The sequence below is a fragment of the Streptosporangium canum genome (assembly GCF_900113865.1).
Lineage (GTDB): Bacteria > Actinomycetota > Actinomycetes > Streptosporangiales > Streptosporangiaceae > Streptosporangium > Streptosporangium canum.
The window spans coordinates 57,672-171,783 of sequence record NZ_FOQY01000004.1; the positions used below are offsets into that span (position 1 = coordinate 57,672).

Here is a 114,112-nt window from a genome sequence, read left to right on the forward strand (position 1 = left end):
GGCTGGCCCGTGGTCCCCAGCGCCTGCCAGAGCGGCACCCGCAGCTCCTGAGCCACCCGCTTCAGACTCGACGGCTCGAACGACTGCACCACGACCTGCCCGTCAGGCCGGTTCAGCCCGTTGCGCTTGACCGTCTCGATCAGCGGCTCCTCCAACGGCAGTCCGATGGACCTGAAGTAGGTCGGGTGCTTGGTCTCAGGGAACACGCCGACCGCCTGACCGCGCTGCCGAGACAGCCGCTTGGCCAGGTCGAGCACCTCCTGGAACGTCATCACCTGGTAGTAGCCGTTGTAGACGGTATTGCGCTGTCGGATCGCGGGCAGCCGCTCCACTGCGCGCAGCGTCTTGAGCTCGGCCAGTGTGAAGTCCTCGGTGAACCACCCGGTCACGTTCCGCCCATCGATGACCTTGGTGGTCTTGCGCGCGGCGAAATCGGGACGCAGGGACACGTCAGTGGTGCCCGAGATCTCGTTCTCGTGCCTGACGACCAGCACGTGGTCCTTGGTCGGCACCAGGTCGGGCTCGATCCAGTCGGCGCCCATGGCCACGGCCAGCTCGTAGCCGCCCGCAGTGTGCTCTGGGCGATGCGCCGCGGCGCCGCGGTGGCCGATGACGACGACCTGGCCACGATCGCCCTTGTCCGCGGCCTCCGGTTGGGGTTCGGCGGCGGCGGTGCCGGTACCCGAGACGGTGGCGACTACGGCAAGTACCAATGCAGTGATCTTTCGCACGTGAGGCTCCCTGCGGCACCAGCGCCGGAGACTCTCGCCGGCCGATCACCGCACGGCGATTATGGTAATGACCGAAATTCACCACAGCCCACACAGCAGCGAAATTTCCGATGAATTGCTGAAGTGACGGACACGCGGGACGGCGGGACAGCTGGACGGAGATGCGGGCGCTGGCCAGCGCCCGTATGTCAGGGGCCAGTGCTCGCAGGCCAACCACCCGCCGGCTCGCCTGAGTCGCGGATCCCCAGGTGGACGACGCCCCCGGGCCGACCGGCTCCCCAGTCCACTCACCTTGCATAGCACCACTGTGATCCCGCTGCCATTCGAGGCGAGGTCAGCCCCCCAACATCTTCAGTGATCTTCTAGCCCTCCCGGCGGGTGGCCCGCTCCCTGGCCAGCTCCTCCTGAAGCTCTCTGACCTGGTGCTGAAGCTCGAAGATGCGGCGGACGGCGACGAGGGTCATGCCCTCACCGACGAGCTGGATGGCGTTCTGGAGATCCCCGATCTCGTGGCGGGTGTAGCGGCGCTGGCCGCCGCCGGAACGGGCGGGCCGTACCACGTCGTGCTCATCGAGACGGCGCAGAAAGGCCTGTTCGACATGGAGCATGTCGGCCACCTGACCGACCGAGTAGAGCGGGGCGTGTTCGTCGTCGAAAGGGAGCCTGACCATCATCACTCTTTCCGCGGTGGTGTGAACGCCGCAGGGTGGGCGCCGGGGCCCGGCACCCACCCTGTCGAGGCTCGCTGTTCAGATCACGGGCGTTCAGGCCTTGATCGACTTGACCTCGTCGGCCTTGTGGATCTCGACCTTGCGAGGCTTCGCCTTCTCGATCACCGGGATGCGGACGGCCAGGACGCCGTTGGAGTAGGCGGCGTCGACCTTCTCGCTGTCGAGGTGCTCGGAGAGGTAGACCCGGCGGGTGAAGGTGCCCATCGGGCGCTCGCGCACGAACAGCCGGTCGTCCTGCCCGTGCTCCTCCTCGCGGCGGGCGCTCACGGAGAGCACCCCGCGGTCGACGGTCACCTCAATGGAGTCGGGGTCGACGCCAGGAAGGTCGAACTTGAGAAGAACGTCATCCTTGCGGCGGACGCCGTCCAGTGGCATGGCCCCGCGCGTGCCGCTCTCGTCCCATCCGAGAGCCTGCCGCGTGAGCCGGTCGAACTGACGGTCGAACTCCTGGACGAACGGGTCGATCGACGTCAGCAGCATCGGTAACCACCTCCATTGGACTAGGCAGGTATCCTCAAGCCTGCCCTCTCGAAAACCTCTTAGTAGATTTATAAGTTATCGGCAGGCGTGAACGCAAGTATCTCCTGCGAAAGTCTGCGTCCAGCCCTCTGTCGCAGCCCGGTACGGCCTGCACCCCACGGTGCCAGGCCCGCGGTCTTGAGCCGGAACCTGACCACCTTCGACTCGCCCGGCCCGGGACGCACCCGCCTGAAGCCCACCCCGACCAGAACTCGACCGCGTCCCCGGACATCGCGAAACCGCGATCTGACACAACAACAAAATCGGCGCACCGATCACTCGATCACTGATCGCCCACGACCACTGATCACTTCGGAACCACCCGTTCTAGGCCAGGACGGCGGCCAGGTCCTTCGGCACGACGGACCTGATGCCCTCCCACTCCCCCTCGTCGACGTGCTCCCGCAGGGCGTGGACGACCGTGTGGACCAGCCGCTCGACGTCACCGTCGATCTCCTCCAGGATCTTGTCCGGGAGCGTGCTCCGCACGCGGGCCATGAACTCTCCGGCGTTCATCTCGATCGGGAGGCGTCGAGGGTCCCAGGATCCGTAGTAGATGCCGCGGGTCAGCATCGGGAGCTGCGAGCCCAGGCGGGCGACCTCGTCGACGGTGAGGCGGTCACGGAGGGTGTGCAGGACCACCCTGAGCGCGCTGTAGGACCGGTTCCTGCGCCCCTTCGGCCATCCGTAGGCCTCCTCGATCGCCCTGAGGACATGGTTCGTCTTGTTCACGGTGGTGTCGAAGGTCGTGAAGCCCGTCTCGACCATGCGGCTCATCTCCTTTCCGCTGGGATCGCTCGGAAGGGGGACGGACGGAGATCGGGACCTCTCCTCCTCCCGGCGGTCACCGGGCGGGTCGCCGGCGCCTTGGGAGCCCGTACCCGGCGGGCCGCCGGCGCCATGGGAGCCCGTACCGGGCGGGCCGGCCCTCGCCGCGGCGCGGAGAAGGTCACGCACCTCCTCGTCGCCGGTCTGGGTGAAGTCCACGTAGGACTGCCCGACGGCGAAGAACGGCGCCGGCGTGCTGGCGCAGACCACCTCGTCGACCAGTGCCTCCAGCTCCCGGCAGGTGGACGCGGGTGCGGCGGGGACGGCGACGACGACCCTCGCCGGTCGCAGCCGGCCGAGGGCCTGGATGGCCGCCCGCATGCTCGCGCCGGTCGCGAGGCCGTCGTCGACCACGATCACGACCTTGCCGTCGAGCTCGATCATGGGCCTCGCGTCCCGGTAGAGCCGCTCCCTCCGCAGCAGCGCGCGCCGCTCCCGCTCGGCCGTCTTCCGGATGGTCTCCCGCGACAGGCCGCGGCTCCAGACGACGTCGTCGTTGAGCACCATCACACCGCCGTCGGCGATCGCCCCCATCGCCAGCTCCTCGTGGTACGGGACGCCGAGCTTGTGGACGAGGAAGACGTCGAGCGGGGCCGCGAGAGCCCCGGCGATCTCGTAGGCCACCGGCACGCCTCCCCTGGGCAGCCCCAGGACGACGACGCCGGGCCGGCCCCGGTAGTGCCCGAGGAGACCGGCCAGAACACGTCCGGCGTCCCGGCGATCCTGAAACAGGCGATCCGCCATGGCTACCGCCTCCCCAATTGGAGCATTCGTTTATTCCCGTTCAAGGACGGCCAAAACTAGGTCGGCCCGGGAGTTCGCAGCAGGTCAAACGTCCGTGGGCGAACCCGGGGAAACGCCAGACAGAGGAGCGGGTAGGGAAGCGCCATGAATGGCGAAGCCGATACGACACGATGGGATGCCTCGACTCCGGTCACGGTGGATCTCCGGCTGTCGGTCAACCGCGACGAGTATCCGATCACGGTGGACACCCGGGAGACACTCCTCGACACCCTGCGCGAGCGACTCGACCTGACCGGGGCGAAGAAGGGCTGCGACCACGGGCAGTGCGGGGCCTGCACGGTGCTGGTGGACGGACGCCGGGTGAAGTCCTGCCTGACGCTGACGGTGACCCTCGACGACCGGGAGATCACCACGGTGGAGGGACTGGCCGACGGCGACGCCCCGCATCCGCTGCAGACGGCGTTCGTCGACCACGACGCCTTCCAGTGCGGATACTGCACTCCGGGGCAGCTCTGCTCGGCGGTCGGGATGCTGGCCGAGGCCGCGGCGGGATGGCCGAGCGTGGTCACCCCGGACATGAGCGCCGCGCCGCGTCTCGACGACGACGAGATCCGCGAGCGGATGAGCGGCAACCTCTGCCGCTGCGGCGCCTACGTCAACATCGTCGCGGCGATCGGGGAGGTGGCGCGGTGAGGCCCTTCGCCTACCGGCGGGCCACCGACGCGCGGGCGGCGGTGGCCGCGCTGAGCGAGCAGCCCAACGCCATGTACCTGGGCGGCGGCACGAACCTGGTGGACCTGATGCGGCTGGGCGTCATCGCGCCCGAGGCCCTGGTGGACGTCACCCGGGTCGCCTCCGACACGGTCGAGGAGACCGCCGGCGGCGGCCTGCTGATCGGCGCGGGCGTCCGCAACAGCGACCTGGCCGCGCACCCGGTCGTGCGGCGGCGCTACCCGATGCTCGCCCAGGCGGTGCTGTCGGGGGCCTCGGGCCAGATCCGCAACATGGCCACGGTCGGCGGCAACCTGCTGCAGCGCACCCGCTGCTCCTACTTCCAGGACGTCTCCAAGCCGTGCAACAAGCGGCAGCCCGGCTCGGGCTGCCCGGCCGTCGAGGGCGACCACCGCAACCTGGCGATCATCGGCCACTCCGCCGCCTGCGTGGCCACCCACCCCTCGGACATGGCGGTGGCGCTGGCGGCGCTCGGCACGAGCGTGCACGTGGAGGGGCGGCACGGGGCACGCCAGGTGACGATGCCCGGCCTGCACCGGCTGCCCGGCGGCGAACCGGACCGTGACACCGTGCTGGACCCGGGCGACCTGATCACCGCGGTGGAGCTGCCGGCGCTGCCGTTCGCGGCCCGGTCCCGATACCGCAAGGTCAGGGACCGGGCCTCGTTCGCGTTCGCGGTGGTGTCGGTGGCGGCGGCGCTGGACGTGGCCGGCGGCGTGGTCCGGGACTGCCGGATCGCCTTCGGCGGGCTCGCGCACGTGCCCTGGCGGGCGGAGCTCGCCGAGGAGGCGCTGCGCGGCTCTCCCGCCACCGAGGCCGAGTTCGCCCGGGCGGCGGACGCCGAACTGGCCCGGGCGCGCCCGCTGCCGGAGAACGGGTTCAAGGTGCCGCTCACCCGGAACGTGCTGGTCCGTACCCTCACCGAGCTCGCGGAGACGCCATGACCACCACGACCCCCTCGTCCGTCGGCTCGGGTCTCGACCGGGTCGAGGGCCTCGACAAGGTCACCGGCCGCGCCCGGTACGCCTTCGAGTACTCTCCGCGGGACCTGGCCTACGCGGTGCCGGTGCAGGCCGCCGTCGCCCGGGGCGAGATCCGCGCCGTCGACGTCGACGCCGTGCTCAAGTACCCCGGCGTGATCGCCGCGATCTGGTACGGCAACGCCCCCCGGCTGGCCTCCGACGACGGCGGCGAGCTGGCCGTGCTCCAGTCTCCCCGGGTGGCCTACCGCGGCCAGTACATCGGTGTCGTGGTGGCCGAGACGCTCCAGGACGCCAGGGAGGCGGCCGGGCTGGTGCGGGTGGAGTACGCCGCCGAACGGCACGACGTCGAGCTGCGTGCCGACCACCCGGGGCTGTACCGGCCCGAGGTCGTCAACCCGGACTTCCCCGCCGACGTCGAGCAGGGGGACCCGGACGCCGCCCTCGCCGCGGCCCCGATCGTGGTGGACGCCGTCTACAGCACCCCGGCCGAGCACAACAATCCGATGGAGCCGCACGCGACGGTCGCCGCGTGGGACGGCGACGGGCTGACGCTGCACGACTCCAACCAGGGGGCGTCAGCGGTCCGCGACACCGTCGCGGCGCTGTTCGGCATGCCGCCGGCGAACGTCCGGGTGATCTCCCCGCACGTGGGCGGCGGCTTCGGGTCCAAGGGCCTCCCGCACCCGCACGTGGTGCTCGCGGCGCTCGCCGCCAAGCAGGTCGGGCGTCCGGTCAAGCTCGCGGTGACCCGGCAGCAGATGTTCGCGGTGACCGGCTACCGCACCCCGACGATCCAGCGGGTACGGCTCGGCGCCGACGCCGGCGGGCGGCTGACCGCGATCGTGCACGAGGCGTTCGAGCAGAGCTCCACGATCAAGGAGTTCGCCGAGCAGACCACCGTGCCCACGCGGATGATGTACGCCGCGCCCGACCGGCGCACCACCCATCGGCTGGTCCGGCTCGACGTCCCCACCCCGAGCTGGATGCGGGCGCCCGGCGAGACCCCGGGCATGTTCGCGCTGGAGTCGGCGATGGACGAGCTGGCGATCGCCTGCCGGCTCGACCCGGTGGAGCTGCGGATCCGCAACGAGCCGGAGACCGATCCGGAGAGCGGCCTGCCGTTCAGCTCCCGCAACCTGGTGGCCTGCCTGCGCGAGGGGGCGCGGCGCTTCGGGTGGGCCGGGCGCGATCCCGCGCCGGGGGTCAGGCGCCGGGGAAGGCTGCTGGTCGGGACCGGGGTGGCGGCGTCCACCTATCCGGTCTACCGGCGCCCGTCCCGGGCGAGCGTCCGCGCCGAGCCGGACGGCCGGTTCACCGTACGGATCGCCGCCGCCGACATCGGGACCGGCGCCCGGACGGTGCTCACCCAGATCGCCGCCGACGCGCTGCGCGCCCCGGTGGACCGGGTCCGGGTGGAGATCGGCGACAGCGCGCTGCCCACCGCCTCGCTGGCCGGCGGATCGATGGGGACCGCCTCGTGGGGCACGGCCGTGGTGCGGGCCTGTGAGGCGCTGCTGGAGGAGCTCGACCGGCGGGGCGGGGACCTGCCCGCCGGCGGCGTCGAGGCGGATGCCGACACCAGCGAGGAGATCAGGGGGCAGCGGCGGTTCGCGCGGCACGCCTTCGGCGCCCAGTTCGCCGAGGTGGGGGTGGACGTCGACACCGGGGAGACACGGGCGCTCCGGCTGCTCGGGGTGTTCGCCGCGGGCCGGATCGTCAACCCGAAGACGGCCCGCTCGCAGTTCGTCGGCGGCATGACGATGGGATTGTCGATGGCCCTGCTGGAGGAGAGCGTCATGGACCGCGAGTTCGGCGACTACCTCAACCACGACCTCGCCCAGTACCACGTCGCGGCCTGCGCGGACGTGCGCGACATCGAGGCGCTCTGGGTGGAGGAGGACGACCCGCACCTCAACCCGATGGGCTCCAAGGGCATCGGCGAGATCGGCATCGTCGGCACCGCCGCGGCGATCGCCAACGCGGTCCACCACGCCACCGGCGTCCGGATCCGCGACCTGCCGATCCGCCTCGACAAGCTGGTGAGGTAGGGCCGCGGCGCCCGGAGAGCCGGCTCCGGCGCCGCGCCCTCCGGTGAAGACCTCGGCGCCATCCCGGTGCGGGGGCCACGCCGCCCCCGTGCGGAGTCCGGGCGCCGCCCCGCGCCCCCGTGGAGGGGGCGCGGGACACGCCCTCGCGAGGAGGGACGCCGGCTACGAGACCAGCACGCCGTTCGGGTCCAGCACGTACTTGCGCGCGGCGCCCTTGTCGAAGTCCTCGTAGCCCCGGGGCGCCTGGTCGAGCGGGATCGGTGTGGCGTTGACCGCCTTGGCGATCTGCACCCGGTCGTTCAGGATCGCCATCATCAGCTGGCGGTTGTACCTCATGACGGGGCACTGGCCGGTGGTGAAGGCGAGCGACTTGGCCCAGCCGAGGCCGAGCCGGATGGACAGGGATCCCTGCTTGGCCGCCTCGTCCGCGGCTCCCGGATCACCGGTGACGTACAGCCCGGGGATGCCGAGCGCGCCACCCGCGCGGGTGGTGTCCATGAGCGAGTTGAGCACGGTGGCGGGGTGCTCGGTGCCCGCCTCGGCGCCGTGGCCGCGGGCCTCGAATCCGACGGCGTCGACGCCGCAGTCCACCTCGGGCTCGCCGAGGATCTGCTCGATCTGGTCCCTCGGCTCCCCCTGGGACACGTCGATGGTCTCGCAGCCGAAGCTGCGGGCCTGGGCGAGACGGTCCTTGTTCAGGTCGCCGATGATGACCACGGCGGCGCCGAGCAGGAACGCCGAGACCCCGGCGGCGAGCCCGACGGGACCGGCGCCCGCGATGTAGACGGTCGATCCCGGCTTCACCCCGGCGGTGACGCAGCCGTGGAAGCCGGTCGGGAAGATGTCCGAGAGCATCGCCAGGTCGAGGATCTTCTCCATCGCCTGGTCCTTGTCCGGGAACTTCAGCAGGTTCCAGTCGGCGTAGGGGACGAGCACGTAGTTGGCCTGCCCGCCGGGCCAGCCGCCCATGTCGACGTAGCCGTAGGCCGAACCGGGCCGGTCCGGGTTGACGTTCTCGCAGACCCCGGTCTTGCCCTCCTTGCAGTTGCGGCAGCGGCCGCAGGCGATGTTGAAGGGGACGGAGACGAGATCGCCGTTCTTGACGAACTCCACGTCGGGGCCGGTCTCGACGACCTCGCCGGTGATCTCGTGGCCGAGGATGAGTCCCGGCGGCGCGGTGGTGCGGCCACGGACCATGTGCTGGTCGCTGCCGCAGATGTTCGTCGCGACGGTCTTGATGATCGCACCGTGGCGGACCTTGCGTCCCACGTTGGCCGGGTTGACCCCCGGGCCGTCCTTGAGCTCGAACCCGGGGTAGTCGATGGTCTGCACCTCTACCTTGCCCGGCCCCTGGTAGGTGACGCCCTTGTTATCCGTCATGACGTTTCCTTCCTCGACGGAGGCGCCGACGGACCAGCCGTCTTCCGCGAAGAGGTCGACGACGACCGGGCCGGGACCGAAGATGACGAGCGGATATCGGCCCGACGACTTCCCCGAGTGGTCTCCCCGGCAGGCAGCCGACCACCGCAACCCCCGGTAGCGATGGTTCTTTTCCCAGCTAGAGGTACATACCCTCCGGCTAATGCGGTAACCGGACGGTCCGCATGTCCGGTCCGGCCGGAGCCTGGAACGGCCGGCGGGGCGAACCCGCCGGCCCCCGGGATCCCGGGGGCGTACGGCCCGCCCCGGCGGCGGCGTTCACAGGCCTCGCCGGGCCTGCGGCCCGGCCCGGCGACGTTCGGCCCGCCGGGGGCCTGTGGCCGGCATCGGCGGCGTTCAGACCCCGCCGGGGGGCTGTGGCCGGCATCGGCGGTGGACCTCGTCCACCCGTTCGGTGAGCCCGCCGCGATCGAGCAGCTCCAGCAGCGGCACCGCGACCCTGCGGCTGGTGTCCAGCGCCTGCCTGGCCTGGCTGACCGTGAACGGCTGCGGCAGCCGGGCGAGCAGCTCCGCCGCCCGCGCCTGCGCGCCCGGCGGCAGCACGATCCCGTCGGCCACCCGGAGGAGGACGCCGGCCCGTACGGCCGCCGCCAGCTCCCTGGGCCCCAGCCCGAGCTCGGCCAGCCGTCCGGCCTCCGGTGCCCGGAAGGGATGCGCGGACAGCTCCGCGCGGAGCCGCCCGACCGCCCGGGCCACCGGCGCGGGCAGGTCCGCAGGGCCGCTCACGATCCGCCCGTCGGCGACGGCGAACGGTGGCCGTACCAGCGCCGCGACCAGCCGCCGGTCGGGCAGGCCGAGCGCGTGGCGGGCCGCCTCGACCGGCATGCCCGGCTCCAGCGGATGCTCCGCGGCGTGCCGGCGCACCGCCTCGGCGAGCCGTTCCCCCAGCTCCGACCAGTACGCCGGGTCGGCGTGCCAGTCACCGCACACCGGCCGCCCCGTGGGGACGCACCCCATGGCCAGCAGATCACCCGCGCGCAGCAGCGGGTGGTCGCGCAGCAGGGAGCCCGCGTCCGGCCGGGCCGCGGCCAGCCGGTCCGCGCGCTCCCGCGCCGCGCCCCGGCGGCGCAGCGCGGGCGGGCGGACGTCGAGCACGCTCGCCCCGGCGAGGACCCGCACCTCCGAACGGTCCCGGCCGGGGTCGCGCAGCAGCAGCACATCGCCCAGGTGCAGCGGGAGCGCCCTGGCCAGGCGGAGCCGTACGATCGGCCCGCCGAGCGGCCGCACCTCGCACACCACCGCCGCCGACCCGATGTGCGCGGTCAGCCGCGGGGGCAGGCCGGTCCCGTCCCGCGCCGCCCCGACCGGGGAGAGCCGCACGTCGACCAGGTCGGCGCAGGTCCATCCCCCCGGCGTGACCAGCGCCTGACCCCGTTCCGGAACGCCGTGCCCGCGCAGGTTGACCGCCACGCGCGCCACGCCGGTCACCGAGGTCAGCGGCTCGTTCAGGCACTGCAGCCCGCGGACCCGCACCGGTCCGGCGGGAAGCGACAGCTCGTCCCCGACCGCGATCGTGCCCTCGGGCAGGGTCCCGGTCACGACCGTGCCGCTGCCGCGCACGCTGAACACCCGGTCGATCCAGAGCCGCACCGGCGCCTCCGGGCCGGGCACGGGCAGCGCGGCCACCAGCCGGTCCAGGGCCTCCCGCAGCTCGCCGAGGCCCTGTCCGGTGCGCCCGCTCACCGCCCGCGCCTCGGCCGCGCCCAGGCCGCTCGCGGCCATGCGGGCCCGCGCCCGCCCGATCACCGGCTCGGGGTCGGCCAGGTCGGCGCGGGTCACCGCGAGCAGGGCGTGCCGTACTCCGAGGGCCTCCAGCGCGACCAGGTGCTCCTCGGACTGCGGCATCCAGCCCTCGTCGGCCGCCACCACGAACATCACGGCGGGCGCCGGGCCCACCCCGGCCAGCATCGTGCCGAGGAACCGCTCGTGCCCGGGAACGTCGACGAATGCCAGCCGCTCCCCCGAGGGCAGCGTCGTCCAGGCGTAGCCGAGCTCGATCGTCAGCCCCCGCCGCCGCTCCTCCGCCAGCCGGTCGGGCTCCATCCCGGTGAGGGCCCGCACCAGCGTGGACTTGCCGTGGTCGACGTGGCCCGCCGTGGCGACGACGTGCATCAGCCGTCCGCCCCCAGGACCGCCCGGACCACGTCGTCGTCCCGGCCCGGCGGGAGGGTCCGCAGGTCGAGCAGGAGCCGCCCGCCCTCCACCCGGCCGACGACCGGGGGCTCGCCGGTCCGCAGCGGCACGGCGAACCGCTCGGGCAGGCTCACCGCGGCGCTGCGCAGCGTCACGCCGGGCGCTCCCCCGCCGCCCACGGTCGCCTCGCTCGGCAGGGCCCTCGCGTCGATCCCGGCCTCGGCCAGCCTGCCGGCGAGGGCGCCGGCGCGCTCGCCCAGCGCTACGGGATCGGCGTGCAACGCCTCGTGGACGGGCGTGGCCGGCCCGCGCAGGGTGGCCTCCAGCGCGGCCAGCGTCAGCTTGTCCACCCGCAGGGCGCGGGCGAGCGGGTGCCGCCTGCACCGTTCGACCAGATCGCGGCGGCCGAGCAGCAGGCCCGCCTGCGGCCCGCCGAGCAGCTTGTCGCCACTGGCGGTGACCAGGTCGGCACCGGCCCTGAGCACGCCCGCCGCGTCGGGCTCCCCGGGCAGCAGCGGCTCCCTGGCGAGCAGGCCGGAGCCGATGTCGGCCACGACGGGCACGCCCAGGTCCGAGAGCGCCGCCACCTCGACCGAGCCGGTGAAGCCCTCGATCCGGAAGTTGGACGGGTGCACCTTGAGCACGAACCCGGTCTGCGGCCCCACGGCCGCCGCGTAGTCCGCGTAGGAGGTGCGGTTGGTGGTGCCCACCTCGCACAGTCGCGCGCCGGTGGAGACGAGCAGGTCGGGGATGCGGAATCCGTCCCCGATCTCCACCAGCTCGCCCCGGCTGATCACGATCTCCCGCCCGGCGGCCAGGACGGTGGCCACCAGCACGAGCGCGGCGGCGTTGTTGTTGACCACGTGCACGTCCTCGGCGGCCGGCACGGCCCGCGCGAGCGCGTCCAGCGTGGCCCGCCCGCGACGGGCGCGGGCCCCGGTGGCCAGGTCGAACTCCACGTCGGAGGAACCGGCGGCGGCCGCCGCCGCCGCGACGGCGGCCGGCGACAGGGGCGCCCGGCCGAGATTGGTGTGGAGCAGCACGCCGGTCATGTTGATCACCGGCCGCATGCGCGTGGCATACGGCGGAAGCGCCGCCACGGCCGCGTCCACGACCTCCTCGGGGGCGATCTCGCCCTGCCGTACCCGCCGCTGGGCCTGCGCCACCGCCTCCTTGACGACCGCTCGCCCCAGCCTGCCCTCCGTCGCGACCAGCCGGGGATCGGCGAGCACGAGGTCGGTGCGCGGCACGCGCCTGCGTGAGTCCATGGTTCGAAAATAGAACGGAGGCGGACGGGAACCGAACCCGCCAGGCCGATGACCTCGGCCTCTCCGGTTTCGAAGTCCGCTGATGACGCCGCCGGTGACTCCCGTGCGCCAGTGCCGCCCCAAGTAGAGTGCGGCTGTGGATCTTGACGTCATCCGGCGCGGCATCGACGCGCTCCGTGAGTACGACACGGACCTCTGCTGCTTCGGCGCCCGCGAGCACCGCTACCGGTTCAAGCCGCCGCTCGGCGAGGCCGCGTTGGAGGCCATCGAGGCACGGATCGGAGTGCGCTTTCCAGCCGATTACCGCACGTTCCTGACCCGGCTCGGCAACGGCGGCGCCGGCCCGTACTACGGGGTTCACGGGTTGCGGCCGGACGGCGCTTGGGCGCGGTTCCCCCCGTTCCCGTTCACGCGGGAGTGGGAGCCGCCCGACCAGGACGACGAGGACTACGACGACGTCATGGAAGGCGCGTTCGAGGGGCTGCTGCCGGTCGCCGAGCATGGCTGCGGCTACCGCTCTCACCTCGTCGTCAACGGCCCCGCCGCGGGCCAGGTCTGGGGCGACTGGACGTGCGTCGGTGAGGTGCTGGCCCCCGAGGCCGAGTCGTTCGGCACGTGGTACCACGACTGGCTGGAGAGCTCGCTGCGAGAGGTGCTGGGTGAGCGGATCGAGGCCACCGTGCACGACGAGACCGGCTGGAGTGTTGACCGGCGGCTGCTCAGTCTCCTCCCACCGCCGCCCGCCGATGACGACGCACGGCCGGAGGTAAAGGTCCTACGACTGCTCAGGCGGGCCTGCCGCGCCCTCTACGAACGCCGTCACGGCGCCGCCCGCGACCTCCTCGCCCAAGCCCGCGCGGTCGGCGCTCCAGCGGACTACGAGGTGGGCATCGCGCTTGCGGACGCCGTGCTCCTGCGCGAGGAAGGCAGGATCGCCGACGCCCTGGCCATCGTGGAACACACGATCCCGCGGTGCGGCCGGCCATTCGAGAAGGCGCGGCTGCACCGCCTGCGAGTCGAGCTGCTCCTGATGCGGAGCCGGCTGGACGACGCGCGTGCGGCGACCGAGGAGCACATCGCGCACTGCCCCGACGACGACTTCGGCTACGTACGCCGCGCCCTCCTGCGGCTGCTGACCGGCACCCCCTCAGCCGCCGAGAAAGTCCTGCGCGCCGACGCCCCACTCGGGAACGCCCCGCTCGGGAGAGGATCCGGATCGGTGGGCCACCTGTGTCCCGCCGACCGCGCCGCGACCGCGCTACGGCTCCGTGCCCGGCGCCTGGCCTGGGAGTGCCGCCGCTGGGGACACCCCACCGACGCGCTCCGCTTCGACGCGATCGCCGCCGGCTAGTCGACCTGTCGTCAACGAGCCCGCCAGTGCCGCATCAAGCGATGTTCGCCCTGGTGTGGCGCGACGCGCCCCGCGGATCCCATCCCGTCTGGCGCGTGGCCGTCATGCTGTACGGAGATCGACGACGACGCGGAAGCGTTCCAGGACCACTGGGGTGGCGTCGTCCACGGTGAAGGTGGCATCGCCCAGCGCCAGGCGCATCTCCTGGCCGTGCCAGAACTTCTCATGGGCCGCACGCCACTGCGCGACCGTTGTGTGGCCTTCGCCCTCGTCCACCGCGTGGGCGCTATCCACCTCCCCCAGCGACACAACGCGCACGCTCGTCACCTCGATGACAGCCACCGGGCGATCGGCGGAGTCCACCACCACCGACCGCTCGCCGATCTCAGGAAGCGGCTCGCCCTCATGCTCGTACTCGGCGGCCAGGCCAGTCGTGGCAACCTTGCGGCCGTCGAGGGTCGCTGCGACAAGCGCATCGCGCAGCGGACCGGGGAAGGCGAACTCGGCCTTGGGCAAGGAGGCGGGATCGACCAGCCCGCTGGAGTCAGACGTCACACCGCATCACTCTAACGACGAGGTCCGTACGGGCGGCGCTCAGAGCATGACGACCTACCGCCGTCCCGGTCATCGCCCGCCTGGTGGCCGCCGATGAAGACACCGTCCGCGATGTGATCCACCACTTCAACGGGATCGGCCCGGCCGCCCTGGCCCCTCAGTGGGCGGGAGGCCATCCGCTTCGGCGGACGCCCCCTTCCACTCACCACGTGATCACCCCACTCGGTGAACGTATGTGGTCATCTAGGGCCTGTACGAACTTCGGATCTTCAGATGGGTCGAAGGCTTCGGATCCGCAAGATGGCTCCACGTAAATGCAGGCCGGCCAGATAGCTTTCGGGAGTCTTGTCGAAGCGGAAGGCCGGCCCACTCCACTCCTTTGATAAGGCAGATTGGAAGAAAGGAACCAAAGAGGGGTATTCGCGTGCGAGATATTCAGGGTGACCTCGTTCTGCGGCCGGACGCCCGGAAGGGGGCGGCCTTCCTGATCGCCGCGTTGGTGGCCACCGTGGCCATCGTCGCCGCCATCCTGGCCGGCGACGCCCCGACGGTGTTCGCCCCGATCGTGGGTGCCGTCTTCGCCGTGCTGATCGTCCTGGGGAGCTGTGCCTTCTTCCGGGCCCGGATCGTCCTGACGGCGCACGAGATCGTTCTGCGGGGGATATTCTTCCAGCGGCGCCGGTCACGCTCGCGCGCCGCGGAAGTGGTGCGCGCGACCCTCGTCGCGCCGCGGGCATCGCCCGGCGACACCCTGTTCGTGCTTGACGCGCAGCGCAATCTGCTCATCAGGGTGCCCGGTAGCGGCTACGCGCGCGAGGACATCGACCGGCTGGTGAGCGCTCTCGGCGTGCCGTGCAGTGGCCCCGATCACGCCGTTGACGCCAACGAACTGGCCAAAACGTACCCGGGCCTGGTGCCATGGGTCGAGCGATATCCCTACCGGTTCGCGTTCGCGCTCGCGGTCGCCGGCGTCGTGGTCGCGGCCGTCGTGACGCTGGTGCTCGTCTCGATCTCGGAGTGACCGAGCCACTCACCTTGTGACGCTCAAGACCAGCTAACGGGCGGCGCGCCGATCGTGTGGCGCGCCGCCCGCTCTGGTGATCGAGTCACGTTGGCCCGCGGCTTCGGGAGTCGTCAGGATCGCCTGTTCGGGGGGCGGAGAGATTCGGCACGAAATCCGGCGATAGCGAGGTTCCCCCTGGTCGCCGAGCGTCAGACGGTCGACTGACGACTACCGCCGGTGGCTTCGTATGTGTTCAGGAAGCCGTGGTCTTGCCGTTGAGATAGCCGTTGAGCGTGATGGGCTTGACGCCGATCTCATCGGCGATCTGCTGGACGGCGCAGGTCAGCCATGACCTCGATCTCTACCGGCAGCGCAACACGGTGGAACGCCGCATCAACAAGATCAAGGAGTGGCGCGGGCCGGCCTTCCGCTTCGGCAAGCCTCCCGAAAGCTATCTGGCCGGCCCGCATTTACGTGGAGCCATCTTGCGGATCCGAAGCCTTCGACCCATCTGAAGATCCGAAGTTCGTACAGGCCCTAGTCTGATACGGGTTTCGGGAGGGGGGCAGCCGTGCGGGTCGCGGTGCTTGGGCCGATCCGGGTGTCCGCCGACGACGGGACCTCGATCGATGTCGGCGGCGCCAGGCTCCGTGGACTACTCGCGCGGCTGGCCCTTTCGGCGGGCCAGGTCGTGCAGGCGGAGTCGCTGGTCGATGCCCTGTGGGGGGAGCACCCGCCCGCGGGGGCCGCCAAGGCGCTGCACGCCCTCGTGTACCGGCTGCGCAAGGCCCTGGGGAGCGTGGCGGTCGAGTCCGTGGCCACCGGCTATCGGCTGTGGGTGCGGGCCGAGGACGTGGACGCCGACCGGTTCGAGGATCTCGCCGCCCGCGGCCGCCGGGAGCTCGCCGCCGACCGGCCGGACCGGGCCGCCGCACTCCTCGGCGAGGCGCTCGCACTTTGGCGGGGTCCGGCGCTGGCGGACGTGCTCGACGCCCCGTTCTCCGGTACGGCCGCCGCCCGGCTGGAGGAACTGCGCATCGCGGCGGCGGAGGACCGGTTCGACGCCGGACTGCGGCTGGGCCACCACACCGCCATCCTCGCCGACCTGGAGGCCGCCTCCGCCGAGCACCCCCTGCGCGAACGGCTGGCCGCCCTGCGCATGCGCGCCCTCCACGCCGCGGGTCGCCAGGCCGATGCGCTGGGGGTGTTCGAGCAGGTCCGCAGCACCCTCGCCGACCAGCTCGGCATCGACCCCTCGGAAGAGCTACGGACCACCCGTCTGGCGGTGCTGCGCGGTGAGCGAGAGGTGCCGCGGGCACGGGCGGAGGCGGGGCCCGGCCGGCTACCCGCCCCACTGACCAGCTTCATCGGCCGCGACGACGAACTCGAACTGCTCAGCCGATTGCTGGAGACCTCCCGCCTGGTCACCGTCGTCGGCCCTGGCGGTGCCGGCAAGACCAGGCTCGCTCTCGAAGCCGCCTCCCGCCACCGCACCCACCGCCGTGACCGCGTCTGGCTCGTTTCCCTGGCCGGGACCGACGTCGTGGCCGAGGCCGTACTGGGCGCGCTGAGCGCTCCGGGCGCGCGGCCGGTCGGCGGCGGGCCGGCAGAGCCGGTTGATCAGGTGGCCGAGCTGCTTGGCGGCGCCGAGGCCGTACTGGTGCTGGACAACTGCGAGCATCTCGTGGCGGCGGCGGCCGAGTTCACCGGCCGATTGCTGGAGCGCCGGCCGTACCTGACGGTCCTGGCCACCAGCAGAGAGCCTCTCGGCGTCATCGGTGAGGCGATCTGCCGGCTCGGCCCGCTCCCCCGACCGGCCGCCGTCCGGCTCTTCACCGACCGGGCGACGGCCGTACGGCCCGGCGTCGTCCTTGACGATGCGCCCGTCATCGACATCGTGCGGCGCCTCGACGGGCTCCCCCTCGCCCTGGAACTGGCCGCCGCCCGACTCCGCACCATGGACGCCGATCAGATCGCCCAGCGGCTGGACGACCGATTCCGCCTCCTGGCCTCGGGCAATCGGTCCGCCCAGCCCCGCCAGCGAACCATGCACGCCGTCATCGACTGGAGCTGGGACCTCCTCACCGACGAAGAGAAGACCCTCGCCCGCCGTCTCTCGGTATTCCCCGCCGGTACCGGCGCCGCCGCCATCGAAGCGATCTGCTCCGGCCAGGCGCTACCGCCCGGGGACATCGCCTACGTGCTCGGTTCCCTGGTCGACAAGTCCATCGTGGAGCGGGCCTCGGGCGGCTACCGGATGCTGGAGACCATCCGCGCCTATGCCGCCGGAAAGCTCGACGTCGCCGGTGAACGGGAGACGACGCGGGATCGGTTCACGCGTCACTTCGCCGACCTCGCCGAGGAACACGGGCCGCTGCTCCGCTCCCACGAGCAGGAAGAGTCGCTGCGGCTGTTCGACACCGAATACGACAACCTCGTCCACGCACTGCGCACGGCCCTCGACGGTCACGACGCCACGACCGCCGCCCGGCTCGTCGCCACGCTGCACTGGTACTGGATGATGGTGCGCTACGAACCGCGGGGCGAGTCGTTCGTGGCCAGGGTGCTGGAATTCGGCGACGAGCTTCCCCCCGACGCCCGAGCCGCCTTCGAGATCCTGCGCGCGACGGGGAACGATGAGCCGGCCGTCACGCTCGACCGGGTAAGGACCCTGATCGAGGAGGGCGCGCGTACCGGCGCCCTGGAGCGCTACCCCACTCTGTTGGTGGCGACGCTCTTCATGGGGTACGGCGCCGGCCTGGACGGGTTGGCCGAACGCGAGATCGCCCGGACGCGGAGCCGCTCCGACTCCTGGGCCGTCGCCTGCACCTTCTTCGTGGAGGCGATCATCGGTAACCACCGCGGCGACTGGGAAGCCGCCGCCGCGGCGGCGGAGAGGGCGTCGCACTCATTCGAGGAGACCGGCGACCGGCTGTCGACGGCGCTCGTACTGACGCTGGTGGCGCAGACGCGCTCGGTCCGCGGCGACCACGACGGAGCGATCGCCGCCTACGAGCGCGCCATCGCGCTGACCTCCCATCATGGGATCACCCATCGCCTCGGGCTCGCCGTGGAGCGGATGCGGGCGGGAGATCCGGCCGGCGCCCGGCGCGACATCGAGATCGCCGAACGGGTGGCCGGGGAGAGAGGGCAGCAGCCGCAGCGGCTCGAGGTCATGGCCACCCTGATGGAGCTGTACCGCCGCTCCGGCGAGGTGGAACGGGCCGATCGAGAACTCGACCGGATGGAGCGAGCCACCTTCGGAAGCCCTCTTCCCCCCGGCAACGCGATCAACGGTTTCGTGTTGACCGCCCGGATGGCGAACCTGCTGACGGCCGGGGACGCGAAACGGGCCCGCGAGCTCCTCCCCGACATCGTCCGAATACCGGCCGCGCTGCGTGACCTCGCCCTCGCGGCCCAGCAGCTGGCCAGGTTGCTCTGGCTCGAGGGCGACCCGGGCGGCGCCGCCACCGCGCTCGGCATGAGCCAGGCGATCCGGGGCGCCTTCGACCACGGCGATCCCGAGCTTCGCGAGCTCGCCGCCTCCTTGGCCGAACGGCTCGGCCCGGCTGAATACGACACGGCATATCGAAGGGGCGCGCGGATGCCCCGGCAGGACGTCATCGACCGGCTGACGGAATGACGCGACCGTGATGTCACACGGCAGCCGCATCCACGCCGGCGACGGTTGACGGGCATTCCCCTTCCGGGGCGGGATCCTCAAGGCGGGGTCCGGCGCGCCTCCCGGTCCGGGCAGTGATCACCGCTGGTGGGCGCGGTCTATCACCGTGCTGTCACCCGTCTGTCAGAGCCGCGCCCCATCGTGGGAGGCGAAATCCCGGGCCTTTCCGAGCCCGCCGTCGTCGCAGGCGTACACAGCGACGGGCGAACCGCTCGGTCGGAGGTCTGGGCAGTTCTCACCTACCAGGAGTGCACCATGACCAGTTCCGCGAACGCCAGGCACGAGCGAGTGCAGGAGGCGCTGGACCGGGCGGTGGCCGAGCAGAGCGCTCCCGGCGTCGTCGCCGAGGTCCAGGACGAGAACGGCGTCTGGTCCGGCTCGGCCGGGGTGGCCGACCTCGAGACCGGCCGCCGCCGCGAACCCGGGGAGCGGTTCCACGCCGGCAGCAGCGGCAAGGCGTTCACCGCCGCCGCGATGCTGACGCTGGAGGCCGAGGGCAGGCTGAGCCTCGACGACACGGTGGACACCTGGCTGCCCGGTGTGGTCAGCGGCAACGGCAACGACGGCCGCAAGATCACCATCAGGCAGCTGCTCACCCACACCGGCGGCCTGGGGATCACCGGTCTGAGTGCCGAGATTGTGCGCAGATATCACACCCGGTCCGGGTTCGCCGAGCACCGCTACGACGTCTGGACCGTCGACGAGCTGCTGAAGCTGCAGATGGCCATTCCTCCGATGTACGCGCCGGGTGAGGACTTCGCCTACGCCAACGGCGGCTACCACCTCGCCGGAGCGATCATCGAGAAGGTGACCGGCCGGAGCTATGAGGACGAGGTCGACCGGACGGTCATCCAGCCGCTCGGGCTGACCGGCACCTATGCGCGGACCTTCGCCGAACGGCGGTTCCGGGGGCCGCACACCAAGGCGTATTCGAGGATGGTCATCAGGGACGGCGTCGATCCGGACAGCCTCACGGCCGACAACTACGCGTCGCTTCTGCTGGGCCCCGACTCCGATCCGATCGACGTCACGGACAGGACTTTCTTCATGTGGGCCGCCGGTGGCGTCGTCTCGACCACCGGCGACCTGCTCCGGCTCATGCGCGCGCTGATCACCGGCTCCCTGCTGCCGCCCGCGCAGCATCGCGAGATGTGGAGCACCGTCCCCGCCAGGGACTGGATCCCCAACGCCCGGTACGGCACCGGGGTGTCCCGATGGGCGCTGGCCGACGGCCGCGTGCTCCACGTCGTGGCCGGGGTGGAGGGAGGGAGCGCCGGCGTGACCCTGGGCACTCCCGACGGCGGGCTCATCGTCTCCATGCATCTCAACGGCGACTGGAACTGGTACCTGACCTGCGACCAGATCGTCGAGGCGGCGTTCGGCTCACCCTTCCTCATGACTCGATAGCGCACCAGGCGGTCTGTCAGCGCCTGCGGACATCGCCCGGACGCGAGAACCGCGTCGCGTCCGTCCCGGACGACGGCGGTCCTCCCGAACTCATACTCAACCGCGCATTCACCGCGAAGCGCATCAATTGCTTAGGAAAGAACAACAATGACGAAGCTCAACACACTGGCGGACTGGCTCGGCGAACGGCTCCCCGAACTGATCGCCGAGCACCGGGTGCCGGGGGCGGTCATCGGCGTGTACGCGGACGGGGAACACCTGGAACGCGCCGCGGGCGTGCTCAACACCCGCACCGGCGTTCCGGTAACCACCGATTCGCTGTTCCAGATCGGCTCCGTCTCCAAGGTCTGGACGGCCACCTTGGCGCTGCAACTGGTGGAGGACGGGAAACTCGACCTCGACCTGCCCATCCGCGCCTACCTGCCGCAATTCCGGCTGGCGGACGAGTCAGCGGCCACCCTGATCACCACCCGCCACCTGCTCTGCCACACCGCGGGGTTCGAGGGAGACCGATTCACCGACACCGGTCGCGGCGACGGCGCCATCGCCCGGTACGTCGAACTGCTCGGCGAGGCGCCCCAGCTCTTCGAACCGGGCGAGCTGTTCTCCTACAACAACGCCGGATACGTCGTGATCGGCCGGATCATCGAAACCCTCCGCGGCAGACCGTACATCCAGTGCCTGCGCGAACACCTCATCCAGCCACTGGAACTCGCGCACACCGCCACCGACGCGGAGGAGGCCATCCTGCACCGGGCCGCGGTCGGCCACTTCCCGTCAGGTCCAGAAGGTTCCCCCCAGCCGGCCGGACTCTGGGCACTGCCCCGCTCCCTCGCGCCCGCGGGCTCCGCACTGACGATGAGCGCACGCGACCTGCTCACCTTCGCCCGCGGCCGGCTTTCCGACGACGGCGGCGTGCTCGGCACCGAGACCATCCGCGCCATGCGGCCCGAGCACGTGCGAGTGCCCCCGGTCACCGCGCACGGCGACGCGTGGGCACTCGGCTGGGAGATCTTCCACGTCGGCGGGCACACCGTCTATGGCCACAACGGCGACACCATCGGCCAGTCGGCGTTCCTGCGACTCCTCCCCGAACGGGACATCGCGGTCGCGCTGCTCACCAACGGCGGCGAGGGCGTACTCCTGCACCACAGGCTCCTCGGCCACGTACTACGCGAACTCGCCGGTATCGAGCTGCCCGCGCTGCCTGTCCCGAGCCCCGGCACCATCGACGCGAGCCGCTACCTCGGCGGCTACGGCAACTCGGTGGCGGACATCACCATCAGCCAGGACGGCAGCGGCGCCATCTGGGCCGAACAGGTCCCCGCCGGCGAGTACGCCGGTTCCGCCCCACCGCAACGCTTCCAGCTCCTGCCCTACCACGGCGACACCCTGATCACCGCCCAGCCGAACCAGGGCCTCCACCGCCTGCTGACCTTCCTCGGCGACGACGGCCACGGCAAGGCACGTTTCCTGCACGACGGCCGCGCTCTGCCCCGGCGGTCCGACGCACCCCGGCCACCCGCCCCGATCCTCGGCGGCGGCTCGCGTACGGCCGGGCAGCCGACGACGGGCGGCGTGAGCTAGACCTTCTCACTCAATGAGCGACATGGGCTCGTCGCTGATCACCACTCGCAGATCGACTTTGAGAGCATCACACAGCGCCCTGGCCTCATCGAGGTTGAACGTCTTGCGCTTGCCGCGTTCCAGCTTGCCGATGATCGAACGGTGGATCCCCGTCTGATCGGCGAGGTACTGGATCGTCAACCCGCGAGCAAGCCGGAGCGCCCTGATCCGGGCGATGATCGCCGACTGGTCAAGCATCCCGACCATCATGGTCTTCTCGTCGAGGCGGAGCCAGTCGCGGACGGTCATGCTCATCGACTCCTCCGTCACGTTCAGCGGCAGGACGAACGGGATGACCCGTGCGCTTCCGTCAGCGCACAGGGTCACATCCGCGGCGATGGTCGGGCGTAAAAGAGAAGAGCTCACAATGTGATCATTGTCCCAGATCGGACGGCGCGGCGATGCGGTTTGGCGTCCTCTGCGATGAATGGCGAGGTCGGACGGGTCGCGCCGGGCGAGCCTGCCGCACCGGTCGTCGGCCTCGCCCGGCGGGTCGGGACGCCGAGGCCGTCCGGCGCCGGGGAAGATCTCCGGCAGGACGACGCCGGCGACGGTGTCGGTGCTCGCGTGCGGCGGCAGGGGCCGCGCGGTCGTCATTCGGCAACGCCCCACCGTGGCAGACGCGAGAGATTCCCTTCCGTACCGATGTCAAGAAGCTCTCGACCGCTCCGACTAACCGGCGAAACGTCGAGAGAACAGGAAATTTCGGATATGCGAGTCAACCGGGCGTGGCTGGGACTGGTCGTCCTCATGCTGCCGACATTGCTCGTCGCGATGGACATGACGGCATTGCTCCTCGCGCTCCCACAGCTGAGCGCCGATCTGGGTGCCACCAACGTCCAGCAGCTGTGGATCAGTGACAGCTACGGATTCATGGTGGCCGGCCTGGTCATCACGACGGGTACGCTCGGCGACCGGATCGGCCGCCGGCGGCTGCTGATGATCGGCGGGGCGGCGTTCGCGGTGCTGTCGGTCGTGGCCGCCTTCGCGGTCAACCCGCTGATGCTGATCGTCGCGCGTGCGCTGCTGGGCGTCGCCGGCGCGACCCTGGCGCCGTCCACACTCGCCTTGATCACCAACATGTTCCGCGACGAGCGGCAGCGCGGGAAGGCCATCGCGATCTGGGCGACCTGCCAGTTCACCGGTGGCGCGCTCGGACCCGTACTCGCCGGATTCCTGCTCCAGCACTTCTGGTGGGGATCGGTGTTCCTGGTCGCCGTGCCGGCGATGGCGTTGCTGCTGCTCGCCGGGCCGTTCCTGCTGCCGGAGTTCCGCAGCGACCAGGCCGGCCGGCTGGACCCGGCCAGCGTCGGCCTGTCGCTCGCGGCAGTGCTTTTGATGGTCTACGGCGTCAAGCAGCTGACTGTCGAGAGCGTGCCGGTGGTGCCGGCGGTGGCCATCGTCGTCGGCGCAGCCATCGGATTGCTGTTCGTACGCCGGCAACTGCGGCTGGAGACGCCGCTGCTGGACCTGCGGCTGCTCCGCAACCGCCCGTTCACGGCCGTACTCGTCGCGCTGGCCTTCGCCGGCATCGCCATGGCCGGTACGGGCCTGCTGGTGACCCAGTTCCTGCAGAGCGTGCTGGGCTTCTCGCCGGCCGCGGCGGCGGTGCTGTTCGCACCCATGGGCCTGGGCGTGGCGGTCGGCACCATGGCCGCGCCGACGCTGGCCCGGCGCGTGAAGCAGACGACCGCGATCGCCGGCGGGCTGGTGGGGTCGGCGCTGGGCAGCCTGCTGCTGGTCGGCGCCGACGGGGCGAGCGCCCTGCCGCTGGTGATGATCGGCATCACCGTACTGGCCCTGGGCACCGGCCCGCTGTTCGCGCTGGGCACCGGGCTGGTCGTCGGGTCCGTACCGCCGGAGCGCGCCGGCTCGGCGGCGTCGATGTCGGAGACCGGCAACTACTTCGGCGGCTCGCTCGGCTTCGCGCTGCTCGGCGTGGTGGCCGCGGTGGTCTACCGCAGCCGGATGGACGGCACCTCCGACTCGCTGGCCGGCGCGGTCGCCGCCAGCCGGCACCTTCCCGCCGGCCAGGGCGCGGAACTGCTGCACACCGCGCGGGAGGCGTTCACCGCCAGCCTGCACGTGACCGGCGTCGTCGCCGCGGTCATCTTCGCCGGGCTGGCCGTACTGATCCTGACCATGCGCCCGGCGACCCGGACCACCCCCGCCGCACTCCCCGACTACGAGGCGGCTCGCCCATAGAACCCGGCCGAGGCCGACGTCGTGGTCGTCATACCCGAACGCGGCACTTCACCGTCGCCGCCACGCCGCCCCAGCCGAGCTCGGCGACACCTACGCCGCGGTGTACCGGCTGGTGGTCGCCGGCCGGGTGATGCAGCGCGACGGCCGGTGGATCACTGGAGAGGATCTCCCAGCATGAGCACGCGGATGTGGCCGCCGCGGCAGTACGACGACGTGACCGACGAGGTGTTCACCTGGCAGGACTTCGCCCGGTGCGGCGAGGTCGGCCCAGAGGTGTTCTTCCCGGAGAAGGGCGGCTCCGTCCGCGCCGCAAAGCAGGTCTACCGCTCGTGTGAGGTGCGCGCCGAATGCCTGGCCTACGCGCTCGACAACCATGAGGACTTCGGCGTGTGGGGTGGCACATCGGAGCGGGAGCGTCGGCGGCTCCGGCTCGGCCTGGCCGCCCGACGCTGGCCGATAGCTCGGATTATCCGTACGCCCCCGTGATCTTGCGCCCCTGCCCCTCGGGTGGGGGCGTCGTCACGTCTGCTTGGGACGCCTCCAATGGATGAGCTGATCGCGTTCCTCAACGCGCGCCTTGACGAAGACGAGCGAACCGCCCGCCTCGCCGCCGAGGTGTACGGGGCTCGATGGTGGTGGAACCCGTCACCGGCAACCTCACCATCCGCACCGAGGTGTACGACGACCAGGCGACAGTCGGAGTTCAATACACCGGCGCCGAGGAATGGTACGACGTAGAGGGAAGCCCGCTGCCTGTGGCGGCCGGAGCCGAGCGGCAACTCCACCGGGCAATCTTGGAAGCTGTGAAAAAGGGCCTGCCTGGCGGGTTGACCGGTACCGAGCTGCGGGGACGGGATCGCTCATCCCCATAACCCGGCATCAGCTGTCATGCGGGGCACCAAGCCGAACGAAGAGGCTCGGCCCTACGACTCCATCCCCGCCTTGCGAGGTCTTGCCCCGGTCTGGTGAACACCTGATTTTGGAGCCCTGGTTCCCGTAAAGGGGTCTGTTGCGCGAACGACCAGGCAGGGTTTCGCCGGTGGATGGTGGAGCTGGGGTGCTCACGACGGCCGCCGGAGGAGCTCTCAGCCTCCGGCGGCATCGGGCGGACCACGACGGGCGCTGTCAGGGGTGTCCGCAGCGCTCCGGCCTTCAGGCCAAGGAGCGCGACGCCGGTGGCATCGACCACGCCGATGTCGGCTCCGGGTTGCATCCCTTCCGCGACCTGCCCGCCCCGACCGGCTGAGCCCGCCGCCCGGCGACGGTGGTCAGCAGCAGAATTTCAGGTAGTCCTGCAGGTCGCCGAGGATGCGGGTGACGCTGTCGCGGTCGCCGCGATACAGCACTTCCTTACCGGCGCGGCGGGAGGTGACGATGCCGCCGCGACGGAGCAGGGCGAGTTGCTGGGAGGCGGCGGACTGGCTGATGCCGGCCTGCTCGGCGACCTGGTTGACCGACAGCTCGGCGCCTTGGGCGAACAGCAGCATGATCTGCTGGCGTCCGGGGTTGGCGAGGGCCTTGAGGAAGTCCTGGGCGGCCTGCGGCAGCTGCGGCGCGCACGTGGCACCCGCCGTCGCGGCTGGTGATGTCGTGGTCTCGGCCATGCCTGCTCCCTCCTGATCTTCGCACCCTACCCCTCACATCAACTTATTGACATATTAGAAAATGACGGTACGTTCTGCGGCATGTCTACCGACAACCATCGCGTCCTCATCGTCGGGGCCGGGCAGTCCGGCCTGGCCGCCGCACACGCCGCCCTTGAGCTGGGGCTGCGGCCCCTGGTGCTGGAGGCCGCCGACCGGGCGGCCGGGTCCTGGCCGCGCTATTACGACAGCCTCGCCCTGTTCTCGCCCGCCCGCTACAGCGGTCTGCCCGGCATGGCCTTCCCCGGCGATCCCGAGCGCTACCCGCACCGCGATGAGGTGGTCGCCTACCTGGAGCGCTACGCAACCGCCCTGGCCGAGCGCGGTGCCGAGCTGCGCACCGGCACCCGGGTCGAGGCCGTCCGGCCCGCCGGCACCTCCAACGGAGCCGGCGGCGGGGGCGGCTTCGTCGTGCGCCTGGACGGCGGCGAGGACCTGGCCGCCGCCGCTCTGCTCGCGGCCAGCGGCTCCTTCGCCCGCCCGCACCGGCCCGCCCTGCCCGGTCTGGACACCTTCACCGGCCCGGTGCTGCACGCCGCCGATTACCGCTCGCCGGCCTCGCTGCCCGGCGAGCACGTCATCGTGGTCGGGGCGGGCAACTCGGCCGTTCAGATCGCGCACGAGCTGGCCGGCGAACGGCGGGTGACGCTGGCCGGCCGGGCGCCGATCCGGTTCGTGGCCCAGCGCCCGCTGGGACGGGACCTGCACTTCTGGTTCCGCGCGACCGGGTTCGACCGGCTGCCGCTGGCCTGCGCCGAGAGTTTGCCGCCATCACCGGTGCTCGACGACGGCCGCTACCGCCGCGCCCTGCGCGAGGGCCGCTACCGATGCCGGGCCATGTTCACGCGTCTGGACGGCGATCAGGTGACCTGGCCCGACGGCCGGCGCGAGCGCGTCGACGCGGTGCTGCTGGCCACCGGCTACCGGCCGAACCTGGCCTATCTGGAGGGGCTGGGCGCGCTGGGCGCCGATGGCCGTCCCCGTCAGCGCCGTGGCCTGTCGCTGACCCATGCCGGCCTGGGCTACCTGGGCCTGGAGTGGCAGCGCACGCCCTCCTCCAACACGCTGCGCGGGGTCGGAGCCGACGCCCGGCATGTGATGAGGAGGCTCGCCCGCCACCTGCGGCGCAGTCGTCAGCATGTCCGCGCCTGAGCCTGTCGGGCTTTCCCTCCACTCCTGCTTAGACCAAAGACTAATTTGACAGATCTCTAATCAGTCGCGCATGATGGCCACTGATTAGACAAGCTTCTATCCAGGGAGGTGCGCGATGCGCGCTCTGTTCACCCGCCGGCGCCGCCCGGCCGCCGGACGATCGGACGTCACCTTCGACGAGGCCACCTCGCAGGTGTGTGACCTCGAATGCCGCGCCGATGCCGCCATCGAGCGCGCCCGCGTCTTCGCCCTGTCCCAGTCGTTCCGCTAACCCCCTCGCGTACCTGGAGAGCCGTCATGAGTGACAGTTGCTGCGGCACCATCGCCGTCGAGATCGAGCAGTTCACCACCCCTCAGCAGACCACTTCCGGGCAGGCGGGCGATCTGCCTGTGGTGGTGATCGGCGCGGGCCCGGTCGGCCTGGCCGCCGCCGCTCACCTGACCGAGCGCGGCATCGACTTCCTGCTCCTGGAGGCCGGTGACCGGGTCGCCGCGTCGGTGGCGCAGTGGGGGCACGTGCGGGTGTTCAGCCCGTGGAAGTACGACATCGACGCCGCCGCCCGCCGTCTGCTGGAGGCCGACGGCTGGACGGCCCCGGACGCCGACTGGCTGCCGGTCGGAGCTGAGCTCATCGATGACTACCTTGCGCCGCTGGCCAAGCTGTTCGGCGACAAGGTGCGCCTGGGCGCGAAGGTCACCGCGATCAGCCGGCTGGGCTACGACCGGGTGCGCACGGCAGGTCGCGAGGAGGTGCCGTTCCTGATCCGTCTGGAGGGCGGCGAAGAGCTGCGGGCGCGGGCGGTCGTCGATGCGTCCGGTACCTATACCAGCCCGAACGTGCTGGGGGCGAGCGGTCTGCCCGCGCACGGCGAGGGCGCGGTGTTCGTCGATCACGCCCTGCCGGACGTGCTCGGCGCCGACCGTGACCGCTACGAGGGCAAGCACACGCTGGTGGTCGGGGCCGGGCATTCGGCCGCCACCACGCTGCTGGCCCTGGCCGAGTTGGAGAACACGCCGATCACCTGGGCGATCCGCGGCGGCAGCGCGGGACGCACCTACGGCGGCGGCGACGCCGACGCGCTGCCCGCCCGCGGCGTGCTGGGCACCCGGCTGCGCGCCCACGTCGACTCCGGCCGCGTCACGTTGCTGACCGGCTTCTTCACTCACCGGGTCGGCGAGAGCGAGGCCGGCATCGAGGTGATCAGCCGTGATCCGGCCGGCCACGAGCAGAGCGTGAGGGTGGAGCGGATCGTCAGCGCGACCGGCTACCGCCCCGACCACTCCATCACGAGCGAGCTGCGTCTGGACCTGGACCCGGTCCTCGGCTCCCCCCGGCAGATGGCGCCGCTGATCGACCCGAACCAGCACTCCTGCGGCACCGTCCCCGCCCACGGCGTGGACGAGCTGGCGCATCCGGAGCCCGGCTACTACGCCGTCGGCGTCAAGTCCTACGGTCGCGCGCCGACCTTCCTGATGGCTACCGGGTATGAGCAGGTCCGCTCCGTGGTCGCGGCGCTGGCCGGGGACTGGGAGGCCGCCCGCGACGTGCAGCTGGAGCTGCCCGAGACCGGCGTGTGCTCCTCCAATCTCGCCGAGGCCCAGGAGCAGCGGGTCGGCCTGGCCACCGGCATCAGCGGCGGCCTGCTGTCGGCCCCACTCCCGCTGGCCACCGTCTCCGCCTCCAGCGGCGGCTGCTGCGGCTGAACCCGCTCCCCAAGCCTTCCCTTGAGAAAGAAGACGGACATGTCGGACGGCTACCCCACCGCCGCGCAGAAGGAAGCCCTGACCCTCATCTGCGGACATGACGGGCTGGACACCGGACGCCTGGCCGGCCACCTGGTCAGCGCCAGGCGATCGAGCCCCAACCCCGGCTACGCCCGCGCGATCACCCGCATGGCCGGCACGCTGGTCTGGCGTCTGGAGGCACAGGGCTTCATCACCCGGACCGGCGGCGCCTGGGCCACCACGCCCACGGGCAGGACGCTCATCTCTTGCCCGAGTGGACCCGCGTGAGTGCTGCCCCCGAGACCGCCGCCTCCGACCTGCGGGGCGGCGGTCAGCCGCGTTCCCGGCACGGCCGCAGGATCGTCGCGGCCCTGGCCATCACCCAGACCACCGGCTACGGCGTGCTGTACTACGCCTTCTCGGTCTTCCTCGGCCCGATGGCGCGCGACCTGCGCGCCTCCGATGCCCAGGTCGCCGCCGCGCTCACCCTGTCGGTCCTGATCGCCGCGGTGTGCGCGCCAATGGCCGGACGCCGGCTGGACGCCCGCGGCGGGCGCGGGCTGATGACCGCGGGGTCGCTGCTCGGGTCTGCCGCGGTGCTGGCCTGGTCGCAGGTGAGCAGCCTGTGGCAGCTGTATCTGGTCTTCGCGGCCATCGGCGTCGCCTGCTCCATGGTGCTCTACGAGGCCGCCTTCGCCGTCATCATCGCCTGGTACGGCGGCGACGCCCGGGGCCGCGCGGGCGGCATCCTGGCGCTCACCATCGTCGCCGGGTTCGCCTCCTCGATCTTCATCCCGCTCACCGGCCTGCTGGTCGATGCCTACGGCTGGCGCCACGCCCTAGTGGTGCTCGGGCTCGTCTACGGCTTGGCGGCCATCCCGCTGCACGCCCTGGTCATCCGCCGCCGCCCGACGTCGGCCCGCACGCCCGAGGCCGCCGGCCGGCGCGCCGACGTGGTCAGGCAGGCGGTGCGGGCCCGGCCGTTCTGGCTGCTGGTGATCGCCTTCACCGCCGGCGGCGGCGCGGTCGCCGTCATCGCGGTGCTGCTGGTCACCTACCTCATCCACCTCGGCCACTCACCCGTCCTGGCCGCCACGCTCGCCGGGCTGCTGGGCGTGCTGTCGGTGACCGGCCGCCTTCTCACCACCGGCTTGCAGGCCCGTCTGCCCGCCGCGCTCATCGCCGCCGTGATCTTCGCCCTGCAAGGCGTCGCCGCCCTGCTCCTGCCGCTCTTCGGCCGGGCGGTCGCCGGGGCGATCGGCTGCGTGCTGCTGTTCGGCCTCGGCTTCGGCATCGCCTCCATCACCCTGCCGCACCTGCTCGTCCAGCGGTACGGCACCACCGCCTACGCCAGCCTGTCCGGCCGCGTCGCGCTGCTGTCCGTCGCCGCCAAGGCCACCGCCCCGCTGGGCGCGGTCGCCGTGGCGCAGGTGGCCGGGTACGGGTGGGTGATGGGCGCGGTCGCGCTGGCGTGCGCACTCGCGGCGTTCGCGCTGGTCGCCTACCACCGCCTATAATTTAGACCGACATCGAATTAAGGAGTCGCGTCATGGCCGCCCCCGCCACCACCCAGTGCTGCGCGCCGATCGCCCGCGAGCCGCTCAGCGAGGTCGACGCCGCCGAACTGGCCGTGCTGCTCAAGGCGGTCGCCGACCCGGTACGGCTGCGCCTGCTGTCGATGATCGGCTCGCACGCCGGCGGCGAGGCGTGCGTGTGCGACCTGACCGGCGTCTTCGACCTGACCGCCCCCACCATCTCCCACCATCTGAAGGTGCTGCGCACCGCCGGGCTGATCGACGGCGAACGCCGCGGCACCTGGGTCTACTACCGCATCATCCCCGAAGCGGTGAACAAGCTTGGCGCGCTGTTCGCCCCCCTGGCCGCGCCCGCCCCGGCCGCCGGCGCGGTGGACGTGGCACTCATCACCGTATGACCGCGGCCCCACGCCTGGCCGATGTCGTGGTCGTCGGCGCCGTGCGCGAGGCCCGCGACCGGGGCGCATTCAAGGCCGAGCCGACGTTCTCCCGGATCACCCCCGGCGGGGTGGCCTGGGCCGACGGCAGCACGGCAGCGTGCGACGTGATCGTGTGGTGCACGGGCTTCCGGCCCGCCCTGGCTCATCTGGCCCCGCTGCGGCTACGCGGCCCCGGCGGCGTGATCGCGACGGCACCCGCGCCCTGGCCGAGCCGCGCCTGCACCTGCTCGGCTACGGCGACTGGACCGGCCCCGCCTCGGCCACCCTCATCGGCGCCGGCCGCACCGCCCGCCACCTCGCCGCCGAGATCACCACCCAGCTGCAGGGCGCGTCTGCGGCCTCACCGTCATCCACCTAATTCGATTCCTGTCTATCTTGACGAATATCTAAGCAATGTGAGATCGTGACTGCTGCTTAGACGTTTATCTAACTATTTCGAGTGGCGGCCGCTTCCGGTCGCCCGACGAGCGGAGATCGTGATGACGAACCCGACCAGCGGCGGCTTCATCGGCAACCTGGAAGAGGCGTTCGCCCCGGCCGCCGCCGGAGGCTGCTGCGGAGCCCCCGCGACCGTCTCCAGCGCGAGTGAGGCGGATCAGGCGGCCACGAGCTGCTGCGGCAGCCCGGCCGCGGCCCAGCAGACCGCCCAGGCCGGCTGCTGCGGCCAGGCCCCGGCTCCGGTCGGCGCTCAGGCCGCGGACGCCGCCTCCACCGGATGCTGCGGATGACCTCCACGACCTCGGCCATGGACCGGCCGACGGCGGATCTGGCGGCCCTCCTGGAAGCGGTGTCGGCCGAGCGGATGCAGGCCACGGTGCACGAGCTGGCCGGCGACCACTACGCCGGACGGCGCGTGGGCACGCCCGGCGGCCGCGCCGCCGCCACCTGGCTCGCCGAGCGGCTCGGCGAGCTGGGCGCCGAGGTGCGGCTGTCCGGGTTCGACGTGGCGGACGTGCGCGAGCTGTATGACACCCCCGTCCTCGAATGGAGCGTCGGCGGCCAGACGCGGCGCCTGGAGCATCGCCGCGACTTCGTCGAGCACCTGGCCTCCGCCGAGCTGCCGCACCCGCACGCCGCGCCGCTGGCCGGGCACTCCGAGAGCGCGCTGCGCGGCCGGTGGGTGCTGGCCGAGGCCGGAGACTGGGCACAGGCGTGCGAGCGGGCCGAGGCGCACGGCGCGGTGGGGGTGCTGAGCGCGCGCGGCACCGACGCCGAGGGCTGGATGCCCAAGATGATCGCCGGGCCACCCGCCCGCCAGGTGCCCGTCCTCGCCCTGCACAACGAGGTGCACGCCCGCCTGGCCGAAGCCCTGGCCGGCGGCCCGGTCCAGGTGACCGGCTCGATGCCGCTGCGGCAGATCGCCACCCGCGGCCACAACGTCCACGCCCGCCTCCCGCGCCCTCCCCACCAAGGCCGCAGCGGTGGCCGTGCCGGCGGGGGCGAGGGCCAGGTGCGGGTGCTGCTGACCGCGCACTACGACGGCGTCGGCGACGACCCCGACCGCCGGCTGCCCGCGGCCGCCGACAACGCCTCCGGCGTGGCCGCGGTCCTGGAGGCCGCCCGCGTCCTGTCGGCCACGCGCATGCCCGCCGGGATGGAGCTGCTGGTGGCCTTCCTGGACGCCGAGGAAGCCGGCGCCTGGGGGTCGGCCCACCACGCCCCCACCCTGCCGCCGGACACCCTCGTGATCAACCTCGACGGAGCCGCACAGCTGCACCAGGCCGCCGCCGTCGAGGCGGGCGGGCCCGCCCACTCCCTGCTGGCCACCCTGGACCAGGCCGCCCGCCTGACCGGTGCGCCGCTGCGGGCCGGGGCGATGGCCTCCGACAACCGCCGCTACGCCGCCGCCGGGCTGGCCGCGATCGGTATCGGCATGGGCATGCCCGGCTACCAGACACCGGCCGAGACGCCCGAGCGCGTCGAGCCGGACACACTGCTGGCCGCCGCGCGATTGCTGGTGGCCACCGTGTGGCTGCTGGCGCAGCCGCCGCAGGACTAAGCGGCAGGCACGGGCGGCGTTGCGACCACCGCCCCGCCAGGCATGGCGGGGCGGGGCGGTGGTTACCCGGCGACCAACTCGGTGATCAGCTTTTCGATCCGGGCGCGGATCTCATCGCGGATCGGTCGCACCGCCTCGATGCCCTGGCCGGCCGGATCGTCGAGCTTCCAGTCCTCATACCGCTTGCCGGGGAAGATCGGGCAAGCGTCGCCGCAGCCCATGGTGATGACCACGTCGGAGGCCTGGACGGCCTCGGTGGTGAGGATCTTGGGGTGGGCGCCGGTGATGTCGACGCCGACCTCGCGCATGGCCTCCACCGCGACCGGGTTGATCGTCTCGGCGGGGGCCGATCCGGCGGAGCGGACCTCGATGCGGTCGCCGGCCAGGTGGGTGAGCCATCCGGCGGCCATCTGGGAGCGGCCGGCGTTGTGCACGCAGACGAACAAGACGCTGGGCTTGTCAGACATGGGCGTTCTCCTTCGTGAACAGACGCCGGCCCCAGAGGCTGACGTAGACCAGGGCGACCAACACGGGCACCTCGATCAGCGGACCGACGACTCCGGCCAGCGCCTGGCCCGAGGCGACGCCGAACACCCCGACCGCGACGGCGATGGCGAGTTCGAAGTTGTTGCCGGCGGCGGTGAAGGCCAGGGTCGTGGTGCGGTCGTACGGCAGGCCGATCGCGCGGCCGGCCAGGAACGAGCCGCCCCACATGAGGAAGAAGTAGGCCAGCAGCGGCAGCGCGATCCGGGCGACGTCACCGGGCCGGGAGGTGATCGTGTCGCCCTGCAGGGCGAACAGGATCACGATGGTGAACAGCAGGCCGTACAGCGCTATGGGGCCGATCTTGGGCAGGAAGCGCTCCTCGTACCAGTCGCGGCCCTTGGATCGCTCGCCCAGTTTGCGTGAGGCGTAGCCGGCGGCCAGCGGGATGCCGAGGAAGATCAGCACGTACTGGGCGATGTCCCACGCCGACACGCTCAGGGCGGTCTGCGACAGGCCGAGCCAGCCGGGCAGGATGTCGAGGTAGAACCAGCCGAGCACGCCGAAGGCGACGACCTGGAAGATCGAGTTGACGGCGACCAGGACGGCGGCGGCCTCGCGGTCGCCGCAGGCCAGGTCGTTCCAGATGAGCACCATGGCGATGCAGCGGGCCAGGCCCACAATGATGAGGCCGGTGCGGTATTCGGGCAGGTCGGGCAACAGCAGCCAGGCCAGGGCGAACATCAGCGCGGGGCCGAGCACCCAGTTGAGCACCAAGGAGGAGATCAGCAGCCGCCGGTCGCCGGTGACGGTGTCCAGGCGGTCGTAGCGGACCTTGGCCAGCACCGGGTACATCATCAGCAGCAGGCCCAAGGCGATCGGCAGCGAGACGTCGCCGACGCGGATCGCGTCCAGCGCGGCGTCCAGGCCGGGCACCAGGCGGCCCAGCAGCAGCCCGGCGGCCATCGCGACACCGATCCACACCGGCAGGAACCGGTCCAGCGTGGACAGCTTGCCGATCACGCTCGCCTCCGCCGCGGGAGCGGCGGCAGGGGCGCGGGTACTTGAGGACATGAATCTTCCTTGATCTTCCTTCAGGGCGGGATCAGACCGTCAGGGCGGGGTCAGACCGTGGCGGGGACGTTCAGCAGGGCCGACAGCTCCGACAACGCCTCCGGGACCAGGCGGTAGTACACCCAGGAGGCGCGCCGCTCGGAGACCAGCAGGCCCACCTCCTTGAGGACCTTGAGGTGGTGGCTGATAGTGGGCTGGGAGACGTCGAAGGCGCCGGTGATGTCGCACACGCACACCTCGCCGCCGGCGTGGCTGGCCACGATCGACAGGATGCGCAGCCGTACCGGGTCACCCAGGGCCTTGAACACCTGGGCCACCCCGGCGGCCTGCTCGGCGTTCAGCGGCTCGCGGGCCAGTGGCGGGCTGCACTCCAGAAGCTCCAGCGGCTCCATCGATTCCCTTCCTCGCATAGATGACTGTCGATGTCAGTCTCTGTCTATATTGACATACATCTATTCATGCTCGATACGTGGTCCTGCGGTCAGACGGAGAGGAGGCCGAGATCGGCGAGCAGGGCGCGCACGCGGCGCTCGATCTCGTCGCGGATCGGGCGGACGTCCTCGACGCCCTTGCCGGCCGGATCGTCGAGCTCCCAGTCCTCATACCGTCTGCCGGGGTAGACCGGGCAGGCGTCCCCGCAGCCCATGGTGACCACGACGTCGGCGGCCCGCACGATCTCCTCGGTCCAGGGCTTGGGGAACTCACCGGAGATGTCGATGCCACGCTCGGCCATCGAGGCCACCACGGCCGGGTTGATCTCGCCGGCGAACTCCGCACCGCCGGACCAGGCGATCGCGTGCTCACCGGCCAGGTGCCGAAACCACCCCGGGGCCATCTGGGAGCGGCCGGCGTTGTGGGTGCACAGGAACAGCACGATGGGCCGCCCGTCACTTCTGCCTTCGACACGGGTCAGGGCGTACAGCCGCTGGCGGGCGAAGCGCTCGGCCGGCAGCGGCAGGAAGTTGGCCACGGCGGCCCGGGTGGCGAACTCCTCGTAGCTGGTGTGCAGGAACCGCTCGATCGTCTCGGCGCCGAAGGTGCCGGTGAATTCCTCGCCCAGCCGGCGGGCCGCGGTGGCCAGGGCCAGCCGCTGATCGATGGTCAGCTCGCCGCACCTCAGCCGTGACCTGACCGGCCCGGGTTCATCGTCCGACGGCTGTACTGCGTCGCTCCAGCATCAGCACGTCCCGCCAGGTGCCGTGGTGGCGGGCGATGCGCTCGCGGGTGCCGACCACGCGGAAGCCGAGCGCCTGGTGCAGTGAGAGGCTGGCGGCGTTCTCCGGGAAGATCCCGGACTGGATCGTCCAGATCCCGGCGTCCTCGGATCCGGCGATGAACGCGGCCAGCAGGGCCCGGCCGATGCCGTGCGCCTGGCAGCCCGGGTGGACATAGACGCTGTGCTCGACGACTCCCGCGTAGGCCGGACGTGCGGATACTGGGGAGGCGGCGATCCAGCCGACGACCAGCCCGGTCTCGGTGTCGACGGCGACGTAGCGCAGATTCGGCGGCCTGCTCGCGGTGAAACCCTCCCAGCTCGGCGCCAGGGTCTCGAAGCTGGCCTGCCCGGTGTCGAGACCTGCCTGATAGATGGCCAGCACCTGGTCGGCATCGGCCTCGCGCATCGGCCTGATCTCCAAACCGGGACCGATGGCCGGCTTGTGCGCCTGGATGATGGCCGAGTGGACGCCGTCGCCATGGTCGGCGGTCGGCCGGATCGAGATGCCGATGAAACCCGCCCCACGGAGCAGGTCACGGTAGGCGTCGATGGTGAGAGCGCCGGCGACGCAGCCCACCCGCCGCTCGGCGGCGGCCCGCCGCACCGGATCGACGGGGCCGTCGGTGACCACGTCGCTCACCCCGAACCGCCCGCCGGGCCGCAGCACCCGGAAAGTCTCGGCCAGGACGGCGGGCTTGTCGTCGGACAGGTTGATCACGCAGTTGGAGATGACCGCGTCCACCGCGTAGTCGGGCAGCGGGACGGCCTCGATCGTGCCGTGCAGGAACTCCACGTTGGTCGCGCCCGCCTCGGCGGCGTTGGCGCGGGCCAGCTCCAGCATGTCCAGGCTGGCGTCCAGGCCGTAGACCTTGCCGGACGGGCCGACGCGGCGGGCGGACAGCAGCACATCGATGCCCCCGCCCGAGCCGAGATCGAGGACGCCCTCCCCGGCGCGCAACTCGGCGACGGCCACCGGATCACCGCATCCCAGACTGGCCCGGAGCGCCCCCTCAGGCAGGCCGGTGGCGTCGTCGTATCCGGCCGTGCCGAAGCAGCCCCGCTCAAACTCCTCCGCCCCGCAGTCGAGGATCACCCGGCCGAGCATCGCTGCCCGAGCAAGCCCGGAGTAGCGTTCGACAACCTCATCATGAGCCATCGCGACTCTCCTTCAATCACAGGCCGGTGAGGCCGGGACGGGGTTTCCCATCACCACGTCGGCGGCGGTGGGGAAGCAGCTCACGCAGGCCTCGTTGATCCGGTACAGGCTGGAGGTGCCCTGCCGCTCGACCAGCACGAACCGCACCTCGGCGAGGATCTTCAGGTGGTGCGACACGGTCGACTGGCCGACGCCCGAAGCGGCCACGATCTCGCCCACCGTCATCGGCGCGTGCCGCCGGGCCAGCAGTGACACGATCTGGATGCGGGTGGCGTCGGCCAGGGCCTTGAACCAGCTCGCGTACTCCTCGGCCTCCGCGCGCGGCAGAAGCACCTTCTCCTCATTCATCGTTAATCGACGATAGTCGATATATGGGTTCGCGGGAAGCGGCCCAGCCTCGACACGCCGCGGAGACCAGCTTCCGGAATGCCGCAATTCCGGAAGTAGAGTCCGGGAGTTACTTCCGGAAACGCAATCCCGGAGATCGCACAAGCCCCCCGAACAGCTTCCGGAAACACAAGCCGCTCCCGCGCTGCCGCGCTCCCCTGCCCGTACGCGCGGATCCTCACTGACTACGCCACCGCGCCGGAGCGTTCGCCGCCGCTCCGGAGGACCGGAGGGCGGCGCACTAAGGGGCTGACCTTAGACCGTCGTCGCCATCCAGCCGACGGTCTCGGTGGCGTGGTAGCCGTCGCTCTTGACGGAGGCGGTCACCAGGACCTCATTGAGTCGGATCTTGAAGCCCTGGTGGGTGACGTCCGCGATTCGGATGCCTGGCGTGTAGGGGCCATTGAAAGTCTGGACGAAGGGGATGACGACGACCTGGGACCCCTGAGGGAAGGGGGTCGGAAAGGTGACCTGGGTGAAGGTCTTGGTGTTGCCCCCGGTCTCCTCCACAGGGTTCTTGGAGTCGAGCTGCAGGGCGCCGGACTGGGTCATGCTCATGCGAGACCTCCATCGCCGAGGACACTGTCATCACGAAAAGTAAACCTCCCCTCACTCTTCGTACAGTGAATGCCCTGATGTCCCAGCAGTCACAAAAGCCCATCCACGCAGCACTGGTGAACCGCGCGGAGTTCCATGGAGACTCTGATGTTCCCCCGCGCGATTCAATCGGGTCGGCTTGGACGACGCGGCGGAGAAGATCGTCGCGCTCCTGCCCGTACGGAGGCAATCCGCACAGGCAAGATCATGACGCGGCGTTCCCCTTTTGTTCCCCTCGGCCTCTCAGAAAGATCATTCCGGTCGGACCGGTGAAGGCATCCGTTTCGAGGTTCGCATGTTTCCTCAGGTGGCGGAGGCGGACGGGAATCGAACCCGCCAGGCCGAGGACCTCGGCCTCGTCGGTTTTGAAGACCGCGGGGGCCACCAGGCGCCCACACGCCTCCAGGGGAGAACCTAACAGCAGGCGGGTAGGACTGAAGCGGCAGGTGGGGGGCGGCGCGCCGCGCTTCCCCGCGGACCGCCGGAGTCCTGCAGAGGGAGAGTGGCATGAAGGGAACGACCGAGCGGGGCGTCCCGGCGTCCCCGTCCTCACCGGGGTCAGGGCGGGAGACCGTCCGGCTGACGCAGTACGCCCACGGCGGCGGTTGCGCCTGCAAGATCCCGCCGGGCGAGCTGGAGGCCGTCGTCGCGGGACTCCTCGACGCCCCGGACGGCCGGGCCCTCCCCTCCCCCGCCGGCGAGCTGATCATCGGGCTGGACGACGGGGACGACGCCGCCGTGGTCCGCATCGACGGAGACCGGGCGATCGTGGCCACGGCCGACTTCTTCACACCCGTGGTGGACGCCCCCTACGACTGGGGGCGGATCGCGGCGGCCAACGCCCTGTCGGACGTCTACGCGGTGGGCGGGGAGCCGGTGGTGGCGGTCAACCTGCTCGGCTGGCCCCGCGAGAGGCTTCCGATGGACCTGGCGAAGGAGGTGCTGCGCGGCGGCCTGGACGTGGCCCGCGCCGCGGCGTGCCATGTCGCGGGCGGCCACAGCGTCGACGACCCGGAACCGAAGTACGGCATGGCCGTCACCGGCCTGGCCGACCCCGGACGGCTGCTGCGCATCGACGGCGGGCGGGCGGGGCTGCCGATCTCCCTCACCAAGCCGCTCGGCATCGGCGTGCTCAACACCCGGCACAAGGCGACCGGCGAGGTCTTCCCGGAGGCGGTCGCCGCGATGACCACGCTGAACCGGGACGCCTCCCGGGCGGCGCTGGCCGCCGGCGCCGGGTGCGCCACGGACGTGACCGGGTTCGGCCTGCTCGGCCACCTGTACAAGCTGGCCAGGGCGAGCGGCGTCACGGCGGTGGTCGACGTGGCGGCCGTGCCGTACCTGGAGGGTGCCCGCGAGGCGGTGCGGGACGGCTACGTCAGCGGCGGCACCCGCCGCAACCTGGCCTGGGTGGAGCCGCGTCTCGACCCAGGCCGCCACGGCGGGGAGGACCTGCTGCTGCTCGCCGACGCCCAGACCGCCGGCGGGCTGCTCGTGGCGGGCGAGATCCCCGGCGCCCCGGTCATCGGCGAGCTCGTCGTCGCCGGCGGCCGGGCCCTGCGGCTGCGCTGAGTCGCTACGGCCACATCCGGGCCGGGGCACGCGCCGGGGCGCGGCCCTCGCCCTCCAGGCGCCGGCGCTGGGGTACCACCGTGTACTTCGGGTCGGCGGCCGAGGCCCTGCCCGCCTCCAGGATGCCGAAGCGGGTGACCAGCGAGCCCGCGGTGAGGGCGAGGCCGGACAGCGCGGTGAGGACGCGGCCTCGGCCGGCGACCGCGGCGAGCAGGCCGCCGCCCGCCGTCAGGACGCGGGCCGCTCGCAGCAGGCGGCCCGCCCTGCCCTGGTGGTAGGGCTCGCCGACCAGGCCGAGCCGGCTCTCCAGCACCGCGCCGGCCGCCGTCTCCAAGGCGGCGCCCAGCACGGCGACGGCACGGGCCGGGCCCGCCTGTGCGCGGGGCGTGGCGAGCATGCCCGCCGCCCCCGCTGCGGCCAGCGCGCTCCCGGCGAACAGGAACGGCAGCTCCCGGTGGGCCTCGTGCCAGGCGGGCACGGCGGTGTCGGCCAGCAGCACCGCGGTGTAGGTGGCCATCAGCGGGCCGGTCACCCCGGAGGCCAGGCTCGCCGCGTCGCCCGCGGCGGGCAGGACGGCGGTGACCGCGGCGGGCAGGGAGGCGGTGACCGCGGCGGGCAGGGAGGCGGTGACCGCGGCGGGCAGGGAGGCGGTGACCGCGGCGGGCAGGGAGGCCGCGATCCGGGAAGCGGGCCGGGTGGCGAGGAGCACGGGGGCGGCCGCGACCGCCGTCAGCCCGCTGTGCACGGCCAGGATCCAGGACCCCATGCTCATCGGCGAGGTGGGCTTGAACACGCGCAGCATGTTGAGGAACCGCTCCGGCCTGCCGAGCTCGGCGACCAGGAAGGCCGCCCCGGCGGTGGCGCCGAGGGCCGCGGTGACCCTGGAGGTGAGCGCGAGCCGGTCGCGCCCGGAGAGCCCGGCCATGACGCCCATCACCGCCGCCGCTCCGGACAGGCCCCCCAGGTAGAGATAGGCGGGCATGTGTGGTTCGTGCCAGACCGGGGATTTGATCACCGGCTGCCCGTAGTAGGACCGGAACTCGGCCTCGGGCACCATCGCCTCCTCCCGCCTCACCGCCGCCACCCCCCGCGACGCCCGCGGGCACCCGTCCGGCCCGTCGCCCCCTCGCCGGGAAGGACACCGCCGCTCAGGAAGGACACGGCGACGGCTCCGACGAGGGAGAGCGCCGCCCCCGCCGCCCACCGCCACATCGCCGGCAGGTCACGGGTGGTCACCACCGGGTCGGGGGGCAGGCCGTACACCTCGGGCTCGGCCAGCAGCAGGAAGAACGCCGCGGCGCCGCCCACGCCGTCGTCGGGGCTGTCGCCGTACAGCCGGGCCTCCGGTCTGCCCTCCCCGTGCAGCCGCTCCACCCGTTCCGCCGCGCGGGCCCGCAGCTCGTCCAGCGGCCCGAACTGGATGGAGTCGGTCGGGCAGGCCTTGGCGCAGGCCGGCTCCAGCCCGCCGAGCTGCCGGTCGTAGCACATCGTGCACTTGAACGCCCGGCCGTCGCGCTCCCTGCGGTCGATCACGCCGTAGGGGCAGGCCGGCACGCAGTAGCCGCAGCCGTTGCACACGTCCGCCTGCACCACCACCGTGCCGAACTCGGTGCGGAACAGCGCTCCGGTCGGGCAGACGTCCAGGCAGGCGGCGTGCGTGCAGTGCTTGCACACGTCCGACGACATCAGCCAGCCCTCGATGCCCCCGGACCCGTCGTCGCCGTCCCGGTCCTGATCGGCCGGGACCCGGCTCCGCTCCTCGATGAAGGCCACGTGGCGCCAGGTGCTCGCCCCCAGGCTCCCGGTGTTGTCGTAGGAGGTGGCCCGGAAGACGAAGCCGTCGTCGGGGATGTCGTTCCACTCCTTGCAGGCGACCTCGCACGCCTTGCAGCCGATGCAGACGCTCGTGTCGGTGAAGAACCCCATCCGCTCAGCCATGGCGGTACTCCTCGACCAGGTCGAGCAGGGCCTTCCCCCGGGGACGCCTGCCGGCTCGCAGATCACAGGTCACGGCCTTGCCCTCCTGGATGTAGACGTTCGGGTCGAGCACCAGGGGCATCAGGTCGTTGGTGACGTCGCCGACGACGAGGCCCCCGCTGCCCCAGGCCCAGTGGTAGGGCAGGCCGACCTGGTGGATCAGCCGGCCCTCGACGCGGAGCGGGCGGACGCGCTCGGTCACCAGGACGCGGGCCTCGATCGCGGTGCGCGTCGTCACGATCGTCGCCCAGCCCCCGTTGACCACCCCGACCTCGGCGGCGAGCTGCGGGGAGATCTCGCAGAACAGCTCGGGCTGCAGCTCGGCGAGGTAGGACAGCGGCCGGCTCATGGCGCCCGCCGTGTGGTGCTCGGTGAGCCGGTAGGTGGTGAGCACGTACGGGAAGCGCGGCGACTGCGGCGGGTTGTAGGGGGCCGCGGGACTCCGGTAGATCTTGCGCGCGGGGTTGGCCTGCCGGCCGTACAGCGTGTTGCGCACCGGCGACTCGTGCGGCTCGTAGTGCGCCGGCAGCGGCCCGTCGGCCAGCCCGGCGGGGGCGAACAGCCAGCCCTTGCCGTCGGCCTGCATGATGAACGGGTCGGTCCCGGCCAGCGCCGCCTCGGCTCTGGCGCCCTCGGGCGGCAGGTAGTCCGGCGGCTTGTCCCGCTCGAAGTCCGGTACGTCGTCCCCGGTCCACTCCCCCTTCTCCGCGTCCCACCAGATATAGGCCTTGCGCTCGCTCCACGGGCGGCCCTCGGGGTCGGCGGAGGCCCGGTTGTAGAGGATGCGGCGGTTGGCCGGCCACGCCCAGCCCCATTCGAGCGCGACCCGGTTCTGCTCGCGCCCCGGCCTGCGCCGGGCCGCCTGGTTGACCTCGCCGGCGTAGACCCCGCAGTAGATCCAGCAGCCGCACCGGGTGGAGCCGTCGGGCTTGAGCTCGGTGTAGGCCGACAGCGCCCGCCCGTCGGGGCCGGTGCCGTTGATCTCGCGCAGCACGGCCTCCGCCGAGGGGTCCCGGTGCTCGCCCTCCTCCGGGTAGTCCCAGGTCAGCTCGCGCAGCGGCCGGTCGATCTCGTCATCGGACAGCCGCTGCCTGATGCGCTTGCCCAGGTGGTAGTAGAACGACAGGTCGCTACGGCAGTCGCCCGGCGGGTCGAGCGCCTTCTCCCGCCACTGCAGCAGCCGCTGGGTGTTGGTGAAGGTCCCCTCCTTCTCCACGTGGCTCGCGGCGGGCAGGAAGAACACCTCGGTGGCGATGTCCTCGGTGCGCATCTCCCCGGTCTCCAGCTCGGGGCCGTCCTTCCAGAACGTGGCCGTCTCCACCAGCGTCAGGTCGCGCACCACCAGCCAGTCGAGGTTGGCCAGCCCGAGGCGCTGCGCCTTGCCTCCGGAGGAGCCGACCGCGGGATTCTCCCCCACCACGAAGTAGCCCTTCACGGTGCCCTCGATCTGCGCCATCACGGTCGTGTAGTGGCCGTGGTCGCCGGTGAGCCGCGGCAGGTGGCCGAAGCAGAAGTCGTTCTCCTCGGTGGCCGCCTCGCCCCACCACGCCTTGAGCAGGCTCACCATGTAGGAGCGCTTCCTGCCCCAGAACCCGGTGTCGGCTCCGGCCTCGGCGAGGTAGTCGTCCAGCCCCTGGTGCCGGTGGGCGTGGGGCATCGGCAGGTATCCCGGCAGGATGTTGAACAGCGTCGGGATGTCGGTGGAGCCCTGGATGCTGGCGTGGCCGCGCAGCGCCATGATGCCGCCGCCGGGGCGGCCCATGTTGCCGAGCAGCAGTTGCAGGATCGCGGCCGTGCGGATGTACTGCACGCCCACCGAGTGCTGGGTCCAGCCGACCGCGTAGGCCCAGGCGGTGGTCCGCTCCCGGCCGGAGTTCGCGGTGATCGCGTCGGCGAGCTCGGCGAAGTCCGCACGGGAGATACCGCACAGCTCGGCCACCAGGTCCGGGGTGTAGCGGGCGAAGTGCCGCTTGAGGATCTGGTAGACGCAGCGCGGGTGGGTCAGTGTCGGGTCGGTGCGCGGCTTGCCGAGCATCGCGGCGCCGCCCGCGCCGTACTGGTCGGGCCCCGCGGCCTCGGTGTGTTCCTCCCCGCCCTCCAGCTGCTCGCTGCGCAGCCCGGCGGCGGCCTCCTCCCGCGCGCCCTCGTAGGCCCAGCTCGACGGATCGTACTTGCGGTGCTCGGCGTCGAAGCCGGAGAACAGCCCGTCCAGGTCCTCGGTGTCCTGGAAGCGCTCGGAGATGATCGTCGAGGCGTTGGTGTAGGCCAGGACGTACTCGCGGAAGTCGAGCTCGTTGACGAGCACGTGGTTGACCAGCGCGCCGAGCAGGACGATGTCGCTCCCGGCCCGGATCGGCACGTGCTTGTCGGCGAGCGCGCTGGTCCGCGTGTAGCGCGGGTCGACGTGGAAGACCTTCGCTCCCCGCGCCCTGGCCTCGACCACCCACTGGAACCCCACCGGATGGCACTCGGCCATGTTGGAGCCCTGGATGACGATGCAGTCGGACTCCGCCAGGTCCTGCTGGAAGTCCGTCGCGCCGCCACGCCCGAAGCTGGCCCCCAGACCGGGGACGGTGGAGGAGTGTCAAATACGCGCCTGGTTCTCCACCTGGATCGCGCCGAGGGCGGTGTACAGCTTCTTCATCAGGTAGTTCTCTTCGTTGTCGAGCGTCGCCCCGCCCAGTCCGGCGATGCCCATGGTGCGCCGTACGACCTTGCCGTCCTCCTCCTGCTGCCAGGTCTCCCGCCGGGTCCGGACCACCCGGTCGGCGATCATGTCCATCGCGGTGTCGAGGTCCAGCGGCTCCCACTCGGTGCCGTGCGGCCGCCGGTAGAGCACGCGCGTCTGCCGGCCGGGATGGGTGACGAGCTGCTTGCTCGCCGATCCCTTGGGGCAGAGCCGCCCGCGCGAGATCGGCGAGTCGGGGTCGCCCTCGATCTGGGTGACCTGGCCGTCCTTGACGTAGACGAGCTGGCCGCATCCGACCGCGCAGTAGGGGCAGATCGATCGCGCGACCGTGTCGGCCTCCTCGGTGCGGGGCCGCAGCGCGTCGGTCCGTGCCGACCGGGCGGCGTCGCCCCTGGCGTCCTCTCCCCTGAGCTGGCGGATCACCGGCCAGCGGGAGATCCATCCCCCGTGTGCCATGTTGCGTGTCCTGCCCCCGATGCCGCCGGTCTAATCACCGCACGGCGAGACGGACTGCCGATCCTCTTCTGCCGAAGGCCAGGTCACGGCCGGTACGGCCGGCCCCTGCGGCGGTTGCGCCGGTGGTACGGCGACGCGTCGCCCTCCACGGCCCGGCGGCCGGCCGCCGTCTGACCCGTCCTCCGGCGGCCGGGCCGTACCGGCGACTAACCGGAATAAACCTCCGCTTAGTCGGAGTTGCCGTGGACATGGTTGAAGACAACATCCGTGGCGTCGCGCGCGGCACCTCCGACGTTCCCCTGTCGATCCTCGAACTGGCCACGGTCGGCTCGGGCGTGACCGCCACCGAGACCCTGCGGGCGGGCACCGAGCTGGCCAGGCGGGCGGAGAAGCTGGGCTACCACCGGATCTGGGTCGCCGAACACCACGGGATGCCCTCCGTGGCCAGTTCCTCCCCCGCCGTGCTGATCGCCCACCTGGCCGCGGCGACCACGACCATCCGGCTGGGGTCCGGCGGCGTGATGCTGCCCAACCACGCCCCGCTGATCGTCGCCGAGCAGTTCGGCACCCTGCACGCGCTGCACCCCGGCCGCATCGATCTCGGGCTCGGCCGGGCGCCGGGCACCGACCCCGCCACGGCACGGGCGCTGCGCCGCCACGGCCTGGACGCCGACGACTTCCCCGAGCAGCTCGCCGAGCTGACCGCCTTCCTGGACGACGCGTTCCCGGCGGGCCATCCGCTTGAGCGGGTCGTCGCCGTCCCGCGGTCGCCCGAGGCGGGCCGTCCGCCGATCTGGCTTCTCGGCTCCAGCGGCTTCAGCGCCCAGCTCGCCGGCCTGCTCGGCCTGCCGTTCGCGTTCGCCCACCACTTCAGCGCGGCCAACACCATCCCCGCCCTGGACCTCTACCGCTCCTCCTTCCAGCCCTCGGCCGTGCTGGACCGGCCGTACGCGATGATCGGGGTCTCCGCCGTCGCCGCGGAGACCCCGGAGCAGGCCCTCCGCATGGCCCGCTCGGGCGGGCTGTCCATGCTGCGCCTGCGCCGCGGGGCTCCGCAGCCCGTCCCCACGCCCGAGGAGGCCGAGGCCTACCCGTACAGCCCGGTTGAGAAGGACTTCCTGGACGACTACCTGTCCAAGGTGGTGTACGGAGACGCCGCCCAGGTGCGGACGGGCCTTGAGGAGCTCCGCAAGCGCACCGAGGCCGACGAGCTGATGATCACCACGCTGGTCCACAGCCCCACGGCCCGGATCCGCTCCTACGAGCTGATCGCCCAGGCCTACGAGCTGCGCCGGAGCCTCTGACGGGTCGCGAGCCGGGGCCGAGCCGCGACCGGCGGGGCGGGGCGGGCGCACGGATCGCGGAACGCCCGGACGCCCCTCAGGGGTGTCCGTCCGATCGCGGCTCCGGCGGCGGTGAGGGCGGCTCCGGCGGGAGCCCGTCCCCCTCGGCGGGCCTCGGGAGGTCGCGCTCCTCGGCGGGACCCGGGAGCTCGTACTCCTCGGACGGCTCGACCAGCTCGACGAACTGCCGTACGGCGGGGCTGTCGAGGAACGCGGTGAGTGCGTCGAGCAGCCCCTCGCCCAGCGGGCGGAACACCTCCGCCATCGCCTCCGCGACGGCCTGCGTATGCGCGCCGAACAGGACGCCGACGTCGTGCAGGAACTCTTCGGAGACCCGTGGCAGGGGCGGCGCCGGCAACGCGAGCTGCGGCTTCGGCGGGGCCTTCTCCGGTGGCGCCCAGCGCATGGAGTCCTCGCTCATGGCGAGCCATTCGTCGACGACTCCGTCGATGGCGTCGAGCACGTGGTCGGGATCGCTTGGCATAGCGGCTCCCCCAGTGGCTGAGATTCGATAAGACGACGGTACCTCGCCGGACTCCGGCGGGGACGGGCCGCCCGCCGCCGGCGGAGCGCGGCCCGGTGCGGCCCCTCCCGCCGGACGGTGGCCGACAGGACGCGGCCGGCACCCCGTTCCGGACGCCGGCCCCGCGCCGGAGTGCGGCCGTACCGAGCGCCGACCCGGACGGCGCTCGGTACGGCACGGGCATCGGCCGGGATCAGCCCTGCGAAGGGCCGTCGCCGGCGCGCCGGATGGGCATCCAGGTGGGCGTGGGAGCGGTGGTCAGGAAGTCGGCGACCAGGCCGGTGCACAGCTCGGGCTTCTCGTGGAGGAGGAGGTGGGACGCGCCGGGAATGACGGCCAACTCGGCGTCGGGCAGGCCCCGATACAGCTCCAGCGTGTGCTCCAACGTCACGATGTCGTCGTCGGCGGCCATGACCAGCGCCGGGCAGGTCACGGCACGGAGTTCAGCCGGCGCCAGGCCGCGTTCCTCGGCCACCGCCCGCACGATCTTGGCCACCACGACCGGGAGATGGTCGGCGCCGTCGGGCGACACCTCCGCGTAGGCCGCGACCAGGGACGGGGGCAGCTCTCCCCCGGCGGAGGGCCGAATGATCATTCCTTGCGCGTCGTAGGCGCCGCTGATAAGGACGAGCCGGTCGAGCAGGTCGGGGCGGCGCACGGCAACCCGCAGCGCCACGATCGCGCCGGCGCTGTAGCCGACCAGCCGTACCGGCCCGTCGGCGACCTTGTCCAGGAACGCGATGGTGTCCTGCGCCATCACCTCGGCCGTGATCGGCCCCGGCACGTCGGCGGTGTGGCCGTGGCCGCGGCGTTCGGGCAGCAGCAGCCGGAAGCGGCCGGCCAGCGTGCCGAGGTTGCCGTCGAAGTCCCTGCTGTCGGAGAAACCACCGTGCAGCAGCACCAGCGGCTCTCCTTCGCCGCGCTCGTCGTACCACATCCGCGCGCCGTTCACATCCGCGTAGTCCGCCATCGTGTCGCCGTCCTCTCGTTCCGGTCCGGTGATCGCCACCGGTTACCCGGGTAATACGGAGCGGCGGCCGGAAACTCATCGCCCGTCCGGGAGATCTTTCAGGACGCCGCCTCGCCCTCCAGGGCGTCCGGCAGGCCGAACAGCGGGAACAGCCGGTCGGCGTCGAGGTAGGTCGTCGCCTCGACGATCAGGCCGCCCGAGACCGTGAGGACGACGAGCGCGAACGGCTCCAGCCTGCCGCCCGGCCCGGCCGGCCGGTACTGCGCGAACGCGGGCGAGCCGTTGGCCGTGGCCGGCACCAGGCGCGCGCCGGCGCAGGGCCGCCCGGCCGCGAGCAGCAGCCGGCGGATCTCGGCCCGTCCACGCAGCCACCACAGGAACGGCGGCATGGACATGACGGCGTCCTCGTGCAGCAGCGCCATCATGGCCTCGATGTCGTAGCGCTCGAAGGCGTCGCAGTACCGGGCGAGGAGGCGCCGCTGCGCCTGGTCCATCGGCTGGTACGGCTCGCCCGGGTCGGCGCGGGCGGCTCGCAGCGTCGCACGGGCGCGTTGCAGCGCGCTGGTGACGGACGCGACAGTGGTGTCCAGCAGCCGGGCGACCTCGTCGGCCTTGCAGCACAGCACGTCACGCAGGATCAGCACCGCCCGCTGGCGGGGCGGTAGGCCCTGCAGCGCGGCGACGAACGCCAGGCGGATCGTGTCGCGCTGCGCGGCCAGCTCCGCCGGGTCGCCGCCGAAGGGCAGCACACGGCCGTCCGGGACCGGCTGGACGAAAGCGCTCTCCGGGAGTGGCGCGCCGAGGTCGGGACCGGCCTGCGCGGACGGGCCGAGGTCGATCGCCCGGGCCCGGCGCCGCGCGCCCCGCAGCATGTCGAGGCAGACGTTGGTGGCGATGGCGTAAAGCCACGACCGCAGCGGCGCGCGGCCCTCGTCGAACCGGTCGAGACTCCGCCAGGCGCGCACCAGGGTCTCCTGCACGGCGTCCTCCGCCTCGAACGGCGAGCCGAGCATCCGGTAGCAGTAGCCGGTCAGGGTGATCCGGTGCTGCTCCAGCAGATCCATTCCCCCGGACTCGGGCATGCCCGCACTCCTGGGTCCCCCGGACTCGGGCATGCCCGCGCTCCCGGGGACGGTCTGGGAGCCCTCCGCGTCCGCAGGCGCGGGCAGCCCGCCGTCGGCCTTCACGTGACCAGCCACGCGGGGGAGGCTATCGGCCACCCCTGACTCACAGCCAGCTCCGCGCCGCCGCCTCCACGCCCGCCTGGAACCTGGTGGTCACGCCGAGCCGCTCCACGACCGCGGCGATCTTCCTGGTCGCGGTGCGGGTGCTGACGCCCAGGTGCCTGCCGATGGCTTCGTCCTTGAGCCCCGAGTTCAGCAGCCGCAGCACCAGCAGGTCCTCCTCGGCGGGTCTGTCGTCGGCCGGCGGGGAGTCGCCGGTGAGCGGCTGGCCGCGCTCCCAGTAGACGTCGAACAGCTCGATGAGCGCGTCGAGCAGCCGCGAGGGGTGCAGCAGCGCGATGTTGTCGTAGACGCCGTCCACCAAGGGCAGCAGCCCGATCCTCCGGTCGGCGATGCGCAGCTTGAACGGCAGGCGCGGCAGGAACCTGGAGCGCTCGCCCTCCTCGGCCAGGCGCAGCAGGGTCTCCATGCGGCCCGGCCTGTCGAGCGAGCCGGGGCAGTACACCACCCTGATGTCCACGCCGCGGGCCAGCAGGTCCCTGGTGTCCTCCAGCTCCGACTCGTTGGTGTCGTGGGAGGCGTCGGGGCGGCCCAGGTACGGCGGGCTGTCGAAGCAGAGCAGTTCGGTGGTGACCGAGCGGGCCAGCTCGGTCATCTGCCGCTTGACGGCGTCCTCACCGGAGAGGATCTCCACCACGCCCGCGGGCTCGGCCCACATCCGGCCCGAGTGGTAGAGCTGGGCGAAGTCGCCCACCGTGGTGCGCACCCTGGCCAGGCTCGCCTCCGTCTCCAGACGGCGCCTGTCCACCAGCCAGCCGAGCGCCGCCTCGGGCGAGACCGGCTCGTAGCCGCCAGGGCCGGTCCTGCGCAGCAGGCCCGCCTCGGCCAGCCGGCGCAGCGCGGGCCGTACCCGTGAGGAGGTGACCCCGAGGGCGGCGGCGAGTTCGGCGGTGCGCCGGCCCGGCTGCCTCAGCAGCAACCGGTACACCCGCTCGTCGAACTCCGCGACCCCCACCCCGTCGAGAACCCGCTGCTCCTCCACGTACCACCTGACCGAATCGTGTCCCTTTTGGCCATATGGCCGAAAATGTCATAACCATATCTCGACAAGGGATCCTCGCAGGCCGTTGACTGCTTCCCGGCCCCTCCGGCGATCTTGGCCGGGCGGGTGGCAGCCTCATCCCCCCCAAGAGGAGCAATGTCCCGCAACCCCCGCGTCTACAGCGCCATGGCGCTCGCCGCCGCGCTGGCGGCCACCTCCGTCGCGGCGCCGGCGCTCGCCGAACCCGCCGCGGCAGGCACCCCCTCCGCCTACATCGTCACCCTCGCAGGTCAGCCGCTCGCCACCTACGGCGGCGGCGTGGACGGCCTCGCCGCCACCAAGCCGGGCAAGGGCAAGAAGGTCGACACGGCCAGCGCCGGCGCCAAGCGCTACCGCGAGCACCTGACCAAGCGCCAGGACGAGACCGCCCGCAGCGTCGGCGCGACCGCGCAGCGGCACAACTCCGTCGCCTCCAACAGCTTCGTCGCCGACCTCACCCCCGCTCAGGCCCTCAAGCTGCACCGCACCGGCGGCGTCGTGTCCGTCGTCCAGGACACCCTGCGCAAGGCTCTGGACGACCGCAACTCCAGCGACTTCCTCGGCCTGTCAGGCGACAAGGGCATATGGGCCTCGCTCGGCGGCGCCCCCAACGCGGGCAAGGGCATCGTGGTCGGCGTCATCGACACCGGCGTCTGGCCGGAGAACCCCTCCTTCGCCGGACCCGCGCTCGGGGCCGAGGCGCCCACCGCCGCCGACCCCTACCGGCCCTACCGCCAGGGCACGGCCACGGTCATGCGGAAGGCCGACGGCTCCACCTTCACCGGCCTGTGCGAGACCGGCACGGAGTTCACCGCCGATCTGTGCAATCAGAAGCTGGTGAGTGCCAGGTACTTCGGCAAGGCCTGGCTGAAGGCCAACGACCCCGCCGCCACCGGCGAGTACGCCTCGCCGCGCGACCGGGGCGGGCACGGCTCCCACACCGCGAGCACCGCCGCGGGCAACCACGCCGTCCCCGCCACCGCCAACGGCATCGACTTCGGCCAGATCTCCGGCGTCGCACCCGGAGCGGCCGTCTCCGTCTACAAGGCGCTGTGGGAAGGCGCGGACGGAGGCACCGGCTACACCTCCGACATCATCGAGGCCATCGACCAGGCCGTCGCCGACGGCGTCGACGTGATCAACTACTCGGTCGGAGGTCAGTCCGAGTCCTCCACCGACGACCCGGTCCAGCTGGCCTTCCTGGCCGCCGCGGACGCCGGCATCTTCGTCGCCACCGCGGGCGGCAACTCCGGCCCCGACGCCTCCACCCTGGACAACACCGCCCCGTGGACGACCACCGTCGCCGCGAGCACCGTCGCGCCCTACCTGGGCGAGGTGCGGCTGGGCGACGGAAGCACCTTCCGCGGCGCCAGCACCACCGTCAGCGCGCCGTTCGGGCCCAAGCCGCTGGCCACCTCGGTGTCGGTGAAGAACGCCGCCGCCTCCGACTCCGACGCCGAGATCTGCGCGGAGGGGTCGCTGGACCCGGCCAAGGCCACCGGGAAGATCATCTACTGCGTGCGCGGCGTCACCCCGCGCGTGGACAAGTCCGCCGAGGTCAAGCGCGCCGGCGGCGTGGGCATGGTGCTGGGCAACCCCAGCGACCAGGACACCGGCGCCGACGTGCACGCCGTACCGACCGTGCACATCAACACCCCCGACACCGAGAAGGTCCTCGCCTACGCCGCCACCCCCGGCGCGACGGTGACGCTGCTCCCCTCCTCCTCCACCGAGGGTGTCGAATACCCGCAGATCGCCAGCTTCTCCTCGCGCGGTCCCTCCCTCAGCAACAACGGCGACCTGATCAAGCCCGACATCGCCGCCCCCGGCGTGTCGATCCTCGCCGCCGTCGCGCCCCCCGGGAACCAGGGCAAGGACTTCGACTTCTACTCCGGCACCTCGATGGCCACCCCGCACATCGCCGGTCTGGCCGCCCTGTACCTGGGCACGGACCCGCTCCTGTCACCCGCCACCGTCAAGTCGGCGATGATGACCACCACCTACGACACCAAGACGCCCGACCTCTTCGCGCAGGGCTCAGGTCACGTCGACCCCGCCCGCATGCTGAAGCCCGGCCTGGTCTACGACGCCGCGGCCCAGGACTGGTACGGATACCTGGAGGGGCTGGGCGTCAAGACCGGCACCGGCGCCGCGCCCGTCGCCACCAGCGACCTGAACTACCCCAGCATCGCGGTCGGCACCCTGTTCGGCTCGAGGACCGTCACCCGCAAGGTCACCGCGCTGACCCCCGGCGTCTACCACGCGGACCTCGACCTGCCGGGCATCAAGACCAAGGTCAAGCCCTCCACCCTGGTCTTCAAGAAGGCGGGTGAGACCAAGGAGTTCACCGTCTCCATGGAGATGACGCGCCAGACCGACGCCGGCGCCATCGTCGGCTCGCTGACCTGGCGGAGCAAGGACACCGCCGTCCGCAGCCCCGTGATGGTCACCCCGCTGAGCGCCAAGGCGCCCGCCGAGGTCAAGGGCGAGGGCCCGGCGGGCTCGCTCACCTTCGACGTGACCCCCGGCGTGTCGAAGTTCTCCGTCAAGGCCCACGGGCCGGTCTCCGCCGACCCGGTGCCCGGCACCGTGAGTCCCAGTGACATCTGGGGCAAGGAAGTCTCCGTCGTCGTGCCCGAAGGCGCCAAGGCCGTCTCCTTCAAGCTCATCCCCGGCGACCCCGAGACGGAGGTCGCCGCCATCCTGGGCTACACCGAGGGCGGCGCGATGCAGGGCCTGGCCTGGGTCACCTCGTGGGAGGACTACCGCGCGGTCCTGGCCAACCCCAGGCCCGGCAAGTACACCCTGTTCGTGCTCACCATGGGAAGCGCCGAGACGCCGTTCAGCACGCAGGTCAACGTCGTGGACGCCGGCACCGGGGCCGGCGCGCTGACGGTGACGCCCGACAAGCCGAAGGTCACGCCGGGGACGGCGTTCCCGCTGACGGCCACCTGGTCCGGCCAGCCGGACCGGACGGCGACCGGCTACATCGAGTACCCCAACGGGGCCGGCACGATCGTGACGATCAACTGACCCGAACCGATCAGAACCGATCCGACGCGGGCCGTTCCCTCCGGGGAGCGGCCCGCGTCGCGTGTGTCCCCCTGTTGACCTGGAGCCGACTCCAGGGACGAGGATGGAGGGCATGCAGACACGCACCATCGGCAACGTGACGGTCAGCGCCATCGGCTTGGGCGCCATGCCCATGTCCGTGGCCGGGCACATGCCGGACGAGGACCAGTCGATCAGGACGATCCACGCCGCGCTCGACGCCGGCGTCACCCTCATCGACACCGCCGACGCCTACACCCCCACCAGCGCCGAGGTCGGGCACAACGAGCGCCTGGTGGCCAAGGCGCTGGCCCTGTGGGGCGGCGACCGCGACGCCGTGCTGGTGGCCACCAAGGGCGGCCACACCCGCGTCGGAGACGACGGCTGGGACGTCGACGGCAGCCGCGCGTACATCAAGGCCGCGTGTGAGCGCTCGCTCAAGGCGCTCGGCGTGGAGGCCATCGGGCTCTACCAGCACCACAGGCCCGACCCCGCGGTGCCGTACGAGGAGAGCGTCGAGGCCCTGCGCGAGCTGCTCGACGAGGGGAAGATCCGCATGGCGGGCATCTCCAACGCCGACTCCGGGCAGATCAGGCTGGCCGACGCCATCCTCGGCGGGCGGCTGGCCGGCGTGCAGAACGAGTACTCACCGCGCTTCAGGACCAGCGAGCCGGAGATCGACGTGTGCGAGGAGCTGGGAGTGGCCTTCCTGCCGTGGTCCCCGCTCGGCGGGATGGGCGCCGCCTCCTCCCTCGGCGGCGAGCACGCGGCGTTCGGACGGGTCGCGGCGGAGCGCGGGGTCTCGCCGCAGCGCGTGTGCCTGGCCTGGGAGCTGGCGCGCAGCCCCGTGATGATCCCCATCCCCGGCGCCAGCAGGCACGAGAGCGTCCTGGACTCGGTGGCCGCGGTGGACCTGACCCTCACCGAGGAGGAGCTCGCCCTGCTGGGCCGCCGTAATTGAGGACTCCGAGGCTCGGGGGGCGGGCGTCGGCACCATGGGAGCCCGCCCCTGGCCGGAGCGGGACCGCACGGCGCGGGACGCCCTCCCCTCGCTCGCATTGACGCCCCCGCCCCCGGACAGTGGCCCTGGGCCTTGACGGCCCCGGACCAGGCTCTCGGCGGCCGTCGGCGCACACTGGAGGACATGGACCACAACGCCGAGCTCCGGGAGTTCCTGCGCACCCGCCGCGCACGCCTGAGCCCGCAGCAGGCGGGCGTGCCCGCCACCGGCGGCACCCGCCGGGTGCCCGGTCTGCGCCGGGAGGAGCTCGCCCGTCTCGCCGGTGTCAGCGTGGACTATTACACCCGCCTGGAGCAGGGCCGTCATCTCAACGTCTCGGAGAGCGTCCTGGACGCCGTCGCCCGCGCACTGCGGCTGGACGGGGTGGAGCGGGCCTACCTCTTCGAGCTCAGCCGGTCCAAGCCCCGGCCCACCCGGCGCCGCGCCCCCACCCGGCCGCAGCGCGTGCGCCCCGGGCTGCACCGCATGCTGGACGCTCTCGCCGGCGCCGCCCCCGCGTTCGTCTTCGGCCGGCGCATGGACGTCCTGGCCTCCAACCGCCTCGCCCGCGCCCTGATCACCGACTTCGACGCCCTGCCGCAGCGCGAGCGCAACATGGCCCGCTACATGTTCCTCGACGAGACCGCACGCGAGCTCCACGTCGACTGGGACAGCGTCGCCGCCGAGACCGTCGCCGTCCTCCGCCTGGACGCCGGACGCCACCCCGACGACCCCCAGCTCGCCGAGCTCGTCGGCGAGCTCGCCGTCAAAAGTGAGAAGTTCCGTACCTGGTGGGCCGATCACAATGTGCGCGAACGCCCCCATGGCACCAGGCGCTACCACCATCCCGTCGTCGGTGAGCTCGTCCTGTCCTACGAGTCGGTCACCTTCCCCGGCGACGCCGACCAGACGATGTGCGTCTACACCACCGAGCCCGGCAGCCCCTCCGAGGCGGCCCTCCACCTCCTGGCGACCTGGACGGCTCCCCACCCTCCGGTCACCGGCTTGCGGCACGACGTCCAGAGCCACCGGACGTAGCCCGCCGGGTGCCGATGGGTCGCCTGTGACAGCGCTTTCATCGGGCGCATATCACTTGTCAATCTCGAAGCGGTTCGGTTAAAAAGACAAGCACTTGCTTATAACGTCATACGCCTCCCTTTCCGGCAAAGTTACGCACGTGAAGACTCCGTCAGATGATGGGCGGCTGGCAGATCAGTTGTCGATCGGTTTTCTCACCTCGGTCTTTCCGATATCGCTGCTCGACGAGGTGGTGGGGGTCAGCGGATGCGCGGAGAGGCGGCGACGGGCGCTGCCGGCCCGGTTGACTATTTATTACGTGCTGGCTCTTTGCCTGTTCTCTGACAAGAATTATGACCAGGTGATGCGCCTGTTGTTGAACGGACTGGCGTGGCGGTCGCGCTGGGTCTACACCTGGGAGCCCCCCAGTGCCTCGGCGATCAGCCGGGCCCGCGCACGGATCGGCGCGGAGCCCCTGCGCGTGCTCTTCTGCCGGGTGACCGGGCCCGTGGCGCAACCCCGGGCCTCCCTGTCACGGCTGGCCGGCCTCCGTCCGGTCACGATGGACGGCACCACGCTGGCGGTTCCCGAGACCCGCGACAACTCGGTGTTCGGCTATCCGGACCGGGCGGCCCGGTTCCCCCGCGTCCGCGTGGTGGCCGTGGCGGAGAACGGCACGCACGCGTTGATCGATGCGACGTTCGGCAGCTCGGCCGTGGAGGAGCACATCCTGGCCCGGCGGCTGTTGCGGTGCCTGGAGTCCGACATGCTGCTGCTCGCCCGCTTCGGCCCCTGGGGGTTGGAGCTGTGGCGCCAGGCGGTCGAGACCGGCACGCACCTGCTGTGGGGGGTCACCGGGGCCGACGCGCTGCCCATCGGACGCAGCTTCGAGGACGGGTCCTACCTGTCCAGGCCGGCCGGCCTGGGAGGCGCTCCGCTCCGGGTCATCCCCCTTCCCGGCGCGGAATGGCTGATCACAACGCTGGTCGACCCCAGGCAGGCGTCCGCGTCGGAACTGGCGGCGCGCTACGCCGAGCGGTGGGTCATGGACAGCGCGCTGGCCTGGCTGCACTCCGACCGCAGAGCTCCGGCGATCACGCTGCGGTCGAGGAGCCCGGAGATGGTGGCGCAGGAGATCTGGGCCCTGCTCTGCGTCTACCAGGCCATGCGCGAGCTGACATGTCAGGCCACCAGCCACCCGGGGGCGTCGTGCACGTGTGCTCGCGTCTGACCCGGGCCTCGCGGCCGAGCCGCCACGCCCTTCCCCCGGCATCGGACCTCCCGCCATCGCCCTCCTCCTCCCTCGGCCTCCCCCGCACCGGCCGGCGACCCCTCAGCCTCGGACTGCCCGGACCGGGCCGGCGGCCTCCGCACCGCGCGCGGTCCGCAGACGTCACGGCCCGCCTCCCCCGCGTGCGCGGGAGAGGCGGGCCGGCCCTGCCGGGTGGACGAGACCACCCGGGAGATCTCGGGAAGCGCGCGGATCTCAGGCGGTGAGGTGGAGCTTCTGGTCGAAGACGCCCGAGTTGGCGACGGTCTCACCGAGAAGCTGGAAGGTGGCGCTGTAGGTGGCCGTGGAGGGGCACAGAAGGCTGCCGCTGTCCTTGTTGAGGGTGTAGTTGACCGCCCTGGCCTGGGCCTGGACCACCCCGGTGACCGGACGGTTGGGGTTGGTGGAGTTGAAGGCGTCCAGGACGAGGCTGTTTCCGGCGCCGGAGCCCTTGTAGGTGCAGCTGATGCTGCCGAACCAGCCGGTGCTCACCGAGGTGACCTTGACGCCGCTGATGGTTATGGTGCCGTCGCGTCCGTTGGGGAGAACCGGGGCGTAGGTGACGTTGCCGCCGTTCCAGGGGAGCCCGACCGCGGTCACGCTGGACTGGCCGCCGGCGCTGTTGGGGCACTGCGGGCCGGGGCTGTTGCTGAAGTTGTAGGCCGAGACGTTCAGCGCGGTGCCGTCCGACTGCACGGTGCCGTCGATGATGCCGACGTTGCAGGTGGCGGTGGCGAGTGTGGTGGTGATCGATACGCTGCCGAGCAGCGTCGCCCGGACCTTGCCGGAGTAGAGCGAGCCGAACTGATCGGTCCTGTGGATCTGGGTGGTGGCCGCCCAAGCGGAGGTCGGGACGAACGCGAGTGCCAGCACGACGGCGGTCACGGCGAGAACGAGATTTCGGAGGCGTTTCATCGACCACTCCTCTGTAATTTACCGGACATCGCGAGAGTAGATAGCCGCATATCGCCAGTCAATATCTTTGTGTCAAATACCTTGGTCAGACGACGATTTCGCACCGTAAATCCACGAGAATCTGTTGAGATAAGCACCGCACGATAAAAACCGCCGGCCGGTGAATCACCGGTAATCCCGCAGCTCCCGGAACACCGCGCGCAGAACCGCCCGCAAATGCTGTTCCAGCAGCTCAGCCCGGTGGCCGAACGGCAGCGAAGACCCCTTCCCCGAGCCCCGGCCTCCCACCCGGAGACCGTAAAGCACCGGACGGCGTCACGTTGATTCCAATCACGCCGGACCGCCTAATATGGCGCGACCGGCCGGGCCCCGGCGTGCCGCTCCGGGCACGGACACCCGGCCGGCGCACGACAAACAATTCGACCAGCGGAAATCCCCGCCGGCCTCTGCCGGCCGCCGCCGGCGATAAGGGGGTTTTCCGGATGATCCGCCAAAACAACCAAGCGCTTGAGTCAACGATTGCCCCGGCTCGCACGGTCGCGGCCCGCACGCCCTCCCGGTCCCCGGCGACGGCCTGATCCCGGCCGGCGCGGGAGGAGTCCCACCGAGTCTCCTCCCGCGCTCACACCCCCGCCTCCCTCGCTCACGCCCCCCGTCCGGATGTCCGGAGAACACCGCGAGGCCCGCGCGTCCGGGGCCTCCGGGAGCCGGCCGGGGAATCCCCTAAGGAGGAGGATGTTGAAGTGAGGGTGAACGCAGCACTTCAGGCGACGCGGTTCTCGATCCTGGACCGCTCCCTCACCCGCCGGGGGCACGACCACGCGCAGGCCCTGCGCGACACCGTGAGGTTCGCGCAGGAGACCGAAGCCCTGGGCTACCACCGCTTCTGGGTCTCGGAGCACCACGGGGTGCCCGGGGTGGCGGGCTCGGCGCCGACCGTCCTGGCCGCCGCCGTCGCCGCCGCGACCTCGCGCATCCGGGTCGGCACCGGTGGTGTGATGCTCCCCAACCACCGGCCGCTGGTCGTCGCCGAGCAGTTCGGCGTCCTCGAATCGCTCTACCCGGGCCGTATCGACATGGGCCTGGGCCGTTCGGTCGGCTTCACCGGCGGCATCCGGCGCGCACTCGGCCACGACAAGCACGACGCTGAGGACTTCGGCGACCAGCTGGCCGAGCTGCTCGGCTACTTCACCGGCGACCAGAAGGCGCATCCGGGCGTGCACGCGCTTCCGGCGGAAGGTCTGCGGGTGCCCGCGTACGTGCTCGCCACGGGCGCCGGCGCGGACATCGCCGCCGAGCACGGGCTGCCGCTGGTGATCGCGGCGGCGGGCGACCGGGAGCGCACGCTGCAGGCGATCGCCCGCTACCGCGGGCACTTCCGGCCCTCGGCCTGGTCGGCGCGGCCGTACGTCGTCGTCGCGGCCGACATCGCGGTCGCCGAGACCGCCGAGCGGGCCCGCCGGCTGCAGGTGCCCGAGGCGTGGGCGACCGCCTTCTCCCGCACCCGCGGGGTCTTCCCACCGCTCACCCCCGCCGGGGAGATCCTCGCCACGGACATGACGGACCGGGAACGCGCCCTCTTCGAGGAGGCGTTGCGGGGGCGGATCCACGGCACTCAGGACGAGGTCGCGGCCGCGGTGCGGGAACTGGTCGGGCGCAGCGGCGCCGATGAGGTGCTGGTCACCATGAACACCTTCGACCACGGTGAGCGGCTCGACTCCTACCGCCGGCTGGCCCGCCTGGCCGGCGCCGACGCGCCCGCCCCTCCCCCGGTCACGCTCGCGTGCGCGCCCGGCCGGTGACGATGTCGCTGGTGACCTGACGGTTGACGACGCTGAGCGGGCCCAGGCCGGACAGGACCGTGACGATCTGCTCAAAGAGCCCGGACGGCGCCGACCGTGCGCTGGTGAGAGCGACGGTGGCGGCCTCCCGCAGCCGGTCCGGGCACAGGTCGGCGACGCCGGTGACGACCTGCGCCGGGACGCCTGCCGGCTCGGCGAGGCGGACGACGTGCCGGGCGTCCGGGCAGCCTGCCCCCGCGGCGATGAGCAGGAGATCACTGGCGCCGGTGACGGCGGCGACGGCGCTCGCGCGGTCGGAGGCGTGGTAGCAGAAGTCACCGGGGTCGGGACCTCGCAGGGCGGGGAAGCGGGCGCGGAGGGCGGCGACGACGGGGGTGGCCTGCTCGATGGGGATGCCGGTCTGGACCAGGTAGGAGATCGCCTCCGGATCGGCCGGCCGGAGCCGCTCCACGTCGGCGGCGCTCTCCACCAGGACTGTCGATTCCGGGGCCTGGCCGAGGATGCCGGAGACGGCGGCGTCACCGGACCTGCCGATCACGACGGTGAGGTCGCCGCGTTCGGTGAAGCGCGCCACCTCCGTGTGGGCCGCGGCCACCAGGGGGCAGGTGGCGTCGATGATGGTCAGGCCACGGGCGGCGGCCTCGGCGCGCAGCGCCAGGGACACGCCGTGGGCGGGAAAGACGACGCCGGTCCCCTCCGGGAGCCGGTCGAGATCGGTGACCGTGGTGACGCCTTCGCGGGTCAGGGCCCCGGCCTGGTGGGGGTCGTCGGTGACGGGGCCGTAGCCGACCACCGCCTGGCCGCCGCCGGCCGTGTCCCGGGTGATCTCCAGGGCCCGCCGGGCACCGGGACAGGCCGGCCGGGTGGCGGCCAGCAGGACGCGGCGGCTGCGCATGGCGGCCTCCCACCGCCTCATCGCATCGCCGACCGCCTCGATGGCGGCGTGATCGTCGGGATGGACGGCGGCCGCGATCCCGGCGGCACGGCCGTCGCGTTCGAGGTAGGAGACGGCGAGCAGGTGGCCGCCGCGGGGAGCGGGCCGGTCGGCCGGGTGCGCGGTCAACGGCGCGTAGCGCACGCGCAGCCCGTCGCGGGCCAGCCCCGCGCCCAGGGCAGGCGCGGCCGGGCACTCGATCACCCCCCGGCCGGGGTGGGCGACGGAGGAGGCGACGACCACTCCTCCCCTGGGCACCTTCTGGCAGGCGAAACGTTCCCGGATCTTGGTCCTGTTCAAGGCGGTGTCCTCGGTCGTGCCGGAGGCCGAGCCACCGGCGCCGGATTCGGGTTCGGTGCGGGCTCGCGCGACCCGCCAGGCCATGGGTTCCCCGTGGGCGGGCCGGTACACGCGCCCGCCGCCGGTTCACATGGCCGCGGCGCGCTGCAGCACCCCTCTGGCGAGGGTGTTGCGCTGGTGGGGGCGGAGCCGCGCTTTGAGCGTCGCCAGGGCGGCGCGGGTCCGTCCGCTGCTCAGATGGGGATAGTCGTCGAGGAAGGTGTGCCAGGTGGCCGCGGCCTGCTCCAGATGCCCCTGGTCGAGGTAGAGCACCGCCAGGGTGGCGGAGGTGAGTGCGCGGGCCCGGCGTTCGGTGGCCGGGCGGTGACGTATGGAGGTGGTCAGGGCCTCGACGGCGGCGGGCCGGTCCTCCAGCGCGGTCAGCACCGCGGCGTGCTGGTGGGCGAGGGACGCCTGGTGGTAGGCCCCCACCGTCTCCGCGCCGGTCCCCGCCGTGGCGGCGGCGTGATCCAGGTGGTGCTCGGCCGCGCGGAGATGGGTCAGCGCGGCGCGGCACTCGCTCTGGCTCGCGGCCGCGGCGACGGCCGCCTGCCCGTGGAGGAAGGCCCGGGTGCCGGGCTCGATCGCCGCCGGGACGCCCGACAGGGCCGCTTCGGCCAGGTCGAGGGCGTGCCGGTGGTGTCCCAGGGTGTAGGCCTGAACCGACAGCGCCCGCAGCGTGACCGCGTAACCGACCGCGTCGCCGTTCTCGGCCGTGAGCCTCAGGGCCGCCTGGTAGTAGCGTTGCGCGGCTCCGTGGAGTTGCTCGTCGAAGCACATGAAACCGCACAGGTAGGTCAGCTCGGCGGCGATCGACAGCATCCTGCGGCGGGTGGCGGAGCTCATCCGGCACCGCAGCCACGGCACGACGTCCACGGCGAGATACCCCGACAGGGCCCGGCGGGCCTGGCCGCCGCCGAAGGCCGTGTCGGTGTAGGAGAACACCTGGGCCATCGCCGCGGCCGCCTCCACCTGCGGGGCGCCTATCCGCGGCGCCGGATCGCGGCCGCCGCCGGCGGTCAGCGCCGCCACCGTGGCGTCGGCCCAGCCGGGGACGGACAGCGCGGCCAGGTTGTAGACGCATTCCTCCAGCACCCGCCGCCGGCCGGGGCGGGGCCCGGCGTGCAGCTCGACCAGCCCGGCCAGGGCGTCCGCCTCCCACCAGGTCGCGCCGCCGGCATCGGCTCCGGCGGGGGCGCGGGGCTCCCGCTCCGGTCTGGCCAGGCCGATCGCGGCGGCGCTCAGGGGGCGTCCAAGCCGGCGCGACAGCGCCTCGGCCACCAGGTCCGGCACCGGAGAGCGCGGGCGCATGCCCGCCAGCCAGTGCGCGACCGCCGCCCGGCCGTACCTCAGCGTCACCCCCGCCTCGACGCCGAGATCGTTCACCGCGCCGGCCAGTTGCTGGCCGGTCCACCCGGTCTCGGTCAGCAGGGCCCGCAGCCGGACGTTGGGTCGGTGTCCTGTCGCCATCCGGGTCCTCTCACCCGGTGCGGCGACAATAGTCCTCCGTCCCCGGGTACAGGACCGGGCGGGCCGGCCGCCGGTGGGCGCCCGCCCGGGGACGGCCGTCCGGCTCACCGCTGCCATCTGCGACGACGGCGCGGACGCCGCTCCGGCCGTGCGGCTCTCCACCTTTTTTCCTTTCCTTCCACCGGCGGCCCGCAGGCGCGTTCCGCGGCCTCGGTCACCGGCGTGAAACACGGCCGGCAAATGAAACCGATCCCCCGGCGCCGGGGGGTTCCGAGACGTCGCGGCGGCGGCCGTACTGGAAATGAGCCTGCCCTTCATCGCAGGGACGCGGCGTCGGCCGCGTCCGCTCATACCGCTCCGGCGGCGCCCGGAAATCCGGAAAACAGGACAGTGGAAAGAGGTGAGTGTGGTGACGACCGCACCAGTGCTCGGCTTCACCGACAGCACCACGCGATCGGCACATGAGGTACTGGCCGCGGCCCAGGAGCTGGCCGGACCGGCTCACCGCGGCGCGGTGGACCGCCTGCCGGAGGAGATCCGCCACATCGCCGGTTACCACGCGGGCTGGTGGGACGCCGAAGGCCGCCCGCGACAGGGCGGCGGCAAGGCGGTCCGGCCGGCGCTGGTGCTGGCGTCGGCGTGGGCGGCCGGCGGCGAGGACGCGGCGGTCGTCCGGGCGGCGGTGCCCGCGGCGGTCGCGGTGGAGCTGGTTCACGACTTCTCGCTGCTGCACGACGACATCATGGACGGCGACCTGACCCGCAGGCACCGACCTGCCGCGTGGTCGGTGTTCGGGGTCGGTGAGGCCATCCTGGCCGGCGACGTGCTGCTGACGCTCGCCCTGGACCTGCTCGCCGGGAGCCCGGGCCTGAGGGTGCTGACCGGCTCACTGCTACGGCTGTGCTCGGGACAGAGCGCCGACCTGGCGTTCGAGTCCCGCACCGACGTCACCCTCGCCCAGTGCGTCGAGATGGCCGCGGGCAAGACCGGGGCGCTGCTGGGCTGCGCCTGCGAGATCGGTGCGCTGGCCGGCGGCGCCGATCAGGATCGCGCCGGGCTGTTCGGGCGGTTCGGCCGTCATCTCGGGCTGGCCTTCCAGCTCACGGACGACCTCCTGGGGATCTGGGGGGATCCCGCGGTCACCGGCAAACCCGTCTTCTCCGATCTGGCCGGCCGCAAGAAGTCCCTGCCGGTGGTCGCCGCCCTCACCTCGGGCACCCCCGCGGGCGAGCGGCTGGCCCGGCTGTACCACGGCGACCAGGTCCTGGACGAGCGGTCCCTCGCCCATGCCGCCGACCTCGTCGAGGCGGCCGGTGCCCGCGCCTGGGCACAGCGCGAGGCCGAGGCCAACCTCGCCGCCGCGCTGGCCTGCCTGCGGCAGGCCGACCCCGCCCCGGAAGCGGCCGGCGACCTCCGCCTGCTGGCCCAGCTGATCATCCGGCGGGACCGCTGACATGGCCGCCGACGACCTGGCCGCCACGACGACGCCCGCGGACGGCTCCGTCCGGACGGTGCTGCTGGCCTCGCCCCGCTCGCTGTGCGCCGGCGTCGAGCGGGCGATCGAGACCGTGGAGCGCGTCCTGGCCGTCCGCGGCGCCCCCGTTTACGTCCGTAAGCAGATCGTGCACAACGTTCACGTGGTCGCCGATCTACGGCGGCGCGGCGCCGTCTTCGTCGAGGAACTCGACGAGGTGCCCGACGGGGAGACGGTGGTGTTCTCCGCGCACGGCGTCTCCCCGGCGGTCCGGGCGCAGGCCGAGCGCAAGGGACTGCGGGTGGTCGACGCCACCTGCCCCCTGGTCACCAAGGTGCACGTCGAGGCCCGGCGCTTCGCGGCCCGTGGCGACACCGTCGTGCTGATCGGGCACGCCGGGCACGAGGAGGTCGAGGGCACCCTCGGCGAGGCGCCGCGGCAGAGCGTGCTGGTCCAGACCCCCGCCGAGGCGGCCGCCCTGGAGGTCGACGACCCCACCCGGGTGTCCTATCTGACCCAGACCACCCTGGCCGTGGACGAGACCTCCGAGGTGGTCGAAGCGCTGCGGGACCGGTTCCCGGCGCTCTCCGGGCCCGGCAGCGACGACATCTGCTACGCCACCACCAACCGGCAGCACGCCGTGGCGGGGATCGCCGCCGCCGCCGACCTGGTGCTGGTCGTCGGATCGGTCAACTCCTCCAACTCGGTACGGCTGGTCGAGCTCGCCCGGCGCCAGGGCACCCCGGCCCATCTGATCGACGACGCCGGCGGCATCGACCCCGGATGGCTCCGCGGGGCCCGCGTGATCGGCCTGAGCGCGGGCGCCTCGGCCCCGCACCACCTGGTGGAGGAGGTCATCGCCTTTCTCCGCGGCCTGGGGCCGCTGCGGGTCCAGGAGCACCGCCACACCACCGAAACCGTCCGCTTCGCCCCGCCCAAGGAAGTGCGTACGCCTTGACTTCCTCCCCACGGCTGAAGCCGGGGGTATCCACACTCAAGGAGATTCGATGAGCGCTGACATCGCCACCGCCGTCCCCCGCGCGAACCCGGACGCCGCCTCCGCCGCGAGAACGCCGACCGGCGCCGCCGGCACAGGCACGACGACCACGAGCGGCCTTCTCCCGCGGATCAACGGCCCCGGCGACCTGCGCCGCCTGCCACCGGGCCGGCTTCCCGAACTGGCCGGGGAGATCCGCCGGTTCCTGGTGGACAAGGTCAGCGCCACGGGAGGCCACCTGGGGCCCAACCTGGGAGCGGTGGAGCTCAGCATCGCGCTGCACCGGGTGTTCGCCTCGCCCCGGGACGCGATCGTGTTCGACACCGGCCACCAGGCCTACGTACACAAGATCCTCACCGGCCGCCAGGGCGGCTTCGACCGGCTGCGCCAGGCCGGCGGCCTGTCGGGGTATCCGAGCCGGGCGGAGTCGGTCCACGACATCGTCGAGAACTCCCACGCCTCGACCGCCCTGTCCTATGCCGACGGCCTGGCGAGGGCCTTCCAGCTCCGCGGCCACACGGACAGGCACGTGGTGGCGGTGATCGGGGACGGGGCGCTGACCGGCGGCCTGGCGCTGGAAGCGGTGAACAACCTCGGTGCCGCGCCCGGCCGTCCCGCGATCATCGTGCTCAACGACAACGGCCGCTCCTACGCCCCCACCGTCGGCGGGCTCGCGAGCCACCTCGCCGCCCTGCGCCGGTCCGGCCGGGGCTCCGGGGCCTCCTCCCCCCGGCCGGACGGCCCCAACGTGTTCGAAAGCCTGGGCTTGTCCTACCTGGGGCCGGTCGACGGTCACGACATCGACGCCCTGGAGGGAGCGCTGCGTCAGGCCCGTGCCCTGCGCCGGCCCGTGGTGGTGCACGCGGTGACGGTCAAGGGCAAGGGGTACGGCCCGGCCGAGAACGACAGGGCCGACCACATGCACGGGATCGGGGTGCTGGACCCGGCCACCGGTCGGCCGCGCGACGCGGCCGGCGCGGCGCCGCCGTCGTGGACGTCGCTGTTCGCCGACGAGATGACCGTGATCGGCGCCGCGCATCCCGGCGTGGTCGCGATCACGGCGGCGATGCCGGGCCCGACCGGGCTGGCCGAGTTCGCGACCAGGTTCCCGGACCGTTTCTTCGACGTCGGCATCGCCGAGCAGCACGCCGTCGCCTGCGCCGCGGGACTCGCCCTGAACGGCATGCATCCGATCGTCGCGATGTACGCGACCTTCTGCAACCGGGCCTTCGACCAGGCGCTGATGGACGTCGCCCTGCACCGGCTCCCCGTCACGTTCGTCCTGGACCGGGCCGGGATCACCGGACCGGACGGCCCCAGCCACCACGGCATGTGGGATCTGGTGCTGCTCGGCATGATCCCCGGACTGCGGATCGCCGCCCCCCGCGACGCGACCCGGCTGCGCGAGCTGCTCCACGAGGCCGTCGGCCACGACGGCGGGCCGACCGTGGTCCGCTATCCCAAGGCCAACGCCGGCCCCGACATCGCGGCGCCACGGCGGCTCGGCGGTCCGGACGGCGTCGACGTGCTGTCCCATACCGGCGACCAGGCCCTGCTCGTGGCCGTCGGGCCGCTCGCGGGACCGTGCGTGGCCGCCGCCACGCAGCTCCGGCAGCACGGGGTCGGTGTGACGGTGGTGGACCCGCGCTGGGTGACGCCGGTCTCCCCGGTGCTGGTCGAGCTGGCCGCCGCGCACCATCTGGTGGTCACGGCCGAGGACGGCCTGCGTACCGGCGGCGTCGGCACGGCGATCGCCGCCGCGTGCGCCGACGCCGGCCTGACGACGCCGGTGCGCGCCCTCGGCCTGCCGAGGGAGTTCGTCGGCCACGGTGAGCGCGCCCGCCTGCTGGCCGCCGCCGGCCTGGACCACCGCTCGATCACCGCCTCCGTGCTGGAGGCCGTCCGCCTGGGAGTCTCCGGACGCCCGGCCCCTTCACCGGCGCGCGGGGCCTGGCCGGTCGGAGGATGGTCATGAGCGCCCCCGTCCTCCTGGGCATGCCCGGTACCGGCGCCCCGCCCGCGGCCCCGCGCTCCCCCTCCCCTGCCTCCGCCGTCCTGCGGCCGCGCCGGGTGACCCGCCGGCTCCAGGTGGGCGGGGTCGCGGTGGGCGGGGGCGCCCCGGTGTCGGTGCAGTCGATGACCACCACCGTCACCGCCGACGTCGGCGCCACCCTCCAGCAGATCGCCGAGCTCACCGCCGCGGGCTGCGAGATCGTCCGCGTCGCCGTACCGTCCCAGGACGACGCCGACGCCCTGCCGCGGATCGCCAGGAAATCCACCATCCCGGTGATCGCCGACATCCACTTCCAGCCCAGATACGTCTTCGCCGCCATCGATGCCGGCTGTGCCGCGGTCCGCGTCAATCCCGGCAACATCAGGGCCTTCGACGACAAGGTGGGAGAGATCGCCCGTGCGGCCGGCGCGGCCGGGATCCCGATCCGGATCGGGGTCAACGCCGGCTCCCTCGACAGGCGGCTGCTGGCCAAGCACGGCCGGGCGACTCCCGAGGCGCTGGCCGAATCGGCCCTGTGGGAGTGCTCCCTGTTCGAGGAGCACGGCTTCGCCGACCTCAAGGTCTCCGTCAAGCACCACGACCCGCTGACCATGATCGCCGCCTACCGGGTGCTGGCCGCGTCCTGCGACTACCCTCTGCACCTCGGCGTCACCGAGGCCGGTCCCGCCTTCCAGGGCACCGTCAAGTCCGCCACCGCGTTCGGCGTCCTGCTGGCCGAGGGCATCGGCGACACCATCCGGGTCTCCCTGTCCGCTCCCCCGGTGGAAGAGGTCAGGGTCGGAGCGCAGATCCTGCAGTCCCTCGGGCTGCGTCCGCGCCGGCTGGAGATCGTCTCCTGCCCCTCCTGCGGCCGGGCGCAGGTCGACGTCTACCGGCTCACCGACCAGGTCGCCGCCGCCTTCGACGGGTTCCCCCTGCCCCTGCGGGTGGCCGTCATGGGCTGTGTCGTCAACGGACCCGGCGAAGCCCGCGAGGCCGATCTCGGCGTCGCGAGCGGCAACGGCAAGGGCCAGATCTTCGTCCGCGGCCGGGTCGTCGCCACCGTCCCGGAATCGAAGATCATCGAAGCTCTCGTCGAGGAGGCGACGCGCCTCGCCGAGCAGGCCGAGGCAGGCGACGACGTCCCGGAGCCCTCCGTGGGCGCCGGCCCCGAAGACACCCCACCCCCTCGGAGGAATGGATGAGCACCACGCGTACGGCACGTCCCGCCGGAGTCTCTCCCCAGGACCTTCTCGCCGAGATCGCCGTCGATCCCATGGGTCAGGTCACCGCCTCGGTCTACGAGACGGCCCGGCTGGTGGCGTCGGCGCCGTGGCTGAGCGGCCACCGGCGGCGGATCGAGTTCCTGATCCGGGGCCAGAACCCGGACGGCACCTGGGGCGGGCCGGGCCCCTACGTGCTGGTCCCCACCCTCAGCGCGGTCGAGGCCCTGCTCACGGTGGTGAGCGCCGCCCGGCACGGCGAGCGGGCCGTATCCGGCCACAGCGATGTCGCGGGCGCCGTGCACCGTGGCCTGCACGCGCTGTTCGCACGGCTGGACCCCCAGTCGAGAGCCGTCCTTCCGGACACCATCGGGGCGGAGTTCCTCATCCCCTGGCTCGTCGGCGAGATCAACCGGCATCTGGACGCGCTGGAGAAGCACCCCGTCCCCGGCCTGGACGCCTGGCACGGCTCGGGACGCCTGCACACACCCGACGGATGGGATTCGGCCCCCCTCGACCGGCTCCGCCACGCCGCCGGGCAGGGGCACACGCTGCCCCCGAAGGTCTGGCACTCCCTGGAGGCACTGGGAGGCATCGCCGTACAGGCTCCCCAGGTGCGCCCCGTCGGCGGGGCCGTGGGCTGCTCGCCGGCCGCCACCGCCGCCTGGCTGGGCGCCGGGGACGGCGACGGGGCGGGCACGGAGCGGCGTCGCGCGATCGAATACCTGCACACCGTGCAGGCCAGGCACGACGGCCCGGTGCCGGGCGTGACGCCGATCGGCGTCTTCGAGCGGGCCTGGGTGCTCTCGGCCCTGGCCGAGGCGTTCCCGGGCACCACGCCGCCCCGCGAGCTGGGCCACAGCCTGCACGCCGCCTTCGGCGACCTCGGCGTGCCCGCCGGCGCGGGCCTGCCGCCCGATTCGGACGACACCGCCGGGGCGCTCCACGCTCTGGCGCTCATCGGCAGGCCACGGTCCCCGGAATGCCTCTGGGCCTACGAGTCCGATACGCATTTCCGCTGCTTCACCGCCGAGCGCACCCCTTCCACCAGCACCAACGCCCACATCCTGATGGCCTTCGGGGACCACGAGGCCGGCGCGGCGGACGGGGCCCGCTACCGGCGGGCGATCGGCAAGATCTCCCAGTGGCTGCACGGGCAGCAGCGGCCCGACGGGAGCTGGATCGACAAATGGCACGCCTCCCCCTACTACGCCACGGTCTGCAGCGTCTCGGCCCTGGCCCGCCACGGGGACGCGTCATCCGCCGTGGCGCTGCGCGCGGCCGCCGAATGGGTGCTCGGCACCCAGCGCCACGACGGGTCATGGGGCCTGTGGTCCGGCACGTCCGAGGAGACCGCGTACGCGATGCAGACCCTGCTGCGGGCCCCCGGACGCGACGACGGCGCGGTGCGCCACGCCGTGCTGCGCGGCGACGCCTTCCTCGCCGCGCAGGACGACGTGGCCCACCGCGACCACGACGGCCCCGACGACCACGGCGGACCCGACACACCCGGCGGACACCATGGCGACGGCCGCCCCGGCGAGCACGACGGCCACGATCACCGAGGCGACGCCCGGCGGTACCCGCCCCTGTGGCACGACAAGGACCTCTACGCTCCCGTCGCGGTCATCCGGGCCGAGACGCTGGCCGCGCGCACCCTGGCCCGGACCCGGATCCTGGAGAGGCAGTGATGACATCCCCCGCACCCGGTGCTCTCCCCCCGGCAGGCGCGGAGGGGGTGGCGGCGTGAACCTCAACGGATACCGGTTCGCCCTGCGCACCCGGTCGTTCCTGGACGCCCACGCCGCCGACGGGACCGGCATGGTCGAGCTCGGCTCGGCGCCGGAGCCGCGACTGCTGGTCTGGCACCCCGAGACCGTCGGGGAGATCTTCCGCTCCGAGCAGCAGATGGTCCTGGAGGGCAGCGACACCCTGGGACCGCTGGTCGGCGCCCACTCCCTGCTCTTCGCCAACGGGCCACGGCACGCGGCCTACCGCAAGGTGGTGGGCACGGCGTTGCGCGGCCGTCAGCTGGCCGCCTACCACGGCACCATCCGTGACGCCGTCGACGCCGCGCTGGACGGGCTGGTCCCCGGCGAGGTGTTCTGCCTGCCCGAATGGACCCGTGAGCTGACTCTCCGGATCATCGGGCAGATCGTGCTCGGCCACGCCGGGCACGAGACGCTCGGCCCCTTCACGAGATGGGTGGAGTACACGCTCGGATCCCGGCCCCGCACCCTCGCCTACCGCCACCTGCGGGTGCCCGGGCCGCTGCCGTCGCCGTGGCGGACCTTCCGGCGGCGCAGGACGGAGATCGTCCACAGCCTCCTGGAGGCCGCGCGTCCCGCGACGGCGGCCGCGGGACCGTCCACGCTCGCCGCACGGCTGTCCGCCGGAAACGAGCCCCTCGGCCCCGTCGGCGACGAGGAGCTCTCCGACCAGCTGGTGTCGCTGCTGTTCGCCGGCCACGAGACGACCGCGTCCGCGATCGCCTGGACCCTGTTCTGGCTGCACCGGGACGACCGGGTCCGCCACGACGTCCAGGAGGAGCTGGCCGCGACCGGCGACGACGGCTCCACCGCCGAGAAGGTCCCCCTGCTGAACGCGGTGTGCCAGGAAGCCCTGCGGATCTCTCCCCCCGCCACGGTCGCCGGCAACCGGATGCTCACCGCCGACCGGCGGATGGCCGGCCGGCCCATGCCGGCGGGCACCCGCCTCACCCCGTGCATCGCCCTGGCCCATCGCAATCCGGAGGCCTACCCGCACCCGTGGCGCTTCGATCCCGCGCGGTTCCTGGACGCGCGGAGATCCGCCCAGGAGTACCTCCCCTTCGGCGGAGGGACCCGCCGGTGCCTCGGCGCGAACCTGGCCATGCTGGAGATGCGGATGGTCGTCGCCGCGGTGCTGCGCCGGCACGCTCTCCGCTGCCTCAACCCCGAGGCCGGGGTGCCGAACCCGCGCGGGCCCGCCATGGGTCCCGGGCCGCTCAGGATGGCGGTCGGCGGGTGCCCCCGGCGGTCCGGGACGGCCGCGGGCGCCCCCGTGACGAGAACCGAGGGATGAGGTGGACGCATGACCTCGCTGACCACGCGGAGCCGGCCGATGACGCAGGGACGGGCACTGATCCGCATCCACCGGCTCGAATACCCCTTCCCTGCGGTGTACGCGTGTCATGTGCTCTGGGGCGCCTGCTTCGCGGCGACCGACCCCCGGCAGCTGTTCACCGTGCCCGTACTGGTCACTCTCCTGGCCAACCTGCTCACCGTCGTCTCGCAGAATCCGCTCAACGCGGCGCTGGACATCCGCGCGGACACCCATACGCGGGGGAAGGACAGCATCGCCACCGCGACCCGGCGGCTCAGCCCGGCCGTGGCCTTCCGGTGCGCCGCGATCGAGAAGACGCTGGCACTGGCGCTGGCGACCGCGGTCTCGGTGGGACTCGGCCGCCCGGCGGTGGCGATCGGCGTGGGGCTGGCGATCGTCCTGCACCTGCTCTACAACCTCGAACCCGTCCGCCTGAAGCGGCGCGGCTTCGCCAACCCCGCCTACTCCGCCCTGACCTTCGCCTTCCTGCCCTGTGTGTCGACCTACTCGGCCCTCCGTCCGGACGTCCCCGCGCCCGTCTGGCTGGTGTTCGCCGGCCTGGCGGTGCTGTTGTTCGGACGCTCGCTGTGGTGGTCCATTCCGGACCTGGCCGGAGACGCCGCCGCCGGTGACCGCCCTCCCGCCGTACGGCACGGCGCCTACCGTTCCCTGCTGGTGGCCTGCGCGGCCACGGCGGGCGCGCTGATGCTCGCCGGGTGGGGCCTGTGGTGGCTCTACGGCCCGGCGTGGTCACTCCTGGGCGTCGCGGCCTGCGCCGCTTTCCTCATCGACAAGCTCGGCCTGCTGCCCGGCATCTCCGACGACAACCTTCCCGACGAGAGGACGATGCGTAAACGGAGCCTGTCCATGGTCCTGGCGGCCGACCTGCTGCTGGTGGTGATCCCCCTGGTGGCCGGATGAACCGCCACGGTCTGAATCCGGGACATGCCGAAGCCCAGGCACCGGCCCGGCCGGATACGGACGGCCGCGCCGTCCAGCCTTCCGAGGGGCGTCCGTTTCGGGCAGGCCGGTATCGGCGCCGACGCCGTGACGCTCCCGGACGAGGGGCCGTTGTCCGTGCCGACCCGTCAGCCTCGCAGGTCAGACAGGTCCTCGTCACTGAGGCTGAGATCGTTCGCCGCGAGGTTCTCCTCCAGGTGGTCGAGAGAACCGGTGCCCGGAATCGCCAGCACCGACGGCGACGTCGCCAGCAGCGCGGTGATCGCGACCTGCGCTGTGGTCGCGCCCAGGCGTGCCGCGACCTTGCCGAGCCGTTCGGCGTCGACTGGGCTGCCGCCACCGCCGAGCGGGAAGTACGGCACGTACGCGATACCCGCTTCCTCGCATTCCGCGAGCAGCTCCATGTCGCCGGTGTGCCGGTTCTGCACCGCCGTGACGGGCGCGATCGCCCGGGCCTCGGCGAACTGGGCGGCATCGACATTGCTGACGCCCAGGTGCCGGATCAGCCCCTCCGCCCGGAGCTCGGCCAGTACCGCGAACCGTTCGGCGATCGACTCGCCACCCGGCCCGGTCATCCCGCCCACCCGCAGATAGACCAGGTCGAGCCGGTCCAGCCCGAGGGAGCGCAGATCCGCCTCGACCAGGCCGCGCAGCTGATCGGGCGTCGCCTGCTCGCTCGGCACACCATCCGGCCCGCGCAGCGGCCCGACCTTCGTCGCGATCACCAGGTCGTCACGGTAGGGGGTCAGCGCCGTACGGATCGACTCGTTGGCCCACACCGCTCCCCTGCCGTAGAAGCCGGCCGTGTCGATGTGGTTCACGCCCAGCTCCACGGCGCGCCGGAGCACCGCGATGCCGCTCTCCTGGGCTCGCGGCGGGCCGCCGAAGGTGCCCATCGCCAGGCGCATCGCGCCGAAGCCGAGCCGGTTGACGGTCAGGTCCCCGCCGAGGGAGAAAGTCTTGATTGTCATAAGGCCCATGGTGTCCGTCGTCACGACGCCCGGCGAACTCGTGGCAGCTTGCTGCCAGACTGGCGGGATGCGGAACGAACAGGTGTTCTCCGTCCAAGGGGACGCGGAGTTGATCGCGCGTGCCGGTCATCTCTTCGAGTCCGCGTACACCGAGTTCCTGTGCGCCGCCCGGGACCTCAGGACCTGGTCGCAGCCGGAGGCCAGGGCTGCGGTCCTGAACAGGATGCGTGCCGCGGATTCCCCGGGCTTCACCTCTCGCAAGCTGCTCAGCCCGGTGGCGCTCGCCGAGGAGGAGGCCCGCGCGCACCTGCGGCTGGTGCGGAGCAAGGGGGCTCTGGTCCGGATCAGCGACTCGCCGCTGCCGCACGAGACCATCCTCATCGACCGGCGGGTGATGATCCTCGCCGGCCGGGAGACCCCCACCGGCCGTGAGTACACCGTGACGACGTCGCAGGTCCTGGTCGACGGCGTCCATTCGCTGTTCCAGGCGATCTGGGACAAATCTGTTGATCTCGATACCTATCTGCGCAGCGACGTCCCCCACCTCGACGCCGACGGCCGCCTGATCCTCGAAGCCCTCGGTTCGGGACTCACCGACGAGTCGGCGGCCAAACGGCTCGGCGTCTCGCTACGCACCTACCGGCGGCGCGTGGCCGAGCTGATGGCCAAGCTCGAGGCCGGCTCCCGCTTCCAGGCCGGGCTGCGGGCGGGCGAGCTGGGACTGCCCCGCTGACCGCTCACAGGGGGCTCCGCGGGACCTCCGGAGCGGCCCCCTCCAGGCGGACGATCTGGAAACCGGCCATGGCGAGCACGGCGGGCAGGTGGCGTATGACGTTGCGATCCTTCTCCTTGGCCGATTCGTGGAGGCGGGCCCAGTCCTCCATGTCGGGGTGGAGCTTGCGGACGGTGTCGCGGGAGGGGCCGTGGGTCCAGCCCTCCGCGGCGCGCTCGTCCATCCAGCGCCGGTGCTCCATGGCGGCGAGCCGCTCGATCTCCGCTTCGGTGAAGGCGAACCCGATCCCGGGGTCCACCCGTGAGGCGAGGACGGCCCCGACTGCCTTGAGCTTGCGGCCGATGTCCTGGGCCTGGCCGCGGTTGGCCCTCTTCAGGCCCTCGGGCAGCTTCGGCCAGGCGACCAGCGAGTCGTTGGTCTCCGGGGATTCGCCGCTCGTGAGGCAGTCGTAGACGTAGTTCTCATGGATGGTCCGCGCCAGCTGCTCGATGAGGTCCTCGGCGATCAGACGCGGATCACCGGCCTCCTCGGTGACGGCGAACACCCGCAGCAGACCGGCCAGGTCCTCCAGGAGGCTCACTCCCTGGAAGGCCTGATCGAACATTCCCTGCCGTTCGACCCGGATCACGAGCGAGCGCGGCGACCTGGTCCACAGCCGCAGGGTGGTCAGCGCGGTCTTCAGGGCCAGGTCCTCGTCGCGGTAGCACACGTACACCCGCTGCGGCACGTCGGCGGGGGTGTGTTCGCCGGAGTCGAGCAGGCGAGGGTGGACGGTCGTGAGGTCGAGGACGGAGTCGATGAATTCGCACCTGCGGCGGATGACGGACAGCGCCGCGTCGGCGTCCGCGTCGATGACGGTCACCGGCAGTCTCGGCTGGGACTGCGGAGACCGTAGCCGCCACCGCCGGGCCAGCCCGACGAGCAGCGCGCTGCCGAAGCCGTCGAGGCCGACAAGCGTGACGGGCAGGCATTCGTCGATGGGATCGCGGTCCAGCAGCACCCGGGCGGCGAGCTCGTCGAGGTTGAAGAAGTCCAGCCGGAGGCCGGGCGGGTCCACCACGCCCAGCCTGCGGGCACGCAGGGCCGCACAGAGATCGGGGTCGGAGATGAGGACGTAGGCCGCCAGCGGGCCGGCGGCGGACCGCCTGACCCTGTGGGCGGCCAGGGCGATCCCCGTGTTCGTGGAGCTGTCCTGCTCGCAGGCGTAGAGCACCTCGGCCCTGCCGACTCCCGCCGCCTTGAGCACGGCGGGGGTGCGGGCGTCGCCGACCACCTGGAGCACACGAGGGTCGTCCAGGACGGTGACGGGGGTGGAGGTGACCACCACGACGTCACGCCCGGCGGCGCGCAGCTTTTCGACCAGTCCCCGGGCCATCGGACCCTCCCCGCAGATCACGGCGTGCCGCCGCGCCTCCCGCGCCCGGATCCGCCGGATCTCGGCGGTGAGCATGAGCCGCGCCGCCTCGATCAGGGCGTAGATCGTCACGGCGGGCGCGATGAACCTGGCCAGTTCCAGCGTCCACGGCAGCGGGGTCATGCCGTCGAAGGGGGTGGGATCGAGGACGAACAGCTGGAGATCGTAATAGACGATGTCCAGCGGCGAGCGCGCGAACTCCGGCCGGGAGACCAGATAGGTCCGCATGCCGACATAGCCAAGGACGAAAGCCGCTACCGCCAGGAAGATGAACGCGATTCGGAGCCGGAAGGCGGCGAACGGTGTCTTCACTCATGCCTCACTCGTGGCGATATGGAAATGTGGCTAATCGTCTTAACAGCCCCCGAGCCGGTAACGATCGGCCCTCTCCACACTAATGGGAGGGCTCGGCGCACGACGTGGATACGGAGGAGCGGGGTCCGGGGATCACGACCCGGCCGCCGGACGGCCGGAAGGGGCGAGGGACGGCCACCGCATGATCATCGGTGTCCGCGGGGACGGCCGGCTGATGGGCGCAGCCTGGCCCCGGACCAGATGTCTCCAGCATCGGCCCAGGTGAAACGGGGTAAGAGCCCTTCACCGGACTCGATATCGGGTCAAGACAGTCCGCTGGGGTCTGCGGAGAGGATGCGCCATGGCCATATTTCGGTCGGGATCAGGCGTACTGCGCCGTAAACCCATCGAACACATCGAGGAACCGGAGGGCCGCAGGAGCGAGCAGCTCACCCGCGTGCTGGGGCTCTGGCAGCTCACCGCGATCGGGGTGGGCGGCATCATCGGCGCGGGCATCTTCACGCTCGCGGGCACGGTCGCCAACGGCACGGCCGGTCCCGCGGTCGTGGTGTCGTTCCTGATCGCCGGGATCGCGAGTGCGGCGGCGGCACTGTCCTACGCGGAGTTCGCGGGCCTCATCCCGAAAGCGGGGTCGGCCTACACCTACAGCTACGCGGTCCTCGGCGAGCTGCCGGGCTGGTTCATCGGCTGGGACCTGCTGCTGGAGTACACCGCGATCGTCGCGGTCGTCGCCATCGGCATCTCCGGCTACTTCTCGTTCCTGATCAGCGACCTGGGCGCGCAGCTGCCCGCGTGGATGCTGGGGGCGCCGGGGACGGGGGAAGGGCACCGGGTCGACCTGTTCGCCGCCATACTGTGCCTGCTCATCGCGTACCTGCTGAACCTCGGCATGAAGAACGCGGCCCGGTTCGAGACGGCCGTCGTCGGGCTGAAGGTCGCCGTGGTGCTGATGGTCGTCGTCGTCGGCTTCTTCTACATCAACTCCGACAACTACGTCCCGTTCTTCCCCTACGGCGTCGGCGGCGCCATAACCGGGGCGGCCACGGTCTTCTTCGCCGTCTTCGGCTACGACGCCATGAGCACGGCGGCGGAGGAGTCCAAGGACTCCCAGCGCCACATGCCGAAGGCGATCGTGTACTCGCTCGCCATCTCGATGGTCCTGTACGTGCTGGCCTGCCTGGTGCTGACGGGCATGCAGAAATACACGGAGATCGACAAGGAGAGCGGCTTCTCCACCGCGTTCAAGTCCGTGGGCCTGAGCCGCCTGGCCGACGTGATCGCGGTCGGGGCGATCGTCGGCATCCTCACCGTGATGTTCACCTTCATGCTCGGGGTGAGCCGTGTCTGGTTCTCGATGAGCCGCGACGGCCTGCTGCCCAAGTGGTTCGCCAAGACGCACCCGACGCGGCACGTGCCGACGCGCGTGACGTGGATCGTCGGCATCGCCTCGGCGTTCATCGCCGGGTTCCTCCCCATCCGGGAGGCCGCGGAGCTGACCAACATCGGCATCCTGCTCGCCTTCGCGGTCGTGTGCACGGCGGTGATCGTGCTGCGCTACCGGCAGCCCGACCTGCCGCGGACCTTCCGCTGCCCCGGAATGCCGCTGGTGCCCGCGATCGGCGTCGTCTTCTCGCTCTGGCTGATCACCTTCCTGCAGTGGCAGACGTGGGTGCGCTTCCTGGTGTGGTTCCTGATCGGCCTGGTCATCTACTTCGGATACTCCTACCGGCACTCCGAGCTGGCCAAGGGACAGGCCGCGTACGGGGGCGGGGTTCCGCCGGACGAGCCCTGACGGCGCCGCCACCCGCCCTCGAAAACCGGCGTGCCCGCCTCCCCGGCCTGGCCGCCGGACCGGAAGGCGGGCGGCGGCCGGGCAGGCGGGGGCGGGAGACCGTCAGAAGAGCCCCGTGGAGACGCCGGCCGTGAAGGAGACCGTGCCGTCCGGGGTGCGGACCCGCACGTTCCCGCCGGAACAGGAGATCTCCGGGTCGGCGGCGCCCGGCACGATCACGGTCAGCAGGGCTCCCGCCGCCGGGGAGACCACCGTCGGGACCTTGATCCTCTTCAGGTAACCGGGCGAGATCTCCCCGGACCGGACCGACTGGCCGCCTATCGGCCTGCACGCGGGCATCTCCAGCTGGATCAGCGACGCCCGCCAGCCTCTGTCGGCCAGCACCACCCTGCCGCCCCCGGCGGCGGTCGCGCTGAGCGTGGGGCCGAGGTGCCACAGCGGGCGCACCTGCCGCCCCCGCGGGACCGCGTCCAGTACGGCCATCAGATCCGTACCGTGCTCGACCAGCACGGACCGGGTACGGGTGAGGCCGTAGGCCTCGTCGGCGAACCGGAAGGACTGGCGCGTACGGCCGGCGGTCTCCCCCAGCAGGCGTGCCGCCGTACCTTCCCGGAAGTCCGCGCCGACCACGACGGGAACGTTGTGGGCCTGCGGCGAGAGCGTCCACCGCTGGTAGGGCGTCTTCTCGTAGGAGTGGAAGCCCGCCTCCACCAGGATGTCGCGCCGCCGCGCGTGGTAGGTCACGCCGAGATGGTCCTCGTGCCCGTGGAGCGCGCGCCCGGGGCCGAACCTGATCGAGTAGTAGGCCGAGTCCGCGTCGTTCCAGGCGGTCCTGCCGAAGACGTAGCCGCCCGTGAACACCTTCACGGTGTCCTCTCCCGTGGAGATCCCCTTGGGGCGCAGATCGGCCGGGCTGTCGCCGATGGGCGCCAGGCGGCCGTCGGGCTGGGTGGCGTGGGCGATGTAGTCCTCCAGCGACCGCCACCGCCGGGTGAGCTCGGCGGGCATGCCGACCCCGCAGTCCTTGATCTCGTCCATCGCGACGCGCATCCGCTGATGGACGTAGAGCCCGTAGCGCGGCGCCTGCTCGCGCAGCACTCCCTGCGCGTCGATGGCGAGTTCGGCCGAGGCGGTCATCCGGCGCAGCGCCAGTGCCGTCCACTCCTGCTCGCCGAAGCGGCAGCCGATGCCCAGCAGCGCGATGTCCTGGTCCAGGCCGTGGTTGTGGCCGCCCTTGTAGAGGGCGGCGTCGGCCAGGATCCCGGCGTGCTCGGCCAGGCTGGCGGCCAGCCAGTCGTCCTTGACGTGAGCGCTGAGGCAGACCAGGGCCGGGGCGCGGAGCGCGACCGGGTGCTCGGCCCAGGCCCACGGGCTGATGCCGGCCTTTCCGCGTGGGTTGTCGCGCACCCAGTCCCTGGCGATCTCGGCCGCCCGGTCGAGGTATTCGCGCCGCCCGGTGGCCTCGTAGTCCACGACCAGCCGTCCCATCCACCGCAGGGTGTGCAGGTTCAGCGCCCACGAGCGGTTCCGGTAGGGGTCGGCACGCCAGTCGATGTCCCTGCCCAGCTCCACCGGGGGAAGGCCGACGAAGGCGACCCGCCCTCTCATCGCGTCGGTCCCCGGCACGGTGGAGAACTGGCCGCGCGGGCAGGTGACCCTGCCCCGGCTGTCGGCCAGGGAGAACTCGACCGGCCCGCAGGCCAGAAGGGTCAGGAAGGTCAGGACGGTCAGGGCGAGTGCGCCCAGTCCGATGATCCCCCGTTTTTTGTCAAGCAAGTGATTGCTCCATCAAAAGGCGCGAGCGGCCCCAGCGCGCTCGCGACATGGAAGGACACGATCTCCCGGTGGGCGAGGCCCCTCGCTCACCGGGAGGTTTTCAGGGAGCTCCGGAGAGCCCCGCCGGACCGGCGTCCCGGCCCGGCGACCCGTTCACGGCAGGGGGCACAGGCCCCCCGGAACCGGCGTCCGCGGCTCCCGGCACGGGCCGCGGCGCCGCGCGGGAGCGCTCGGCGACCCGCACGGGAGCCGCCGGATGCCGCCGCCCCCGGCGACCGCCGCGCGCCCGGCCGGCGTTCTGATCATGAACTGTTAGATGCGCGACACCCCGGGGTTGTTCTCCATCGGCACGTCTTTTCGCGGCGGGATCGGGTGCCGCCGGATTCTCCCGGCGAGATCGGGGCCGCCGGACGGCGGGAACGTGTGACCCCCGGCGCCCGCCCGCCCGCGGCGCGGTGAATCCCGGGCTTGAGAAATAGAACCCCCTAGGGGTATGTTACGGTCACTGACATACCCCGCCGGGGTACACGTGAGAGGAGAAACCCATGTGCACGGCATGCGCGTGCGGCACCCAGGACAGCGCCTCCGCCCAGGTGGAGATCACTGAAGGCAGGACCTACACGGTCAGCGGGATGACCTGCGGCCACTGCGTCTCGTCGGTCTCCGCCGAGATCGGCGGCATCGGCGGAGTGACCGGCGTCCAGGTCGACCTGGCCACCGGCCTGGTCACGGTCAGCGGGGCGACCTTCTCCGACGAGGAGATCCGCGCGGCCGTGGACCGGGCGGGTTACGCGCTGGCGGACACCTCACCGGCCAGCGTGTCCTGAGAACCAGCGTGTCCTGAGAACAAGTGGTGGGCGTGCATTGGCGTGCACGCCCACCGCGGGGCCGGTCCGACTCGAATCACACCAATCCCCCACCACGCATCCTGCCACCCGGCGGGACGCGAGAAACCAGGAGTGCGGCATGAACGCCGTCAACCCACGCAGGTGGCAGGCACTCGTCGTGCTCGCCGCCGCGCAGTTCATGGTCATCATGGACACCTCCATCATCGGCGTCGCCCTGCCGGACATGCAGCGCGATCTCGGCTTCTCCCAGGGCGACCTGCAGTGGGTCTTCAACGCCTACGTCATCGCCTTCGGCGGCCTGCTGCTGCTCGGCGGGCGGCTGTCGGACCTGTTCGGCGCCCGCAAGATCTTCACCATCGGCTGGATCATCCTGATCGCCGGCTCGATCGTCGCCGCGGCGGCGAGCGACGCCTGGATCGAGATCGGCGGCCGCGCCGTCCAGGGCGTCGGCGGGGCGCTCATCGCCCCCGCCTCGATGACGCTGCTCATGATGCTCTTCGGGCACAACCCCCGCGAGCTGGGCAAGGCCATGGCCCTGTACGGCGCCGCCGCGCCCGCCGGAGGCACCGCCGGAGTGTTCCTCGGCGGCGTCATCACCGAGTATCTGAGCTGGCCGTGGGTCTTCATCGTCTACGTTCCGATCGGCCTGGCCACCCTGGCCGCCGTCCCCGCGCTGCTCCCTGCGACGCAGGGCAAGCGGGGCTCGGTCGACGTGCTGGGCGCGATCGCGGTCACCGCCGGTATCGCGCTGGCCGTCTACACCATCGTCAGCGCTCCTGAGCAGAGTCTGACCGTCACGCTGATCGAGGGCGTGGGCGCCGCCGTCCTGCTCGGGCTGTTCCTGGTCATCCAGCGCAGCGTCCGCGAGCCGCTCATGCCGCTGAAGATCTGGAAGGCCCCCGGCCTGGCCACCGCCAACCTGGCGATGGCGCTTCTCGGCGCGGCCTGGATCCCGATGTGGTATTTCCTCAACCTCTACCTGCAGCAGGTCCTGGGGTACGGCGCCTTCCCCAGCGGGGCCGCGCTGCTGCCGATGACCATCGCGATCATGATCTTCATGATCGGCGTCACCGCCCGGCTGCTCGGCCGTTTCGGCGCCAAGCCGCTCATCGTCGTCGGCCTGGTGATCCTGGCGCTGGGAGTCGCGGGGCTGTCCCTGGTGCGGCCGGACGGGGCGTTCGCCTCCGATGTGCTGCCCGCGTCGCTGGTCGCGGCGGTCGGCATGTCGCTGGCCTACATCCCGGCGATGATGTCGGCCATGTCGGGGGCGCGACCGGAGGAGAGCGGCCTCGCCTCGGGCATCGTCAACACCACCTACCAGGTCGGCTCGGCCCTCGGGCTGGCGGTCATGACCGCGATCGCCACCTCCCGGGGGGCCGCCGAGCTGGGTGACCCGCACATGCTCACCAACGGTTTCCAGGGCGCCTTCATCGGGGCCGGAGCGGTGGCGGCGCTGGGCGCCGTGCTCACCCTGCTGCTCATGCGCGGGCGCCGGTCGGCCTCCCGGCCGGACGCGGGCACCCGAGCGGAGTCGCTCGACGCGTAGGGAGCGGGATCGCTCCCGGACGGTACCCCCCACCCCCACCGGAATACCTTAGGGGGGTACCGTGTTGTTACGGATGAACCGATGAGACAAGAGTGACCGGAGGCGGGGAAATGGCCGGATACAGCGACACCAAGCAGGACCACCTCCGGCGGCTGCGCCGGATCGAGGGCCAGGCACGCGGGCTGCAGCGCATGGTCGAGGAGGACAAGTACTGCATCGACATCCTCACCCAGGTGTCGGCGGCCAACCGGGCCCTGCAGTCCTTCGCCCTCGCCCTCCTGGAAGAGCACCTGGCGCACTGCCTGGCCGACGCCACCGCCAAGGGCGGCCCCGAGGCCGAGGCCAAGATCAAGGAAGCCTCCGACGCCATCGCCCGCCTCGTCCGTTCCTGACCGACTCACGGATCCGCACATAGGGATCCACGCAAAGAAGGATGATCATCATGAGCACCACCACATACATCGTCAAGGGCATGACCTGCGGCCACTGCGTCAGCTCGGTCACCGAAGAGGTCGGCGGGGTCCCCGGCGTCACCGGCGTCAAGGTGGACCTGGCCACCGGCCTGCTCACCGTCGACGGCGAGGGCTCCACCGACGCCGCCGCGATCACGGCCGCCGTCGAGGAGGCCGGATACGAAGTGGTGACCCCGTCGTGAACACACCCGCCAAGCTCGGCGCCTACGTCCTCGGACTCGCCGTGATCTTCGGTGGAGCGCTGGGAGCCGGCAGCGCCGTGGGCTCCGTCAGCCCCCCGCCCGCCACGGACGGCCACCAGGTCCATACGCCCCCGTCCCCCGGCCAGGCGGCCGACGGCCACGGAGCCCACACGGAGACGGCCCCGAGCCAGGCCGCCACCAAGACATCCATCCCCGGAGGGCTTCAAATGTCCCAGGACGGCTACACCCTGACCCCCGAGACCACGACGGTCAAGCCGGGCGAGGCCACCGACTTCCGGTTCACCGTGACCGGCCCCGACGGCAGGCCGGTCACCGGCTACCAGGTGCAGCACGACAAGAAGCTGCACTTCATCGTGGTCTCCCGCGACCTGGGCAGCTTCCAGCACCTGCACCCCGAAGAGGCCGGGGGCGGCGTGTGGTCGGTGAAGCTGACACTGCCCGGAGCGGGCGCCTACCGGGCGTTCGCCGACTTCGCCCCCGAGGGCGGCACCGGCCTGACCCTCGGCGCCGACCTGCACGCGGAGGGCGACTACACGCCCAAGGCGCTGCCCGCCGCCGGCCGTACGTCCACGGTCGACGGCTACACCGTCACCCTGGACGGCGACCTGACACCCGGCGCCTCCAGTAAGCTCACCCTCAAGGTGAGCAGGGACGGCAAGCCTGTCACCGACCTGCAGCCCTACCTGGGCGCCTACGGCCACCTGGTCGCGCTGCGCGCCGGAGACCTGGCCTACCTGCACGTGCACCCCGACGGGGAGCCGGGCGACGGGAAGACGCCCGCCGGACCGGAGATCACCTTCTACGCCGAGGTGCCCAGCCGGGGCGACTACCGTCTCTTCCTGGACTTCCAGCACGAGGGGACCGTGCGCACCGCGGACTTCACCGCCCGCGCCGGGGAGCTCCCGGCACCGGCCGCCCCGAGCCCGGAGCCGACGGCCACACCGTCCACGTCCGGCTCGCACGGCGCCCACAACCACTGACGCAGGCATGAAGAGCGAAAGGAGCAGGTGATGTCCTCCCTCACCGACGACAGGCCCCCAGGCGCGGTCGAACTCTCGATCGGTGGCATGACCTGCGCGTCCTGCGCCAACCGGATCGAACGCAAGCTGAACAAGCTCGACGGCGTCACCGCGACCGTGAACTACGCCACCGAGAAGGCCAAGGTCACCTTCCCCGAGGGAGTGGACCCCCGGACGCTGATCGCCGAGGTGGAGAAGGCCGGCTACACCGCCGAGCTGCCCGCCCCGCCCAGCGCCGAGGGCGCGCCGCAGGAGCCTCGCGACGAGCTCCGTTCCCTGCGCGACCGGCTGATCACCTCCGTGGTGCTCGCCGTGCCGGTGATCGCGATGGCGATGATCCCGCCCCTGCAGTTCACCAACTGGCAGTGGCTGTCGCTGACGCTCGCCGCGCCGGTCGTGGTCTACGCGGGCTGGCCGTTCCACAAGGCCGCCTGGACCAACCTGCGCCACGGCGCCGCCACCATGGACACCCTGGTCTCGCTCGGCACGATCGCGGCGCTGGGCTGGTCGCTGTGGGCGCTGTTCTTCGGCAGCGCGGGCACCCCGGGCATGACGCACCCGTTCGCCTTCACCATCGAGCGCACCGACGGCTCGGGCAACATCTATCTGGAGGCCGCCGCGGGCGTGACGGCGTTCATCCTGGCCGGGCGTTACTTCGAGGCCCGCTCCAAGCGCCGCGCGGGGGCGGCCCTGCGCGCCCTGCTGGAGCTCGGCGCCAAGGACGTCGCCGTGCTGCGCGACGGCCGCGAGGTCCGGATCCCGTCCGACCAGCTCAAGGCCGGCGACCGGTTCGTGGTCCGGCCGGGTGAGAAGATCGCCACCGACGGCGTGGTCGAGGAGGGCTCCTCCGCGGTCGACGCCTCGATGCTCACCGGCGAGTCGGTGCCGGTGGAGGTACGGCCCGGCGACACCGTGACCGGCGCGACCGTCAACGCGGGAGGCCGCCTGGTCGTCCGCGCCACCCGCGTCGGCTCCGACACCCAGCTCGCCCAGATGGCCAAGCTGGTCGAAGACGCGCAGACCGGCAAGGCGCAGGTGCAGCGGCTGGCCGACCGCATCTCCGGGATCTTCGTCCCGATCGTGATCGCGCTGGCCGTCGGCACGCTCGGCTTCTGGCTGGGCACCGGCGACGGCGCCGGCGCGGCCTTCACCGCCGCGGTGGCCGTGCTGATCATCGCCTGCCCCTGCGCCCTGGGCCTGGCCACCCCGACCGCACTGCTGGTCGGCACCGGCCGGGGCGCCCAGCTCGGCATCCTGATCAAGGGCCCCGAGGTGCTGGAGTCCACCCGCACCATCGACACCGTCGTGCTCGACAAGACCGGCACCGTCACCGAGGGCAGGATGACCCTCGTCGACGTGCACCTCGCCGACGGCGAGGACCGCGACGAGGTGCTGCGCCTGGCCGGCGCCCTGGAGCACGCCTCCGAGCACCCCATCGCCCAGGCGATCGCCCGGGGCGCGGCCGAGCGGGTCGGCGAGCTGCCCGCGCCCGAGGACTTCGCCAACGTCGAGGGGCTCGGCGTGCAGGGCGTCGTGGACGGGCACGCCGTGCTGGTGGGCCGCCCCCGGCTGCTGGCCGAGTGGTCGCAGCACCTGCCCGTCGAGCTGGAGCGCAAGCTGGCCGAGGCTCAGGCGGCCGGCCGTACGGCTGTCGCGGTCGGCTGGGACGGCCGGGCCCGCGCGGTCCTCGTCGTGGCCGACACCGTCAAGCCGACCTCGGCCGAGGCGATCAGGCAGCTGCGCGCCCTGGGGCTGACCCCGGTGCTGCTCACCGGCGACAACGAGGCCGTCGCCCGGTCCGTGGCCGCCGAGGTGGGCATCGACGAGGTGATCGCCGAGGTGCTGCCCGCCGACAAGGTCGACGTGGTCAAGCGCCTGCAGGCCGAGGGCCGGTCGGTGGCCATGGTCGGCGACGGCGTCAACGACGCCGCCGCGCTCGCCCAGGCCGACCTTGGCCTGGCCATGGGCACCGGGACGGACACGGCCATCGAAGCCTCCGACCTCACCCTGGTCCGCGGCGACCTGCGGGTGGCCGCCGACGCCATCCGCCTGTCCCGCCGTACCCTGCGCACCATCAAGGGCAACCTGTTCTGGGCCTTCGCCTACAACGTGGCCGCCCTGCCGCTGGCCGCGCTCGGCCTGCTCAACCCGATGATCGCCGGAGCCGCGATGGCGTTCTCCTCGGTCTTCGTGGTCAGCAACAGCCTGCGGCTGCGCGGCTTCAAGTAAAGCCGCCGCTCCGGACGGACAGGCGCCCGTACGGCCTCCAGCACCGCGCTGGGGGCCGTACGCGTTTGCGGTGACGCTGCTTGTACGGCCTCGCGGGCTCGACGACCTACAGCGCGCGGTCCGCCGGTGGAACGGCACCGGGCCGGGACGCGCCCGCCGGACGGCCCGCCCGATCACGCGACGGATCCCATGATCCGCGTGCGGGACGCGCGGGAGCACAACCTGCGCCACGTCGACGTCGAGGCGCCGCGGGACCGGATCGTCCTGTTCACCGGGGGTCGGGCTCGGGGAAGTCGTCCCTGGCCTTCGGGACCGTCTACGCCGAGGCGCAGCGACGCTACCTGGAGTCCGTCACCCCCTACGCCCGGCGGCTCATCGAGCAGGTGGGGGCTCCCAAGGTCGGCGACATCACCGGCCTCCCCCCGGCGGTCGCCCTGCGGCAGGCGCGGGGCGGCGGCAGCACCCGCTCGTCGGTGGGCACCGTGACCCACCTCTCCAACGTCCTGCGGATGCTGTTCTCCCGTGCCGGCGCCTATCCCCCCGGCGCGGAGCACCTGGACTCCGACTCCTTCTCGCCGAACACCCCGATCGGGGCCTGCCCGCACTGCCACGGCCTGGGCCGGGTGCACACGGTCAGCGAGGAGAGCCTGGTTCCGGACCCCGGCCTGAGCATCCGTGAGGGCGCGGTCGCCGCCTGGCCCGGCGCCTGGCAGGGCAAGAACTACCGCGACATCCTCGTCGAACTGGGGGTCGACGTCGACCGTCCGTGGTCGGAGCTGCCCGCCGAGCGGCGCGAGTGGATTCTGATGACCGACGAGCAGCCGGTCGTCACCGTCCACCCCGTGCGTGACCCCGGCAAGGTGGCCCGCGACTACCAGGGGACCTTCTCCAGCGCCCGGCGGTATGTGCTGCACACCTACGCCACGACGAAGAGCGCCTCCCTGCGCGCGCGGGCCGCCCGGTTCCTGCTCTCCTCCCCGTGCCCGGTGTGCGGGGGCAGACGGCTGCGTCCGGAGGCGCTGGCCGTACGCTTCGCCGGCCGGGACATCACCGAGATGGCGGCCCTGCCCCTCCGGCTGGCTGGAACTGCGCGGCATCACCCGGCACAACCTCCGCGACCTGGATGTGCGCTTCCCGCTGGGCACCTTCACCGCGGTCACGGGCGTCTCGGGCTCGGGGAAGAGCACGCTGGTGAGCCAGGTGCTGACCGGCGTCGTCGCTGAGCACCTGGGTGCCGACGCCGACGACCCGGGACAGCTGGGCGCCCGCGAGGGCGAGGACACCGGCCGCTTCTCCTTCAACGTCCCCGGCGGACGGTGCGAGAACTGCCAGGGACAGGGGTCGATCTTCATCGAGATGCTGTTCCTGCCGGGCGCGACCGCCCCGTGCCCGGTCTGTCACGGCGCGCGCTACAACCCCGAGACCCTGCGGGTGACGGTGGCGGGGCGCTCCATCGCCGACGTGCTCGACATGACCGTCGAGCAGGCGCGCGACTTCCTGCGGGACGTCCCCGGCGCGGTCAGGAGCCTGGAGGTGCTGTCGGAGGTCGGGCTGGGATACCTGCGGCTGGGTCAGCCGGCGACCACCCTGTCCGGCGGCGAGGCGCAGCGCGTCAAACTGGCCAGCGAGCTGCAACGCGTGCGCAGGGGCCACACCCTGTACGTCCTGGACGAACCGACCAGCGGACTGCACCCGGCCGATGTCGACCTGCTGGTGGCACAGCTACGCGGGCTCGTCGCGGCGGGGAACACGGTGGTGCTCGTGGAACACGACATGGACGTGGTGGCGGGCACGGACTGGGTGATCGATCTGGGGCCCGGCGGCGGTGAGGCGGGCGGGCGCGTCGTCGCGGCCGGTCCGCCGCACGTGGTGGCGGGTGCGCGGGACAGCGTGACGGCTCCGTACCTGGCCCTCCGGCTGGCTCGCCGGGAAGGCGGGCGGCGGGGCGTGGCCGCCCGCTGACCGCGGCGCGCTCGTTACGCCGGCCTCCCGGGCGTCGCCGGCGACGCCCGGGGTCCCTCGGACTTCGGCGCCCCGGGGTCCACCGAACTTCGGCGCCCCGGGGTCCCGCGAACTTCGGTGGAGGAGGCGAGCGGCCCGGTCAGCCCACCGTGGCGCCCACGTGATCGTCCGTCGCCAGCGCGCGGCTCAGCGCCGCGCGCCGGAGCAGGAAGCCGAGGCCGACCAGCACCGCGACAAGACCGAGGCCGAGGTAGTAGGCGGTCTCGGGAACGACCTCGCTCAGGCGCACGACGCCGCTGCCCAGTCCGCCGCCGAGCGCGGCGAACAGCCAGTAGACGCCGACGACCCGCCCCATGAACGGACGGGGGAGCACGTCGGCCAGCGCCGAGATGCTCACCGCCGCGACGACGACCTCACCGCAGGCGTGCGTCAGGTAGACCACGATCAGCCAGAGCGGGGAGATCCTCGTCTCTCCGGCGGCGAGCGCGGCCGCGACCGACATCACCAGGAAACCACCGCCCACCAGCAGCAGCCCGGTGGCGAACTTGATCGCGACGTGCCGCCGCCCGCCGATCCGGGGCAGCACCGAGGCGATCATCGGCGCGAGCACCAGGATGAACATCGGCGTCACCGCCTGCAGCCAGCCGGCCGGCACGGTGAAGCCGACCACGTCGAGGTCGACGTGGTCGCGTGCGAACAGATTGAGCAGCGACGCCGCGTGGGCGATGATCATCCAGAACAGCGTGCTGCCCAGCAGCACCGCGAGGAAGGCGCGGAGCCGCCGCCGGTCGGCCACCCCGAGCTCCGGGTTCCGGTACAGCGTCAGGTAGCCGACGGGCGGCACGATGACGGTCAGCACGCCGGTGATCATGATCGCCGTGCTGGGGCTGAGCACGCCGGCCAGCGCCATGACGACGAGCAGCCCGGCCAGCACCACGCCGGCCGCGGACGTCCGGGTGAGCAGGACGCGGCGTTCCCCGGGCGTGAGCGGCCTCGCCGGCCGGGCGCCGACACCGTGGAACTGCGCCCCGGTGGAGGCGAACACCACACCGGTGGCGATCACGGCCACCGCCGCCACCGAGAACGCGAGGTGCCAGCTGACCCGCTCGCCGAGGAAGGCGGTGACCAGCGGCGCCAGCAGCGCGGAGACCTGGACGCCGACGTACATCAGCGAGATGCCCGACTCGCGTCCTCTGCTGCCGCCGAACATCAGGTTGATCATCGCTTGGTGGTTCGGCTTGAACAGGCCGCCGCCGACCGCCAGCACGCACAGTCCGACCGCCGTCATGACGCCGGTCGGGATCGCCAGGAGCAGGTAGCCGAGCCCGCTGAACACGCACCCGGCCAGCAGCGCGGGCCGCTGGCCCAGCAGCCGGTCCCCCGCCCAGCCGCCCGCCATCGACAGGATGAACATCAGGCCGATCCACGCCCCGAACAGCGCCGCGGCATCCGCCCTGGCCAGGCCGAGCCCGCCCGCGGCGCGGGAGGCCGCGGCGTACAGCACCAGGATGGCCTGCATGCCGTAGAAGCCGAACCGTTCGAGCGCGTCGGTGGCGAAGAGCGTCACGTACCAGCGCGGCATCGCGCGCACCGACACCGCGCCGTCATACCGGCCGGCGGCGTCGTGGCTCTCGCCGGGACCGCGGGTCACGGGCCGCTGGGAGCTCATGAGCCCTCGACCCCGTCCGCCCGGAGCCCGCAGACCCGGCCGGGCGCGGCCTCCGCCTCCAGGCCGCGACCGTGGCCTCTCGCCTCGTCCATGCGCTTTCCTCTTTTCGCCACGAACCTTTGACGACAGCACTACGGGCACGTGCTCGAGGATCCCTTGGGGGCTCCGGGCAAGATCATCGAACGGCGGGAGGCTTCCACCGCGATTCGAGTGAGCTTCCAACCCGCCGAGAGCCGGCGGACGGCCGCCGTGAGACGGCGACACCGGGTTCGACGTCGCCGGTACGCGGGTGTGCACGGGTCGATGACCGGCATGCTGCAGGAGCGCGCCATCCGCTTCGGCATCGGCAGTGGCCTGTTCGCCCAGGCCGACTACGATCCCCCGCGGAGCTGGGAGCGCGTCCACCAGCCGGTCCTCGCGCTGTGGGGAACCCTCGACCGGGAAGCGATGCCCGCCGCGAGCTCGGCCGGGGGGACCGGGTACGGCTCGGCCTGGCTCTCGCATCGGCGGTGGCGTTCGTGCCGTGGGCGGCCTACTGGGGCCTGCTCATGCCCTGAGATCCCGCCGGTGGAGGCGTTACCGGACGGCGCCCAATCGGGTGAGGAGGCTCTCGTACCAGGCGTCGTAGGGGTGGTTGGTCGCCGGGTGGTTGGCCGACGGGGTTGTCGCCATGCCCGCCGTGTCGAAGTCCCAGCCGCGCACGAGCCGCCCCGCCTGCCGTGCCGAGGTGATGAAGGCGGACTCCGTCGCCGGTGCGGCGTAGAACAGGGCGCCCTGCTGGAGCTCCGCGCTGTCGCCCTTCTGGAACTCGTCGAAGGCTATCTGCCGGTAGCGGATGCGATCGCCGGTGAACCTGTCGGTGTCTACGCGCAGGGTCCGCGCCGGAGTCGGACCGTCTGCTCCGGTCCACACGTGCACGCTCGAAGTGCCGCGGATCGAGGTGGTCTTGTCGAAGCGAGCGTCGGAGGTCTTCGTGTTCCCGCGCCACGAGACCGCCGACGTGCCGGTGTCCAGTACGCCGTCCCAGCGCCAGTTCTGACTGCTGCTCTGGCTACGGTGGATCTCGCGCAGCTCCGTGCCGGCCGGGTCCGTGAACGCGACCGACGGCAGGACACCGTTGTCGTATTGGCGGCTGGGGGACCAGCTGATCTCGCCGTCCGCGCCGAGACGGCCGACGCGATACCACAGCGTGGTCGCGTTCTGGGACTGGTGGACCTCGACCAGGTCGCCGTTGTCGTTCAGCGCGACGGCGGGTGTCCGGCCGGTGTCGTACTTCCCGTGCCGGAGCCAGGTCACTCGACCGTCGTCGTACGTGCCGGTCCAGTACCAGAGCACACCCGAGCCGGAGTCGTGCACCTCGACGATCTGCCCGTTCGCGTTGAGCGCGACCGCCGGGTCATGGCCGAGGTCGCATCTGTACTCCGTGCGGCTCTTCCCGTTGCCGGACAGCAGAGGAAGTACGCGTCCGCGCACCGCGTCCAGTGACGGTGGGCTCGCCGGGTAGTCCTCGGCCGTCAGCAGCCGCGGCCCGAAGACGGAGACGAGCTCCTGATTGAGCGCGGCCAAGTTGCCGGCGGCGAACGACGGGTTGTCGGTCAGATCGTCCTTGAGGTCGAACATGACGACGAGCGGGGCGGCGGCCGGATGCTGCTCGGACCAGGTGTTGATCACGTTCAACCAGTCGCGCAGAAGGTTTGAAGCCGGGTTGCCGGAGTGGTCGACCAGATCACCGGGCGAGTCGTGGCCGATGGCGTAGTCGTGCGCTGTCGCGTACCCGTTGTCGTGGACATCGAGCTCGATGAAGCGAACGCCGTGGTCGAGCTGGTGGACGATGGAGTTCTTGGCGCCGTCGACGTTGCCGGAATAGCTGTTGTGCGTGGCACGGAAGATCGCCGACGGTAGCGGCAGGTCCGTGTCTGCTCGGGCGTTCTCGCTGATCAGCAGCACGGACGCGGCTATGGCGAGCACGGACAGCAGGGCCCTTGAACGGATCATCCTCGGATCCTCACGTCGGGGGGATGGTGCTGATGAGGGCGGGCTGGGCTTCGGGGCACGATCAGAGCCGGGCCGGGGTGTGGCCGGTCATGACCGGCGGCCGGCGACGAGGTGTTCGCCTCCCTCCGCTGAAGCGCTGAGCGTCCGCCCGCTGGGCTCGTTGTGGAACGACTCCTGGACGTAGATCATGCTCCGGACTTGTCGAGGATCTGTCCAGCGTCTCCGGCGGGGTCGCGCCTTCCTCGCCGCCCTCCTGGCATCGCTTGGTTATCCTCGAAGGTGATACTGATCGCGGCCTGGGAGGTGAAGGTGTGACGGAACGCAAATCACCCGGAGTCAGCTTCGAGACGTGGATCGACCGGCAGATCCGTGAGGCCACCGAGCGCGGGGAGTTCGACGACCTGCCGGGCGCGGGCAAGCCCATTCCCGGCGAGGGCAGGCCGCAGGACGAGATGTGGTGGATCAAGCAGAAGATGCAGGCGGAGAACCTGTCGTTCCCGCTGCCGGGGACGCTCGCGCTACGCAAGGAGGCCGAGGAGTCCCGGGCGGCGGCGGTCGGCGCCCGGACGGAGGCCGAGGCTCGCAGGATCATCGAGAACATCAACGACAAGATCCGTGAGAGCTACGGAAAGCCCCTGTCCGGTCCGCCGCTTCTCCAGCCGCTCATCGATGTGGACGAGGTCGTCGGCGATTGGCGGGCCCGCCATCCCGCCGAGGAGAAGCCCGCCCCTGAACCGCCTCGCGGCAGGCGCTCCTTCTTCCGGAGGATCATGCACGGCTGAGCCGTGGCCGGCGCCGTTGCCGTCCGGCGAGGACCGCGGGCGTGGAGCGATCGACGACGCCTGGGAGGGCACCGGGGATCCGGGATTCGCCCTCATCAGAGGGACAAAACCCGCGTGAGTACGGGTCAGCCGCCTCGAACATCAGTAGACCGAGATGTGAGGGTGGTCGAAGTGGTTGGCGGTGGTGCCGCCGCGGTCGGACATGGTCCGCCAGCTGCCGGTGCGGACGTGCCAGATCCGCTGGCGGAAGATGATGTACATGATGCCGAGCCGCCGGGCGTTCTTGATGGCCCATGCCGCGATCTCGTGCCCGCGCCTGGTCTCGTCGCCGGAGGGCATGCCTCCTCCGCGGCTGAGCATGAAGTCGCAGGCACGGCCGAGGGGATGCTCCCCGCCGCCCGCGATGCCGCCGTCGGCCCGGTAGCAGCCGATGCCGAACCGCGGGCCGAAGCGCTGCGCGATCAGCTGCCGGACCAGCCGCATCCGCGGTGTGATGTTGTCCGGCCCCGAGGGCAGCTGGGGAACCCAGGTGCCGTCGGCCCTCCTGAGCCCCGGGGTGGGGTAGAGCTGGTCGATCCTGTCCTTGATCTGACCGATCAGTCGCTCCGCGCGCTTCTTCTGGCCGTCGAGCTTCTTGAGCGACGCGCGGAGCGCGTCGGCGCGCTGCTCGGCCATCTTCTGCGCGCCCCGGTGGGAGTCACGGATCTTCGCGAACCCCTGCAGCTTGGCGTCCTGCTCGCTCACGATCTGCTGGGTGAGCGCCAGGCGGTTCAGCAGGGCGCCCGGGTCGGGGTTCCCCAGCAGCGCGACGGTCATGCCCATCCCGCCGCTGCGGTACTGCTCGACGGCCAGCATGCGGATCTCCGCCGCCGCCCGGTCGAATTCCCGCTGCGCGCGCTTGAGGTTGCCTCGCGCCACCTTTTCGGTCTTCTCCACTTTCTGCAGCTCGATCCGGCCGTTGTAGTACTCGGTGATCATGGCCTCTGACTGCTTCTGCAGTTGCGCCAGCTCCTTGCGGAGCTTCTTGGCGCTGGGCTTGGGGTCGGCCTGACCCGCCGACGCCAGACAGGCGCACAGGATCACAGCGGTGAGCGCCGAGATCAGGGTTCGGAGTACGTCGTGACGTCGAATCCCGCGGGACGCAGCCGTCACGCTTCTCCCTTCCCCTGAGGTGTGGGGCGCCGGCTGTGGCGTGTCGAGCCGGGGCGCCCCTCGTCCGATGGACGGTAGTAGAGGATGATGCCCCTAGGGCGACCGTTGTGCCAAATCAGACATTTAGTGCCTTGAGTGGAGAGATTTCCCCTGAAATCGCTCTGACTTGGCCTATCACCACCACTACGAGGCATCGTTGTCGATGACGATTCCCTCCGGGGAAGGCCGTCGGCGGACGCCCGGGCCGGCTGCCGCGGAACCCTGGGGGCCGAGAGTCAGCGGGGCGGGCCCATGGACCTTCTACGCGACCGTCACACCGGGCTTCCCGCCCGACGGACCTCCGCCACAGCCCTCATGCCCGGCTTCCGGGTGGATAGACCTTCAGGGCGGCCTCGAGCGCGGCGGCCTCCTCCGGGCTGAGGCGCTCCAGGAAGTGCACCAGCGTGGCCGCCTGGTTGCCGCCCGAGGCGAGCGTGGCGCGCATCAGCTCGGCGGTGTATGCCTCCTTGGTGGCGACCGTCCGGTAGATGTAGGCCCGGCCGACCGGCTCCCTGCGGAGCAGGCCCTTGGTGTGCAGCTTGTCCATCACCGTCATGACGGTGGTGTAGGCGATCTCCCGCTCGCGGCGGAGATCTTCGAGCACGTCCCTGACCGACGCGGGCCGACGGTAGGACCACAGCCGGTCCATGATCGCCGACTCCAGGTCTCCCAGACCACGCATCGCGCGCGACTCCCATCTACCTGCCGATCATCTGATGCTACCGGGCGTCGTAGAGACCCGCCATGCCTCGATCGCGCGGACCGCTACGGCGCACCCGCCTCCAGTGGCACCGCGGCCACCGGCGCCACCGGGCCCACACCGATCGCCCGTAGTAGGTCACATCGCGCCGGGCGGGACCCCTGCCCGGCGCGACCGGCCTCCCTCGGGCCCGCATCACCTTCCGTCCCCGGTGCCCGCGCCGTCCCCGCCGCCGGTGTCCGGGTGCTCCCCCGACACGGTGTCGCGCAGGCCCTGGACGGCGGAGTTCACCCGCTCCAGGGTCTCCTCGTCGGCGAGCTCGGGCTTTCTCGGCGTCCGCCCCGCGCGGACGTCGGCCGCGATGTCCTCCAGGGACGTCACCAGAGCCTCGACGGCGGCGCCCGACGGCGGCGGCGCCCCGTGTTCGGTGCGCGCGACCGTGGCGGCGGTCGCGTCGGCCACCTGTTCCAGCGCGGTCATCGCGGGCATCCAGGTGGTGATGCGCCGGCTGACCACCCTCGGCTCGGTCACCGCCCGCTGGAAGACCGTCCGCAGGTCGGCGAGGGCGTCATAGGTCCTGCGGCGGAGCAGCGCCCTGCCGGGGTCGTCCGGGTCGAAGGCGTGCCGGATGTAGTGCGCGGTGGCCGACACCGCGTCGGCGAACCTCGGCCCGACCGGCGCCTCCCAGCTCGCCGGCCACGGCAGATATCCCAGCAGGAGAACGATCACGCATCCGGCCAGGGTGTCGACCAGCCGGACCTCCGCCAGCATCGGGCCGCCGCGGGTCAGCAGGTCCACCAGGAGCAGGACCAGCGGAGCCTGGAAGGCCGACATCAGACCCCAGTTGCGTTGCATGCCGTACGGCATGAGCGCCGCGAAGACGGCGATCGGGACCAGGAGCGCCGGGCCGTACGGCACCGTGAGGAGCACCACGGTGCCGATCAGCGTGCCCGCGAGCGTCCCGAGCGCGCGCTGCACGGCACGCGCGAACACCGACCCGAAGTCGGGCTTGAGCACCAGCGCGACGGTCAGCATCACCCAGTAGGACCGCTCGAACCAGCCGAACTCGCTCACCGCGCCGGCGACGCCCATGCAGAGCGAGAGCCGGACCGTGTAGACGCGGGTGAGGTGCCCGTACCACATCTTCTCCCACAGTTCCCGGAGCCGCCAGCGGTACCCGACCGGCTCGTAGGGCACCTGGTCGGCCGCGATGTCACCGCCGGAGACCAGCTCGACCGCCCCCCGCGCGCCGGAGTGCAGGGCGCGCAGGGCCGGTGAGTCGCACGCGTGCCGCAGCGCGTGCGGCTCCGGCCCGCCGGCGAGGGAGTCGGCGACCTCCTCCACGGCGGCCGCCAGGTCCCCGGGCGGCTCGCGTTCCTCCTGGCACAGCGAGATCAGCGCGTTGCGGATCAGCGAGGACTGGTTCAGCAGGGCGACCAGGCGGGTGCGCTCGGGATCCGTCCCCGCCGCCGCGGAGCGGGCGCTGAGCACGGTGTCGTAGCCGTTCTTGAGCGCGGTGTCGAACGCCGTCAGGGTGCCGAGGCCGCGGTCGGCGAACAGCCGGGTGAGGGCGCGGTAGACCGCGATGACCGCGGCCTCCTCGGCGGCCCGGGGATGCGCCGGCCAGTGGACGAGCGCCAGCGCGAGGGCCCACAGCGCGCCCAGCAGAAACATCAGCGCGTGCGGGCCGGGCGGTCCCGGCAGCGGTATGCCGGTGCCGAGCACGGTCATCACGAGCAGCTGGAGCCCTGCCGCCGAACCCGCGCCTCCGCCCGTGCTGAGCAGCGCGGACACCAGCGAGACGGCCACCACGACCAGTACGGTCCACCAGCCGTGGCCGCGGGTCAGGGCGCCGGTGAGGTATCCCAGCGCGCCGGCGGAGCCGGCCGAGCTCATCAGGATGATCCTGGCCCGGTAGGACCCGCCCCGGTCGGCCATGGCGGTGGACATGGCTCCCATGGCGGGCAGCAGGCCGAGCGCGATCTGCCCGGCGGCGAGCCCCACGAGGAGCGGGGTGGTCACGGCCACGGCCATGCGCAGCATCGGCTCCCAGCGCAGCGCCGCCGGCGCCGGCCGTACCGTCTCCACCAGCCAGCCCGGGGCGGCGTCGGTCAGCCGGTCGGCGGCCCGCCGGAAGAACGGTGACATCGCTGACCGCGCTCAGCGCGCCGGTCCGCCGGGACCGGCCGGTCCGTCCGCCGGGCCCGGAGCCTCCGGTCCCGTGGTGCTCGCTTCGCCGTTCACGGGCGCTGTCCTACCCGCCCGCCCATCCGGCTTATCCCCGCGTTCACCGACGAACATTTGACCGTCCGCCGACCCGGAGCGCCTCCCCCACCCGGTTGTCAGGCGGAGACAATCCCGCCGCGTGAATTGCTGACGCGCCCACAAGCGCCCGTCCGCGGGCGCCTGTAGCGTTCTCGCCTGAACGGATTCCGGCCGTCGGGGCGGGTGCCCCCTCCCGCTCCGGCGACCGGTCCCGCGGCGCGAGCTCACGGAAGTGCCCATCGACCGAGAGGACGGCGACACCGTGCGCGCACCTTCCCTGAAATCCGTCATGCCGCTCTCCGCGGCCGCCGTCCTGCTGGCGGCCCTCGTCGGCCCCGCCACCGCCGCCCGGTCGGCGTCCCTGCGGGAGGTGCTCCTGGTGGGCAACGCCCAGGGCGGAACGGTCAGCTTCGTCGACGGCCGCACCTACCGCAACCTGGGCTCGTTCGACGCGGTCCCGGATCTCGACGAGCGCCTGAGGGCGATGAACCCGGTCGAGCGCGCCGGATACGAGGCGGTCAACCGGATCCAGGGATACCGCAAGCTCGTCGACGACATGGCGGTCTCCCCCGACGGGCGCACGCTGTACGTCTCCCGCGGCAACCTGGCGGACGCGGTCGCCTTCGACCTCGCCGGCCGGAGGATGCTGTGGCGCTACAAGATCGAGGGCTTCAAGGCCGACCACGCGGCGCTCTCCGCCGACGGCAGGCACTTCATCGTGTCGGCGACGACGGCCTCCGCGGCGCAGGTGATCGACACCGCCACCGGCCGGCTCGTGACCGACATCCCGACCGGCACCTACCCGCACGCCAACGACTACTCCCCCGACGGCAGCCTCCTGTACAACTCCAGCATCGGCGTCACCTCCCTGCCCCGGTCGCTGAACGCGCTCAAAGGCGCCCGGCAGCTCACGGTCGTGGACGGCGCCACGCTGAAGGTGATCAGGAGACACACCTTCGAGTACGGCATCCGCCCCGCGGTGTTCACTCCCGACAACCGGACGATGTACGCCCAGTTCTCCTACCTCAACGGCTTCGCCGAGGTCGACCTGACCACCGGGAAGATCACCCGGAAGGTGGAGATGCCCTTCAGCGAGGCGGGCGGCAGGCTCGCGGCCGACGACTACCCGCAGAACTCCGCGCACCACGGCATGGCGATGTCGGCGGACGGCGGCGAGCTCTGCGTGGCCGGCACGATCGACGACTACGTGGCGATCGTCGACCGCCCCGGGCTGACCACGCGGGGCTACGTGCACTACGACACCGGCAGCCTGCCGTACTGGACGGCCACGGCCGCCGACGGCCGGCACTGTTCGGTGTCGCTCAGCGAGAAGGACATGATCTCGGTCGTGGACTACGAGACGGCGCGCGAGGTGGCCCGGGTGCCGGTGGGCGACTTCCCCCAGCGTGAGCGGCTGGGACAGGTCTCCGAGGACGTGATCGGCTCCCTGGACGCCGCCGCGGGATGACGGGCGGTCCGCACCGGACGTTTTCACGCGGCGGCGGGGACACCTCGGAGACCTTTCCGAGGAGGCATTCGCCGTAGGTGCCGGTGAAGGCGCGAGGGGGAAGAGGCCGGGGCCGTGCAGCGGCAGCCGGGCCGGCTCCGGGAGCCGGGCCCGCCGTCAGGACGTGACGGCCTCCAGGACGGTCGCGTTGGCCAGGCCGCCGGCCTCGCACATGGTCTGCAGCGCGTAGCGGGCGCCGCGCTGGTGCATGGCGTTGACGAGGGTGGTCATCAGGCGGGTCCCGCTGGCGCCGAGGGGGTGGCCCAGCGCGATGGCGCCGCCGTTGACGTTGACCTTGGCCGGGTCGGCGCCGGTCTCCCGCAGCCAGGCCAGCACGACGCAGGCGAAGGCCTCGTTGACCTCGAACAGGTCGATGTCGTCCAGCCGCAGCCCGGCCCGGCGCAGCACCTTCTCCGTGGCCGGGATGATGCCGGTCAGCATGGTCAGCGGATCGGAGCCGGTCACCGCGAAACTGTGCAGCCGCGCCTTCGGGCGCAGTCCGAGCCGGGCCGCGGTCTCGCCGGAGGCGATCAGCACGGCGGACGCGCCGTCGTTGATCGGGCTGGCGTTGCCCGCGGTCACCGACCAGTCGATCTGCGGGAAGCGCTCGGCGTAGGCGGGGTCGGCGTAGGCGGGGCGGAGCCCGGCGAGGATCTCGGGGGTGGTGCCCGGCCGTACGGACTCGTCGGCGGTCACCGTGCCCGCGTCCGTCGCGACGGGCGCGAGCTCGGCGTCGAACAGGCCGTCCGCGTGCGCCCGGGCGGCGCGCCGGTGCGAGGAGGCGGCGAAGACGTCCATCTCCTCCCTGCCGATCGACCACTTGGCCGCGACGAGCTCGGCGCTGATGCCCTGGGGGACGAGCCCCTCGGGGTAGCGGGCCGCCAGCCCCGGGCCGAAGGGGTCGGCGCCCGGCGGCACGTTGGACCACATCGGCACCCGGCTCATCGACTCGATCCCGCAGGCCACGACCAGGTCGTACGCCCCCGAGAGCACGCCCTGGGCGGCGAAGTGGACGGCCTGCTGGGAGGAGCCGCACTGGCGGTCGACGGTGGTCGCCGGGACGGACTCCGGGAAACCGGCCGACAGCCAGGCGTAGCGGGTGGTGTTCATCGCCTGCTCGCCCACCTGGTCGACGCAGCCGCCGATCACGTCGTCGACGAGTGCCGGGTCGACGCCGGAGCGGCCGACGAGAGTGCGCAGGGTGTGGGCGAGGAGGTCGACCGGGTGCACGCCGGCGAGCGCGCCGCCGGGCTTCCCCTTCCCGATCGGCGTCCGTACGGCCTCCACGATGACGGCGTCGCGCATGTCCATCGGCTCCTCGGGTCGGCCAGTCAGTTGGAAAACTGGACGAACTATAACCCGGTGAGTTGGATAAGCAAATGCACTGTCCTGACGCGCTGTCCTAAACTGGGCGGATGCACGACCCCCGTCCCTGCTCGATCGCCGACGCGCTCGGCGTGATCGGCGAGAAGTACTCCCTGCTGGTGCTCCGCGAGGCCTTCTGGGGGGTCCGGCGCTTCGACGCCATGGTCCGCAACATCGGGGCTCCGCGCGACATCCTGGCCACGCGCCTGCGTGCCCTCGTCGAGGCGGGCGTGCTGGAGAAGGTCCCCTACAGCGAGCGTCCGCCCCGCTCCGAATACCACCTCACCGACGCGGGCCGGGAGCTGCGGCCGGTGCTGCTCACCCTGATGAGCTGGGGCGACCGGCATCTCACCGAGCGCCCGTCGGTGGTGTTCCGGCACTCCTGCGGGAGCGATCTCGACCCGGTGGTGGTCTGCCGCGCCTGCGGCGAGGAGGTGACGGAGACCGCGCTCACCGCCCGTTTCCAGGTCCCGGGCTGGGGCCCCTCGGGGGCCCTGCCCGCCTGAGACCCGCTCACCACGTGCTTGGTGTGCCGCACCGCGTCGCCAGGGGTCACGCGGACTCCCATCCCCGGCGCGTCGGAGAACCCGGCCCTTCGCTCGCCTACTCGAAGAGGGACGGGTCGCCGGTGCCCCGGCGGAGGATCTCAGGCTCTCCCTGCGAGAAGTCGACGACCGTCGTCGGGGTGGCGCCGCACTCGCCGGAGTCGATGACGGCGTCCACCACGTGGTCGAGCCTCTCCTTGATCTCCCAGCCCTGCGTCAACGGCTCGGTCTCGTCGGGCAGCAGCAGGGTGCTCGACAGCAGCGGTTCGCCGAGCTCGGCCAGCAGCGCCTGCGTGACGACGTGATCGGGGATCCGGACGCCGACCGTCTTCTTCCGGGGATGCAGCAACCGCCGCGGCACCTCCTTGGTCGCGGGCAGGATGAACGTGTAACCGCCGGGGGTCGCCGCCTTGACCGACCGGAACAGCGCATTGCTCACATGAACGAACTGGCCGAACTGGGCGAAGTCCCTGCAGACCAGCGTGAAATGGTGGTCACTTCCGAGTTTGCGGATCTCTCTGATCCGGTCGATGCCCTCCTTGTTGCCCAGCCGGCACCCCAGCGCGTAGCACGAGTCCGTCGGGTACGCGATCAGCCCGTCCGCGTGCAGAAGCTCGACTATCTGGCTGATCAGCCGGGGCTGCGGGCTGTCCGGATGCACATCGAAATACTTCGCCACACCTTGGATCTTAGAAGGGGGCGCTCCACCGCGTGGCACGCGCCCCGCGGACGCCGGGTGCGGTGAGGCGTCCGCCGGGGCGGCGGTGGACTCGGCGGCACCGCGGCGGATGAGGACCTGAACCGACGCGCTCGGCTCGCTCCCCGCGAGGACCTGAGCCGACGTGCTCGACTCGCTCCCCGTAGAGTGCCTCCGTCCCCCGCACGCGCCTGTGGCCCCGGCCCGGCGGCGCGTGCCGCCCCCGCCCACGGGCCCGACCGAGGAGTAACCGTGACCGAGCCGGCGTCCACATCCCTGCAGCAGGAGATCGCCCGGGATCTCCAGGTGAGCGCGTCCTTCGACGTACGGCAGGAGATCGAGCGCCGGGTGGCCTTCCTCACCGACCAGCTGACCTCCGCCGGCCTGCGCTCGCTGGTGCTGGGCATCAGCGGCGGTGTGGACTCCACGACCGCGGGCCGGCTGTGCCAACTCGCGGTCGAGCGGGTCCGCGCCGCCGGGCGGGAGTCGACGTTCTTCGCGATGCGGCTGCCGTACGGCGCCCAGGCTGACGAGAAGGACGCGCGGCTGGCGCTGGAGTTCATCCGGCCCGACCGGGTCCTGACCGTCGACGTGAAGCCCGCCAGCGACGCCGCGCTGGAGGCGCTGCTGGCCGGCGGCATGGTCTTCCGCGACGCGCACCACCAGGACTTCGCGCACGGCAACATCAAGGCCAGGCAGCGCATGATCGCTCAGTACACGGTGGCGGGCGCGCACGAAGGGCTGGTCGTGGGCACCGACCACGCCGCCGAGGCGATCTCCGGCTTCTTCACCAAGTTCGGCGACGGCGCGGCCGACGTGGTCCCGCTCACCGGCCTCACCAAGCGGCGCGTGCGGGCCGTGGCGCAGGCTCTGGGCGCGCCGTCCGCACTGGTCCGGAAGATCCCGACCGCGGACCTGGAGACGCTGAACCCGGGCAGGCCCGACGAGGAGGCGCTCGGCGTCACCTACGACGACATCGACGACCTTCTGGAGGGCAAGCCGGTCGACGGGGCCGCCCTCGAGGCCATCGTCCGCCGCTACCGGCTCACCGAGCACAAGCGGCGGCCGCCGATCGCCCCCTGAGCCGGTCCCTCGTCAGCCGGGTCCCGAGCCGGACGACCTGTCGCCCCCTGAGCCGGTCCCTCGTCAGCCCGGCCCCGAGCCGGACGGCCTGGTCCTCCACGGCGATCTCCGCGGCCGCCGCCGGGCGGGGAGACCGGGCAGCGGGGACGGTCGCGTGACCTGGGCGGGCGCGGGGACGGTGTGTCGACTGCCACCTGCGGCGTAGCGGCGTCCTCGGTCGCACGGAGGAGTGCCACCGGCCGCATGGAGGAGTGGTTTCGACCTTCCGGCCGATGGAAAACGCGCCGGGAGCGAGGACTCTGGAGTGAGCGCCCGGGGTCCGGAACCCGACCGGAGTTCCCGCCCCGGCACGCGTCGGAGCCCACGGGTGGTCCCGTGGAGAACAGGGGGCGGGTTTTGAGACACGCAGTCCGGCCGGTGCGGTGGGTGGCCGGGATGGCCATCGCGCTCGCCACCGTCCTGCTCATCGCGTCATGCTCCGGACAGCGGCATCCGGCCGCCTCGAACGCCCCGAGCGCGGCGGCCGGGACCGGGGCGCACGGCGGTCACGGGAAACCGTTCACGCCACCGGCGGTGGCGCCGCTGCGGGCCTCCGAGCGATTCGTCAACCTGAAGCTGCCGCAGCCGTACACCCCGTCGGCGCCCTCCGGGGGGACCGACGAATACCGCTGCTTCCTGGTCGACCCCGGGCTGACCGGCCGGGCCTTCCTCACCGGCAGCCAGTTCCTGCCGCAGAACACCGACATCGTCCACCACGCGATCATCTTCCGGGTCGACCCCGGGCAGGCCGAGACGGCCGGAAAGCTGGACGCGAGCACGCCGGGTGAGGGGTGGACCTGCTTCGGCGACGCCGGCGTCGAGGACGGCGACTGGGTCGGTCACTGGGCTCCGGGCGCCGACGAGACGCTGCTCACGCAGAAGGTCGGCTACCCGATGCCGGCCGGCAGCAAGCTGATCATCCAGGTGCACTACAACCTGCTCGCCGCCGAGGGCAAGCCGGTCGGCAGCGACCAGTCCGGGCTCCGGCTGCGGCTCACCGACGGCGAGGCCGACCTCGCCCCGCTGATCACCGACCAGCTGCCGGCGCCGGTCGAGCTGCCCTGCACCGCCGAGGAGTCGGGCCCGCTGTGCGACCGCGAGGCCGCGGTCCGCGACGTGGTGCACCGGTTCGGGGACCAGGCCGGGAGATCCGTGACCGAGCTCAACGGGTTCTGCAACGGCGGCAGGCCGCCCGTGGCCGCCGCCACCCAGCACTGCGAGCGGAAGGCCGAGGGGCCCGCCACCGTCTACGCCGTCGCCGGGCACATGCACCTGCTCGGACGTTCGATCAAGGTGGAGCTCAACCCCGGCCGGCCCGGCGCGCGGACCCTGCTCGACATCCCCGCCTACGACTTCGACGAGCAGGCCATCCGCCCGCTGCCCGAGCCGGTGGCCGTCAAGGCCGGCGACACCCTCCGGGTGACCTGCACCCACGACGCCGGCCTCCGCAAGATGCTGCCCGCGATGCGCGGCCTGCCGCCTCGCTACGTCGTCTGGGGCGAGGGCACCAGCGACGAGATGTGCCTGGGACTGCTCATGCTGTCTCCCGCGGCCGGGGCGGCCGGCTGAGGGCGCCCGCGGCGGGCGGAGCACACCCCGATCCCGGTCTCGCCGCGCGAGGCCGGGATCGGCGACGGAACACGGGGGCGGGATGCCGGTGGGATGTCGGTGGCATGTCGTACGGTCATGCCATGTGCCGGAGCATCAAAACCCTTCGCGAACCGTACGCCAGCGACGTGACGACTGAGGACGTGCGTGCCGCCGCGCTTCAGTATGTCCGCAAGCTCTCCGGGTTCCGCGCCCCGTCCGCGCGTAACGCGGAGGCCTTCGACCGGGCCGTGGACGCCGTCGCCGCCGCCACGCAGACCCTGCTCGAGGACCTCCAGGTGAAGCAGGCCCCCCAGCGGCACCCGTAGGGACCGGCAGCCGGTCCGCCGCCAGGCGCGCGGCGGCGCTGTCCCGCGCCCTGGGCGGGATCCCCGGCAGGGCGCGGTGACGGCCCGCCGGCCTGTCAGCTCAGCGGCTGGTCCTTGGTCTCCTTGAGCGCGAAGAGGTAGACCAGGGTCGAGCCCAGGGCGAGCGCCGACATGTACCACCCGAACATCCCGGCGTTGCCGCCGTCGACCAGCGCCGTGCCCACCAGCGGAGCGGTGCCGCCGAACAGCGCGACGGTCAGGGAGTACGGGAAGCCGGCGCCCGACGCCCTGACCCGGGTGGGGAAGAGCTCGGAGTTGACCGCCGCCGAGATCGAGGTGAAGCAGCCGAGGAAGACCATGCCGACGCACTGGACGAGCAGCAGGCTGGCGAAGGAGTCGGTCAGCATCCCCATCAGCGGCACCGGCAGCACCGTGAACGCCAGGCCGAAGGCGATCAGCATCGGCCGTCGCCCGACCCTGTCCGACAGCATGCCGAGCAGCGGCTGCAGCACCATGAAGAACAGCAGTGAGACCGTGCCGACCTGGAGTGCCTCGGCCTTGTCGAACTTGACCGTGAGCTGGGCGTAGGTGGGCAGGAACGTCGTCCAGGTGTAGTAGGCGACGGTGCCCGCCATGGTGATACCGACGATCATGAATGCCTTGGTCGGGTAGCGGACCAGGAACTCGAAGAGCTTCGGCTTCTCGGCCACGCCGTTCTTGATGTCCTCGGCCAGGGTCGTGGTCTCCTCGGCGCCCTTGCGGATCCACAGCCCGACGAGGCTGGCCAGGGCGCCGACGACGAACGGGATGCGCCAGCCCCACGAGCCCATCTCGGCCTCGCTCAGGCCGGCGGCGAGGAGGGCGGCGAGGCCGGAGGCGAGGAGCTGGCCGATGGTGGTGCTGACGTACTGGAAGCTGGAGAACAGGCCGCGCCTGCCGGGCGGGGCGGACTCCACGAGGAAGGTGGTGGCGGCGGCGAACTCCCCGCCGACCGACAGGCCCTGGGTCAGCCGGGCGAGCGTCAAAATGATCGGCGCGAGCACGCCGGCCGACTCGTAGGTCGGAGTGACCGCCACCAGCAGCGATCCGGCGCCCATCAGGATGATCGTGAAGGTCATGGCGGCCTTGCGGCCGAACCGGTCGGCGAACGAGCCGACGAGCAGCCCGCCGAGCGGCCGCATGAAGAACCCGACCGCGAAGACCGCGAACGTGCTCAGCAACGGCACCATGCTGTTGCCCGCGCCCTTGGGGAAGACCTGGGTCGAGAAGTAGATCGCCAGGAACGAGTAGGTGTACCAGTCGAACCACTCGACGACGTTGCCGACGTTGGCGGCCATCAACTGGCGGACCCGGCTCCGTGGGACGCCGAGCGGGGCCGACCTGGGGGGAACTGTGGCCACGGGGGACTCCTCGGGCTTAGTGGTGTACGAAGTCTCTCAAGTCGCCTACCCTGCAACTAGATGATAGAAATAGTCAAACATCTTGAAGTCTTTTTATATTTCCGACACATAGACGAGCCTCCGTGACCATTTTGGATGATCTCGACCGCCGCCTGGTCGCCGCCCTCCAGGTCGCCCCCCGCGCGACGTGGGGCGAGATCGGCGGTGCCGTCGGCGAGCACGAACGGACCGTGGCCCGCCGCCTCCAGCGGCTGATGTCCACCGGAGCGGTGCGGGTCACCGCCATCCTCGACGAGCTGCGCTGCGGGCTCGGCACGCCGGTGCACCTGCACGTCCGAGTCAGCCCCTGTACGGCGGAGCAGGTCGCCGAGGCCCTCTCCACCCGGCCCGACACCCGTTCGGTCTACGCCGTCACGGGAGCCGCCGACATCGGCTGCGAGCTGGTGGCCCCCTCCAGGCACCTCCTGCACGAGATCCTGACCGCGCAGATCCCGGCCACCCCCGGCATCGCCCAGACCCGGACCCAGGTCGTGCTGCACACCTTCCAGACGGTGGCCGAGTGGCACGCGCCGTACCTCAGCGAGGAGCAGGTCGCGCGCCTGAGGGCCACCGCGCCGACGCCGGCCGGCCCGCTCCCGGAGCGCCTTGAGCTGACCGGTGCCGAGCGGGACATCGTCGGCCTGCTGGCCGACGACGGCCGCATCGGCTTCACCGCCATCGCCGAGCGGCTGGAGGTGTCCGTGCCGACCGCCCGCCGCCGGGTCGCGAGCCTCCTGGAGCGCGGGGCCGTGCACCTGCGCGCGGAGGTGGAGCCCGCGCTGCTCGGCCTGGAGGTGGAGGCCCAGCTCTGGCTCTCGGTCCGCGCCCACGGGCTGGACGAGGTGGGCGAGACGCTCGCCGCCCATCCGAGCGTGCGCTACTGCGCCGCCACCTCGGGCACCCACACCATGATCGTTCAGGTCGCCGTGGCTCACGAGGCGGAGCTCTACCGCTTTCTCACCGCCGTCGTCGGCCCGCTCGACGACGTCACCGACGTCAACGTCACCCTCATCACCCGTGCCTACAAGCGTGGTCACCTACGCAAGTCGGGCCTGCTCACCCTGGAGTGCCAATGACCCCCGCCGAGACCGAGGTAGCCGAGCTCTGCAGCGAGCTCATCCGCGTCGACACCAGCAACTACGGGGACGGCAGCGGCCCCGGCGAGCGCGCCGCCGCCGAGATCGTCATGGCCCGGCTCGCGGAGGTCGGCGCCGAGGCGACCTACGTGGAGAGCGCGCCGGGCCGGGGCAACGTCGTGACCAGGATCGAGGGCTCCGACCCCGGCCTGCCTGCGCTGCTGGTCCACGGCCACCTGGACGTGGTGCCCGCCGACGCCGCCGACTGGACCGTCGACCCGTTCGCCGGCGAGATCCGGGACGGCTACATCTGGGGCCGGGGCGCGGTCGACATGAAGGACATGGACGCCATGATGCTGGCGGTCCTGCGGCAGATGGCGACCGAGGGCCGCAAGCCCCGGCGCGACGTCGTCTTCGCCTGGGTGGCCGACGAGGAGGCGGGCGGCGAGTACGGCGCCAAGTACCTCACCGCCAAGCACCCCGAGCTGTTCGACGGGGTCGACCACGCCATCAGCGAGGTCGGCGGCTACTCCCTGGAGGTCGACCCCTCGCTGCGGCTCTACCTGATCGAGACCGCGCAGAAGGGCCTGGCCTGGATGCGCCTGGTGGCCGGCGGCACCGCCGGGCACGGCTCCATGCTCAACTCCGACAACGCGGTCACCGAGGTCGCCAAGGCGGTGGCCAGGCTCGGCTCGCACGAGTGGCCGCTCAACCTGACGCCGACCGTGCGCCGTTTCCTGTCGGAGGTGGCCGACGCCTTCGGCCTGCCCTTCGACCCGGAGGATCCGGCGCCGATCATCGAGGCCATCGGCCCGCTGGCCCGGTTCGTCGGCGCGACCCTGCGGCACACGACCAACCCGACCATGCTCGCCGCGGGCTACAAGGCGAACGTGATCCCCGGCCAGGCCAGTGCCGTGGTGGACGGCCGGTTCCTGCCGGGCCTGGAGGAGGAGTTCCTGTCCACGGTGGACGAGCTGCTCGGCCCGGACGTCCGGCGTGAGTACATCACCCACGACATCGCGCTGGAGACCACGTTCGACGGCGAGCTGGTCGAATCGATGATCGCGGCGCTGAAGGCGGAGGACCCGACCGCCCGGGCGGTGCCGTACTGCATGTCGGGCGGCACCGACAACAAGACCTTCTTCGCCGACCTGAACATCAGGGGCTTCGGGTTCGTCCCGCTGCGGCTGCCCGCGGAGATGGACTTCGCCGCGATGTTCCACGGCGTCGACGAGCGGGTGCCGGTGGACGCCCTGCGGTTCGGCACCCGCGTCCTCGACCGGCTGCTGACGAACTACTGAGAACACCGGCGGCGTCCCCCTCCCTGGGGGACGCCGCCGTGAGTTACGTCACGAACAAGGCACGAAAAGCGACATAAGGTATATAAAGGACAAGGCTTCCTTTTCAGAAGAGGCCACATCCCCGCACACATTCGCGTGATCGCAAAGAATCCCCCCGGCCCGGCCCTCACCGCGCCCCCGTGGAGACCGGACCTTCCGCCGATCACCCGGACACCATGTCCGCCACCCCATCGGAAGGTCGCGCCATGAGTCAGGAAAACCCCGGCGCACCCGCCGCCTTCGAGATCGACCTCACCCTGGAGGAGGCCCGCCGGCGCGCCGCGGTCATGGCGGCGGTCGGACCGGACTGGGACCCGCCGGCGGTGCTGCGGGCCGAGGAACTGGCCTACGACCTCCTCTACTCCGGCCTCGACGAGCGGCAGCAGGAGACCTACGACATGCTCGTGGCCGCCGGAGTCCTCCCGCGAAGGGGGCCGGGCCATGCTGCCGCTTGATCCCCACGCCGACCTGGGACGCAGGGCCTGGGTGCCATGCCCCGGCTGCCGCGACGACAAGGACTGCGGAGCCTGCCTCGACGGCCGGAACTGCGGGGAGCACTGGCGCTACCTCATCGGCAACACCGGCAGCCGCCTGCATCTGCAGTGCCCGGCGTGCACCCACCTGTGGGATCACGAGACCCACTTCGGCGCCGGCGGGACCGCCCCGTTCTGACGGGCGCGCCCACGCTCGCGGGCGGCGGCCCCGGCCGACCGGACACGCCACCGGAGCTTTCGCCCGGTCCCGGCCCGTATGGCACAGTCTCATGTGATCTTCCGTCCGACCTCTGAGACACCGGGAACGGCACCATGACGCACATCGATTTCAGCACTCCCCCGACGCTGCCGGCGACCAACGGCTACAGCCACGTCGCCGGCGTCCCGGCCGGCAGCCGGCTCGTCTGGACCTCGGGCCAGGTCCCGATCGCCGCGGACGGGACACCGGCCGCCGCGGGCGACTGGGAGGCCCAGACGCGCCTGGCCATGCGGAACGTCGGAGCCGCCCTCGAAGCGGGCGGCGCGACCTGGGACGACGTTTTCAAGCTCACGATCTTCGTCGTCGACACCTCGGCGCTGCCCGTCATCCGGGCCGTGCGGGACGAGTTCGTCAACGTGGAGCGGCCGCCGACGAGCTCGCTCGTGCAGGTGGCGGGCCTCTTCCGGCCGGACGTCCTGGTCGAGATCGAGGCGGTCGCGGCGGTTCCCGCGACCTGACGGCGGACGGGGCGACCGTCAGCGGACCGCCAGACGGTCCGCCTCGTCCTTCGAGATGTCACAGGACGCCCCGCAGAAGGTGCACTGCACTCCGTACTTCGTCCGTACCGGGAACAGCGGGACGAAGAACAGGCTGAACTTGGTGACCCTCCTGGACAGCACCTGCGCCGCCGTGTTGCCGCAGTTGCGGCAGAGGAGCGTCAGCACGCCGAGCCGGTGGGTCACGGTGCGGAGGCCGAAGATGAGCATCCCCCAGTCCTACCCGACGGAGCCTGCCGGTGGCCCGCCGGGCGGGCCGGGTCTCGCCGCCGAGGAGTCCGCGCAGGGCGCCGGGCATCCGGCGAAGGCCGGGGAATCGCATGACTCAAGCATTTACTGTTAGGAAACTTTCCTTTACGTTGGGCTTATCCCCCCAGTAAAGGAGTACCACGTGCGAAGAACGATCAACTTCCTCGCAGCGTCGATCATCGCCATCGGGGCCACGGTGTTCATCGCCACACCGGCTCACGCGCACGGCTACATATCGTCGCCACCGAGCAGGCAGGCCATGTGCGCCCAGGGCCGCGTGGCCAACTGCGGTGAGATCATCTATGAGCCACAGAGCGTGGAAGGGCCCAAGGGCCTGCGGAGCTGCAGCGGCGGCAACTCCCGGTTCGCCCAGCTCGACAACGAGAGCAAGGGCTGGCCGGCCACGAGCGTGGGCAACTCGGTCACCTTCAACTGGGTGCTGACCGCTCGCCACGCCACCAGCACATGGGAGTACTACGTCGGCGGCACCCGGATCGCGGTGTTCAACGACCAGGGCCGCCAGCCCGGCGCCACGGTCTCGCACAGCGTGAACCTGGGCGGCAGGTCAGGCCGGCAGAAGGTCCTCGCGATCTGGAACATCGCCGACACCCCGAACGCGTTCTACTCGTGCGTCGACCTGCAGGTCGGCGGTGGCTCCCCCAACCCCGATCCGACCCCGACCACCGGCCCGACCCCGACCGTGAGCCCGACCCCGACCACCGGCCCGACGACCCCGGCCGGCACCTGGGCCGCGGGCACCGCCTACCAGGTGGGTTCCCAGGTCACCTACGGCGGCGCGAGCTACCGGTGCATCCAGGCGCACACCGCGCTCCCCGGCTGGGAGCCGCCGAACGTCCCGGTGCTCTGGCAGCGGCTCTGACCCCCTGAGGTCGGTCCCGTAGCTCTCGCCCGAGCGGGCGGTGCCCGGCCGCGTTCACGAGCCTCGCGGCCTCGGCCGCAACTTCGTCGAGGCCACCCTGTCGCGTGGCGACAAGGTGGCCGCGGCCGCCTACGCCAGGACTGCGACCGGCTGGGCGTCACCGTCCTGGAGCACACCGGTGTCGAAGCCGTCGAAGCGACGCGGGTGCTGTGCGCCGACGCCACCGCCCTGGCGTCCGACGCGACCGTGTGGACGGCCGGGTTCGCGGTCAGCCCCCTCGCCGCCGCCGGCGGACTGGAGGTCACCGAGAACGGTCAGATCGTCGTCGATCGCACCATGCGGTCGGTCTCGCACCCGAACGTGTACGCCATCGGTGACAGCGCCTACGCCATCGGCGACAACGGCCGGCCGCTGCCGATGTCCTGCGCTTCGGCCGGCTACACCGGCCGGCAGGCTATCGAGGCGATCGTGGGACGCCTGACCGGGCGCACGATCGCGAACATCAAGCTGGTCTACACGTACAACCACATCAGTCTCGGGCGGCGGGACGGGATCCTGCAGACGGTCGGCGACGCAGGGCAGGCAAAGCCGAAGTACAGGGGCGGCCGGAAGCCCGCACGGATCAAAGCGGGCATACTCAAGATGGCGCTGTGGGCCACCTCGCACCCCACCTACGGCATGCCCAAGCGCAGGCACCGCCTGGCCGCCGCGCCGGACGCGATCGCCGGGAAGGTGCTCGCGTAACCACCTCACGTGGTCCGCGTGGACAGCACCGCCACTGATCGCTTCGACCCCACAGCGGGTAGGCCGGTGAGGCCAGGCCGAAACCGCTGGCCTCACCGGCCTACCGGCTGCTGGGCTCCGCCGCCGACGCCGAGGAGACCGTGCAGGACGCGTTCTCGCACTGGCAGGCCGCCGACCGGCAGCGGATCAAGGTGCCGGAAACCTGCCAGGTCCTTGACGCGGCGCAGACCCCGGCGAGCCTCCGCGGCACGTAGCTTGAGGGCGTGAGGTGCGGGGCTGTGACGGTGGGAAGATCGAGATGACGGCAGCGGGGTCCGCTCATCGCCCGGGTCCGGCGGGCGCCTCTCGTTACCCGCCGATCGCCGACCACGGGCTGATCGGTGATCTGCGCAGCGTGGCGCTCGTGGACACCGGCGGCACGATCGGCTGGTACTGCTGCCCACGCTTCGACGCGCCGAGCGTGTTCGCCTCGATCCTGGACGCCGACCGGGGCGGGTCGTTCGAGCTGGCCGCCGACCTGCCGGCGCGGACCAAGCAGTTCTACTTCCCCGACACCAACGTGCTGATCACCCGGTTCTTCGCCGCCGACGGGGTGGGCGAGATCCAGGACTTCATGCCGGTCGTCGTCGCCGGCTCGGCCGAGGACGGCAGGCACCGGCTGATCCGGCGGGTGATGTGCGTGCGGGGGTCGCTGCCGTTCCGGGCGCGGGTGGCGCCCCGCTTCGACTACGGCAGGCAGTCGCACGACCTGAGCATGCGGGGCGGCCGGGCGGTCTTCGAGTCGCCGTCGCTCTCGCTGTCCCTGAGCGCCAGCGCGCCCATGGAGACCGACGGCCCGGACGTGTGGTCGGAGTTCAAGCTCACCGAGGGCGAATGCGCGGTCTTCGCCCTCGACAAGCTCGGCGACGGCGTGGAGCCCCGGTCGTGCCCGATCGCCGAGGCCGAGGAGGAGTTCGCCGCCACGGTCGCGTACTGGCGGCGCTGGCTGTCCACGTCGCGCTACCGCGGCCGATGGCGGGAGATGGTGCACCGTTCCGCGCTGACGCTGAAGCTGCTCACCTACGCGCCGACCGGCGGGATCGTGGCGGCGGCGACGACCAGCCTCCCCGAGCAGCCCGGCGGCGAGCGCAACTGGGACTACCGCTACGTCTGGATCCGCGACTCGGCGTTCTGCGTGTACGCCCTGCTCCGGCTGGGGTTCAGCGAGGAGGCCGCGGCGTTCATGAACTTCCTGTCCGAGCACGTCAGCCGGGACTGCGGCAGCCCGTCGGGCCCGCTGCAGATCATGTACGGCATCGACGGGCGCACCGAGCTGCCCGAGGTCGAGCTGTCCCATTTCGAGGGCTATCAGGGCTCCGCCCCGGTGCGCACCGGCAACGGCGCCGTCCACCAGCTCCAGCTGGACATCTACGGTGCTCTCATCGACTCCGTCTACCTCTACGACAAGATGGGCCAGCCGATCTCCAGCGACCACTGGGAGGAGATCCACACGCTGGTGGACTGGGTCTGCGACAACTGGGACCAGCCCGACGAGGGCGTCTGGGAGACGCGCGGCGGGCGCAAGGACTTCGTCTACTCGCGGCTGATGTGCTGGGTGGCGATCGAACGGGCCATGCGGATGGCCGGCCATCGCGGGCTGCCCGCCGACACGCCCCGCTGGCAGCGGGCCCGCGACGCGATCTACCGGCAGATCATGCGACGCGGCTGGTCCCCCCGGCTGCGGGCGTTCGTCCAGCATTTCGACGACGATGTCCTGGACGCCTCCATCCTGATGATGCCGCTGGCCAAGTTCGTCTCCCCCACCGACCCGAAGTGGCTGTCGACCCTCGACGCCCTCGGCAGGACCCTGGTCTCCGACTCCCTGGTGTACCGCTACGACCCCCTGGCCAGCCCGGACGGGTTGCGGGGACAGGACGGCACGTTCTCGATCTGCTCGTTCTGGTACGTCGAGGCGCTCACCCGCGCCGGGCGCCTGGACGAGGCGCGGCTGGCCTTCGAGAAGATGCTCACCTACGCCAATCACCTCGGCCTGTACGCCGAGGAGATCGGGCAGACCGGCGAGCAGCTCGGCAACTTTCCGCAGGCCTTCACCCATCTCGCGCTGATCAGCGCCGCGTTCAACCTCGACCGCGCCCTCGGGTAGCCGTCCGGGACACGTGCCGGTGACCGCCACGGCCGATCACCCCGGGACACGTGCCGGTGACCGCCACGGCCGATCACCGGCACGTTCACCGGGGCGACGCCCCCTCCCCGGCGCGGTTCCCGGGCGCCCCGCCGTCACCCGCGCGGCTACGTCCTGGCCTGGATCACGGCGTGCGTGCCGCTGGTGCGCCAGGGCCGCCCGCTCGCGTCCAGCTCCGTGACGACGTCGGCGCCGAGGCCGACCACGACGTCGGACTTCAGGGTGCGCAGGGCCGCCACCGGCCCGGGGAAGTATCCGACGGCCGAGGCGAACGGCGTGGCCGGCGGCCACATCCGGTCGCCGACGAGGCGCCGGTAGTTCAGATCACCCTTCATGATCGTCAGTGACACGGAGGCGAACTCCTCCCTCAGGTCGCCGGGCATCTCGCTGTAGGGCAGGGGCGCGCACGAGAAGACGTGTGCCCGTACGGCCAGCCGCCCCGAGCCCATCGCGCTCCACAGGCGCTCCCCCGCCTCCCCCGCCCGGCCCCCCGCGGCCGACAGCCGCCGCACGCAGGCGATGACGTCCGCGGGCACGGCGTCGGAGACGTAGTACGGCACGGGCTTCACATGCAGCAGAACCTCCCGCACCTGCCGCGCGTGCAGCAGGTGATCGATCAGGGCGAGGTCCGGCAGCAGCTCGCCTGCCGCGTTGTCGGCGACGAAGCAGATCCGCGCGGGGCGCGGGCCGTCCACCGCCGACCAGAGGAGGTCGCTGTCGTCGGCCGGCAGGTCCGTCGTCCGGCCGCCGTCCTGCGCCCCTCCGGCGGAGAGGCGGAATCCGAGGTCCGCCTGGTTTCCCCACAGCGCCCTCTGGAGCAGCGTCTGCGCCTGCTCCTCCGCGGGCATGCCGGGCAGGCCGTCGAGCGCGCGGAGCTCGGCGTCGACTCCCTTGCCGAGCAGCTCGGCCCGTTTGAAGGGCTCGAACGGGTCTATGCCCTGCCACGGCCCCGGATCGAAGTATCCGACCGCGGCGAGGAGCTTGCGGTAGAAGTAGCTCTCCGCCCACAGGAACGGCGCGTCGTCCCAGCGTCCCCCGACATGGCCCCGGTCCCAGCTCTCCCAGAGCTCACGGTCGTGCACGGCCCCCTCCAGGGGACCGATCACCCCGTCGGTGATCTCCCTGAGCAGCAGGTCGAGCGCGCGCCGGCGGTCGGGACCGTACGGCGTGGCGTCACCGACCTTCCGGATCAGGGCGGGGTGCCGGTCGTGGAGAACACTCCAGGGGAAGGAGCCGGGAACGTTGCTCCGGATCACCGGCGGATCGCCGGAGGGCATCGCGGGCTCTCCGGACCGCCTCCGGACGTCGTCATCCGCCATCTGCCGCTCCCCCGATCCGCCGCGCCGCCGCACCTTCGGCGGTCCGGCGGGCGCATGCTGTCTCAGTAGTATCCGCCACCCCCGCGGTGTGGCCGCGGGTGGTGTCGGGGGTGGCGGTGGCGGGCAGATCCTGCCCCATGGAGGAGGCGGGGATCGACGGGGCGGGACCGTGATGATGCGGGTGGGGACGTCCGGCTGGCAGTACGCCGACTGGCGCGGGGTGCTGTATCCCCCTGCCCTGGCCCGGCGGCTGTGGCTGGAGCGGTACGGCGAGAGCTTCGAGACGGTCGAGAACAACAACACCTTCTACCGGCTGCCGGCCCGCCGGACCTTCGAGGACTGGAGGGACCGCACCCCGGACACCTTCGTCATGGCGGTCAAGGCGAGCCGCTTCCTCACCCACGTCAAACGGCTGAAGGATCCCGAGGAGCCCGTCGAGCGCCTGCTGGCGGCGGCCGACGGGCTGGGGACCAAGCTCGGGCCGATCCTCCTGCAGCTCCCGCCGACGCTGACGGCCGACCCCGGACGGCTCGGCGCGTGCCTGCGCTGTTTCCCCGCCGATGTGCGTGTCGCCGTCGAGCCGCGGCACGCCTCCTGGTGGAGTGATCCCGTGCGCGAGGTGCTGTCGGCGCACGGCGCGGCCCTGTGCTGGGCCGACCGGCTCGGCCACCCGCGGACGCCCCTGTGGCGGACCGCCGACTGGGGTTACCTCCGCTTCCACGAGGGGCGAGCCGCCCCCTGGCCCGCGTACGGCGACGGCGCGCTCCGTTCCTGGCTGCGCCGGCTGGGCGAGGCCTGGGACGACCGCTGCGACGTCCATGTGTACTTCAACAACGATCCGGGCGGCGCCGCGGTGCGCGACGCCGCCCGGTACGCGGAACTCGCCGCCGCCGAGGGGTGGCCCGTGAGCCGCACGCCCGCCCGCCCCGCCCGAGGCGGATGAGGCAGCGCTCAACGAGGTCCCGCTCATTAATCATTCGACTGCCCCTCCGACCTGCGGGAAACTTCTCACGATGACGCCACGAACCGATACGCCTCCCACCTGGAACGAGCGCACGCAACTGATCACCTTCCTGGACTACGCCCGTGACACGGCGCGAGCCAAGTGCGAGGGCGTGTCCGCGGACGACGCCCGCAGGGCCCCGCTTCCGAACTCACCGCTGATGACCCTGTGTGGGCTGATCAGCCATCTGCGGTGGGTCGAGCACCACTGGTTCCAAGTGATGTTCCTGGGGGAGGAGCCCGCCGGTCCGCTCACACAGGCGAGCGACGACGACCCCGACCCCGAGATGCGGACCGCGGTCGACATTCCGTTGCCCCGGCTTCTCGCCGAATATGAGGAGCAGAGCGACCGCTACCGTCGTCTGCTGTCCGACCACGACCTGAACTCAAGGGCCAAGCGTCCCATCCGCGACGGCCGCCACGTGGACCTCCGCTGGGTGATCCTCCACCTCATTGAAGAAGTCTCCCGACACAACGGGCATCTCGACATCGTGCGAGAGCTCGTCGACGGACGGACCGGCGTCTAGGCAGCCAGCGCTGCGAAGTGTGAGGTCCTCGTCGGAGCGAGGGGCACACCCATCAGCCACGCGTCAATCCGTGTTTTGTCCAGCTGGTAGGCCCATCGCTTACTGATGTTGCAGGGATCAGCTCAGAACCCGCCGGACGCGACGACACCGAAGACCTCGTTCCCACCCAGAACACATAGAGCAGCCCCATGATCACAGCTGTGATCATGGGGCTGCTCCGTTTTGGATAATTCGCCGGCAGTGTCCCGGGTTCGGGAGTGCGGGGCCTTTACCTCAGTCGCCCGTCACGTCAGTTGTCGGTGCACCCGAAGTGCCTGATGCAGTTGGTCAGCCGGAGCGCCTCGTTGACGCC

General features: G+C 72.0%; 100 protein-coding genes, 1 tRNA gene and 5 pseudogenes (1 of these 106 running past the window's edge). 64 read left to right on the forward strand and 42 right to left on the reverse strand.

Features of this window, described 5'->3' with window-relative positions; genetic code table 11:
* The 4 genes from BM085_RS06985 to BM085_RS07000 form a co-directional block, all read right to left on the reverse strand.
* Nucleotides 1-731, reverse strand: partial view of a glycerophosphodiester phosphodiesterase gene (locus BM085_RS06985; protein ID WP_093886195.1) — the 5' portion only. 442 nt of this gene lie to the left of the window's left edge; the window shows 731 of its 1,173 coding nt (coding positions 1-731); its start codon is at nt 729-731; its stop codon lies off the left edge, out of view.
* 362 nt (nt 732-1,093) lie between these two features.
* Nucleotides 1,094-1,402 carry a MerR family transcriptional regulator gene (locus BM085_RS06990; RefSeq protein WP_245789175.1) on the reverse strand — a complete coding sequence of 103 codons (309 nt, stop codon included), beginning with the start codon at nt 1,400-1,402 and terminating at the stop codon, nt 1,094-1,096.
* A 93-nt stretch (nt 1,403-1,495) separates the two neighbouring features.
* A complete protein-coding gene (locus BM085_RS06995; protein WP_031170257.1) occupies nt 1,496-1,942 on the reverse strand; it encodes an Hsp20/alpha crystallin family protein in 447 nt (148 codons plus the stop codon).
* A gap of 366 nt (nt 1,943-2,308) precedes the next feature.
* Nucleotides 2,309-3,553 carry a DUF2267 domain-containing protein gene (locus BM085_RS07000; RefSeq protein ID WP_093886197.1) on the reverse strand — a complete coding sequence of 415 codons (1,245 nt, stop codon included), beginning with the start codon at nt 3,551-3,553 and terminating at the stop codon, nt 2,309-2,311.
* 144 nt (nt 3,554-3,697) lie between these two features.
* On the opposite strand from BM085_RS07000, the gene BM085_RS07005 reads away from it, so the two are divergent.
* The 3 genes from BM085_RS07005 to BM085_RS07015 are packed head-to-tail and all read left to right on the forward strand — an operon-like array spanning nt 3,698 to nt 7,316.
* Nucleotides 3,698-4,246, forward strand: coding sequence for a (2Fe-2S)-binding protein (locus BM085_RS07005; RefSeq protein ID WP_177244991.1), 549 nt, complete (start codon nt 3,698-3,700; stop codon nt 4,244-4,246).
* Complete coding sequence (locus BM085_RS07010) at nt 4,243-5,229, forward strand: FAD binding domain-containing protein (RefSeq protein ID WP_093886199.1); 987 nt, start codon at nt 4,243-4,245, stop codon at nt 5,227-5,229. The genes BM085_RS07005 and BM085_RS07010 overlap by 4 nt, the downstream gene beginning before the upstream one ends.
* Nucleotides 5,226-7,316, forward strand: coding sequence for a xanthine dehydrogenase family protein molybdopterin-binding subunit (locus tag BM085_RS07015; RefSeq protein ID WP_093886200.1), 2,091 nt, complete (start codon nt 5,226-5,228; stop codon nt 7,314-7,316). The genes BM085_RS07010 and BM085_RS07015 overlap by 4 nt, the downstream gene beginning before the upstream one ends.
* 162 nt (nt 7,317-7,478) lie before the next feature.
* Here the strand turns inward: BM085_RS07015 and fdhA are convergent, their stop codons facing one another.
* From fdhA to selA, 3 genes are all read right to left on the reverse strand, one after another.
* Nucleotides 7,479-8,696, reverse strand: a complete 1,218-nt coding sequence (fdhA, locus tag BM085_RS07020; protein ID WP_093886470.1) for a formaldehyde dehydrogenase, glutathione-independent — start codon at nt 8,694-8,696, stop codon at nt 7,479-7,481.
* A 396-nt stretch (nt 8,697-9,092) separates the two neighbouring features.
* Nucleotides 9,093-10,868, reverse strand: coding sequence for a selenocysteine-specific translation elongation factor (selB, locus tag BM085_RS07025; protein WP_093886201.1), 1,776 nt, complete (start codon nt 10,866-10,868; stop codon nt 9,093-9,095).
* On the reverse strand, nt 10,868-12,157 hold the full coding sequence (selA, locus tag BM085_RS07030) for an L-seryl-tRNA(Sec) selenium transferase (protein ID WP_093886202.1): 1,290 nt from the start codon (nt 12,155-12,157) through the stop codon (nt 10,868-10,870). Before selA ends, selB begins: the two co-directional genes overlap by 1 nt.
* A gap of 136 nt (nt 12,158-12,293) precedes the next feature.
* Here selA and BM085_RS07035 point away from each other — a divergent pair, with 136 nt between their 5' ends.
* Nucleotides 12,294-13,508, forward strand: coding sequence for an SMI1/KNR4 family protein (locus tag BM085_RS07035; RefSeq protein ID WP_093886203.1), 1,215 nt, complete (start codon nt 12,294-12,296; stop codon nt 13,506-13,508).
* 102 nt (nt 13,509-13,610) lie between these two features.
* Here BM085_RS07035 and BM085_RS07040 read toward each other — a convergent pair whose 3' ends face one another.
* On the reverse strand, nt 13,611-14,063 hold the full coding sequence (locus BM085_RS07040; RefSeq protein ID WP_093886204.1) for an ASCH domain-containing protein: 453 nt from the start codon (nt 14,061-14,063) through the stop codon (nt 13,611-13,613).
* A 62-nt stretch (nt 14,064-14,125) separates the two neighbouring features.
* Between BM085_RS07040 and BM085_RS47345 the strand changes: the two are divergent.
* The 6 genes and pseudogenes from BM085_RS47345 to BM085_RS07070 form a co-directional block, all read left to right on the forward strand.
* Nucleotides 14,126-14,278, forward strand: a pseudogene (locus tag BM085_RS47345) (helix-turn-helix domain-containing protein); the annotation flags it as partial.
* A gap of 209 nt (nt 14,279-14,487) precedes the next feature.
* The gene (locus BM085_RS07050; protein ID WP_093886206.1) at nt 14,488-15,084 is read left to right on the forward strand and encodes a hypothetical protein; all 597 of its coding nucleotides are present in this window, start codon (nt 14,488-14,490) and stop codon (nt 15,082-15,084) included.
* A gap of 269 nt (nt 15,085-15,353) precedes the next feature.
* Nucleotides 15,354-15,581, forward strand: a complete 228-nt coding sequence (locus BM085_RS07055; protein ID WP_143120832.1) for a hypothetical protein — start codon at nt 15,354-15,356, stop codon at nt 15,579-15,581.
* A gap of 56 nt (nt 15,582-15,637) precedes the next feature.
* Entirely contained in the window at nt 15,638-18,709 is a 3,072-nt protein-coding gene (locus BM085_RS07060; RefSeq protein WP_093886208.1) for an ATP-binding protein, read from the forward strand.
* 294 nt (nt 18,710-19,003) lie between these two features.
* Nucleotides 19,004-20,155, forward strand: coding sequence for a serine hydrolase domain-containing protein (locus tag BM085_RS07065; protein ID WP_093886209.1), 1,152 nt, complete (start codon nt 19,004-19,006; stop codon nt 20,153-20,155).
* A gap of 147 nt (nt 20,156-20,302) precedes the next feature.
* The gene (locus BM085_RS07070; protein ID WP_093886210.1) at nt 20,303-21,742 is read left to right on the forward strand and encodes a serine hydrolase domain-containing protein; all 1,440 of its coding nucleotides are present in this window, start codon (nt 20,303-20,305) and stop codon (nt 21,740-21,742) included.
* A 6-nt stretch (nt 21,743-21,748) separates the two neighbouring features.
* Here the strand turns inward: BM085_RS07070 and BM085_RS07075 are convergent, their stop codons facing one another.
* The gene (locus BM085_RS07075; RefSeq protein WP_093886211.1) at nt 21,749-22,378 is read right to left on the reverse strand and encodes a helix-turn-helix domain-containing protein; all 630 of its coding nucleotides are present in this window, start codon (nt 22,376-22,378) and stop codon (nt 21,749-21,751) included.
* A 114-nt stretch (nt 22,379-22,492) separates the two neighbouring features.
* On the opposite strand from BM085_RS07075, the gene BM085_RS07080 reads away from it, so the two are divergent.
* The 5 genes and pseudogenes from BM085_RS07080 to BM085_RS07095 all read left to right on the forward strand — a co-directional run bounded on the left by BM085_RS07080 (nt 22,493) and on the right by BM085_RS07095 (nt 25,232).
* The gene (locus BM085_RS07080; RefSeq protein ID WP_093886212.1) at nt 22,493-23,986 is read left to right on the forward strand and encodes an MFS transporter; all 1,494 of its coding nucleotides are present in this window, start codon (nt 22,493-22,495) and stop codon (nt 23,984-23,986) included.
* Between the two features lie 174 nt (nt 23,987-24,160).
* Nucleotides 24,161-24,472 (forward strand): WhiB family transcriptional regulator, encoded by a 312-nt coding sequence (locus tag BM085_RS07085; protein WP_093886213.1) that lies wholly within the window; start codon nt 24,161-24,163, stop codon nt 24,470-24,472.
* A gap of 57 nt (nt 24,473-24,529) precedes the next feature.
* Nucleotides 24,530-24,595, forward strand: a pseudogene (locus BM085_RS47350) (DUF6221 family protein); the annotation flags it as partial.
* 20 nt (nt 24,596-24,615) lie between these two features.
* On the forward strand, nt 24,616-24,858 hold the full coding sequence (locus BM085_RS07090) for a hypothetical protein (RefSeq protein ID WP_093886214.1): 243 nt from the start codon (nt 24,616-24,618) through the stop codon (nt 24,856-24,858).
* Nucleotides 24,859-25,025: 167 nt separating this feature from the next.
* Nucleotides 25,026-25,232, forward strand: a complete 207-nt coding sequence (locus BM085_RS07095) for a hypothetical protein (protein ID WP_143120833.1) — start codon at nt 25,026-25,028, stop codon at nt 25,230-25,232.
* Between the two features lie 22 nt (nt 25,233-25,254).
* Here BM085_RS07095 and BM085_RS07100 read toward each other — a convergent pair whose 3' ends face one another.
* On the reverse strand, nt 25,255-25,590 hold the full coding sequence (locus BM085_RS07100) for an ArsR/SmtB family transcription factor (protein ID WP_093886216.1): 336 nt from the start codon (nt 25,588-25,590) through the stop codon (nt 25,255-25,257).
* Nucleotides 25,591-25,671: 81 nt separating this feature from the next.
* Between BM085_RS07100 and BM085_RS07105 the strand changes: the two genes are divergently transcribed.
* The 9 genes from BM085_RS07105 to BM085_RS07140 all read left to right on the forward strand — a co-directional run bounded on the left by BM085_RS07105 (nt 25,672) and on the right by BM085_RS07140 (nt 32,480).
* Nucleotides 25,672-26,781, forward strand: a complete 1,110-nt coding sequence (locus BM085_RS07105; RefSeq protein WP_093886217.1) for a flavin-containing monooxygenase — start codon at nt 25,672-25,674, stop codon at nt 26,779-26,781.
* Nucleotides 26,782-26,896: 115 nt separating this feature from the next.
* Nucleotides 26,897-27,052, forward strand: coding sequence for a hypothetical protein (locus BM085_RS44240; protein WP_177244992.1), 156 nt, complete (start codon nt 26,897-26,899; stop codon nt 27,050-27,052).
* Nucleotides 27,053-27,078: 26 nt separating this feature from the next.
* On the forward strand, nt 27,079-28,485 hold the full coding sequence (locus BM085_RS07110) for an FAD-dependent oxidoreductase (RefSeq protein WP_093886218.1): 1,407 nt from the start codon (nt 27,079-27,081) through the stop codon (nt 28,483-28,485).
* Nucleotides 28,486-28,524: 39 nt separating this feature from the next.
* The gene (locus BM085_RS07115) at nt 28,525-28,794 is read left to right on the forward strand and encodes a hypothetical protein (RefSeq protein ID WP_093886219.1); all 270 of its coding nucleotides are present in this window, start codon (nt 28,525-28,527) and stop codon (nt 28,792-28,794) included.
* A complete protein-coding gene (locus tag BM085_RS07120; RefSeq protein ID WP_245789176.1) occupies nt 28,791-30,023 on the forward strand; it encodes an MFS transporter in 1,233 nt (410 codons plus the stop codon). Before BM085_RS07115 ends, BM085_RS07120 begins: the two co-directional genes overlap by 4 nt.
* 32 nt (nt 30,024-30,055) lie before the next feature.
* Nucleotides 30,056-30,439 (forward strand): ArsR/SmtB family transcription factor, encoded by a 384-nt coding sequence (locus BM085_RS07125; protein WP_093886220.1) that lies wholly within the window; start codon nt 30,056-30,058, stop codon nt 30,437-30,439.
* A 139-nt stretch (nt 30,440-30,578) separates the two neighbouring features.
* On the forward strand, nt 30,579-30,839 hold the full coding sequence (locus BM085_RS07130; RefSeq protein WP_425443258.1) for a hypothetical protein: 261 nt from the start codon (nt 30,579-30,581) through the stop codon (nt 30,837-30,839).
* A gap of 121 nt (nt 30,840-30,960) precedes the next feature.
* Entirely contained in the window at nt 30,961-31,209 is a 249-nt protein-coding gene (locus BM085_RS07135) for a hypothetical protein (RefSeq protein ID WP_093886221.1), read from the forward strand.
* Nucleotides 31,206-32,480, forward strand: a complete 1,275-nt coding sequence (locus tag BM085_RS07140) for a M28 family metallopeptidase (RefSeq protein ID WP_245789177.1) — start codon at nt 31,206-31,208, stop codon at nt 32,478-32,480. The genes BM085_RS07135 and BM085_RS07140 overlap by 4 nt, the downstream gene beginning before the upstream one ends.
* Before the next feature lie 62 nt (nt 32,481-32,542).
* On the opposite strand, the gene BM085_RS07145 is transcribed toward BM085_RS07140, so the two are convergent.
* The 9 genes and pseudogenes from BM085_RS07145 to BM085_RS07185 form a co-directional block, all read right to left on the reverse strand.
* Nucleotides 32,543-32,947, reverse strand: a complete 405-nt coding sequence (locus BM085_RS07145; RefSeq protein WP_093886223.1) for an arsenate reductase ArsC — start codon at nt 32,945-32,947, stop codon at nt 32,543-32,545.
* Nucleotides 32,940-34,037 carry an ACR3 family arsenite efflux transporter gene (gene arsB, locus BM085_RS07150; RefSeq protein WP_093886224.1) on the reverse strand — a complete coding sequence of 366 codons (1,098 nt, stop codon included), beginning with the start codon at nt 34,035-34,037 and terminating at the stop codon, nt 32,940-32,942. The genes BM085_RS07145 and arsB overlap by 8 nt, the downstream gene beginning before the upstream one ends.
* A gap of 50 nt (nt 34,038-34,087) precedes the next feature.
* Complete coding sequence (locus BM085_RS07155; RefSeq protein WP_093886225.1) at nt 34,088-34,429, reverse strand: ArsR/SmtB family transcription factor; 342 nt, start codon at nt 34,427-34,429, stop codon at nt 34,088-34,090.
* A gap of 89 nt (nt 34,430-34,518) precedes the next feature.
* Nucleotides 34,519-35,007, reverse strand: a complete 489-nt coding sequence (locus tag BM085_RS45780; RefSeq protein ID WP_342742866.1) for an arsenate reductase ArsC — start codon at nt 35,005-35,007, stop codon at nt 34,519-34,521.
* Nucleotides 35,008-35,157: pseudogene (locus BM085_RS47355) on the reverse strand (three-helix bundle dimerization domain-containing protein); the annotation flags it as partial.
* A 22-nt stretch (nt 35,158-35,179) separates the two neighbouring features.
* Entirely contained in the window at nt 35,180-36,409 is a 1,230-nt protein-coding gene (locus BM085_RS45185; RefSeq protein WP_218158640.1) for a GNAT family N-acetyltransferase, read from the reverse strand.
* A gap of 12 nt (nt 36,410-36,421) precedes the next feature.
* The gene (locus BM085_RS07175; protein ID WP_245789178.1) at nt 36,422-36,742 is read right to left on the reverse strand and encodes an ArsR/SmtB family transcription factor; all 321 of its coding nucleotides are present in this window, start codon (nt 36,740-36,742) and stop codon (nt 36,422-36,424) included.
* Nucleotides 36,743-37,051: 309 nt separating this feature from the next.
* Nucleotides 37,052-37,354, reverse strand: coding sequence for a hypothetical protein (locus BM085_RS07180; RefSeq protein ID WP_093886228.1), 303 nt, complete (start codon nt 37,352-37,354; stop codon nt 37,052-37,054).
* 347 nt (nt 37,355-37,701) lie between these two features.
* Nucleotides 37,702-37,797: transfer RNA gene (locus BM085_RS07185), tRNA-Sec, on the reverse strand.
* Nucleotides 37,798-37,900: 103 nt separating this feature from the next.
* Here BM085_RS07185 and selD point away from each other — a divergent pair.
* Nucleotides 37,901-38,965 carry a selenide, water dikinase SelD gene (selD, locus tag BM085_RS07190; RefSeq protein WP_093886229.1) on the forward strand — a complete coding sequence of 355 codons (1,065 nt, stop codon included), beginning with the start codon at nt 37,901-37,903 and terminating at the stop codon, nt 38,963-38,965.
* Nucleotides 38,966-38,969: 4 nt separating this feature from the next.
* Here selD and nrfD read toward each other — a convergent pair whose 3' ends face one another.
* The 3 genes from nrfD to fdh are packed head-to-tail and all read right to left on the reverse strand — an operon-like array spanning nt 38,970 to nt 44,087.
* Entirely contained in the window at nt 38,970-40,040 is a 1,071-nt protein-coding gene (nrfD, locus tag BM085_RS07195) for an NrfD/PsrC family molybdoenzyme membrane anchor subunit (protein WP_245789179.1), read from the reverse strand.
* On the reverse strand, nt 40,037-40,903 hold the full coding sequence (locus BM085_RS07200) for a 4Fe-4S dicluster domain-containing protein (RefSeq protein ID WP_093886230.1): 867 nt from the start codon (nt 40,901-40,903) through the stop codon (nt 40,037-40,039). Before BM085_RS07200 ends, nrfD begins: the two co-directional genes overlap by 4 nt.
* The gene (fdh, locus tag BM085_RS07205) at nt 40,896-44,087 is read right to left on the reverse strand and encodes a formate dehydrogenase (RefSeq protein ID WP_177244993.1); all 3,192 of its coding nucleotides are present in this window, start codon (nt 44,085-44,087) and stop codon (nt 40,896-40,898) included. The genes BM085_RS07200 and fdh overlap by 8 nt, the downstream gene beginning before the upstream one ends.
* Nucleotides 44,088-44,335: 248 nt before the next feature.
* Between fdh and BM085_RS07215 the strand changes: the two genes are divergently transcribed.
* A complete protein-coding gene (locus BM085_RS07215) occupies nt 44,336-45,391 on the forward strand; it encodes an LLM class flavin-dependent oxidoreductase (protein ID WP_093886474.1) in 1,056 nt (351 codons plus the stop codon).
* 76 nt (nt 45,392-45,467) lie between these two features.
* On the opposite strand, the gene BM085_RS07220 is transcribed toward BM085_RS07215, so the two are convergent.
* The 4 genes from BM085_RS07220 to BM085_RS07235 all read right to left on the reverse strand — a co-directional run bounded on the left by BM085_RS07220 (nt 45,468) and on the right by BM085_RS07235 (nt 49,149).
* The gene (locus tag BM085_RS07220; RefSeq protein ID WP_093886233.1) at nt 45,468-45,914 is read right to left on the reverse strand and encodes a hypothetical protein; all 447 of its coding nucleotides are present in this window, start codon (nt 45,912-45,914) and stop codon (nt 45,468-45,470) included.
* Nucleotides 45,915-46,146: 232 nt separating this feature from the next.
* Nucleotides 46,147-46,962, reverse strand: coding sequence for an alpha/beta fold hydrolase (locus BM085_RS07225; protein ID WP_245789180.1), 816 nt, complete (start codon nt 46,960-46,962; stop codon nt 46,147-46,149).
* Between the two features lie 59 nt (nt 46,963-47,021).
* Nucleotides 47,022-48,122, reverse strand: coding sequence for a sigma-70 family RNA polymerase sigma factor (locus BM085_RS07230; RefSeq protein WP_245789181.1), 1,101 nt, complete (start codon nt 48,120-48,122; stop codon nt 47,022-47,024).
* A 28-nt stretch (nt 48,123-48,150) separates the two neighbouring features.
* Complete coding sequence (locus tag BM085_RS07235) at nt 48,151-49,149, reverse strand: helix-turn-helix domain-containing protein (protein ID WP_093886235.1); 999 nt, start codon at nt 49,147-49,149, stop codon at nt 48,151-48,153.
* Nucleotides 49,150-49,305: 156 nt separating this feature from the next.
* Between BM085_RS07235 and BM085_RS07240 the strand changes: the two genes are divergently transcribed.
* The 4 genes from BM085_RS07240 to BM085_RS07255 all read left to right on the forward strand — a co-directional run bounded on the left by BM085_RS07240 (nt 49,306) and on the right by BM085_RS07255 (nt 55,487).
* Nucleotides 49,306-52,221, forward strand: coding sequence for a S8 family serine peptidase (locus BM085_RS07240; RefSeq protein ID WP_093886236.1), 2,916 nt, complete (start codon nt 49,306-49,308; stop codon nt 52,219-52,221).
* A 112-nt stretch (nt 52,222-52,333) separates the two neighbouring features.
* A complete protein-coding gene (locus BM085_RS07245) occupies nt 52,334-53,200 on the forward strand; it encodes an aldo/keto reductase (RefSeq protein WP_093886237.1) in 867 nt (288 codons plus the stop codon).
* A 183-nt stretch (nt 53,201-53,383) separates the two neighbouring features.
* Nucleotides 53,384-54,277, forward strand: coding sequence for a helix-turn-helix transcriptional regulator (locus tag BM085_RS07250; protein WP_093886238.1), 894 nt, complete (start codon nt 53,384-53,386; stop codon nt 54,275-54,277).
* A 139-nt stretch (nt 54,278-54,416) separates the two neighbouring features.
* On the forward strand, nt 54,417-55,487 hold the full coding sequence (locus BM085_RS07255; RefSeq protein ID WP_177244994.1) for a transposase domain-containing protein: 1,071 nt from the start codon (nt 54,417-54,419) through the stop codon (nt 55,485-55,487).
* Between the two features lie 255 nt (nt 55,488-55,742).
* On the opposite strand, the gene BM085_RS07260 is transcribed toward BM085_RS07255, so the two are convergent.
* Nucleotides 55,743-56,441: a hypothetical protein gene (locus tag BM085_RS07260; RefSeq protein ID WP_093886240.1), complete on the reverse strand. Its 699-nt coding sequence runs from the start codon at nt 56,439-56,441 to the stop codon at nt 55,743-55,745.
* 749 nt (nt 56,442-57,190) lie between these two features.
* On the opposite strand from BM085_RS07260, the gene BM085_RS07265 reads away from it, so the two are divergent.
* Complete coding sequence (locus tag BM085_RS07265) at nt 57,191-58,243, forward strand: MsnO8 family LLM class oxidoreductase (RefSeq protein ID WP_093886476.1); 1,053 nt, start codon at nt 57,191-57,193, stop codon at nt 58,241-58,243.
* Here BM085_RS07265 and BM085_RS07270 read toward each other — a convergent pair.
* Both BM085_RS07270 and BM085_RS07275 read right to left on the reverse strand, forming a co-directional pair.
* On the reverse strand, nt 58,215-59,561 hold the full coding sequence (locus BM085_RS07270; protein ID WP_093886241.1) for a hypothetical protein: 1,347 nt from the start codon (nt 59,559-59,561) through the stop codon (nt 58,215-58,217). The genes BM085_RS07265 and BM085_RS07270 overlap by 29 nt on opposite strands.
* A gap of 42 nt (nt 59,562-59,603) precedes the next feature.
* Nucleotides 59,604-60,986 (reverse strand): NsdA family TPR-like regulatory protein, encoded by a 1,383-nt coding sequence (locus BM085_RS07275; RefSeq protein ID WP_093886242.1) that lies wholly within the window; start codon nt 60,984-60,986, stop codon nt 59,604-59,606.
* 400 nt (nt 60,987-61,386) lie between these two features.
* Here BM085_RS07275 and BM085_RS07280 point away from each other — a divergent pair, with 400 nt between their 5' ends.
* Genes BM085_RS07280 through BM085_RS07310 form a run of 7 tightly spaced genes read left to right on the forward strand, consistent with a single transcriptional unit; the run spans nt 61,387 to nt 70,678 of the window.
* Entirely contained in the window at nt 61,387-62,439 is a 1,053-nt protein-coding gene (locus BM085_RS07280; RefSeq protein ID WP_093886243.1) for a polyprenyl synthetase family protein, read from the forward strand.
* Nucleotides 62,440-62,497: 58 nt separating this feature from the next.
* Nucleotides 62,498-63,418, forward strand: coding sequence for a 4-hydroxy-3-methylbut-2-enyl diphosphate reductase (gene ispH / locus BM085_RS07285; RefSeq protein WP_425443259.1), 921 nt, complete (start codon nt 62,498-62,500; stop codon nt 63,416-63,418).
* Between the two features lie 49 nt (nt 63,419-63,467).
* The gene (locus BM085_RS07290) at nt 63,468-65,432 is read left to right on the forward strand and encodes a 1-deoxy-D-xylulose-5-phosphate synthase (RefSeq protein ID WP_093886245.1); all 1,965 of its coding nucleotides are present in this window, start codon (nt 63,468-63,470) and stop codon (nt 65,430-65,432) included.
* A gap of 20 nt (nt 65,433-65,452) precedes the next feature.
* Nucleotides 65,453-66,655, forward strand: a complete 1,203-nt coding sequence (gene ispG / locus BM085_RS07295; RefSeq protein ID WP_218158654.1) for a flavodoxin-dependent (E)-4-hydroxy-3-methylbut-2-enyl-diphosphate synthase — start codon at nt 65,453-65,455, stop codon at nt 66,653-66,655.
* Nucleotides 66,652-68,364 (forward strand): prenyltransferase/squalene oxidase repeat-containing protein, encoded by a 1,713-nt coding sequence (locus BM085_RS07300; protein WP_093886246.1) that lies wholly within the window; start codon nt 66,652-66,654, stop codon nt 68,362-68,364. The genes ispG and BM085_RS07300 overlap by 4 nt, the downstream gene beginning before the upstream one ends.
* A gap of 55 nt (nt 68,365-68,419) precedes the next feature.
* The gene (locus BM085_RS07305) at nt 68,420-69,736 is read left to right on the forward strand and encodes a cytochrome P450 (RefSeq protein WP_218158641.1); all 1,317 of its coding nucleotides are present in this window, start codon (nt 68,420-68,422) and stop codon (nt 69,734-69,736) included.
* Between the two features lie 9 nt (nt 69,737-69,745).
* Nucleotides 69,746-70,678 carry a UbiA prenyltransferase family protein gene (locus tag BM085_RS07310; protein WP_093886247.1) on the forward strand — a complete coding sequence of 311 codons (933 nt, stop codon included), beginning with the start codon at nt 69,746-69,748 and terminating at the stop codon, nt 70,676-70,678.
* Between the two features lie 167 nt (nt 70,679-70,845).
* Here the strand turns inward: BM085_RS07310 and BM085_RS07315 are convergent, their stop codons facing one another.
* Complete coding sequence (locus tag BM085_RS07315) at nt 70,846-71,688, reverse strand: oxidoreductase (protein ID WP_093886248.1); 843 nt, start codon at nt 71,686-71,688, stop codon at nt 70,846-70,848.
* Nucleotides 71,689-71,755: 67 nt separating this feature from the next.
* Here BM085_RS07315 and BM085_RS07320 point away from each other — a divergent pair, with 67 nt between their 5' ends.
* Nucleotides 71,756-72,421: a helix-turn-helix domain-containing protein gene (locus BM085_RS07320; RefSeq protein ID WP_093886249.1), complete on the forward strand. Its 666-nt coding sequence runs from the start codon at nt 71,756-71,758 to the stop codon at nt 72,419-72,421.
* Nucleotides 72,422-72,425: 4 nt separating this feature from the next.
* Here BM085_RS07320 and BM085_RS07325 read toward each other — a convergent pair whose 3' ends face one another.
* Complete coding sequence (locus BM085_RS07325) at nt 72,426-74,147, reverse strand: RyR domain-containing protein (RefSeq protein ID WP_093886250.1); 1,722 nt, start codon at nt 74,145-74,147, stop codon at nt 72,426-72,428.
* 343 nt (nt 74,148-74,490) lie between these two features.
* On the opposite strand from BM085_RS07325, the gene BM085_RS07330 reads away from it, so the two are divergent.
* Complete coding sequence (locus BM085_RS07330) at nt 74,491-75,942, forward strand: amino acid permease (RefSeq protein WP_093886251.1); 1,452 nt, start codon at nt 74,491-74,493, stop codon at nt 75,940-75,942.
* 102 nt (nt 75,943-76,044) lie between these two features.
* Here the strand turns inward: BM085_RS07330 and BM085_RS07335 are convergent, their stop codons facing one another.
* The gene (locus tag BM085_RS07335) at nt 76,045-77,718 is read right to left on the reverse strand and encodes a heparinase II/III family protein (protein ID WP_093886252.1); all 1,674 of its coding nucleotides are present in this window, start codon (nt 77,716-77,718) and stop codon (nt 76,045-76,047) included.
* A gap of 545 nt (nt 77,719-78,263) precedes the next feature.
* On the opposite strand from BM085_RS07335, the gene BM085_RS07340 reads away from it, so the two are divergent.
* The 7 genes and pseudogenes from BM085_RS07340 to BM085_RS07370 all read left to right on the forward strand — a co-directional run bounded on the left by BM085_RS07340 (nt 78,264) and on the right by BM085_RS07370 (nt 85,998).
* Entirely contained in the window at nt 78,264-78,545 is a 282-nt protein-coding gene (locus BM085_RS07340; RefSeq protein ID WP_093886253.1) for a heavy-metal-associated domain-containing protein, read from the forward strand.
* 139 nt (nt 78,546-78,684) lie between these two features.
* Nucleotides 78,685-80,112 (forward strand): MFS transporter, encoded by a 1,428-nt coding sequence (locus BM085_RS07345; protein ID WP_093886254.1) that lies wholly within the window; start codon nt 78,685-78,687, stop codon nt 80,110-80,112.
* A gap of 110 nt (nt 80,113-80,222) precedes the next feature.
* Complete coding sequence (locus BM085_RS07350) at nt 80,223-80,504, forward strand: metal-sensitive transcriptional regulator (protein WP_093886255.1); 282 nt, start codon at nt 80,223-80,225, stop codon at nt 80,502-80,504.
* Between the two features lie 50 nt (nt 80,505-80,554).
* Nucleotides 80,555-80,767: a heavy-metal-associated domain-containing protein gene (locus BM085_RS07355; RefSeq protein ID WP_093886479.1), complete on the forward strand. Its 213-nt coding sequence runs from the start codon at nt 80,555-80,557 to the stop codon at nt 80,765-80,767.
* On the forward strand, nt 80,764-81,768 hold the full coding sequence (locus BM085_RS07360; RefSeq protein ID WP_093886256.1) for a hypothetical protein: 1,005 nt from the start codon (nt 80,764-80,766) through the stop codon (nt 81,766-81,768). Before BM085_RS07355 ends, BM085_RS07360 begins: the two co-directional genes overlap by 4 nt.
* 30 nt (nt 81,769-81,798) lie before the next feature.
* Nucleotides 81,799-84,036, forward strand: a complete 2,238-nt coding sequence (locus tag BM085_RS07365) for a heavy metal translocating P-type ATPase (protein ID WP_093886257.1) — start codon at nt 81,799-81,801, stop codon at nt 84,034-84,036.
* 189 nt (nt 84,037-84,225) lie between these two features.
* Nucleotides 84,226-85,998: pseudogene (locus BM085_RS07370) on the forward strand (excinuclease ABC subunit UvrA).
* A 139-nt stretch (nt 85,999-86,137) separates the two neighbouring features.
* Here BM085_RS07370 and BM085_RS07375 read toward each other — a convergent pair.
* On the reverse strand, nt 86,138-87,667 hold the full coding sequence (locus BM085_RS07375) for a peptide MFS transporter (protein ID WP_093886258.1): 1,530 nt from the start codon (nt 87,665-87,667) through the stop codon (nt 86,138-86,140).
* A gap of 422 nt (nt 87,668-88,089) precedes the next feature.
* Between BM085_RS07375 and BM085_RS46750 the strand changes: the two genes are divergently transcribed.
* Complete coding sequence (locus BM085_RS46750; protein WP_281249829.1) at nt 88,090-88,224, forward strand: hypothetical protein; 135 nt, start codon at nt 88,090-88,092, stop codon at nt 88,222-88,224.
* Between the two features lie 19 nt (nt 88,225-88,243).
* On the opposite strand, the gene BM085_RS07380 is transcribed toward BM085_RS46750, so the two are convergent.
* Nucleotides 88,244-89,662 carry a PI-PLC domain-containing protein gene (locus tag BM085_RS07380; protein ID WP_093886259.1) on the reverse strand — a complete coding sequence of 473 codons (1,419 nt, stop codon included), beginning with the start codon at nt 89,660-89,662 and terminating at the stop codon, nt 88,244-88,246.
* 311 nt (nt 89,663-89,973) lie between these two features.
* Between BM085_RS07380 and BM085_RS07385 the strand changes: the two genes are divergently transcribed.
* Nucleotides 89,974-90,444: a DnaJ family domain-containing protein gene (locus BM085_RS07385; RefSeq protein WP_093886260.1), complete on the forward strand. Its 471-nt coding sequence runs from the start codon at nt 89,974-89,976 to the stop codon at nt 90,442-90,444.
* 141 nt (nt 90,445-90,585) lie between these two features.
* Here BM085_RS07385 and BM085_RS07390 read toward each other — a convergent pair whose 3' ends face one another.
* The 3 genes from BM085_RS07390 to BM085_RS46755 all read right to left on the reverse strand — a co-directional run bounded on the left by BM085_RS07390 (nt 90,586) and on the right by BM085_RS46755 (nt 94,483).
* Nucleotides 90,586-91,596, reverse strand: coding sequence for a coiled-coil domain-containing protein (locus BM085_RS07390; RefSeq protein ID WP_093886261.1), 1,011 nt, complete (start codon nt 91,594-91,596; stop codon nt 90,586-90,588).
* Nucleotides 91,597-91,948: 352 nt separating this feature from the next.
* Nucleotides 91,949-92,317 carry a BlaI/MecI/CopY family transcriptional regulator gene (locus tag BM085_RS07395; RefSeq protein ID WP_012890304.1) on the reverse strand — a complete coding sequence of 123 codons (369 nt, stop codon included), beginning with the start codon at nt 92,315-92,317 and terminating at the stop codon, nt 91,949-91,951.
* 213 nt (nt 92,318-92,530) lie between these two features.
* Entirely contained in the window at nt 92,531-94,483 is a 1,953-nt protein-coding gene (locus tag BM085_RS46755; RefSeq protein WP_093886262.1) for an FUSC family protein, read from the reverse strand.
* Between the two features lie 349 nt (nt 94,484-94,832).
* Here BM085_RS46755 and BM085_RS07405 point away from each other — a divergent pair, with 349 nt between their 5' ends.
* Complete coding sequence (locus tag BM085_RS07405; RefSeq protein ID WP_093886263.1) at nt 94,833-96,068, forward strand: YncE family protein; 1,236 nt, start codon at nt 94,833-94,835, stop codon at nt 96,066-96,068.
* Nucleotides 96,069-96,224: 156 nt separating this feature from the next.
* Here BM085_RS07405 and BM085_RS07410 read toward each other — a convergent pair whose 3' ends face one another.
* Nucleotides 96,225-97,412, reverse strand: coding sequence for a thiolase family protein (locus BM085_RS07410; RefSeq protein WP_093886480.1), 1,188 nt, complete (start codon nt 97,410-97,412; stop codon nt 96,225-96,227).
* Between the two features lie 110 nt (nt 97,413-97,522).
* Between BM085_RS07410 and BM085_RS07415 the strand changes: the two genes are divergently transcribed.
* The gene (locus tag BM085_RS07415; RefSeq protein ID WP_093886264.1) at nt 97,523-97,978 is read left to right on the forward strand and encodes a winged helix-turn-helix transcriptional regulator; all 456 of its coding nucleotides are present in this window, start codon (nt 97,523-97,525) and stop codon (nt 97,976-97,978) included.
* 97 nt (nt 97,979-98,075) lie between these two features.
* Here the strand turns inward: BM085_RS07415 and BM085_RS07420 are convergent, their stop codons facing one another.
* Nucleotides 98,076-98,696 (reverse strand): L-threonylcarbamoyladenylate synthase, encoded by a 621-nt coding sequence (locus tag BM085_RS07420; protein WP_031167537.1) that lies wholly within the window; start codon nt 98,694-98,696, stop codon nt 98,076-98,078.
* Nucleotides 98,697-98,966: 270 nt separating this feature from the next.
* On the opposite strand from BM085_RS07420, the gene nadE reads away from it, so the two are divergent.
* The 3 genes from nadE (at nt 98,967) to BM085_RS07435 (ending at nt 101,752) form a co-directional block, all read left to right on the forward strand.
* Nucleotides 98,967-99,797, forward strand: a complete 831-nt coding sequence (gene nadE, locus BM085_RS07425) for an ammonia-dependent NAD(+) synthetase (RefSeq protein WP_093886265.1) — start codon at nt 98,967-98,969, stop codon at nt 99,795-99,797.
* A 396-nt stretch (nt 99,798-100,193) separates the two neighbouring features.
* A complete protein-coding gene (locus tag BM085_RS07430) occupies nt 100,194-101,405 on the forward strand; it encodes a monooxygenase (protein WP_245789183.1) in 1,212 nt (403 codons plus the stop codon).
* Between the two features lie 122 nt (nt 101,406-101,527).
* The gene (locus tag BM085_RS07435; protein WP_093886482.1) at nt 101,528-101,752 is read left to right on the forward strand and encodes a DUF2277 domain-containing protein; all 225 of its coding nucleotides are present in this window, start codon (nt 101,528-101,530) and stop codon (nt 101,750-101,752) included.
* 95 nt (nt 101,753-101,847) lie between these two features.
* On the opposite strand, the gene BM085_RS07440 is transcribed toward BM085_RS07435, so the two are convergent.
* Complete coding sequence (locus tag BM085_RS07440; protein WP_093886266.1) at nt 101,848-103,152, reverse strand: MFS transporter; 1,305 nt, start codon at nt 103,150-103,152, stop codon at nt 101,848-101,850.
* A 122-nt stretch (nt 103,153-103,274) separates the two neighbouring features.
* Here BM085_RS07440 and BM085_RS07445 point away from each other — a divergent pair, with 122 nt between their 5' ends.
* From BM085_RS07445 to BM085_RS07465, 5 genes are all read left to right on the forward strand, one after another.
* Nucleotides 103,275-104,267 carry an Lrp/AsnC family transcriptional regulator gene (locus BM085_RS07445; RefSeq protein WP_093886267.1) on the forward strand — a complete coding sequence of 331 codons (993 nt, stop codon included), beginning with the start codon at nt 103,275-103,277 and terminating at the stop codon, nt 104,265-104,267.
* Nucleotides 104,264-105,568 carry a M20/M25/M40 family metallo-hydrolase gene (locus tag BM085_RS07450; RefSeq protein ID WP_093886268.1) on the forward strand — a complete coding sequence of 435 codons (1,305 nt, stop codon included), beginning with the start codon at nt 104,264-104,266 and terminating at the stop codon, nt 105,566-105,568. The genes BM085_RS07445 and BM085_RS07450 overlap by 4 nt, the downstream gene beginning before the upstream one ends.
* A 245-nt stretch (nt 105,569-105,813) precedes the next feature.
* Entirely contained in the window at nt 105,814-106,062 is a 249-nt protein-coding gene (locus tag BM085_RS07455; protein ID WP_093886269.1) for a DUF6400 family protein, read from the forward strand.
* Entirely contained in the window at nt 106,049-106,279 is a 231-nt protein-coding gene (locus tag BM085_RS07460; RefSeq protein ID WP_031167552.1) for a hypothetical protein, read from the forward strand. Before BM085_RS07455 ends, BM085_RS07460 begins: the two co-directional genes overlap by 14 nt.
* Nucleotides 106,280-106,413: 134 nt before the next feature.
* Entirely contained in the window at nt 106,414-106,818 is a 405-nt protein-coding gene (locus BM085_RS07465) for a RidA family protein (protein ID WP_093886270.1), read from the forward strand.
* An 18-nt stretch (nt 106,819-106,836) separates the two neighbouring features.
* Here the strand turns inward: BM085_RS07465 and BM085_RS07470 are convergent, their stop codons facing one another.
* Complete coding sequence (locus BM085_RS07470) at nt 106,837-107,067, reverse strand: zinc-ribbon domain-containing protein (protein WP_093886271.1); 231 nt, start codon at nt 107,065-107,067, stop codon at nt 106,837-106,839.
* A gap of 181 nt (nt 107,068-107,248) precedes the next feature.
* Between BM085_RS07470 and BM085_RS07475 the strand changes: the two genes are divergently transcribed.
* The 3 genes and pseudogenes from BM085_RS07475 to BM085_RS07490 all read left to right on the forward strand — a co-directional run bounded on the left by BM085_RS07475 (nt 107,249) and on the right by BM085_RS07490 (nt 110,873).
* Complete coding sequence (locus BM085_RS07475) at nt 107,249-107,986, forward strand: lytic polysaccharide monooxygenase (protein ID WP_093886272.1); 738 nt, start codon at nt 107,249-107,251, stop codon at nt 107,984-107,986.
* 144 nt (nt 107,987-108,130) lie between these two features.
* A pseudogene (locus tag BM085_RS07480) lies at nt 108,131-108,730 on the forward strand (FAD-dependent oxidoreductase); the annotation flags it as partial.
* A gap of 298 nt (nt 108,731-109,028) precedes the next feature.
* Nucleotides 109,029-110,873 carry a glycoside hydrolase family 15 protein gene (locus BM085_RS07490; protein WP_093886483.1) on the forward strand — a complete coding sequence of 615 codons (1,845 nt, stop codon included), beginning with the start codon at nt 109,029-109,031 and terminating at the stop codon, nt 110,871-110,873.
* A gap of 146 nt (nt 110,874-111,019) precedes the next feature.
* On the opposite strand, the gene BM085_RS07495 is transcribed toward BM085_RS07490, so the two are convergent.
* Entirely contained in the window at nt 111,020-112,231 is a 1,212-nt protein-coding gene (locus BM085_RS07495; protein WP_093886273.1) for a damage-control phosphatase ARMT1 family protein, read from the reverse strand.
* 172 nt (nt 112,232-112,403) lie between these two features.
* On the opposite strand from BM085_RS07495, the gene BM085_RS07500 reads away from it, so the two are divergent.
* Together BM085_RS07500 and BM085_RS07505 are read left to right on the forward strand one after the other, a co-directional pair.
* The gene (locus tag BM085_RS07500; RefSeq protein ID WP_093886274.1) at nt 112,404-113,174 is read left to right on the forward strand and encodes a DUF72 domain-containing protein; all 771 of its coding nucleotides are present in this window, start codon (nt 112,404-112,406) and stop codon (nt 113,172-113,174) included.
* 70 nt (nt 113,175-113,244) lie between these two features.
* Nucleotides 113,245-113,760, forward strand: coding sequence for a DinB family protein (locus BM085_RS07505; protein WP_093886275.1), 516 nt, complete (start codon nt 113,245-113,247; stop codon nt 113,758-113,760).
* Nucleotides 113,761-114,112: the final 352 nt, after the last annotated feature.

What these genes read in the sequence shown, in the direction of transcription:
- BM085_RS06990 (WP_245789175.1), bottom strand. Translation starts at nt 1,402, where the DNA reads ATGGTCAGGCTCCCTTTCGACGACGAACACGCCCCGCTCTACTCGGTC.
- BM085_RS06995 (WP_031170257.1), bottom strand. Translation starts at nt 1,942, where the DNA reads ATGCTGCTGACGTCGATCGACCCGTTCGTCCAGGAGTTCGACCGTCAG.
- BM085_RS07000 (WP_093886197.1), bottom strand. Translation starts at nt 3,553, where the DNA reads ATGGCGGATCGCCTGTTTCAGGATCGCCGGGACGCCGGACGTGTTCTG.
- BM085_RS07005 (WP_177244991.1), top strand. Translation starts at nt 3,698, where the DNA reads ATGAATGGCGAAGCCGATACGACACGATGGGATGCCTCGACTCCGGTC.
- BM085_RS07015 (WP_093886200.1), top strand. Translation starts at nt 5,226, where the DNA reads ATGACCACCACGACCCCCTCGTCCGTCGGCTCGGGTCTCGACCGGGTC.
- fdhA (WP_093886470.1), bottom strand. Translation starts at nt 8,696, where the DNA reads ATGACGGATAACAAGGGCGTCACCTACCAGGGGCCGGGCAAGGTAGAG.
- selB (WP_093886201.1), bottom strand. Translation starts at nt 10,868, where the DNA reads ATGCACGTCGTCGCCACGGCGGGCCACGTCGACCACGGCAAGTCCACG.
- selA (WP_093886202.1), bottom strand. Translation starts at nt 12,157, where the DNA reads ATGGACTCACGCAGGCGCGTGCCGCGCACCGACCTCGTGCTCGCCGAT.
- BM085_RS07065 (WP_093886209.1), top strand. Translation starts at nt 19,004, where the DNA reads ATGACCAGTTCCGCGAACGCCAGGCACGAGCGAGTGCAGGAGGCGCTG.
- BM085_RS07070 (WP_093886210.1), top strand. Translation starts at nt 20,303, where the DNA reads ATGACGAAGCTCAACACACTGGCGGACTGGCTCGGCGAACGGCTCCCC.
- BM085_RS07075 (WP_093886211.1), bottom strand. Translation starts at nt 22,378, where the DNA reads ATGACGACCGCGCGGCCCCTGCCGCCGCACGCGAGCACCGACACCGTC.
- BM085_RS07080 (WP_093886212.1), top strand. Translation starts at nt 22,493, where the DNA reads ATGCGAGTCAACCGGGCGTGGCTGGGACTGGTCGTCCTCATGCTGCCG.
- BM085_RS07085 (WP_093886213.1), top strand. Translation starts at nt 24,161, where the DNA reads ATGAGCACGCGGATGTGGCCGCCGCGGCAGTACGACGACGTGACCGAC.
- BM085_RS07090 (WP_093886214.1), top strand. Translation starts at nt 24,616, where the DNA reads ATGGTGGTGGAACCCGTCACCGGCAACCTCACCATCCGCACCGAGGTG.
- BM085_RS07100 (WP_093886216.1), bottom strand. Translation starts at nt 25,590, where the DNA reads ATGGCCGAGACCACGACATCACCAGCCGCGACGGCGGGTGCCACGTGC.
- BM085_RS07105 (WP_093886217.1), top strand. Translation starts at nt 25,672, where the DNA reads ATGTCTACCGACAACCATCGCGTCCTCATCGTCGGGGCCGGGCAGTCC.
- BM085_RS44240 (WP_177244992.1), top strand. Translation starts at nt 26,897, where the DNA reads ATGCGCGCTCTGTTCACCCGCCGGCGCCGCCCGGCCGCCGGACGATCG.
- BM085_RS07110 (WP_093886218.1), top strand. Translation starts at nt 27,079, where the DNA reads ATGAGTGACAGTTGCTGCGGCACCATCGCCGTCGAGATCGAGCAGTTC.
- BM085_RS07115 (WP_093886219.1), top strand. Translation starts at nt 28,525, where the DNA reads ATGTCGGACGGCTACCCCACCGCCGCGCAGAAGGAAGCCCTGACCCTC.
- BM085_RS07125 (WP_093886220.1), top strand. Translation starts at nt 30,056, where the DNA reads ATGGCCGCCCCCGCCACCACCCAGTGCTGCGCGCCGATCGCCCGCGAG.
- BM085_RS07135 (WP_093886221.1), top strand. Translation starts at nt 30,961, where the DNA reads ATGACGAACCCGACCAGCGGCGGCTTCATCGGCAACCTGGAAGAGGCG.
- BM085_RS07140 (WP_245789177.1), top strand. Translation starts at nt 31,206, where the DNA reads ATGACCTCCACGACCTCGGCCATGGACCGGCCGACGGCGGATCTGGCG.
- BM085_RS07145 (WP_093886223.1), bottom strand. Translation starts at nt 32,947, where the DNA reads ATGTCTGACAAGCCCAGCGTCTTGTTCGTCTGCGTGCACAACGCCGGC.
- arsB (WP_093886224.1), bottom strand. Translation starts at nt 34,037, where the DNA reads ATGTCCTCAAGTACCCGCGCCCCTGCCGCCGCTCCCGCGGCGGAGGCG.
- BM085_RS07155 (WP_093886225.1), bottom strand. Translation starts at nt 34,429, where the DNA reads ATGGAGCCGCTGGAGCTTCTGGAGTGCAGCCCGCCACTGGCCCGCGAG.
- BM085_RS45185 (WP_218158640.1), bottom strand. Translation starts at nt 36,409, where the DNA reads ATGGCTCATGATGAGGTTGTCGAACGCTACTCCGGGCTTGCTCGGGCA.
- BM085_RS07180 (WP_093886228.1), bottom strand. Translation starts at nt 37,354, where the DNA reads ATGAGCATGACCCAGTCCGGCGCCCTGCAGCTCGACTCCAAGAACCCT.
- selD (WP_093886229.1), top strand. Translation starts at nt 37,901, where the DNA reads ATGAAGGGAACGACCGAGCGGGGCGTCCCGGCGTCCCCGTCCTCACCG.
- BM085_RS07200 (WP_093886230.1), bottom strand. Translation starts at nt 40,903, where the DNA reads ATGGCTGAGCGGATGGGGTTCTTCACCGACACGAGCGTCTGCATCGGC.
- BM085_RS07215 (WP_093886474.1), top strand. Translation starts at nt 44,336, where the DNA reads ATGGTTGAAGACAACATCCGTGGCGTCGCGCGCGGCACCTCCGACGTT.
- BM085_RS07220 (WP_093886233.1), bottom strand. Translation starts at nt 45,914, where the DNA reads ATGCCAAGCGATCCCGACCACGTGCTCGACGCCATCGACGGAGTCGTC.
- BM085_RS07240 (WP_093886236.1), top strand. Translation starts at nt 49,306, where the DNA reads ATGTCCCGCAACCCCCGCGTCTACAGCGCCATGGCGCTCGCCGCCGCG.
- BM085_RS07245 (WP_093886237.1), top strand. Translation starts at nt 52,334, where the DNA reads ATGCAGACACGCACCATCGGCAACGTGACGGTCAGCGCCATCGGCTTG.
- BM085_RS07250 (WP_093886238.1), top strand. Translation starts at nt 53,384, where the DNA reads ATGGACCACAACGCCGAGCTCCGGGAGTTCCTGCGCACCCGCCGCGCA.
- BM085_RS07260 (WP_093886240.1), bottom strand. Translation starts at nt 56,441, where the DNA reads ATGAAACGCCTCCGAAATCTCGTTCTCGCCGTGACCGCCGTCGTGCTG.
- BM085_RS07270 (WP_093886241.1), bottom strand. Translation starts at nt 59,561, where the DNA reads ATGGCCTGGCGGGTCGCGCGAGCCCGCACCGAACCCGAATCCGGCGCC.
- BM085_RS07275 (WP_093886242.1), bottom strand. Translation starts at nt 60,986, where the DNA reads ATGGCGACAGGACACCGACCCAACGTCCGGCTGCGGGCCCTGCTGACC.
- BM085_RS07290 (WP_093886245.1), top strand. Translation starts at nt 63,468, where the DNA reads ATGAGCGCTGACATCGCCACCGCCGTCCCCCGCGCGAACCCGGACGCC.
- ispG (WP_218158654.1), top strand. Translation starts at nt 65,453, where the DNA reads ATGCCCGGTACCGGCGCCCCGCCCGCGGCCCCGCGCTCCCCCTCCCCT.
- BM085_RS07300 (WP_093886246.1), top strand. Translation starts at nt 66,652, where the DNA reads ATGAGCACCACGCGTACGGCACGTCCCGCCGGAGTCTCTCCCCAGGAC.
- BM085_RS07310 (WP_093886247.1), top strand. Translation starts at nt 69,746, where the DNA reads ATGACCTCGCTGACCACGCGGAGCCGGCCGATGACGCAGGGACGGGCA.
- BM085_RS07315 (WP_093886248.1), bottom strand. Translation starts at nt 71,688, where the DNA reads ATGACAATCAAGACTTTCTCCCTCGGCGGGGACCTGACCGTCAACCGG.
- BM085_RS07320 (WP_093886249.1), top strand. Translation starts at nt 71,756, where the DNA reads ATGCGGAACGAACAGGTGTTCTCCGTCCAAGGGGACGCGGAGTTGATC.
- BM085_RS07330 (WP_093886251.1), top strand. Translation starts at nt 74,491, where the DNA reads ATGGCCATATTTCGGTCGGGATCAGGCGTACTGCGCCGTAAACCCATC.
- BM085_RS07340 (WP_093886253.1), top strand. Translation starts at nt 78,264, where the DNA reads ATGTGCACGGCATGCGCGTGCGGCACCCAGGACAGCGCCTCCGCCCAG.
- BM085_RS07345 (WP_093886254.1), top strand. Translation starts at nt 78,685, where the DNA reads ATGAACGCCGTCAACCCACGCAGGTGGCAGGCACTCGTCGTGCTCGCC.
- BM085_RS07350 (WP_093886255.1), top strand. Translation starts at nt 80,223, where the DNA reads ATGGCCGGATACAGCGACACCAAGCAGGACCACCTCCGGCGGCTGCGC.
- BM085_RS07355 (WP_093886479.1), top strand. Translation starts at nt 80,555, where the DNA reads ATGAGCACCACCACATACATCGTCAAGGGCATGACCTGCGGCCACTGC.
- BM085_RS07365 (WP_093886257.1), top strand. Translation starts at nt 81,799, where the DNA reads ATGTCCTCCCTCACCGACGACAGGCCCCCAGGCGCGGTCGAACTCTCG.
- BM085_RS07375 (WP_093886258.1), bottom strand. Translation starts at nt 87,667, where the DNA reads ATGAGCTCCCAGCGGCCCGTGACCCGCGGTCCCGGCGAGAGCCACGAC.
- BM085_RS07380 (WP_093886259.1), bottom strand. Translation starts at nt 89,662, where the DNA reads ATGATCCGTTCAAGGGCCCTGCTGTCCGTGCTCGCCATAGCCGCGTCC.
- BM085_RS07395 (WP_012890304.1), bottom strand. Translation starts at nt 92,317, where the DNA reads ATGCGTGGTCTGGGAGACCTGGAGTCGGCGATCATGGACCGGCTGTGG.
- BM085_RS46755 (WP_093886262.1), bottom strand. Translation starts at nt 94,483, where the DNA reads ATGTCACCGTTCTTCCGGCGGGCCGCCGACCGGCTGACCGACGCCGCC.
- BM085_RS07410 (WP_093886480.1), bottom strand. Translation starts at nt 97,412, where the DNA reads ATGCGCGACGCCGTCATCGTGGAGGCCGTACGGACGCCGATCGGGAAG.
- BM085_RS07415 (WP_093886264.1), top strand. Translation starts at nt 97,523, where the DNA reads ATGCACGACCCCCGTCCCTGCTCGATCGCCGACGCGCTCGGCGTGATC.
- BM085_RS07435 (WP_093886482.1), top strand. Translation starts at nt 101,528, where the DNA reads ATGTGCCGGAGCATCAAAACCCTTCGCGAACCGTACGCCAGCGACGTG.
- BM085_RS07450 (WP_093886268.1), top strand. Translation starts at nt 104,264, where the DNA reads ATGACCCCCGCCGAGACCGAGGTAGCCGAGCTCTGCAGCGAGCTCATC.
- BM085_RS07455 (WP_093886269.1), top strand. Translation starts at nt 105,814, where the DNA reads ATGAGTCAGGAAAACCCCGGCGCACCCGCCGCCTTCGAGATCGACCTC.
- BM085_RS07460 (WP_031167552.1), top strand. Translation starts at nt 106,049, where the DNA reads ATGCTGCCGCTTGATCCCCACGCCGACCTGGGACGCAGGGCCTGGGTG.
- BM085_RS07465 (WP_093886270.1), top strand. Translation starts at nt 106,414, where the DNA reads ATGACGCACATCGATTTCAGCACTCCCCCGACGCTGCCGGCGACCAAC.
- BM085_RS07470 (WP_093886271.1), bottom strand. Translation starts at nt 107,067, where the DNA reads ATGCTCATCTTCGGCCTCCGCACCGTGACCCACCGGCTCGGCGTGCTG.
- BM085_RS07490 (WP_093886483.1), top strand. Translation starts at nt 109,029, where the DNA reads ATGACGGCAGCGGGGTCCGCTCATCGCCCGGGTCCGGCGGGCGCCTCT.
- BM085_RS07495 (WP_093886273.1), bottom strand. Translation starts at nt 112,231, where the DNA reads ATGGCGGATGACGACGTCCGGAGGCGGTCCGGAGAGCCCGCGATGCCC.
- BM085_RS07500 (WP_093886274.1), top strand. Translation starts at nt 112,404, where the DNA reads ATGATGCGGGTGGGGACGTCCGGCTGGCAGTACGCCGACTGGCGCGGG.
- BM085_RS07505 (WP_093886275.1), top strand. Translation starts at nt 113,245, where the DNA reads ATGACGCCACGAACCGATACGCCTCCCACCTGGAACGAGCGCACGCAA.